This is a genomic window from Pseudomonas sp. 67(2021) (genome assembly GCF_017491835.1).
GTDB lineage: Bacteria > Pseudomonadota > Gammaproteobacteria > Pseudomonadales > Pseudomonadaceae > Aquipseudomonas > Aquipseudomonas atacamensis.
Map to the genome: position 1 here is coordinate 1 of NZ_JAFGYL010000022.1, position 92348 is coordinate 92348.

Consider the following 92348-nt stretch of genomic DNA (forward strand, 5'->3'; position numbering starts at 1 on the left):
TAGGAAGACAGTGTTGGAGCGTGCTTTGGTTGTGTCGCTGCGGCCCGGGAAGAGTAACTGGTAGCTGCCGGTCAAAACATACAGCTCTTTCAGCAGAGTTACTGCTTGGTGCGGAAGTGGCACTAGGTGCTCTCGGCGACGTTTCATTCGCTCCGCCGGGATTGTCCATAGCGCTTTTTTTAAGTCGAATTCTGACCACCGAGCCTCCCGAATTTCGGATGGACGACACGCCAGCATGGAAAGCAGATGCAGGCCGATACGGATATCCATAGCACTTGGATACGATCGGATTGCTCGGAGCAGCGGAGGCAGTTCTTGTTGGGATACATGGGCGTAGTTTTCCGCCGGTTTCGTCTGAAGAAATTTGTGAAGGCCTTCCAACGGATTGTGGGTTGCCCGGCCGGTTACCCTAGCAAGATCGTATATCTCTCGACACATTCCCCGTACACGGCTGGTCTGCTCAATGATCCCTTTCCGTTCCATCGAGCGAAGAAAGTCCATCCACTCCATCGGAAGGATCTCGCGATAGGAGCGCGTTCCGAAAACTGGGAAGACGTGAAGCTCTAAAGCGCCGATGGTTCGAACGGCGGTGCCGTTGGTCCAGCCTTTTCGTTTGGACGCATACCACTCCCGAGCAAGTTTCTCAAAGGTATTACTGGCGCTTTCCAACTCCGCAGCTTTCTTGGCTCGCATCGTTGCCAAGGGGTTGCTCCCTTCAACTGTACTAGCCCGCAGTTCGGTCGCTTTCTGTCGTGCAGCAGATCCAGTAACTGCCGGGTAACTGCCTAGCCCTATCCAGGACCACTTACCGTCAGCCTTCTTGTATCGAAGCTGCCATGACTTTTTGCCATCGGGCCGCACTCGGAGATACACGTTGTTTCCATCGTGCTCGCGATACTCCTTGGAGTCGGGTTCCAGAGTCGCTACGACCGTGTCTGCTAGAGGACGACGTTTGATTTCAGTGCGCTTCATTTCCTTGTACCCATCAGTTTCAATTTACATCCGTGGTACACGGGAGGATACAGCGCATGCTGGGGTAGGGGTAGACAGGGACGGATAGCCAGAAACAAGAAAGCCCGCACAGGGCGGGCTTCTTGGGGTGTTTCGTAGACTGTCTGAGACAGGTCTAGATTGCTATTTGGTGGAGCCGGGGGGATTTGAACCCCCGTCCGCCAGTACTCCGCTGTCGGTACTACATGCGTAGCCGTGTCTATTAAGTTAACCCTCAGCGACCCGACGGGCAGGGTGCTTTGGGCGAGTTGTGTAAGTTTTAGCCGCTTCGTCCACAACGTACTGCACGGCGATTCTGTTCTATATGACAATCATTTCGGGTTTACAGACATCCCCTGATGATTGCTGGACCCGAAGGTACCAGGAGCATTGTCAGCTGCAATTAAGCAGCGAGAGCAACACCGTATTGGTCGTCATTGGCAACTATAAGTAGTTGCAACAGTGGATTTACGACTTCTGTTACCAAGTCGGCATGCACCTAGAGTTTCGCAACCGGCGTCGAATCCTAAACGGCCCCGAACTCATTGCCCTGTGAATCTGATCGGGCAACAAGCGTGCACAGTGTACGTCAATCTGCCGACGAGGCCAACCCGCAGGTTGGCCCGTCAGCATGGATCAGTTGTTGGTGCCGGTCGATTTACGCAGTTCTACGATGGTTTGCGAAGTTTCGGCAACGCAGTCGTCGATTTTGCCTTCGGCTTTCAGCGCTTGGGCCTTGCTCACGCTGGTTTCGGCGCGCTGGCTCAATTCCGGATTCGCCGACAACTGCCCTTTGGCGTTGTTGATCGTCTGGATATTGGCATCGCACAGATCGGCAGGCTTGTCTGCAGCGAACGAAGTGGACGCCATCATCGAGGCAGTAACGAACAGACCTAACAGTACAGAACGCTTCATGTGTATCTCCTTGAACTGAGGGATCCAGGCTTCGCTGACCGCTGGGCGAGCCACCGAATGGAGGAAAAGCCCCGATTTGTCGGGGCCTGTTCTGTGGATTGCCGTCTCGCTCAAGAGTTCTATTTTTTTTCAGACAGCCTTCGCGCGTGTCACCCGATCCACCAGATAAACCAGCCCGTGGTAGTCGATGCCACCGTGCTGGGTCAGGCCGATTTCGCAGGTGCGGCTGGTGGAAATCCCCTCGCTGCAGTGCTGCACGGCGTCCTTGAGCGTACGCAGTGAATGGCTGTTCAACTCCGGTGTGGTGAAGCCTTTGTCGCCGGCGAATCCGCAGCAATGTATGCCTTCGGGAATCACCACGGTGTTGCTGCATTTGCGCGCCAGATCGATCAGCGTCTGGCTTTCGCCCAGGTGCTGAGTGCTGCAGGTCACGTGCACGGCAATCGGTGCTTCCTGGGGTGTGAAGTCCAGACGATCCAGCAGATGCGTACGAATGAAGCGCACCGGATCGTACAGATCCAGTCGCGTTTCGCCGATGTCCTGAACCAGTCGCAGCGTACACGGGCTGGTGTCGCAATAGATCGGGTCAAGGCCGCCGCGACTGGCGTGGAGCAGGGCGCTGATCAGCTCCTGACGTTTGTGTTCGGCCTGTTCGGCGTAGCCTTTGGAGGCAAACGGCTGACCGCAGCAGAGGTTGTCCTGATTGTCGGGAAAGACTACCTGGTATCCGGCTTTTTCCAGCAGGCCGCGGGTTTTGTCGTACAGCGACATCTGTTCTTTGTCGCCCGCCGCCGGGCCCATGACCCGCGATACGCAAGCTGCCAGATAAACCACACGCGGGCGCTCGTCCGAAACGCTCGGGCTGAAGCGAATGGCTTTTTCCGGCTGGGGCATGGCGTTGGTCCACAACGGCACCTGGCCTTTGGACAAGCGCGTCAGCGTCGCCGACAACTTCGCCAGACGCGGTGCGCCGAGCATCATCCGCGCACCGTTGGCGACGTGCAGGGTGAAGCGCGCGCCTTGCAGGGTCTTGGCGAAATTTCCTTCGATCCAGTCAGCGGTTTTCTGATGCGTGGCGTGTCGGCCACGGAGCTTTTTCACCAGTTCGCCGGTGTTGATGCCTACAGGGCAGCGTTGCGCGCACAGGCCGGTCGCGGCGCAGGTGTCGATGCCTTGGTAGTCGTAGGCTTTTTCCAGTTCGGTGGTGTCGACGCCGGCGCGTTTTTTCGCCTGGATATCGCGCCAGATGACGATGCGCTGGCGCGGGCTCAAGGTCAGGCCTTTCGATGGGCAGACCGGTTCGCAGAAACCGCACTCGATGCACTTATCCACAATCTCGTCCGCCGCCGGCAGCGGTTTCAGGTGCTTGAGGTGGATCTGCGGATCTTCGCTGAGCACCACGTCCGGATTGAGAATGCCGTTGGGGTCGAGCAGGCGTTTGAGCTGCCACATCAGTTGATAGGCGTCGCTGCCACATTCCAGCTCCACGAACGGCGCCATGTTGCGCCCGGTGCCGTGTTCGGCCTTCAGCGAGCCGCCGAACTCCACGGCGACCAGTTGCGCGACATCGTCCATGAACGCTTGGTAGCGTGCGATTTCTGCCGGGCTGTTGAAGCCTTGGGTGAAGACGAAGTGCAGATTGCCTTCCAGTGCGTGTCCGAAAAGGATCGCTTCGTCGTAGGCATGTTTGTCGAACAGCTCGATCAGGCGATTGACGCCGATGGCCAGTTGTTCGACCGGGAAGGTCACGTCTTCGATAATCACCGTGGTGCCGGTTTTGCGCACGGCGCCGACGGCGGGGAAGGTGTCTTTGCGGATGGCCCAGAGGCGGGCGTTTTCCACCGGATCTTCGGTGAAGTCGACCTGCTTCTCGACGGGGAAATCGCGCAGGGACGCCATGATTTGTGCCCGTTGTTCCTGCAGCAATGTCGACGAAGCGGCGCGGGATTCGATGAGCAGCGCGCAGGCATTTTCCGACAGAAGCTGTACGAAAGCGGGCATGCCTTTTTTGTCCTGCACCGAGCGCAGACTGCGTCGGTCGAGCAACTCCACCGCTGACACCGGTTGGCTTTTCAGCACGGTCACCGCGTTGCAGCAAGTCTCGACATCGGGGAACACAATCAGCGCCGAGGCCTTGTTCGGGTGATCGATGACGGTGTCGTAAGTCACCGCGCTGATGAAGCCGAGCGTGCCTTCGGAGCCGACCAGCAGGTGGCTCAGGATATCCACAGGCTCGTCGAAATCCACCAGGGCATTCAGCGACAGGCCGGTGGTATTTTTCAGACGGTATTTGTGGCGAATTCGTGCGGCCAGTTCGGCGTTGGCGCGGGTCTCGCGGCCTAATGTCGCCAAGCGTTCGAGCAGGTCGCCGTGGCTGGAGCGAAATGCCGCGACGCTGGCAGGGTCTTCGCTGTCGAGGCGCGTGCCGTCGGCCAGCACCAAGCGAATCCCGGCCAAGGTGTGATAGGTATTCTGCGCAGTGCCACAGCACATGCCGCTGGCGTTGTTGGCGACGATGCCGCCGATCTTGCAGGCATTGATCGACGCCGGGTCCGGGCCGATCTTGCGCCCGAACGGCGCCAGCCAGGCGTTGGCCTGCGCGCCGATCACGCCCGGTTGCAGGCGGATCTGCGTGCCTTGACCGCGAATCTCGCGGGCGTTCCAGTTATCCCCAAGCACGATCAGCACGGAATCGCTGATCGCCTGCCCGGACAGGCTGGTGCCGGCAGCGCGGAAGGTGACCGGCACCTTGTCGCGCTGGGCCAGTTGCAGCAGCGCCACCACTTCGTCTTCAGACTCGACGCGGATCACCAGTTTCGGAATCAGTCGATAGAAACTGGCGTCGGTGCCAAAGGCCAGGGTCGACAGCGGATCGTCGAAGCGCCGGTCTGCTGGAATCAGTTGCTCGGCATCACGCAGGAAAGCAGCAGGAAGACTCATTGATCCTCCAGAATCAGCACGACCAGATCTTTCGGGCCATGCGCGCCATACGCCAGCACCTGTTCAATATCGGCGGTTTTTGACGGGCCGGAGACCAGCAGCGCGTTGGTCGGCATGCCTTGCGCCCATTCGAATTCCTCTTGCACCTGATAGAAGTTGTCGCGGATTTCGCTGGCCTTGAGCAGGGCGAAATGCACCGGCGGCACCAGGCTCATCAAGCGCGGTTCCTCACGGGTAGGCCAGATAATCAGGCTGCCGGTCGCGGCGATGGCACCGAGGGTGCCGGTGAGGCTGGCCGGGGTGTCGTTGAACAGTTCGGCTTTCCACTCTTCCATCGGCCGGTCGTAGGACTTCAGTGCTGGCAGCTCGGGATTGTTCGCCCAGTGCTGTGTGATGCGTTGCCCGTGCGGTGTAGTCGGTGCGATCAGCAGGCTCGGCAATTGGCGGTCACGCAGCAGTTGCGCCAGTAATGCCGGCCACTCGGCGCCCGAGGTCAGATGGATTTCGGTGTGCACCGCCTCCATCAGTTTGCGCAGTTGCGGGATGCGTTGCTCGGCGCTGTAGGTGTAAGGCTGGGTGACCAGATCGACGTCGAAGTTGTCGGCGATTGGCGTGGTGCCGGTCAGACTTTTCCGCAGTTTGCCGAGGATATTTTGCTTGGCGCTCATCGACGCTCTCCCTGTTTGGCCAGATGCTCGCGGGCCATGTCATGCAACGAACGCGCGGCGGGTTTTGGCGCGCTGTGGTTTTGCGTCCATGGACCGACATTGCTCGGCGTAAGGGCGCGCAGGCGCGTGGCGAAAAAAGCGAACAAGCGGTACAGCGTCGGCGAGCTGTTGAGTCTGGCCCAGGCGTTCCAGATGAAGCGCTCCTTGCGCGAATATTTGCTGCCCTGGCCGCGCATCACCTGATTCGGTGCGTCCGGGGCTTTGACGTTTTCCTCGCGCAGACGGCGCAGGATGGCCGGGATCGGAATCTTCACCGGGCAGACTTCACCGCAGGCGCCGCACAGTGAGGACGCGCTCGGGTGGTCCGGAACCTTGGCCAGACCGACCATGTGCGGGGTGATGATCTTGCCGATCGGTCCTGGGTAGACCTCGCTATAGGTGTGGCCGCCGACGCGGGTGTACACCGGGCAATGATTCATGCAGGCGCCGCAGCGGATGCAGTTCAGGGTCTGGCGCAATTCACTGTCGGCGAAGGCCTGGCTGCGACCGTTGTCGAGCAGCACCAGGTGCACTTCTCGCGGGCCGTCGAGTTCATGTTCCTTGCGCGGGCCGGAGATCATGTTGACGTAGGTGGTGATCGGAATGCCCAGCGCCGAGCGCGTCAGCAGTGACAGCAGCGGCACCACGTCGCGCAGGTTTTCGACGACTTTTTCGATGCCGGTGACGGCGATGTGCACCGGGGGAACGGTGGTGGTCATGCGCCCGTTGCCTTCGTTTTCCACCAGCAGCAGGGTGCCGGTTTCGGCCACGGCGAAGTTGACGCCGGAGACGCCGATGTCGGCTTCGAAGAATTTCTGCCGCAGGACCCTGCGACCGATCTGAATGAGTTGGTCAACGTCCTTGGTGTATTCCACGCCAAGTTTGTCGTGGAACAAGGACGCGACCTGGCCGGCATTCTTGTGGATCGCCGGCATAATGATGTGTGAAGGCTTCTCGTGGTCGAGCTGGACGATGTACTCCCCCATGTCGGACTCCAGACATTCAATGTCCCGAGCCTCGAGGAAATGGTTCATCTCCATCTCTTCGCTGACCATCGATTTGCCCTTGATCACTTGCCGCGCCTCGTGAGCGCGGATGATCGATAAGACGATGCCATTGGCCTCGTCCACCGTTTCCGCCCAGTGCACTGTCACACCGTTGCGGGTCAGGTTCTGTTCCAGTTGCTCGAGCAGGTCGGGCAACTTGGACAGCGCGCGGGCCTTGATCGAATTGCCTAGTGCGCGCAAGTGTTCTCTTTCGTGGGCATCGCTGAAAGCCGCTGCCCGCTTGGTCATCAGTGAATCCATGGCAGTGCGGAAGTTGTTCCGCAGCTGCTGATCACCCAAGGCGTTGTGTGCCCGGGTGCGGAAATCTTCTTCTACGGCGATCGTAGGAATAATCGTTGAGGTGCTCATTGCGCACCTCCGGTTCGCTGCCAGAGAAAGCTCGCCAGATGTTGCCCGCGCAACGCCTCCTGCTGTTTCTCCAGCGCGCCGTTGATGTTCATCAAACAGCCGCAGTCGGCACTCAGTACCTTGTGGGCGCCGGATTCTTTCAACGCACGGGTCTTGTCAGCCACCATCGCGCCGGAAATGTCTGGCATACGGACGCTGAATGTCCCACCGAAGCCACAGCATTCGCTTTCGTGGTCGTGATTGACCCGTTCCACATTGCTCAACTGCGCCAACAACTCGCGGCCGTGCAGGTGGGTGTTCATTTCGCGGCGTGCCGAACACGAGGTGTGCAGCGTGACTTTCACCGGTTCGCCGCTGTCCTTGAGCTGCACCTTGCAGACGAACAGCAGAAACTCGGCCAGTTCATAAGTGCGAGCCGCAAGGGCCTGCACCTGTTTCAACGTTTCCGGCTCGTCCTTGAACAAGTCGGCGTAATGCTCGCGCAGCATGCCGGCGCAGGAACCCGAGGGCACCACCACCGGATAATCCCCGGCAAACAACGCCAATTGCGAGCGCGCTACCGCCCGCGCCTGCTCGGTGTAACCCGAGGTGTAGGCCGGTTGGCCGCAGCAGCTCTGCCCTTGCGGATACTCGACCCGGATCCCTTCGCGCTCCAGCAGATGGATCGCGTCCATCCCGGCTTCGGGGTAGAACAGGTCGACCACACACGTGCCGAACAGGTAGACCCGCGACGGTTTCTCGCTGGGGTATTGCCGAGGTTCGGGCAGTGGCGGTGCCACGCGGGTCGCGTTCGGCACAGCGTTGTAAAAAAGCTCGCTCATCAGGCGTGTCTCCGGGTGGGCCCGGTTATCCGTCTGCTGCGGCTGCCGAATATAAAGCGCATTGCTTTCAGCAGCCTTACAGACCCGGTGGTGAATTGCTGACGCCGGATCACGGGCCGGCGTCGGTTATTTCCGTCTTTCTTGTAGGTTTAGTGCACCAGCATGCCGGTGAACCAGTAGGCCTGAGCCAGGGTGATCAAACCGACAATCGTTGCAAAGAATAGGCTGTGCTTGAGGGTGAAGCGGAACAGATCCGATTCCTTGCCGACCAGACCGGTCGCGGCGCAGGCCACGGCGATCGATTGCGGCGAGATCATCTTGCCGGTCACGCCGCCGCTGGTATTGGCCGCCACCAGCAAAGTGTCGTTGACGCCGATCTGGTGTGCGGTGGTCGCTTGCAACGAACTGAACAGCGCGTTCGACGACGTATCCGAACCGGTGAGGAACACGCCCAGCCAACCGAGGAACGGCGAGAAGAACGGGAACGCGGCGCCAGTACCCGCCAGCACCAGGGCCATGGTCGACGACATGCCGGAGTAGTTGGTGACAAAGGCGAACGCCAGCACCATGCCGATCGACAGGATTGGCCAGCGCAGTTCGTAGAAGGTCTCTTTCAAAGTGGTCAGACCAGTTTTGAAATTGATCTTCAGCACCAGCATCGAAATCAGCGCGGAGAAGAAAATCGCCGTGCCGGTGGCGGAAATCGGATCGAGCTTGAACACCGCTGGAATGGCAGTCGGATTGGCCACGATCGGCGCAGTCTTGATCACCAGTTGATCAAGGTGCGGAATCGCGAAGTTGAACACCCAGCTGTACATCGAGCCGCCGGCAGCGAACATGGCTTTGAAAGGCTTCAGCGTCCAGATCGTCACCAGCACAGTGAGGATCAGGAACGGCGACCACGCCTTGAAAATTTCCCCGAGGCTGTAGGGCGAAGCCACGGTGGTGCGCTTCTGGCCGAAACCGCCGACGCTGGCGCTGACCACCGAAGCGGACACGGCGCCAACGATGTGCTGGCCGGCGGCGCGACGTGGTTGCCAGACCTTGAGGAATAGGGTCAGGGAAATCAGGCTGGCCAGTGCCGAGGTGATGTCCGGCAGTTCCGGGCCGATGAAGTTGGAAGTGAAGTATTGGGTGATGGCGAAACTCAGACCTGCCACCAGCGCGGCCGGCCAGGTTTCGCGCACACCGCGCAGGCCGTCCATCATGAACACCAGCCAGAACGGTACGAACAGCGACAGCAGTGGCAGCTGGCGACCGGTCATGGCGCCGATCTTGAAGGGGTCGATGCCAGTGACCTGGCCCGCCACGATGATCGGAATCCCCAGCGCGCCAAATGCCACCGGCGCGGTGTTGGCGATCAGGCACAGGCCGGCGGCGTACAGCGGATTGAAGCCCAGTCCTACAAGGAGTGCGGCAGTAATCGCGACCGGCGCGCCGAATCCGGCAGCACCTTCCAGAAATGCGCCGAAGCAGAAACCGATCAGCAACACCTGCAAGCGCTGGTCATCGGTGATCGACAGGACCGAGCTGCGGATGACCTCGAACTGACCGCTTTTTACCGTCAGTTTGTAGAGGAACACCGCTGCGACAATGATCCAGGCAATCGGCCACAGGCCATAAGCGAAACCGTAACCAGCGGCGGCGAAGGCCATGTCCACTGGCATCTGGAAGGCGAAAATCGCCACGGCAATCGATAGCGCGAGGGTGATGCTGCCGGCCACATGGCCTTTGAGACGGAACACCGCCAGGGCAAGAAAGAAGAACACGATGGGAATGACGGCCGCGAGAGCGGAGACGCCAAGACTGCCGAGCGGGCTGTAGAGCTGTTGCCAGGTTTGCATGGTGGGGTGGCCCCTAATTGTTGTTGGTCAGGCACTGTAAGCAATCTTGGATAATTGGTAAGACCAATTTACAAGCGCTGTCGGCTAGGGTAAAAGCCTTGGTGGCGGTGTGTCAATTTGCCGCTCTGAAACTTTCGTCGAAGATGCGGTGCAGAGCGCAACTGATCCGCCTCGGCGAAGTGGTGTCTGGCAGGTGTCGGCGGCGCGCGGATAGGCCAGAATAGACACCCCGGCGAGCGGTCGGGATCGTGGAGAAATGAGTTATGGGCTTTGATCAGATACGTCAGCGCCGTTTGTCTGACGATATTGTCGAGCGCCTCGAAGGGATGATCCTTGAGGGCACGCTGAAGTCGGGCGAGCGGTTGCCGGCCGAGCGCACGCTGGCCGAACAATTTGGCGTATCACGCCCGTCGTTGCGCGAGGCGATTCAGAAACTGGCGGCCAAAGGCTTGCTGGTCAGTCGCCAGGGCGGCGGCAATTATGTGGTGGAAGGCCTGGGGTCGACGTTCAGCGATCCACTGCTGCAATTGCTTGAAAGCAATCCCGAAGCGCAACGTGATTTGCTCGAATTCCGCCACACCCTGGAGGCATCGTGCGCCTACTACGCCGCATTGCGCGCCACCGATGTTGATCGCGAGCGCCTGACCGCTGCGTTCGAAGAGCTGCAGGATTGCTACTCGCGTCACGAAGAAGTCAGCCGGGCGGAAGAGGGCGCGGCGGATGCGAAGTTTCACCTGGCGATTGCCGAAGCCAGCCATAACGCGGTGTTGCTGCATACGATTCGCGGCTTGTTCGATCTGCTCAAGCGCAACGTTGTGACCAACATTGGCGGCATGTACAAACAGCGCACGGAAACCCGCGACATGCTGATCTCGCAGCATCGGGAATTGTATCTGGCGATTATCGAAGGGCGTGCCGAGCAGGCGCGGGAAGTGTCCAGCCGACATATTCTGTATGTGCAGGAAGTGCTGGAAGAGGTACGTCAGGAGGTGCAGCGCATGGCTCGGGCGGAGCGGCGCAAGGGGATGTAGTCAGTTAGTTCTGCAAACGATCGTTCCCACGCTCTGCGTGGGAATACAGCAATGGACGCTCTGCGTCCGCATTGTGACGCGGAGCGTCACGGGATGCATTCCCACGCAGAGCGTGGGAGCGATCAGGGTGGAAAACTAATCTTCCTTGCCCTTGTTGCGCACCGCACGCTGCAATTCACGACCGGCATCGCGCTCGCGCTCGGTATCACGCTTGTCGTATTCCTTCTTGCCCTTGCCCAGAGCGATCTCGCACTTGACCATGTGCTTGCTCCAGTACCAGGACAGGCAGACGCAGGCATAACCCTTTTGCTGCACGGCGGCGGCGAGCTTGTCCAGCTCGCGGCGGTTGAGCAGCAGTTTGCGTGTGCGCACCGGGTCGGCGATGACGTGAGTGCTTGCGGTCATCAACGGCGTGATGTGGCTGCCGAGCAACCATGCTTCGCCATCCTTGAGCAGCACATAGCTGTCGACCAGCTGCAACTTGCTCGCCCGCAGACTTTTTACTTCCCAGCCGGCCAGGACCAGACCAGCCTCGAACTTGTGCTCGATGAAGTAATCGTGTCGCGCCTTTTTGTTCTGCGCGATGGTCCCTGTTGGGTGTTTCTTCTGTTTAGCCATAGGGGCGGCATTATATGGAGTTGTTCGGCTGTCGGCTACGGTGTTGCTGCGTGCTTGAGCAGGTTGAGTGAATCCCGGACAATGCGGCCTCTTTTTCTAACGCTTGGGCGTGATAAACGATGTCGACAGACAAGGTTTCTGTCCACGGCAGTTGGGCTAGCCGCTGGGTATTCATACTCGCCGCGACCGGTTCGGCCGTGGGACTGGGTAGTATCTGGAAGTTCCCCTACATGGTCGGGGTCTACGGCGGCGGTGCCTTTGTGCTGATGTTCCTGGCGTGCATCGCGCTTATCGGTGTCCCGGTCATGCTCGCGGAAACCCTGATCGGCCGGCGCGCCCGGCAAAGTCCGGCGAATGCCCTGAAGGTGTTGGCACTGGAAGCCGGGCACTCGGCGAAATGGTCGTGGGGCGCGTTTGCCGGGATGATCACGGCCCTGCTGATTCTTTCTTTCTACAGTGTGGTCGGCGGCTGGTCGCTGGATTACATCGTCGACATGGGCCGTGGCGATTTCCAGGGCGCGACGGCCGATCAGGTCGGCGCCTATTTCGGCAATGTCATCTCCAATCCATGGCGCCTGACACTTTGGCACACGATTTTCATGCTGCTGTCGGCCTTCGTGATCGCCAAAGGCGTGGTCGCCGGGCTTGAACGCAGCCTGCGAATCATGATGCCGCTGCTGTTCGTGATGATTCTGGTGCTGCTGGGCTACAGCATGACCACCGGGCATTTCATGGAAGGCGTGCATTTCATGTTCGACTTCCACCCGGAAAAAGTCCTCGACGGTCTGCTGCCAGCGATGGGGCACGCGTTCTTCTCGCTGAGCGTCGGCGTCGGTTCGATCATGATCTACGGCGCCTACATGCCGAAGAACACCTCGCTGTCGGGCACGGTGGTCGGTGTCGCGCTGCTGGATACTTTCGTATCGCTGGTGGCCGGTCTGGCGCTGTTTCCGATTGTGTTCGCTGCTGGCCTGAACCCAAGCGAAGGCCCGGGGCTGATGTTCGTCAGCCTGCCGTTTGCTTTTGGTAACGTCTTTTTCGGCCAGTTGATGGGCGTGGTGTTCTTTGTGCTGGTCGCGGTGGCTGCCTGGAGTTCGGCTATTTCGCTACTCGAACCGATGGTGGCTTACCTGGTTGAACGCACTAAAATCAGCCGCATCTGGGTGACGTTCTGGCTTGCGTTCACCTGCTGGTTCGTTGGTCTGGGCACGGTGTTTTCTTTCAATATCTGGAAGGAAGCCAAGTTTTTCGTGAACGAAGGCGGGGCGTTCAGCCTCTATCAATGGGGTGCGCAGAGCGGTCTCGACTTCTTCGGCGTGATCGATTTCTTCACCTCGCGGATCATGTTGCCCCTCGGTGGCTTGTGTTTCGTGCTGTTCGCGGGATGGGTGATGGGGCGTGAAGCGGTGCGGGATGAATTGTCCATCCGTAACCCGGTTCTGTTTGCTCTGTCCCTGTTCTTGATGCGCTACGTGGCGCCTATCGGCATTCTTGTAGTCTTTGCCGCTCAGCTCTGGAAGTAACGCTTACATGACGACACATATCCAACGATCCGCGCTCCTGCCGTACCCGGCGCAGTTTCTCTACGACCTGGTCAACGACGTCGCGCGGTACCCGGAGTTTCTGCCGTGGTGCTCGGAGGCTGAAGTGCTGGAAAGCTCCCCGGAACACATGCGCGCCAGTGTCGGCGTAGCGAAGGGCGGCCTCAGTCAGCATTTCGTCACGCGCAATACGCTGGTGCCGGGGCAGTCGATCGAGATGAATCTTGAAGAAGGCCCGTTCACTCAGTTGCACGGCATCTGGGTATTCAAGGCGCTGAACGAAAAGGCCTGCAAGATCAGTCTGGATCTGTCGTTCGATTATGCCGGGCCGTTGGTGCGCGCTACGTTGGGCCCGCTGTTCAATCAGGCGGCTAACCAGCTGGTGGATGCTTTCTGCCAGCGCGCCAAGCAGATGCATGGTTAAGCCGGTGATCGAGATAGAAGTCGCGTACGCGGCGGTTGATCGCCAGGTTCTGCGTACGATCAGCGTTGCTGAGGGCGTTAGTGTTCGTGCTGCGGTGCACGAATCGGGCATCGCGGCAGAGTTTCCTGAGTTGAATCTGGCGGAGTGTCCGCTGGGGATTTTTGGCAAGGTCGTGGCTGACGCGGATTCTCGCCCTGTTCAGGCGGGCGACCGGATCGAACTTTATCGACCGCTGCTGGCTGATCCCAAAGAAGTTCGACGCTTGCGCGCGGCCAAGGCTGCCGAGGCTAAAGCACGCAATTCTTGAGCAGACCAAACTGCAGGCAATAAAAAACCCGGAATGTCCGGGTTTTTTATTGCCTCGCCTATTACTGCGGCGAGGTGTCCAGCGGCTCTGGCGTCGGAACCGGTACGGTTTCCACACCATCGACGTCCTTCTGGATCTGATCCAGCAAGGAGCCTGGTTTGGCTGGTTTTTCAGCTTCTGGCTTGTCGGCGTTTTCAGCAGGCGCGGTCACGGTAGTACCGCTGTCCTTGCCGAGAATGGCTTCATCACGGCTCACGCCGGGCATGAAGTCACCGGACAGGCTGACAAGTTGGTCGTTGGAATTGAAGATAACGCTGATTCGTTCCTGCTGGCGTTCACCGCCACCCGGTTGCAGGCTGTACAGATAATCCCAGCGATCGGCATGGAACGTGTCGGCAAGCAGAGGGTTGCCCATGATAAACCGTACTTGCGGCCGGGTCATTCCCGGGCGTAACTGGTCTATCATGTCCTGCGTGACGACATTGCCCTGCTGGATGTCGATTTTGTAAACCCCGGGGAATGAACAACCGGCGAGTGCGAGCAGTCCCACAAAGGTGAAACTGGTTAGCAAGAGCTTGGTGTTTTGCATCGGTGGGCGACTTCCACTATCTTGGCTGGGACAACGTAAACGCCGATCATACCCGCATTAAGAGAAGCTGCGAAGCAGCATCGCGAGAAAGCTGACCATGGTTGAAAATAGCGAACTACGCAAAGCCGGCCTCAAAGTGACCCTGCCACGGGTCAAGATCCTGCAAATGCTCGACTCTACCGAGCAGCGCCACATGAGTGCCGAGGACGTCTACAAGGCGTTGATGGAAGCTGGTGAGGACGTTGGTCTGGCCACGGTTTACCGTGTTCTGACCCAGTTCGAAGCGGCCGGCCTAGTGGTCCGCCACAACTTCGACGGCGGCCACGCGGTCTTCGAACTGGCTGACGGTGGCCACCATGACCATATGGTCAACGTGGAATCGGGTGAAGTGATCGAATTCTTCGACGAAGAAATCGAAAAACTTCAGAAATCGATCGTCGAGAAGCATGGCTTCGAAATGGTTGATCACAACCTAGTGCTGTACGTGCGCAAGAAAAAGTAAGCATGTCGCGCGAATTTCACATTCGCGAAACGAGCGAAGGCGACCCAAGGGTCGCCTTCGTGCTTTCTACTATTTGTTACGCCTTGGCGGTCACCACCATTTTTTTCGCGTGAGCCAGGGATTCCTTGGTCAGATCGATGCCGCCGAGCATGCGCGCGACTTCTTCGATGCGCTCGTTCTTTGTGAGCTTGGCGACAGCGGTGTGAGTCGCCTTCTCGTCGCGAACCTTGTGCACGAACAGATGCTGATGCCCTTGCGCCGCCACTTGCGGCAAGTGCGTCACGGTCAGGACCTGGCCGCGATCACCGAGACGGCGCAGTAACTGGCCGACAATCTCGGCAGTCGGGCCGCCAATACCTACGTCCACTTCGTCGAACACCAGGGTCGGCACGCGGGAGGTCTGGGCGGTAATGACCTGAATCGCCAGACTGATCCGCGACAGCTCACCACCGGAGGCAACTTTTGCCAGCGCCTTGAGCGGTTGACCGGGGTTGGCGCTGACCAGCAGTTCGACCTGTTCCAGACCATTCGGCAGCAACTCGTCGCTGCTGTTGGCTTTCAGTTCGATGGTGAATCGGCCGCCAGGCATGCCCAGGCGCTGGATTTCCTGCTCCACCGCACTGGCGAGGCTGCCGGCCGCCTGATGACGAAGGTCGCTCAGCTCGCGCGCTTTCTCTTGATAGTGGCGGGCGTAGGACGCCAGTTCTTCGCCCAGGCGCTCGATGGATTCATCGTTAGCATTGAGGGTTTCGATTTCATCGAGCAGCTTCTGCTGCATCTCGCCGACTTCGGTCGGTTGAATCCGGTGTTTGCGCGCCAAGGTGTAGATAGCGTCGAGACGCTCTTCGAGGTATTGCAGGCGAGCCGGGTCGGCATCGAAATTGTCGAGGAAGCGATTGAGCTCACCAACCGCTTCTTCCACCTGAATCTGTGCGCTGGTCAGCAGACTGCTGGCTTCACCCAGCGCACCCACCGAACTGTTCACGCTGGAAAGTCGATTGAGGCTGGCGGTCAGCGCATTCAGCACATTCCCGGAATCGCTTTCGCTGCACTGCTCGACCACTTGCCGACAAATGCCCAGCAGGGTTTCGGCGTTGGTCAGGTTCTTGTGTTCCTGCTCCAGTTGCTCCAGTTCGTTTTCGCCGAGACCGAGGTTTTCCAGTTCTTCGAGCTGATAGCTGAGCAGTTGATGGCGTGCGCGTTGTTCGTCGCCAGAGTTGGAAAGGCGCTCCAGTTCCTGGCGAGTCTGGCGCCAGCGCTGTGCGGCCAGTTGCACCTGACGCGCCAGATCGGTCGCGCCGGCGTATTCGTCGAGCAGGCGGCGATGGGTGTCGGTTTTCAGCAGCGATTGATGTTCGTGCTGGCTGTGTATGTCGATCAGCAGCTCGCCGAGGGCTTTGAGGTCGCCAAGCGGGCAGGGCGTGCCGTTGATATAACCGCGCGAACGACCTTCCGAGGTGATGACCCGGCGCAGGATGCACGGCCCGTCGTTTTCCAGATCGCGCTCGGCCAGCCAGGCGCTGGCTTCGGGGATATCAGCAAGATCGAAGGTGGCAAGAATGTCGGCTTTGTCAGCGCCCGGGCGAACCACGCCGCTGTCGGCGCGATCACCCAGGGTGAGGCCCAGGGCGTCGAGCATGATCGACTTGCCGGCGCCGGTTTCCCCTGTGATCACGCTCATCCCGCGATCAAGTTCGAGATCGAGATGTTCAACGATGGCGTAGTTATGTACGGACAGGTGCACCAGCATAAAGGCAGCTCCCAGGCTTGAGGTCTGGTTATTTATACAGTGTTTTGTTCAGGCCTGACAATGCCCGCCCTTAGCTCGATTTGCTTGATCAGAGAGTTTTCTTAGCGCATTCAAGAATGAGTATTCAGCACTTTTTTGTAGGGACAATTGTTTTCAGCCCTTGAAGCCTGATTTTGCGGCCCCATATATCGGGGCAGAAGCGCGAGTCAGGCTCGCGGACGAAATTGAAAGGAGAATTCTATGGCTGACGAACAGACAGTAGATACGCAAAACCCAGAAGCCAATCAGGCGCCCGAAGGTTCGGGTGACGACCTGGCGACCCGTGTGCAAGTGCTCGAAGAGCAATTGGCCGCCGCGCAGGATCAGTCTCTGCGTGTTGCTGCCGATCTGCAGAACGTTCGCCGCCGTGCCGAGCAGGACGTCGAGAAGGCGCACAAGTTTGCCCTGGAAAAATTCGCCAGCGACCTGCTGCCGATCGTCGACAGCCTGGAGCGCGGCCTTGAGCTGTCGAGCCCGGACGACGAAAGCATCCGCCCGATGCGCGAAGGTATCGAGCTGACCCTGAAAATGTTCCACGACACCCTCAAGCGCTACCAGCTTGAAGCGATCGATCCGCATGGCGAACCGTTCAACGCCGTTCACCATCAGGCGATGGCCATGCAGGAAAGTGCCGACGTCGAGCCGAACAGCGTGTTGAAGGTTTTCCAGAAGGGCTACCAGCTCAATGGTCGCCTGCTGCGCCCGGCGATGGTCGTGGTCAGCAAGGCGCCGGCACCGGTTTCGCCTTCGATTGACGAGCAGGCTTGAAATTAGCCGCAAGGCCCCCATTTAGAAGTCAAGCGTTTAAGTGCTACCGCAGTCAGCCACCACTGCTGCGGCAACAAAATCCAAAGTTTCGGGAGAGTGAACATGGGCAAAATTATCGGTATCGACCTGGGGACTACCAACTCCTGCGTCTCCGTGCTGGAAAACGGCAAAGCCAAAGTTATTGAAAACGCTGAAGGCGCGCGTACCACGCCGTCGATCATCGCTTACGCCAACGATGGCGAAATTCTGGTAGGTCAGTCGGCCAAGCGTCAGGCTGTAACCAACCCGCACAACACCCTGTACGCGGTAAAGCGTCTGATCGGTCGTCGTTTCGACGAAGAAGTTGTGCAGAAAGATATCCAGATGGTCCCTTACAAGATCGTCAAGGCTGACAACAACGACGCCTGGGTAGAAGTGAACGGCCAGAAAATGGCACCGCCACAAATCTCGGCTGAAATTCTGAAGAAGATGAAGAAGACCGCCGAAGACTACCTCGGCGAGGCAGTGACCGAAGCGGTGATCACCGTTCCGGCTTACTTCAATGACAGCCAGCGTCAGGCCACCAAAGACGCCGGCCGCATCGCGGGTCTGGACGTAAAACGTATCATCAACGAACCAACCGCAGCCGCTCTGGCTTACGGTATGGACAAGGCCAAGGGCGATCACACCGTGATCGTTTATGACCTGGGTGGCGGTACCTTCGACGTTTCCGTGATCGAGATCGCTGAAGTTGACGGTGAGCACCAGTTCGAAGTGTTGGCCACCAACGGTGACACCTTCCTCGGCGGTGAAGACTTCGACATTCGTCTGATCGACTACCTCGTTGACGAATTCAAGAAAGAAAGCGGCATGAACCTCAAAGGTGACCCGCTGGCGATGCAGCGTCTGAAAGAAGCCGCTGAGAAAGCCAAGATCGAGCTGTCGTCCGCTCAGTCGACCGACGTCAACCTGCCGTACATCACTGCAGACGCGACCGGTCCTAAGCACCTGAACGTGAAGATCTCGCGTGCCAAGCTCGAAGCACTGGTTGAAGACCTGGTTCAGCGCACCATCGAACCTTGCCGCATTGCCATGAAAGACGCCGGTATCGACGTCAGCGCGATCAACGACGTGATTCTGGTCGGTGGTCAGACTCGTATGCCGCTGGTACAGAAGCTGGTTACCGATTTCTTCGGTAAAGAAGCACGTAAAGACGTCAACCCGGACGAAGCTGTTGCCATGGGTGCTGCGATTCAGGGCGCTGTTCTGGCCGGTGACGTGAAAGACGTACTGCTGCTCGACGTCAGCCCGCTGACCCTGGGTATCGAAACCATGGGTGGCGTGATGACCGCGCTGATCGAGAAAAACACCACGATTCCTACCAAGAAATCGCAAGTGTTCTCGACTGCCGACGACAACCAGGGCGCTGTGACCATTCACGTTCTGCAAGGTGAGCGCAAGCAAGCCGCACAGAACAAATCGCTGGGCAAGTTCGACCTGGCCGACATTCCACCAGCTCCACGTGGCGTGCCGCAGATCGAAGTGACCTTCGACATCGACGCCAACGGCATCCTGCACGTCGGCGCGAAAGACAAGGCTACCGGCAAGACCCAGTCGATCGTGATCAAGGCCAACTCCGGTCTGTCCGACGAAGAAATCGAGCGCATGGTGCGTGACGCCGAGGCGAATGCCGAGGAAGACCGCAAGTTCGAAGAGCTGGCCGCTGCCCGTAACCAGGGTGACGCACTGGTGCACTCGACTCGCAAGATGATCGCTGACGCGGGCGACAAGGTCACCGCCGAAGAGAAGACTGCAATCGAAGCTGCTGTGGTTGCGCTGGAAGCCGCCGTCAAAGGCGACGACAAGGCTGCCATCGAAGCCAAGGTTGAAGAGCTGTCGAAAGTCTCCGCTCCGGTTGCTCAGAAGATGTACGCCGAACAGGCTCAGCCAGCTGATGGCGCGGCCCCGCAAGGCGAATCGGCTGAGAAGGCTGACGATGTTGTCGACGCCGAGTTCGAAGAAGTCAAAGACCACAAGTAAGTTGTTGGTCGCCCGGTTGACTGCCTTGCGGCGGTGACTGGTAGGATGTCGCCGCGCGGGAGCTTGCCTCCCGCGTTGGCGTATCTGGAATACGTGAATTTTTACAGCATGCGACACCGTTCGGATGCTAGCGGTATGGCCGGGAATGCTCCTGCTTTTCGCGCCGCAGATACCGCATCAATCAAGACCAGGATCGTTGAATTGACGTGAGTTGGGTCCGGGCCTTAATGGGGGCTCAACGAGTTTGGCGAGGCTCAGGAGGGGTTTGCCGAACGTCCTTAAGAGTGCAAAGAACTTATGGCAAAGCGTGACTATTACGAAGTATTGGGTGTCGAGCGGGGCACGAGCGAAGCGGACCTGAAGAAGGCCTATCGCCGTCTGGCCATGAAGCACCACCCCGACCGTAATCCCGGCGACAAAGCTTCGGAAGAAGCATTCAAAGAGGCCAACGAGGCCTATGAAGTGTTGTCCGACGCCAGCAAACGCGCGGCATACGACCAGTACGGTCATGCTGGCGTCGATCCGAGCATGGGCGGCGGCGGTGCCGGTTTCGGTGGCCAGAACTTTTCGGACATCTTCGGCGATGTCTTCAGTGATTTCTTCGGTGGCGGTCGCGGCGGTGCCCGTGGCGGCGCTCAGCGTGGCAGCGATCTGCGCTACACCCTGGAGCTGAATCTGGAAGAAGCGGTGCGCGGTACGTCGGTGAATATCCGCGTTCCGACACTGGTCAACTGCAAACCGTGCGATGGTTCCGGCGCCAAGAAAGGCTCGTCGCCGACGACGTGCCCGACCTGCGGCGGCATCGGTCAGGTGCGCATGCAGCAGGGCTTCTTCTCGGTGCAGCAGACCTGCCCGCGCTGCCATGGCCAGGGCAAGATCATTTCCGATCCGTGCGACTCCTGCCACGGCGACGGTCGTGTCGAAGAGTACAAAACCCTGTCGGTCAAAGTGCCTGCCGGTGTTGATACTGGCGACCGCATTCGTCTGTCCGGCGAAGGCGAGGCGGGTACTCAGGGCGGGCCGACTGGCGACCTGTACGTTGTGATCAATGTGCGCGAACACGACATCTTCCAGCGTGACGGCAAGCATCTGTTCTGCGAAGTGCCGATCAGCTTCGTCGACGCTGCACTGGGCGGCGAGCTGGAAATTCCGACCCTCGACGGTCGCGTCAAGCTGAAAATCCCCGAAGGCACGCAGACCGGCAAGCAGTTTCGCGTACGCGGCAAAGGCGTTGCGCCAGTGCGTGGCGGCGGTGCCGGCGACCTGATGTGCCGTGTCGCTGTGGAAACGCCGGTCAACCTCAACCGTCGTCAGCGTGAACTGCTGGAAGAATTCCGCAGTTCCCTGGCCGACGACAACAGCCACTCGCCGAAAACCACCGGTTGGTTCGACGGTGTGAAGCGTTTCTTCGGCGATTTGTAAGGAGTCGGCATGCGACGTATTGCAGTGATGGGCGCCGCCGGGCGCATGGGCAAGACCCTGATTGAAGCGGTGCAGCAGACGCCGGGCGCCGGTCTGACGGCGGCGGTCGATCGTCCCGACAGCACGCTGGTTGGCGCGGATGCCGGTGAGCTGGCAGCGCTGGGCCGTATCGGCGTGCCGCTGTCCGGTGATCTGGATCGTGTGGTTGAAGAGTTCGATGTGTTGATCGACTTCACTCACCCGACCGTGACCCTGAAAAATCTCGCGTTCTGCCGCAAACACGGCAAAGCGATGATCATCGGCACCACGGGTTTCAGTGTTGAAGAGAAGCAATTGCTGGCCGAGGCGGGTAAGGACATTCCGATCGTCTTCGCCGCCAACTTCAGCGTTGGCGTCAACCTCTGCCTGAAATTGCTCGACACCGCTGCGCGCGTGCTGGGCGACGATGTCGATATCGAGATCATGGAAGCCCATCACCGGCACAAGGTCGATGCTCCGTCCGGTACAGCGGTGCGCATGGGTGAAGTGATTGCCGATGCCCTGGGGCGTGATCTGAAGAAGGTCGCGGTCTACGGTCGTGAAGGCCAGACCGGTGCGCGTGAGCGTGAAACCATTGGTTTCGCCACCGTGCGTGCTGGCGACATCGTTGGTGATCACACCGTGCTGTTCGCTGCCGATGGCGAGCGCGTCGAGATCACCCACAAGGCATCGAGCCGCATGACCTTCGCCAAGGGCGCGGTGCGTGCGGCGCTGTGGCTGGACGGTCGCGAGCCGGGCCTGTACGACATGCAAGACGTACTCGACCTGCGTTGAGTCGTTGCTGAACCCGGCGCAAACGTCCCGTTTTGCGCCGGTTTTTACCGCTTGGCGACGACCTGTCGCATTCTCCGGCCTTTAAGGCTCTTTAGCGGTGGACCAAAAACGCCCTTTTCTGTAAGCTACAGCTTTAGTGTGTCCACTAAAAGCGCGCAGAATAATTTCAGTGAAGAAGCGGGGTGACGTGTCCATACGTCACTCCGCTTTTTTACAACCTGCGATTGCCCTTTCATGCGTTATTTACGGGAGGTCTTCTTGACTAAGCCAGCCATACTCGCCCTTGCTGATGGCAGCATTTTTCGCGGCGAAGCCATTGGAGCCGACGGTCAGACCGTTGGTGAGGTGGTGTTCAACACCGCAATGACCGGCTATCAGGAAATCCTTACCGATCCTTCCTACGCCCAACAGATCGTTACCCTGACTTATCCGCACATCGGCAACACCGGCACCACGCCGGAAGACGCCGAGTCCGACCGCGTCTGGTCCGCTGGCCTGGTCATCCGTGACCTGCCGCTGGTAGCGAGCAACTGGCGTAACACGATGTCCCTGTCCGATTACCTGAAAGCCAACAATGTTGTGGCAATCGCCGGTATCGACACCCGTCGCCTGACCCGCATCCTGCGTGAAAAAGGCGCTCAGAACGGCTGCATCATGGCCGGCGACAACATCTCCGAAGAAGCGGCCATCGCCGCTGCGCAAGGCTTCCCGGGCCTGAAGGGCATGGACCTGGCGAAAGTCGTCAGCACCAAGACCCAATACGAATGGCGTTCGACTGTCTGGGATCTGAAAACCGACAGCCACGCGACCATCGAGGCTTCCGAGCTGCCATATCACGTGGTCGCTTACGACTACGGCGTCAAGGTCAACATCCTGCGCATGCTGGTCGAGCGCGGCTGCCGCGTCACCGTAGTGCCTGCGCAGACTCCAGCCGCCGATGTGCTGGCGCTGAAGCCGGACGGCGTGTTCCTGTCCAACGGTCCTGGTGACCCGGAGCCATGCGACTACGCGATCCAGGCAATCAAGGAAGTCCTGGAAACCGAGACGCCGGTATTCGGCATCTGCCTCGGCCACCAACTGCTGGCTCTGGCCTCCGGCGCCAAGACCCTGAAAATGGGCCACGGCCACCACGGTGCCAACCACCCGGTGCAGGATCTGGACACAGGCGTGGTGATGATTACCAGTCAGAACCACGGTTTTGCGGTAGACGAAGCCACCCTGCCAGCCAACGTGCGCGCGATCCACAAATCGCTGTTCGACGGCACCCTGCAAGGCATCGAGCGCACCGACAAGAGCGCGTTCAGCTTCCAGGGTCACCCTGAAGCGAGCCCCGGCCCGAACGATGTCGCGCCACTGTTCGACCGCTTCATCAACGAGATGGCCAAGCGACGCTAAGCGTTCGCCTTGAGACTGTAGAGAGAAGCCCTCGAGGGCGGCCCCGGTTCCGGCGGCCCCCTCGGGACTTCAGAAATCGATCAAGACGGCTTGCCGACTGACCTGCGGATTTGAGTGACAAACCATGCCAAAACGTACAGACATTAAAAGCATCCTGATTCTCGGCGCTGGCCCGATCGTGATCGGCCAGGCCTGCGAATTCGACTATTCCGGCGCCCAGGCCTGCAAAGCCCTGCGCGAAGAGGGTTACCGCGTCATCCTGGTGAACTCCAACCCGGCCACCATCATGACCGACCCGGACATGGCCGACGCCACCTATATCGAGCCGATCAAGTGGCAGACCGTGGCCAAGATCATCGAAAAAGAGCGTCCGGACGCCGTACTGCCGACCATGGGTGGCCAGACCGCTCTGAACTGCGCACTGGATCTGGAGCGCGAAGGCGTTCTCGAGAAGTTCGGCGTTGAGATGATCGGTGCCAATGCCGATACCATCGACAAGGCTGAAGACCGTTCGCGTTTCGACAAGGCGATGAAATCCATCGGCCTGGCGTGCCCGCGTTCCGGCATCGCCCACAGCATGGAAGAGGCCAACGCGGTCCTCGAAACCCTCGGTTTCCCGTGCATCATCCGTCCGTCCTTCACCATGGGCGGCACCGGTGGCGGTATCGCTTACAACCGTGAAGAGTTCGAAGAAATCTGCGCCCGTGGTCTGGACCTGTCGCCGACCAAAGAGCTGCTGATCGACGAATCGCTGATCGGCTGGAAAGAATATGAAATGGAAGTTGTCCGCGACAAAAAGGACAACTGCATCATCGTCTGCTCGATCGAAAACTTCGACCCGATGGGCGTGCACACCGGTGACTCGATCACCGTAGCTCCTGCGCAAACCCTGACCGACAAGGAATACCAGATCCTGCGTAACGCCTCGCTGGCGGTACTGCGCGAGATCGGCGTCGAGACCGGCGGTTCGAACGTGCAGTTCGGTATCTGCCCGAACACTGGCCGCATGGTCGTGATCGAAATGAACCCGCGTGTATCGCGTTCCTCGGCACTGGCTTCGAAAGCCACCGGTTTCCCGATCGCCAAGGTCGCGGCCAAGCTGGCTGTGGGTTACACCCTTGATGAGCTGTCGAACGACATCACCGGCGGCAAGACCCCGGCGTCCTTCGAGCCGTCGATCGACTACGTCGTCACCAAGCTGCCACGCTTCGCCTTCGAGAAATTCGCCAAGGCTGATGCGCGCCTGACCACGCAAATGAAGTCGGTCGGTGAAGTCATGGCCATCGGCCGGACCTTCCAGGAATCCCTGCAGAAAGCTCTGCGCGGTCTGGAAGTCGGCGTTTGCGGTCTGGACGAGAAGCTCGATCTGAGCAACCCGGACAGCATGAGCGTGCTCAAGCGCGAACTGACCGTGCCGGGCGCCGAGCGCATCTGGTACGTGGCTGACGCCTTCCGCGCCGGCCTGTCGGTCGAAGACATCTTCGGCATGAACATGATCGACCCGTGGTTCCTGGTGCAGATCGAAGACCTGATCAAGGACGAAGAGAAGGTCAAGACCCTCGGTCTGTCCTCGATCGACCGCGACTTGATGTTCAAGCTCAAGCGCAAAGGCTTCTCCGATCAGCGTCTGGCCAAGCTGCTGGGCGTCACCGAGAAAAACCTGCGTACGCACCGTCAGAAGCTGGAAGTGTTCCCGGTCTACAAGCGCGTTGACACCTGCGCCGCCGAATTCGCCACCGACACTGCTTACCTGTACTCGACCTACGAGGAAGAGTGCGAGGCAGCGCCGTCGGGTCGCGACAAGATCATGATTCTGGGCGGCGGTCCGAACCGTATCGGCCAAGGCATCGAGTTCGACTACTGCTGCGTTCACGCTGCTCTCGCCCTGCGCGAAGACGGCTACGAAACCATCATGGTCAACTGCAACCCGGAAACCGTTTCCACCGACTACGACACTTCCGACCGTCTGTACTTCGAGCCGGTAACCCTGGAAGACGTACTGGAAATCTGCCGCGTCGAGAAGCCGAAAGGCGTGATCGTCCAGTACGGCGGCCAGACTCCGCTGAAACTGGCTCGTGCTCTGGAAGCTGCTGGCGTGCCGATCATCGGCACTAGCCCTGACGCGATCGACCGCGCCGAAGACCGCGAGCGCTTCCAGCAAATGGTCGAGCGCCTGAACCTGCGTCAGCCGCCAAACGCCACCGTGCGCAGCGAAGATGAAGCTGTTCGCGCTGCGGCGAAGATCGGTTATCCGCTGGTGGTGCGCCCGTCCTACGTGTTGGGCGGCCGTGCGATGGAAATCGTATACAAAGAAGACGAACTCAAGCGCTATCTGCGTGACGCGGTGCAAGTGTCCAACGACAGCCCGGTGCTGCTCGACCACTTCCTCAACTGCGCCATCGAAATGGACGTGGATGCGGTCTGCGACGGCAAAGATGTAGTGATCGGCGCGATCATGCAGCACATCGAACAGGCGGGCGTTCACTCCGGTGACTCCGCGTGCTCGCTGCCGCCGTACTCGCTGCCGGCGCACATCCAGGACGAGATGCGCGAACAGGTCAAGAAAATGGCTCTGGAACTGGGCGTTGTCGGCCTGATGAACGTTCAGTTGGCCTTGCAGGGCGAAGATATCTACGTCATCGAAGTCAACCCGCGCGCCTCGCGTACCGTGCCGTTCGTTTCCAAGTGCATCGGTGTTTCCCTGGCCATGATCGCCGCGCGCGTGATGGCCGGTAAGACCTTGAAGGAAATCGGCTTCACCAAAGAAATCATCCCGAACTTCTACAGCGTTAAAGAAGCGGTGTTCCCGTTCGCCAAGTTCCCTGGCGTTGACCCGATCCTCGGCCCAGAGATGAAGTCGACCGGTGAAGTAATGGGCGTCGGCGACACCTTCGGTGAAGCATTCGCCAAGGCGCAGATGGGCGCCAGTGAAGTGCTGCCGACCGGCGGTACCGCTTTCATCAGCGTGCGCGATGACGACAAGCCACTGGTTGCAGGCGTGGCCCGTGATCTGATCAACTTGGGCTTCGAAGTGGTCGCCACTGCCGGCACTGCCAAGCTGATCGAAGCCGCAGGCCTTAAAGTGCGCCGCGTGAACAAGGTGACCGAGGGTCGTCCACACGTGGTCGACATGATCAAGAATGACGAAGTCACGCTGATCATCAACACCACCGAAGGTCGTCAGTCGATCGCCGATTCGTACTCCATTCGTCGCAATGCCCTGCAGCACAAGATTTACTGCACCACCACTATCGCTGCGGGCGAAGCGATCTGCGAAGCGCTGAAGTTCGGTCCGGAAAAGACCGTGCGCCGCTTGCAGGATCTACACGCAGGATTGAAGGCATGAGCATAACCAAGTACCCAATGACTGTTCAGGGCGCTCGCGCCCTGGAAGAGGAGCATGCTCACCTGACCAAGGTCGTCCGTCCGAAGCTCAGCCAGGACATCGGTACGGCCCGCGAGTTGGGTGACTTGAAGGAAAACGCTGAATACCATGCTGCCCGCGAACAGCAAGGCATGGTCGAAGCGCGTATTCGTGACATCGAAGGCCGGATTCAGAACCAGGTCATCATCGATGTCACGACCATTCCTCACACCGGCAAAGTGATTTTCGGTACCACCGTCGAGATCGCCAACGTCGAGACTGATGAAAGCGTCACTTACCACATCGTGGGTGAGGATGAGGCTGACTTCAAACTCGGCAAGATCTCCGTCGGTTCGCCGCTGGCCCGCGCCTTGATTGGCAAGGAAGAGGGTGACGTGGTCGCCGTCAAAACGCCAAGCGGCGTGATCGAGTACGAGATTGTCGAAGTTCGTCACATCTGAAAGAAGGCGCCCGCTGCATGCGGGCGCCATGCTTTGGCAACTGACCCAGATGCTTTGGGTCGGTGGCCTATGGTTGATTCATATCGGTTTGCAGCCGGCGTTGGGCCGGATCGGCCTGGCGCCGCTGTTGATCGACGAAGTGGCCAGTGCATTCGAAGTGCTGGTAGTCGGATTCGCTGCTTTGTGCGTGATCTTTCAGGCTTTGGTGCTGGTACAGGCCGAGGGCCTTGGCAGTCTATGGCGGGATTTTCGCGGGCAGGTGCTGTTGATGGCGTTGTACGCGTGCGCGATGTATGTCGCTGTGCGTGTCGGCTGGCCGGATGCGCAGCGCTGGCAGGTATTCAGTTATCTGGTGCTGGGATTTTCCGGGCTGGTGCTGGTCATGCAGCCGGTGCCAGGATGGAGTGGCAGGGTGCGCGAAGCACACCCTTGACCCTGCGCATCACTTGAAGCGATGAACGTTCGACAGCTGCTTGTTGGCGCTGAAGTTCTTGCGGTAGACCAGAGCCATCTTGCCGATGACCTGAACCAGGTCCGCTTTGCCGACCTTGCACAGTTCGGCGATGTGCGCCAGGCGCGACTCGCGATCGAGGATGTTGAGCTTGATCTTGATCAGCTCGTGATCCGCCAGGGCGCGTTCAAGTTCGGCTAAAACACCTTCAGTCAAACCGTTGTCCGCTACCGTCAACACTGGTTTGAGGTGGTGGCCGATGGATTTGTACTGTTTCTTCTGCTCTGGAGTGAGCGGCATAATCTGACCCTTTCGTCTGGATTCTGTAAAATGGCGGCCATTTTACCCGAGGGTTCGTGGATCCGCCCAACTAATCACGACCCTAATCATCGAGGTGCCCAATGGCGCGTTCCAAGACAAGCCTTGGTTGGCTGAAAAGACATGTCAACGATCCTTATGTGAAGCAGGCGCAGAAGGATGGCTACCGCTCGCGTGCAAGTTACAAGCTTCTGGAGATCCAGGAAAAGTACAAACTGATCCGTCCCGGCATGAGCGTGGTCGACCTCGGCGCCGCGCCGGGTGGCTGGTCCCAGGTGACCAGTCGGTTGATCGGCGGTCAGGGTCGTCTGATCGCTTCGGACATCCTGGAAATGGACAGCATTCCGGACGTGCATTTTATCCAGGGCGACTTCACGGAGGACTCGGTGCTCGCTGAAATCCTGGAGGCCGTGGGTAATTCGCAGGTGGACCTTGTGATTTCCGATATGGCCCCCAATATGAGTGGTACACCCGAAGTGGATATGCCCAAGGCCATGTTCCTCTGTGAGCTGGCGCTGGACCTGGCGGAACGGATCCTCAAGCCGGGTGGCAATTTCGTCATCAAGATTTTTCAGGGCGAAGGGTTTGACGTTTATCTGAAGGATGCTCGGAAGAAATTCGACAAGATCCAGATGATCAAGCCAGACTCTTCCCGTGGCAGCTCCCGTGAGCAGTACATGCTGGCCTGGGGTTATCGCGGCGGTGATGCGTAAAACAAGGTTTTTCGGCAGGGCGATAGGTTTTTCATATTTCGCTCTGCGGGCATAAGCGAATATTGTGTAGAAAGTGTTTCACAAAGGGTTACAGACGGCGCCTGCCAGAGTTGTAGGTAATGTAGTAAGTTAGGCCGGTGAATATCATGCGAAGCGCGCGCCAGTAGCGGAGCTTGCTTCAGAGGGTAGTTAATTGAACGATATGGCAAAGAATCTGATCCTGTGGTTGATCATCGCGGCAGTCCTGGTGACGGTGATGAACAACTTCTCCAGCCCTAACGAGCCGCAGACCCTCAACTATTCCGACTTCATCCAGCAGGTCAAGGATGGCAAGGTCGAGCGCGTAGCCGTTGACGGCTATGTGATTACCGGCAAGCGCACCGATGGCGACAGCTTCAAGACCATTCGTCCGGCAATTCAGGACAATGGCCTGATCGGCGATCTGGTCGACAATCATGTTGTGGTTGAAGGCAAGCAGCCTGAACAGCAAAGCATCTGGACTCAGCTCCTGGTGGCCAGCTTCCCGATCCTGGTGATCATCGCGGTGTTCATGTTCTTCATGCGCCAGATGCAGGGCGGCGCCGGTGGCAAGGGCGGGCCGATGAGCTTCGGCAAGAGCAAGGCACGCCTGCTCTCCGAAGATCAGGTGAAAACCACTTTGGCTGACGTTGCCGGTTGCGACGAAGCCAAGGAAGAAGTCGGCGAGCTGGTCGAGTTCTTGCGTGATCCGGGCAAATTCCAGCGTCTGGGCGGGCGTATCCCGCGCGGCGTGCTGATGGTCGGCCCGCCGGGTACCGGTAAAACCTTGCTGGCCAAGGCGATTGCCGGCGAAGCGAAAGTGCCGTTCTTCACCATTTCCGGTTCCGACTTTGTCGAAATGTTCGTCGGTGTCGGCGCCAGCCGCGTCCGCGACATGTTCGAGCAGGCCAAGAAGCACGCCCCTTGCATCATCTTCATCGATGAAATCGATGCCGTGGGTCGCCATCGTGGCGCCGGCATGGGTGGCGGTCACGACGAACGTGAGCAGACTCTCAACCAGTTGCTGGTGGAGATGGACGGCTTCGAAATGAATGACGGCATCATCGTAATTGCTGCGACCAACCGTCCGGACGTACTCGACCCTGCGCTGCTGCGTCCGGGCCGTTTCGACCGTCAGGTGGTCGTCGGCTTGCCGGATATTCGTGGTCGCGAGCAGATTCTGAAAGTGCACATGCGCAAAGTGCCAATGGGCGACGACGTTGCTCCGGCAGTGATCGCACGTGGTACTCCTGGCTTCTCCGGTGCTGACCTGGCCAACCTGGTCAACGAAGCGTCGTTGTTCGCTGCTCGTAGCGGCAAACGCATCGTCGAGATGAAAGAGTTCGAGCTGGCGAAAGACAAGATCATGATGGGCGCCGAGCGCAAATCCATGGTCATGTCCGAGAAAGAAAAGCAGAACACTGCTTACCACGAAGCCGGCCACGCCATCGTTGGTCGCGTCGTGCCTGAGCATGATCCGGTCTACAAGGTGTCGATCATTCCGCGTGGTCGTGCGCTGGGTGTGACCATGTTCCTGCCGGAAGAAGATCGTTACAGCCTGTCCAAACGTGCGCTGATCAGCCAGATCTGCTCGTTGTACGGTGGCCGTATCGCAGAAGAAATGACCCTGGGCTTTGACGGTGTAACCACCGGTGCGTCCAACGACATCATGCGTGCAAGTCAGATTGCCCGGAACATGGTGACGAAATGGGGCCTGTCGGAAAAACTCGGTCCGCTGATGTATGCCGAAGAAGAGGGCGAAGTGTTCCTCGGTCGCGGTGGTGGTGGTCAGGCTGCCAGCTTCTCCGGTGAGACCGCCAAGCTGATCGACTCCGAAGTACGCAGCATCATTGATCAGTGCTACGGCACCGCCAAGCAGATCCTCACGGATAACCGTGACAAGCTCGATGCCATGGCTGATGCGCTGATGAAGTACGAAACCATCGATGCCGAGCAGATTGACGACATCATGGCCGGTCGCACACCTCGCGAACCTCGCGACTGGTCGGGTGGCACCGGTACGCCTCCGCCGCCTGTCGTGCAGGACGAGCGTCCGGAAAAACCAATTGGCGGTCCGGCTGCTGACGTTTAAGGCTTGAAATGACTTCTGTACAGTCCCTGACCCGGTTGCCTTGCGGCAACCGGGTTCTTGATTTGGCCCAGACGCATGTCATGGGCATTCTCAATGTCACTCCTGATTCCTTTTCCGACGGCGGCCGCTACAGCCAGCTCGATGCGGCGCTGCGCCATGCCGAAGCCATGGTGCTGGCTGGCGCGACGCTGATTGATGTCGGCGGCGAATCGACCCGGCCAGGCGCGCGAGCGGTTTCTCCTCTGGAGGAGCTTGAGCGCGTCGCGCCGATTGTCGAGCTGATCAATCGCGAGCTGGATGTCATCATCTCGGTCGATACTTCCACCCCGGCAGTCATGCGCGAAACCGCACGGCTCGGTGCCGGCCTGATCAATGATGTGCGTTCGTTGCGTCGCGATGGTGCGCTGGATGCGGCGGCGGCGACAGGGTTGCCGGTCTGTCTCATGCACATGCTCGGCGAGCCGGGTGATATGCAGGATAATCCGCAGTATCAGGATGTCACCCGCGAGGTCGGTGAGTTTCTCGTCGAACGCATGGATCAGTGTGCTCAGGCGGGCATTCCCGCTGAGCGAATCATTCTTGATCCCGGCTTCGGCTTCGCCAAAACCCTGCAGCACAATCTAAGCTTGTTCAAACACATGGAGGCCCTGCATGCACTGGGTCGACCACTGCTGGTAGGTGTTTCGCGCAAGAGTATGATTGGCCACGCTTTGAATCGTCCCGTGGGCGAGCGTCTGCATGGCGGACTGGCACTGGCGGCGCTGGCGTCAGTTAAAGGCGCACGTATATTGCGGGTCCACGATGTGGCGGAAACCGTCGATGTTGTGCGAATGATCGCGGCCGTAGAATCAGCCGAATAAGAATGATGGAGCACTTATGAGCAAGAAATATTTTGGTACCGACGGCATTCGCGGTCGCGTTGGTGAATACCCGATCACGCCTGACTTCATGCTCAAGCTCGGCTGGGCGGCCGGCATGGCTTTCCGCAAGATGGGTGCTTGCAAGGTGCTTGTCGGCAAGGACACGCGGATCTCCGGTTATATGTTTGAATCGGCACTCGAAGCGGGCCTGACCTCGGCGGGTGCCGATGTGATGCTGCTCGGCCCGATGCCGACGCCTGCCATCGCTTATCTGTCGCGTACGTTCCAGGCTGAAGCCGGCATCGTGATCAGTGCTTCGCACAACCCGCATGATGACAACGGCATCAAGTTCTTCTCCGGCAAAGGTACCAAGCTGCCCGATGAATTGGAGCTGATGATCGAAGAGTTGCTGGATACGCCAATGACCGTCGTCGAGTCGAGCAAGATCGGTAAGGTGTCGCGAATCAATGATGCATCGGGCCGCTACATCGAGTTCTGCAAGAGCAGCGTGCCTACCGGGACCAATTTCGCCGGTCTGAAGATCGTTATCGACTGCGCGCATGGTGCAACCTATAAGGTAGCGCCGAGCGTCTTCCGTGAATTGGGTGCCGAAGTCGTCGTGCTTTCCGCTCAGCCGAACGGGCTGAACATCAACGATAACTGCGGTTCCACGCATATGGGGCCGTTGCAGGCCGCCGTTCTGGCCGAGCATGCGGACCTGGGTATCGCCTTCGATGGTGATGGTGATCGGGTATTGATGGTCGATCACACCGGCGCCATCGTCGATGGTGATGACCTGCTGTTCATCATTGCCCGCGATCTGCATGAGCGTGGCAAGTTGCAGGGTGGCGTCGTCGGTACATTGATGAGCAATCTTGGTCTCGAGCTGGCACTGGCGGATCTGTCGATCCCGTTCGTTCGCGCCAATGTCGGTGACCGCTACGTGATTGCCGAACTGCAAGAGCGCAACTGGCTCGTAGGCGGGGAAAACTCCGGGCATGTGGTCTGCTTCAACCACACCACCACGGGCGATGCGATCATCGCGGCTCTGCAGGTGTTGATGGCTCTGAAATCTCGCAACGAAGGTCTGGCGCAAACGCGGCAGGCTTTGCGCAAGTGCCCTCAGGTGCTGATCAACGTTCGCTTTGGCGGCGGTGAAAGCCCGCTGGAGCATCCGGCTGTCAAGGAAGCCAGTGCCCGTGTCACTCAGGCGATGGCGGGGCGCGGTCGCGTGCTTCTGCGCAAGTCCGGCACAGAGCCTCTGGTGCGCGTAATGGTCGAAGGCGAGGACGAAAACCAGGTTCGCGGCTATGCCGAAGAGCTGGCAAAACTGGTAACCGAAGTTTCTGCCTGATACGGCTTGCAAGCCATGATTGTGTTGGGTAACATCTGCGCCCACTTTGACCGACGAGGTACAGCATGCGTCGCCCTATGGTAGCTGGTAACTGGAAGATGCACGGTACCCGCGCCAGCGTCGCTGAGCTGATCAACGGCCTTCGTCATCTGGCCTTGCCAAGCGGTGTTGATGTCGCGGTGTTCCCGCCTTGCTTGTACATCAATCAAGTGATTGATGGCTTGAAAGGCAAGTCGATTTCGGTCGGCGCGCAGAATTCTGCGGTGGAAGCCATGCAAGGTGCGTTGACTGGTGAGATTGCTCCCAGCCAACTGGTGGATGCAGGTTGTTCCCTGGTGCTTGTCGGGCACTCCGAACGCCGTCAGATTATGGGCGAGCGAGACGGGATGCTGAATCGCAAGTTCGCAGCGGCACAGGCATGTGGCTTGATTCCGGTGTTGTGTGTAGGGGAAACCCTCGAGCAGCGCGAATCCGGAAAAACTCTTGAAGTTGTCGGGCGTCAGCTGGGCAGCATCATCGAGGAGCTGGGCGTCGGTGCCTTTGCCAAGGCAGTGATTGCATACGAGCCGGTCTGGGCCATTGGTACCGGACTGACTGCAACGCCGCAACAGGCTCAGGATGTGCATAAAGCCATTCGCGAGCAGTTGGCGGCAGAGAATTCTGAAGTCGCACGAGGTGTGCGGCTTCTATACGGCGGCAGCGTGAAGGCGGCCAATGCGGTCGAACTGTTCGGCATGCCGGATATCGATGGGGGGCTCATTGGTGGAGCTTCCCTGAATGCAGATGAGTTCGGTGCGATCTGTCGCGCCGCGGGAAACTGAAAAAATGCTGGAAACAGTCGTAGTCGTTTTTCATCTGCTGGGTGCATTGGGCGTAGTTGCTCTGGTTTTGCTGCAGCAGGGTAAGGGTGCGGACGCTGGCGCGTCTTTCGGAGCAGGTGCTTCAAATACTGTGTTCGGAAGCCAAGGTTCCTCTACCTTTCTTAGTAAGTTTACTGCTATACTTGCCGCCGGTTTCTTCATAACCAGCTTGGGGTTAGGTTACTTTGCTAAAGAGAAAGCTCATCAGCTGACTCAAGCAGGTCTTCCAGATCCAGCAGTGTTGGAAGTACCTAAGCAACAACCGGCTTCTGATGATGTCCCGGTGCTTCAAGAGCAAAAGTCGGCTACTCCAGCGACTGACGTGCCTCCAGCTCAAGAGCAGAAGTAAGAAGAGTTCCAAACGTAGTATCGCCGAGGTGGTGGAATTGGTAGACACGCAACCTTGAGGTGGTTGTGCCCATAGGGTGTAGGGGTTCGAGTCCCCTTCTCGGTACCAATTAGTCAGGAGAGCCCGCTGTTGCGGGCTTTCTTGCAGGTGGAAGGTTACATTGACCCTAAAAGGGATCGGTCGTATACTTCCGCCCCAGCTTTGTCGCGGGGTGGAGCAGTCTGGTAGCTCGTCGGGCTCATAACCCGAAGGTCGTCGGTTCAAATCCGGCCCCCGCAACCAGTTTAAGGAGCCCCTTTTAAGGGGCTTTTTGTTAGCTGGATACTTTCAACGCCGCTGTTCGACGGCGTTTCAAGGATGGGCGTTATGCCCATTTTTTTATTTTGCAAAGCATGCACATATCATGCACTAGGGGGTTCAGGTGTCGAGCAAGCTAGAAGAGTTGCAGGCCTTGCTGGCCCCGGTGGTCGTGGCCCTGGGCTATGAATGCTGGGGTATCGAGTTTTCGGCTCAGGGTCGTCACTCGATGTTGCGCGTTTATATCGATAAAGAGGGTGGCGTGCTGGTGGACGATTGCGCCATTGTCAGCCGTCAGATCAGCGGTGTTCTGGATGTTGAAGATCCTATCTCCGTTGAATACACCCTTGAAGTTTCCTCGCCTGGCATGGAGCGCCCGCTGTTCACTCTTGAGCAGTTTGCCCAATTTGCCGGTGAACAAGTGAAGATCAAGCTGCGCTCGCCTTTCGAAGGTCGACGCAATTTTCAGGGCCTTCTGCGCGGTGTAGAAGAGCAGGACGTCGTGGTGCAGGTAGAAGACCACGAGTTCCTGTTGCCGATCGATATGATCGACAAGGCCAACATTATTCCCAGTTTTGACTGAGACGCGGATCCCGCGGATCCAATGGCTTGCGAAAGGCGAGGCGTACGATGAGCAAAGAAGTACTGCTGGTTGTTGAGTCGGTATCCAATGAAAAGGGTGTACCGGCAAGCGTAATTTTTGAAGCGCTGGAGCTGGCTCTGGCCACTGCTACCAAAAAGCGTTTTGAAGACGAAGTGGACCTGCGTGTGGAAATCAACCGCCACACCGGTTCCTACGAAACCTTCCGTCGCTGGACGGTCGTCGAAGAGAATGATCTCGACGATCCGGCCATCGAGACCTGGCCAAGCAAGGTTGCCGAAACGCATCCTGGCGCCAAGGTTGGTGACGTCGTCGAAGAGAAAATCGAATCCATCGAGTTCGGCCGCATCGCTGCACAGACTGCCAAGCAGGTCATCGTGCAGAAAGTTCGCGAAGCCGAGCGCGCTCAAGTGGTCGACGCCTATCGCGAGCGCCTGGGAGAAATCATCTCCGGCACCGTGAAAAAAGTCACCCGCGACAACGTGATCGTCGATCTGGGCAACAATGCTGAAGCATTGCTGGCCCGTGAAGACATCATTTCTCGCGAAACCTTCCGTGTCGGCGTGCGTCTGCGTGCGCTGCTCAAGGAAATCCGCACCGAGAACCGCGGCCCGCAGCTGATCCTGTCGCGTACCGCGCCGGAAATGCTGATCGAGCTGTTCCGTATCGAAGTGCCGGAAATCGCCGAAGGCCTCATCGAGGTCATGGCCGCCTCCCGTGATCCGGGTTCGCGAGCCAAGATCGCCGTCCGCTCCAAGGACAAGCGCATCGACCCACAAGGTGCCTGCATCGGTATGCGCGGTTCGCGCGTCCAGGCGGTATCGGGTGAGTTGGGCGGTGAGCGTGTTGATATCGTGCTGTGGGACGACAACCCGGCCCAGTTCGTCATCAACGCCATGTCCCCGGCCGAGGTTGCGGCAATTATCGTTGACGAAGATGCCCATGCCATGGACATCGCCGTTGGCGCAGACAATCTGGCTCAGGCCATCGGTCGCGGTGGTCAGAACGTGCGTCTGGCCAGCCAGTTGACTGGCTGGACCCTGAACGTGATGACCGAATCGGACATCCAGGCTAAGCAGCAAGCAGAAACCGGCGACATCCTGCGCAACTTCATCGACGAGCTGGAAGTCGACGAAGAACTGGCTCAGGTGCTGGTAGATGAAGGCTTCACCAGCCTGGAAGAGATTGCCTACGTACCGGTGGAGGAGATGCTCAACATCGACGGCTTTGACGAGGACATCGTCAACGAGCTTCGTGCTCGCGCCAAGGATCGCTTGTTGACCAAAGCCATCGCTACTGAGGAAAAGCTGGCAGACGCCCATCCGGCCGAAGACCTGCTCTCGCTTGAGGGTATGGACAAGGATTTGGCGATGGAACTGGCGGTGCGCGGCGTAATTACCCGCGAAGACCTGGCCGAGCAGTCTATTGACGACCTGCTCGACATCGACGGCATTGACGATGATCGTGCCGGCAAGTTGATCATGGCCGCCCGAGCCCACTGGTTCGAGTAATTAGGCGCGGCCTGAGGAGAGAAGTGCATGACGCAAGTCACGGTGAAACAACTGGCCGATGAGGTCAAAACACCGGTAGAGCGCCTGTTGCAGCAGATGCGTGAGGCAGGTCTGCCGCACACCGCCGCCGACGAAAATGTGACTGACAGTGAGAAGCAATCCCTGCTGACTCACTTGAAGAGCAGTCACAAGGCGAAAGTGGAAGAACCACGCAAGATCACGCTGCAGCGTAAAACCACCAGCACCCTTCGTGTGGCTGGTAGCAAGAGCATCAGCGTTGAAGTTCGCAAGAAGAAAGTTTTCGTACAGCGCAGCCCGGAAGAAATCGAAGCCGAGCGCAAGCGTGAACTGGATGAGCGTCGCGCAGTAGAAAATGCTGCCCGTCAGAAGGCTGAAGAAGAAGCCAAGCAACGCGCCGAAGAAGAAGCGCGTCGCCAGCCTGCTGCTGCGCAAACCGCTGCCAGCGACGCCGTTGCGGCGCCGGCTGCCGCTGCCGAACCTGTTCGCGAAAGCGCACCGGTGGCTGCTGCTCCTGCTCCATCGGCTGACGTTCGCAACAAGCAGAACGAACAGCGCCGTCCGGACAAGCCACGCGCCGACGACAACAATCGTCGCAGCGGTGGTGGTGATGGCGAGCGCAAAAACGCTCCGCATCGCGCATCGGTCAAAGAAAAAGCCCCGGCGCCACGTGTGGCGCCACGCACTACCGACGAAGAAAGCGATGGCTTCCGTCGTGGTGGTCGCGGCAAGGCCAAGCTGAAGAAGCGCAACGCCCACGGTTTCCAGAGCCCGACCGGCCCTGTCGTGCGTGACGTGCAGATCGGCGAGACCATCACGGTTGGCGATCTGGCCAACCAGATGTCGGTCAAAGCGGCTGAAATCATCAAGTTCATGTTCAAACTGGGTACTCCAGCGACCATCAACCAGGTGCTTGATCAGGAAACTGCTCAACTGGTAGCCGAAGAACTGGGCCACAAAGTGACCCTGGTCAGCGACACCGCTCTGGAAGATTCCCTGGCCGAGTCCCTGAAGTTTGAAGGTGAGTCGTTCTCCCGTGCACCAGTCGTGACCGTAATGGGCCACGTTGACCACGGTAAGACTTCCCTGCTCGACTACATCCGTCGTGCCAAGGTAGCTGCTGGCGAAGCCGGCGGTATCACCCAGCACATCGGTGCATACCACGTTGAGACTGATCGCGGCATGGTCACTTTCCTCGATACCCCGGGTCACGCCGCGTTTACCGCAATGCGTGCCCGTGGTGCCAAGGCGACCGACATCGTGATCCTCGTGGTTGCAGCGGACGACGGCGTGATGCCGCAAACCATCGAAGCGGTTCAGCATGCGCAGGCAGCTGGCGTGCCGCTGGTGGTAGCAGTGAACAAGATCGACAAGCCGGGCGCCGATCTCGATCGCATCCGCAGCGAACTGTCGGTTCACGGCGTGACTTCCGAAGACTGGGGTGGCGACACACCATTCGTTCCGGTTTCGGCGAAGATGGGTACTGGCGTGGACGAGCTGCTTGAAGCCGTTCTGCTGCAGGCCGAAGTTCTCGAACTGAAAGCTACTCCGTCGGCTCCTGGCCGTGGTGTGGTGGTTGAATCGCGTCTCGACAAGGGTCGTGGCCCGGTGGCAACCGTGCTCGTTCAGGACGGTACGCTGCGTCAAGGCGACATGGTTCTGGTCGGTTCGAACTACGGCCGTGTACGTGCCATGCTCGACGAGAACGGCAAGCCGATCAAGGAAGCCGGTCCATCCATCCCTGTCGAGATCCTCGGCCTGGACGGTACACCGGATGCTGGCGACGAGATGAGCGTGGTTGCCGACGAGAAGAAAGCCCGTGAAGTGGCTCTGTTCCGTCAAGGCAAGTTCCGCGAAGTCAAACTGGCTCGCGCTCACGCCGGCAAGCTGGAAAACATCTTCGAAAACATGGGTCAGGCCGAGAAGAAGACGCTCAACATCGTCCTCAAATCCGACGTCCGTGGTTCGCTGGAAGCGTTGAACGGTGCCTTGAATGGCCTGGGCAACGATGAAGTACAAGTGCGCGTCGTGGGTGGCGGTGTCGGTGGTATCACCGAATCCGACGCCAACCTGGCACTGGCTTCCAACGCTGTACTGTTCGGCTTCAACGTGCGTGCCGATGCCGGCGCTCGCAAGATCGTCGAGCAGGAAGGTCTGGATATGCGTTACTACAACGTGATCTACGACATCATCGAAGACGTCAAGAAAGCCCTGACCGGCATGCTCGGCAGCGATGTTCGCGAGAACATCCTGGGTGTGGCCGAAGTGCGTGACGTGTTCCGTTCGCCGAAATTTGGCGCGATCGCCGGTTGCATGGTGATCGAAGGTGTCGTGCACCGTAACCGTCCGATCCGTGTACTGCGTGAAGACATCGTTATCTTCGAAGGCGAGCTGGAATCCCTGCGCCGCTTCAAGGATGACGCTTCCGAAGTACGTGCCGGCATGGAATGCGGTATCGGCGTGAAGAGCTACAACGACGTCAAAGTCGGCGACAAGATCGAAGTCTTCGAGAAGGTTCAGGTTGCTCGCAGCCTCTGACTCGCGCACTTCAAGGGCCACGATGGGCCGTAGCATGCAAATGCACGGCACAGCGTCCGGACTCTAAACGCAACGCCCGGTCTGGCTTTCGTCAGGCCGGGCGTTTGCCGCTTTCAGACCTTGCGGGTTTCACCGCTGGGCAGTAACAGGTAACAAATCATGGCAAAAGAATACAGCCGTACCCAACGTATCGGCGATCAGATGCAGCGCGAGCTGGCGCAACTGATCCGTCGCGAAGTCAAAGATCCGCGCGTCGGTCTGGTCACCATCACTGCTGTGGAAGTGTCCCGTGACGTCGGTCATGCGAAGATTTTCATCACCGTGATGGGGCAGGACAACGCTGAAGACATCGCGCAAAGCATCAAGGTGCTCAATGCCGCCGCAGGCTTCCTGCGCATGCAGTTGGCCCGCGAAATGAAGCTGCGCAGCGTGCCGCAATTGCACTTCCACTACGACGAATCCGTCGTGCGTGGCGCGCACCTGTCGGCATTGATCGAGCGCGCCGTGGCTGAAGACAATCAGCACGTTGCCGCTCCAGCACCTGAAGACACCAAGGAGTAATTCGGTGGCTCAGGTCAAACGTATCCGTCGTAACGTCAGCGGCATCATCCTGCTCGACAAGCCGTTGGGGTTCACCTCCAACGCTGCCTTGCAGAAGGTGCGCTGGCTGCTCAATGCCGAGAAGGCCGGGCACACCGGCAGCCTCGACCCTTTGGCCACCGGTGTGTTGCCGCTGTGCTTCGGCGAGGCGACCAAGTTCTCGCAATACCTGCTCGATTCCGACAAGGGCTATGAGACTCTGGCGCAACTGGGCAAGACCACCACCACGGCCGATGCCGAAGGTGAGGTTTTGCAGGAGCGTCCGGTGACCGTTGGTCGCGCCGATGTCGAAGCGGTTCTGCCGAAATTTCGTGGGCAAATCAGTCAGATACCGCCGATGTACTCGGCACTCAAGCGTGATGGCCAGCCGCTGTACAAACTGGCACGTGCAGGCGAAGTAGTGGAGCGCGAACCGCGTTCTGTTACTATTGCGCGCTTGGAATTGCTGGCCTTCGAAGGCGATACTGCGCGGCTTGCGGTGGACTGCAGCAAAGGCACCTATATTCGCACCCTGGTGGAGGATATCGGTGAGCAACTCGGTTGTGGTGCGTACGTCGCAGAATTGCGCCGGACCCAGGCCGGGCCTTTCACCCTGGCGCAGACTGTTACTCTCGAAGAGCTGGAAGCGGTACATGCCGAAGGCGGCAACGAAGCGGTCGATCGCTTCCTGATGCCATCGGACAGCGGCCTGCAGGATTGGCCGTTGCTGCACTTTTCCGAAGCGAGCGCGTTCTACTGGCTCAACGGCCAGCCGGTACGTGCCCCGGATGCACCGAAGTTCGGCATGGTGCGGGTACAGGATCACAATGGTCGCTTCATCGGTATCGGTGAAGTGAGCGAAGACGGGCGCATCGCGCCGCGTCGCTTGATTCGGTCAGAATGACCGGAACCGGTCTGCGTTAAGCGGGCCGGCGAGTGTGGCTGTTAACAGGCATGGTCACTACTCATTTATAGATACAGGGATTTGTCCCTGGCCTGTTGAAGCTGTTTCCCTGAAACAGTTTCCTGATAAGGAAGGATTGCCTCATGGCTCTCGACGTTCAAGAAAAAGCTCAAATCGTTGCTGACTACCAGCAAGCTGTTGGTGACACTGGTTCGCCAGAAGTGCAGGTTGCACTGCTGACCGCCAACATCAACAAACTGCAAGGTCACTTCAAGGCCAACGGTAAAGATCACCACTCCCGTCGTGGTCTGATCCGCATGGTTAACCAGCGTCGCAAGCTGCTGGACTACCTGAAAGGCAAGGACGTAAGCCGGTACGCCGCGCTGATCGCTCGCCTGGGTCTGCGTCGCTAATCAGCGATTGCGCTATGAGGTTGGTGGTCTGTCGGGCGTCAGCGGTTTTCCGCTGGCGCCTTGCAGGCTCCCAGCCTCAAGTTTTATCTGCAGCATGGCTTTACCTGTAGCACCCGGACAATTGCCATCGGGCCGATTCCCGAGATTGCCCAAGAATTCGCAAGAAACCGTTTCCCCCAAGAGCCACAAAGAAGGTAGGACACCGTGAACCCGGTAATCAAAAAATTCCAGTTCGGTCAATCGACCGTTACCCTCGAGACAGGCCGTATCGCCCGTCAGGCCTCCGGCGCAGTATTGGTCACCGTTGACGACGACGTCAGCGTGTTGGTGACTGTTGTCGGTGCAAAGCAAGCCGATCCGGGCAAGGGCTTCTTCCCTCTGTCCGTTCATTACCAGGAAAAGACTTACGCTGCCGGTAAGATCCCTGGCGGTTTCTTCAAGCGTGAAGGCCGTCCTTCCGAGAAAGAAACCCTGACTTCCCGACTGATCGACCGTCCGATCCGTCCGCTGTTCCCAGAAGGCTTCATGAACGAAGTGCAGGTTGTCTGCACCGTCGTTTCCACCAGCAAGAAGACCGATCCGGACATCGCTGCGATGATCGGTACCTCGGCTGCCCTGGCCATTTCCGGCATTCCGTTTGACGGCCCGATCGGCGCCGCTCGCGTGGCTTTCCACGAAAGCACCGGCTACCTGCTGAACCCGACTTACGAGCAGCAGGCCGCTTCGAGCCTGGACATGGTCGTTGCCGGTACTTCCGACGCCGTGCTGATGGTTGAATCGGAAGCCAAAGAGCTGACCGAAGACCAGATGCTGGGCGCGGTACTGTTCGCTCACGACGAATTCCAGGTTGTGATCAACGCTGTTAAAGAACTGGCTGCCGAAGCCGCCAAGCCAACCTGGAACTGGGCTCCTGCGCCAGAAGCCACCGAACTGCTGGGCGCTATCCGTGCCGAGTTCGGCGAAGCGATCTCCCAGGCTTACACCATCACCATCAAGGCCGACCGTTACGCTCGCCTGGGTGAGCTGAAGGACCAGGTGGTTGCCAAGCTGTCCGGTGAAGAAGGCCAGCCAAGCGCTGCTGAAGTCAAAGCAGCCTTCGGTGAAATCGAATACCGCACCGTTCGCGAAAACATCGTTAACGGCAAGCCACGTATCGACGGTCGCGACACCAAGACTGTACGTCCGCTGAACATCGAAGTCGGCGTTCTGCCGAAGACTCACGGTTCGGCACTGTTCACCCGTGGCGAAACCCAGGCGCTGGTTGTGGCAACACTGGGCACCGCCCGTGACGCGCAACTGCTGGACACCCTGGAAGGCGAAAAGAAAGACCCGTTCATGCTGCACTACAACTTCCCGCCGTTCTCGGTAGGCGAGTGTGGTCGCATGGGTGGCGCCGGTCGTCGCGAAATCGGTCACGGCCGTCTGGCCCGTCGTTCGGTTTCGGCCATGCTGCCAGCCGCTGACGTGTTCCCGTACACCATCCGCGTGGTGTCGGAAATCACCGAATCCAACGGTTCGAGCTCGATGGCTTCCGTGTGCGGCGCTTCCCTGGCACTGATGGACGCTGGCGTACCGATGAAAGCACCGGTGGCCGGTATCGCCATGGGTCTGGTTAAAGAAGGCGAGAAGTTCGCCGTCCTGACCGACATCCTCGGCGACGAAGATCACCTGGGCGACATGGACTTCAAGGTAGCCGGTACCGCCAAAGGCGTGACTGCGCTGCAGATGGACATCAAGATCAAGGGCATCACCGAAGAGATCATGGAAATCGCTCTGGGCCAGGCCCTTGAAGCGCGCCTGAACATCCTCGGCCAGATGAACCAGATCATTGGCCAGTCGCGTACCGAACTGTCGGCCAACGCTCCGACCATGATTGCGATGAAGATCGACACCGACAAAATCCGTGACGTTATCGGTAAAGGTGGCGCGACCATCCGTGCGATCTGCGAAGAAACCAAGGCTTCGATCGACATCGAAGACGACGGCTCGATCAAGATCTTCGGCGAAACCAAGGATGCTGCAGAAGCTGCTCGTCAGCGCGTTCTGAGCATCACTGCAGAAGCCGAGATCGGCAAGATCTACGTCGGCAAGGTTGAGCGCATCGTCGACTTCGGCGCATTCGTAAACATCCTGCCGGGCAAGGACGGTCTGGTGCACATCTCGATGCTGAGCGACGCTCGCGTAGAGAAAGTCACCGACATTCTGAAAGAAGGTCAGGAAGTGGAAGTGCTGGTGCTGGACGTGGACAACCGCGGCCGTATCAAGCTGTCCATCAAAGACGTGGCAGCTGCCAAGGCTTCGGGCGTTTAATCACCCCAACGCTTTAGCGCAATGAAGATGCCCCCGCCGTGCAAACGGCGGGGGCATTTTTTTATCTGAAATAAAGAAATTGTAGTTCTCAAAAGAAAACCATCAGACAACCCACAAATTTGCCGCAGCTCGAGACCGGTGCTAGGTTTAGCCCACCGCCCGTGTAGCTCAGCCGGTAGAGCAGCGCACTCGTAACGCGAAGGTCGCAGGTTCGATTCCTGTCTCGGGCAAAAAATTTCGCCTTCGGTTTTATGCGTGGTGTTGGAGGTATTCGTTCAATGCTTGACGTGTCAGATCATTCAACGACACATTTTGACGGGTTGCCGCCAGAGCCGCTGCTAAATGCAGATCGTGACCGATGCGAACATTGAACGATCCTTTGCATGGGATTTCAGGCTTCTGCCCGAGCTGCTCACAGGTTTGTAAATAGTCATCTACCGCCTCGCGAAAGGCTGCTTCCAGTTCAGCCACCGTTTGTCCTTCATAATTAACCAGCGCCCTGATGAAAAGGAGTTTTCCGAACAGGCACTTATCTTCCGTGCTCGCCTCGATAGAGCCAACATAGCCTTTGTAGTGCAGCTGGGAACTCATGGAATCAGGCCTCCTGTTTTCAGTTGCTCGATAATCTGGCGTCTTGCGTATGTTTTGATTTCATTTCCGGGATGTGGCTTGTGCAGGTTGATTAATGCGCTCGGATTCCCGTTGTCGAATTTGATCCTGCTACCGGATCGTTCCAGCTGAGAGTAACCAAGACGCGCCAACAGAGTGACAAGCTCGGACCATGTGAATGCGCTTCGGCCGTTGACTAGTTTGGCGAGAAGTTTTTCAGTCTTTGACATGCTGGCCTATGATTGCAACTGAATATAGTTGCCTGTTTTTGGGCGGTCAATGTGAAGGTTTCGTTCGCCTTGACCATCAAAGGCGATGGCGAGGATTTATCCGCAGTGGATTTCGCGCATGGAAACAGGAAACTGTAACCAAGCGCATACCACCCTTCATTTCATTCCCCCGGTTGCACTGGCTTGCGTCTCTGTTAGGATTCCTTCGTACCAGACAAGCAAGCACCGTTGTTTTCAGATGATCCACGAATGGTCCTGAAGGCCAGGAAAAACCGAGCTTCCAATGGCTTCCTGCGTCAGAGAGATCCTTGATGATCCAGATCCATCCTCCATTCCTAAGATCAGCGAGAACCCCATGACTGAATTGACCCAAGAGCAACGCCACGAACAAGCGCTGGAAAAATACCTTCTGGATGTGCCGGACCTGAAGGAAGAGATCAAGGACCTGAGTCCTGATGATCAGAAAGACCAGATCCAGTGGGCCTTCGAAGACGAAGCCGAAGCGCAGGGCTTGCAGCCGTGGGAGCTGACCCTCAAGTACACGAGCACGCCGGAGGAATTCGAGGCGCAGCGCCTCGTGCTGCACAAGGAAGCGGCGGAAGTCTTGGGTGTCGAGTGGGAAGAGTACTGCGAGATGAATAATCTCGTCGTATAAGAGCAGCTGCGAGCTTCTAGCTACAAGCTGCAAGTCAAAGCAGAGTCGCTTGGCTTGTAGCTTGTAGCTTGTAGCTTGTAGCTTGTAGCTTGCCGCTGCGTCTAGAGGCTCAGTCGCATCGACAGATCCACCGCTTTGACATCCTTGGTCATCGCACCAATCGAAATGTAATCCACGCCCGTTTCGGCGATCGGCAGCAGCGTGCTTTCGTTGATGCCGCCGCTGGCTTCCAGTTTCGCTTTGCCGGCGGTCAGGCGTACCGCTTCGCGCATGTCGTCCAGGCTCAGTTCGTCGAGCATGATGATGTCGGCGCCGGCTTCCAGCGCCTGCTTCAGCTCTTCAAGACTTTCCACTTCGATCTCCACCGGTTTGCCCGGGGCGATCTTGTGTGCGGCGGCCACGGCTTCGGCGATGCCACCGCTGGCGGCGATGTGGTTTTCCTTGATCAGGAAGGCGTCGTAGAGACCGATGCGATGGTTGTGGCAGCCGCCGCAGGTTACGGCGTATTTCTGTGCCAGACGCAGGCCGGGCAGGGTTTTGCGGGTGTCGAGCAACTTGACCTGCGTCTCGCCGACGAAGTCTGCCAGGTACTGCGCGCGCGTCGCCACGCCGGACAGCAACTGCAGGAAGTTCAGCGCGCTGCGTTCACCGGTCAGCAGTGAGCGCGCCGGGCCTTCCAGATGAAACAGCGGCTGATTGGCTTTGACCCGCTGGCCGTCGACCACTTGCCAATGCACCGCCACACGCGGATCGAGCTGGCGAAACACCGCATCGACCCATGCGGTGCCGCAGATGACGGCGTCGTCACGGGTGATGATGGTGGCTTTGGCCAGGCGTTCGGCCGGGATCAGTTGCGCGGTGATGTCGCCGCTGCCGACGTCTTCGAGCAACGCACGGCGCACGTTGTTTTCGATTTCGGCGGTCAGATCGGCGAGACGTAGATTCGGCATAACGGACTCCACAAACAAAGTGGTTCGATTATAGGGGCAGGGCGTGAGCCAACCCAAGGCGAGAACGTGCGTGCCTGGCGCATCTGGTCGATTTTCCTGCGCTGAGTGCGAGGTGTATGGCGTATAGGGGAAACCCTGAGGCCTATAGCATCCTCGGCCTCTTTTGCCAGATAATCCGCCTTGTATTTGACGTCATGGCTTTGACGAATGACTCCGCTGAGGCAGTGTCGAAAGCGACGAACCGAATCACCGTTCCAGGAGGCTTGGATGCGCAACGACGGGAAAGTGGTGCCTTTGCACCGGGCGACTGCCGATCTGGCGGACCACTCGCCGCTTGCCCGCTTGCCGGTGATTCTGCTGCAGGTTCGCGACAAGGCTGCGCAGCAGCTGCGCCACGATTTGCAGGAGCTGTTCGATAACGCTGACGACACGCTGTTCGAAATGGCCGACCGGGCGCGCAACGACGTCGATCAGAACATCTTTTTCGAAGCCATGCGCGACCTGCGCCTCAAGCGCAAGAATATCGAGCGCGGCTTTCTGGAACTGTTCTTTGAAGCCTTCGCCGGTCTTACCCAATACGACCCCGCCGCCAACACCCTGCCACGCACGCCGGTGGTCGAAGAGTCGGCGCCGCGCACCGATGCCATGGAGCGCACCGTGGCCGTGCAGACCATGGTCAGTCGCGTGCTCAAGCGCGACGGCTTCGCTCTCGATCAACTGACCGCACGCTTTAGCTCGATGCTCGGCAAGCGTCTGGACGATCAGCACAACCCGCTGAGTCCGGCGATGCTCTGCGAATATTTCCTGCAGGCCGGGCGTAACCTCGGCGTCGAGATCAAGGTCAAGCTGATCCTGCTCAAGCTGTTCGAACGCTATGTGCTGGCTGACACCGAGCAGCTGTATGGCGAGGCCAATCAGCTGTTGCTCGCCACCGGCGTGTTGCCACATCTGAAGCCCGCCGTGGCTCGTCGCATGGTCGAGCCTGCGGACAGCGACACATTGATTGAAGATCTCGACGAGCCGCCAGCGGACGAAGGCATCGAGGAAGTGTTCGCCGCGATGCAGCAATTGCTCGCCCAGGTGCGCGGCCGCGTCACACCGACCCTGGAGCCCGGCGCCCCGGCGCATCCGATCAACACCCGCGACCTGCTGCGGTTGTTGTCGCACTTGCAGCAATACGTACCGGCGCTTGAGGCTCAGGAGGATTTCGATCTGCGCCATCAGCTCGAACAACTGCTGACCCGGGTCAGCGTCAGAAGTGGCCGCTCCCGCGTCGTCGCGACTGCTGACGAAGATGTGATCAACCTGATCGCCATGGTCTTCGACTGCATCCTCGACGATCGCAACGTGCCTGACGCGCTCAAGGCGCTGATCGGCCGATTGCAGATTCCGATGCTCAAGGTCGCCGTGCTGGACAAGAGTTTCTTCAGCCGCAGCACGCACCCGGCGCGGCGCCTGCTCAACGAAATCGCCGAGGCCGCAATGGGCTGGAGCGATTGCGACGGCGCTGAGCGCGACAGCCTCTACGTGCGCATCGAGCAAGTGGTGCAGCGTTTGCTGAGCGAGTTTGTCGACGACCCGGCGATCTTCTCCGAACTGCTCGCCGACTTCCTCGCCTTCACTCAGGAAGAACGCCGTCGCACTGAACTGCTGGAACAACGCTTGCGGGACGCCGAGGAAGGCCGGGCGAAGGCCGAGCTGGCTCAGCGGCGTGTCGCGCAGGCGTTGCAACAGGCGCTACTGGGCAAAGTGCTGCCGGCGACGGTGGTGAGTTTCGTCCAGCAGGCCTGGAGCAAAGTGCTGTTGCTAACCTGCCTCAAGCACGGCGATCAGTCCGCCGAATGGCACGCCGACGTGCAGACCATGGAACAGTTGGTCTGGAGCGTGCAGCGCCATGACGACGGCGAATCCAGCCTGCGCCTGCTGGCACTGGTCCCGGGTTTGCTCAAGTCACTGCGCGATGGCCTGAGCAGCACCGCGTTCGACCCGTTTGCCACCAGCGAATTTTTCAGTGAGCTGGAGGCTCTGCACGTACGCGTGCTGGAGCGTTCCGACGATGCCGATCACAGCGCCATGCCGCTGATCGAAGTCACGCCCGAGGTCTTGCAGCACAGCGCCGACCAGGCAGCAGCCACCCCGGCGCCGCGCCTGGCGCAAGACGCTGCCGGTCTGTCTCAGGTCGAGCAGTTGCGTGTGGGCCACTGGGTGGTGTTCGACGCAGACGACGAACAGAGCTTGCGTTGCAAACTCGCCGCGATCATCGAAGAGACCGGCAAATATGTCTTCGTCGACCGCACCGGGACGAAGGTGCTGGAGCACAGCCGCACCGACCTCGCCTTGGCTTTCAGCCGTGGCGCCGCGCGTGCGCTGGATGACACCTTGCTGTTCGACCGCGCACTGGAATCGGTGCTGGGCGACCTGCGGCGACTCAATCGCGGCAAGTGATCGCGCGGCGGGGGCGGATCGCGGCATACTGGGCGCCCACATGGTCGGCGTTGAAGGAATCGGTATGCAGTTGGATCCCGCGAGCGGGTGGTGTCATGGCGTGCAGATCTGCCCGTCGCCCAACTTCAATGAGCGCCCGGCGGGCGAAGTGTCCCTGTTGGTCATCCACAACATCAGCCTGCCGCCGGCGCAATTCGCCACGGGCAAGGTGCAGGAATTTTTCCAGAATCGTCTGGATGTCACCGAACACCCGTACTTTGCAGGCATCGCTGACCTGCGCGTCTCGGCGCATTTTCTGATCGAACGTGACGGCAAGGTCACCCAGTTTGTCTCTTGTCTTGCGCGGGCGTGGCATGCAGGCGTTTCAGTGTTCGAGGGTCGTGAAACCTGTAACGATTTTTCCGTCGGCATCGAGCTGGAAGGCACCGATGATCTGCCGTTCACCGACGAGCAATATCGCGCGTTGACTGCGCTGACCCGGCAGTTGCAGAAACGTTTTCCGGCGATCACCGCTCAGCGTATCTGTGGCCACAGCGATATCGCTCCGGGGCGCAAGACCGATCCGGGACCAGCATTCGACTGGGCACGCTACCGCGCAGCCCTGGCAAAAGAGGAAGGACAATGAGTTTTCTGGTGTTACTGCTGGCGGTGTGGATCGAGAAGTTTTCGGCCCTGCGCCATCGGCTTCAACGCGACGGCGGATGGATCCGCGAACTGCACAAACTCGAAAACAGCAAACGGCTGGCCAGGCAACCGTGGCTGGTGCTGACGATTCTGGTGCTGTGCCCGGTGGCGTTGCTGGCGCTGTTGCTGCTGGTGCTGGAACCGGTGGCGTACGGTCTGCTGGCGCTGCCGGTGCATTTGCTGGTGGTGATTTACAGCCTCGGGCGTGGCGACCTGCTCGGCGGCCTCGGACCGTTCCGCGACGCCTGGCGCCGTGAGGATCTGCAAGCGGCGGCCCACGTGGCCAAGCGCGACCTGGACATCTGCGCCGACAGCGGCGAGCAATTGCTTGAACAAGTGCAGGGGCATCTGCTGTGGCAGGCCTATCAGAGTTTTTTTGCGGTGATCTTCTGGTACTTCCTCCTCGGTCCGGTGGCGGCATTGGCCTATCGCTTGCTGGCGCTGGCCGAAGAGCACGGCAGCAATCCGGCGCTGGTCGAGCGTGCTGCGCAGTTGCGTCATGCCTTCGATTGGGTGCCGGTGCGTTTGCTGGCGGCGAGTCTGGCCTTGGTCGGCAACTTCGTCGCGGTCAGCCGGGTGATGCTGCATGAGCTGCTGAACTGGAACATCAGCGCTGCGCAGTTGATCAACAAGGTCGGTCTGGCAGCCGGGGAAGTTCCGCCGCCAGTGGTCGGCCCGGACGGCATCAACACCCTCGATTGCCTGTGGGAACTGCTGCTGCGCGCGGCGGTGCTGTGGTATGCCGGGTTTGCCTTGTGGACGGTTCTGGTTCACTGATAAGCCAGCGTGAAACTCATTGTGGCGAGGGGATTTATCCCCGATGGGCTGCGTCGCAGCCCTGAAAACCCTGTTCCACCATGCATCAGTAACCATAAGTTACAAAACCTCCCGCCGATTTACGCTATACAGAGATAGCGCCCGATAGTGGCTATCTGCTGTCGTCCCGCGCCTGCCAATAAAAACAAGAAAAACCAAGGGAGACTTCCAGTGAAGAGCTTGCTCTATCCCGCCGTCTCGCTGATGAACCGTCTGAGCTTCGGCATGAAGTTCAGCCTGATCAGCGTGCTGTTCCTAGTGCCGATGCTGGTGACCAATTTCTATCTGGTACGCGACTCCTATCGCGAATTTCAGGGCACTCGCGTCGAACTGCGAAGCCTCGACCTGTTGGGCAGCAGCCTGACCCTGCGCCGGGATCTGGAAACCCTGAACAATCTGGTGCAGATTGACGTCACCCTCGGCCAGTCCGGCAAGGCCGGCAATGTCGAAGCGCAGATCCAGACGCTGGAGCAGGCTGTGCTCGCGCGCCTCGAAGGGCTGACGGCGATGACCGAAGATCCCGAGCAGATCAAGCAGTTCGAGGCCAAGCGCGATGAAATGATCGCCGCGTTCAAGGCCCAGCAGGCGGAGAGCTCGCTGCAAAGCAAAAGCGCGTTGATCGGCAAGTTGCTGGCCAGTGCGCAGATTTTCAGCCAGATCATCACCAGTCAGGCCGGGTTGAGCCGCGACAACCAGAGCGACATTCGTCAGCTCAGCGAACTGGTGACGCTGATTGCCCCCAGTGTCACGCAAACCCTCGGCGAAGGCCGGGCGATGGGTTCGTATTCGTTGGGCCAGGGCTTTCTCAACAGTTCCTCGAGCACGCGTTTTGACGAGTTGTTGGTGCAGCTCGAAAAACTCCAGGCCGAGTACGCCCTGAAACTGCAAGACGCCCTCGGTTCCAGCAGCGCTGCACGCGAATCCCTCAGCGCCCAGGCCGACAGCAGCAAGGCTTCGCTCAAACAGGCCAGCGAGCTGTTTGAAGAACAAGTGGTGATGGCCGACACCCTCGATGCGCCGTGGCAGGCATTCTACGATCAGGTCACCGGGCTGATGGAACACACCTACCAGCTCAATCAGGCCACGCTGAAATTCCTCGACAACCAGTTGCAGCAGCGACTGGCGCAGAACCGCACGCACATGATTCTGCAAGCCTCGGCGCTTTCGGTGGTGTTCGTGCTGATTTTCTATCTTTATGGCGGTTTCTACGCCTCGACCCGGACCACCCTGAAAAGCCTGGGCGCGATGATGGACAAGGTCGCGGCCGGTGACATGACCGTCAACTTCAAGGCCAGCAGCCGCGATGAACTGGGCGAGTTGGGCGAGGTGTTCAACGGCACGGTGAAGAAGATTCACGACTTGATCGAACGCGTGGGCCACACCGTTGGCGAAGTCGAGCGACAGGCCGGACAGGTCGAAAGCGTCTCGGCGCAGAGCAATCAGGCCGTGGCCGGGCAGCGCTCGCAGATCGAACAAGTGGCGACGGCGATGAACCAGATGTCGGCGACTTCAATGGAAGTGGCGCGCAGTGCTGCTGCGGCGGTGAGCAGCGCCCACAGCGTCAATGACGAAACCCTCAGCGGGCGCGGGCTGGTGGAATCGCAGCAGGGCAGCATTGCCGCACTGGCCAGCGAAATCGACCAGTCGGTGCTGGTGATCAATCAACTGGCCAGCGACAGCCAGTCGATCAGCCGTGTGCTTGAGGTGATCAAGAGCATCGCCGAACAGACCAACCTGCTGGCGCTCAACGCCGCTATCGAAGCGGCGCGAGCCGGCGAGCAGGGGCGCGGCTTTGCCGTGGTCGCAGATGAAGTGCGCACGTTGGCCAAGCGCACCCAACAATCGACCGAAGAAATCGAGCAGATGATCGCCAAGCTGCACGGTGGCGTCGGCGCGGCGGTGAAGGCCATGGGCGTCAGCCATCAGATGGCCAACGGCACGGTGGGCCAGTCGGAGAAGGTCCAGCAGGCGCTGGAGAACATTCTTGGCGCGGTGGGCATGATCGTCGACCAGAACCAGCAAATCGCCGCTGCCGTCGAACAGCAGACCGCCGTGGCCCATGACATCGACCAGAACATCGTCGAAATCAACCGCGCCGGCGAACGCACAGCACAAGGCGCACACCAGACCGAAGATGCCAGCCGTGCGCTGTCGGCGCAGGTGGTTGAGCTCAAACAACTGATCAGCGCGTTTCGTGTCTGAAAGGCTGGAACCGGATCAAAAATGTGGGAGCGAGCCTGCTCGCGAAGGCGGTGGGTCAGGCATTGACGATGTCACTGCCAGATTGCTTTCGCGAGCAGGCTCGCTCCCACAGGGGATGGCGGTGTTACCAGCCGAAGACTTCGCAGCAGTTGGCGGTGCTGGCGTTGGCCAGTTGTTCAGGCGTGATATTCATCAGCTCGGCCAGCGCCGCACAAATCGCCGGCAGATGCGCCGGGCTGTTGCGCTGGCCGGGGAACATGGCGGGGGCCATGTCCGGTGAGTCGGTTTCCAGCACCACCGATTGCAGCGGCAGTTCCGGCAGCACCCGATGCATGCGCAGCGCCTGCGGCCAGGTCGGTGCGCCGCCGAGGCCCAGTTTGAAACCAAGCTTGATGTATTCCCGCGCTTCTTCGCGGCTGCCGGCGAAGGCGTGGATGATGCCGGCGCGTTTGAGTTTGAAGCGCTTGAGCGTGGCGATCACCGCTGCGTGGCTGCGGCGTACGTGGATCAGCGCCGGCAACTCGAAGTCTGCGGCCAGTTGCAGCTGCGCTTCGAACAACCCTTGTTGTCGCTCGCGATCGAGGTTTTCGATGAAGTAATCCAGGCCTATCTCGCCCACCGCACACAACTGCCGATGCCCGCGCAGGCGTGTCAGCCAGTCACCCAGTGCGAGCAAATCCTCGGGGCGATGCTGATCGAGAAACACTGGGTGCAATCCGAACGCCGCGTACAGGTCGGCATCGCTCTGCACCAGATCCCACACCCGTTGCCAGTTGCCCTGATGCACGCCCAGCACGACGATGCGCCGCACGCCGAGAGCGCGGCTTTCGGCCAGCAACTCGGCGCGATCGGCGTCGAAGTCGGGGAAGTCGAGGTGGGTGTGACTGTCGATCAGCTCCACGCTTCAGTCCCGATGAATACGCTGCTTGAAGGTCCGCGCGATGGCTTGCACGCCCGGTTGGTAGTCATCCTGCTCGACCGCGGCCAAGGCCAGTTCCAAGGCCTTGTCGGCGATCAACTGGTGTTGCTGGGACATGGCGTTGACCGGCAGCGGCAGGAAATCCAGCAACTGCGTGTCGCCGAAGGTGCCGAGGCGCAGCGGCCGCGATTTCAGCGGGAAATCATGCAGCGCATCGAACACGCCTTGCAGCAGCACGTAGGAGGTGGTCACCAGCGCGTCAGGCAAATGCCCCAGCCGCTGCAGGAGTTCTTCCATCAATTGCTTGCCGCACTCGCGGCTGAACGACTCGGCGTGCTCGACCAGCACCTCGCCTTTGAAATCGTTGAGCGCTGCGCGGAAACCGGCGGCACGTTCCTGGCTGATGCTCAGCTCCGGGCGTGCGCCGAGCAGCACGATCTGCTTTGGCTGCGGATCGAGCAGACTTTGGGTCAGATGCAGGCTGGCCTCGCGGTCGTCGCTGATCACCGAGCAGAAATGCTCCGGTTCCATGACCCGGTCGATGGCGATGATAGGCAGACCCTTGGCCTGCAACTGGCGATAGCTGTCATCACCGGCCGGCAGGCAACTGGCGACGATCAGCGCATCGCAACGACGCGCGCGGAACAGTTGCAGCAACTGGCGCTCGCTGTCCGGCGCATCGTCGGAACTGGCGATCAGCAATTGATAACCGCGCGCCCGCGCGCCTTGTTCGAGCAACTTGGCGATCCGCGCGTAACTGGGGTTTTCCAGATCCGGCAGGATAAAGCCCAGGGTGCGCGTGTGCCGACTGCGCAGGCCCGCCGCTTGCGGATTGGGCGTGAAGCCGTGCAGATCGACCACCGCGCGCACGCGCTCGACGGTCGCGTTGCTGATGCGTTGCTGTTCGGCCTTGCCGTTGATGACGTAGCTGGCGGTGGTGACGGAGACGCCGGCCAACCGCGCGATATCACTGAGTTTCAACCCGGTATTTCCTTGTTTTTTCGAGCATGCCGCGACATTTTCGCCAATCCTACCCGATAAGGGCAGTTGACTTATTGCCTGGGCAGATCCGACCAGTTGGACTTCAAGGATGAGACATTATCGAGTAACGTGCCGATCAATCTAGATTAAACGTTTCAGCAAGCGTATTTTCTACGTTTTAGACGCCTTTGGCCGGTCCTGCCGTGAAACCGCCAAAACTGCCGCTGAAAAGCGCGGCAGAGCGCCTAAGCTGTGAACCATTCAAAACAATACCTGGCGTTGAACTGCGCCAAAAAGGAGATCGCATGCTCGAGCTCACTATAGAGCAGATATCCATGGGCCAGTCGGCCGTGGATAAACCCGCTGCCCTGCAATTGCTGGCCAGTCATCTGGTCGCCGACGGTCTGGTTGCCGACGGCTACCTCGCCGGCCTGCAGGCCCGGGAAGCCCAGGGCTCGACCTTTCTCGGTCAAGGCATCGCCATTCCCCACGGTACGCCGGAAACCCGCGATCAGGTATTCGCCACCGGCGTGCGCCTGATGCAGTTTCCTGATGGTGTCGATTGGGGCGATGGCCAGATCGTTTATCTGGCCATCGGCATCGCGGCGAAATCCGATGAACACCTGCGCCTGCTGCAACTGCTGACCCGCGCCCTCGGCGAGACCGATCTGGGCCAGGCCTTGCGTCGCGCCAGCTCCCCCGAAGCGCTGCTTAAACTGTTGCAAGGCGCGCCGCAGGAACTGGCGCTGGATGCGCAGATGATCGGCCTCGGCGTGTCGGCCGACGATTTCGAAGAACTGGTCTGGCGCGGCGCACGTCTGCTGCGTCAGGCCGATTGTGTGAGCAACGGCTTTGCCGGCGTGTTGCAGCAAGTCGAAGCGCTGCCACTGGGCGATGGCCTGTGGTGGCTGCACAGCGAGCAGACCGTGAAGCGTCCGGGACTGGCGTTCGTCACCCCGGACAAACCGATGCGCTACCTCGGCCAGCCGCTCAGCGGACTGTTCTGCCTCGCCAGTCTGGGCGAAGCGCATCAGGCGTTGCTCGAGCGTTTGTGCGCGTTGCTGATCGAAGGTCGCGGCCACGAACTGGGCCGCGCCACCAGCAGCCGCAAAGTTCTCGAAGTGCTCGGCGGTGAACTGCCGGCCGACTGGCCGAGTGCACGTATTGCCCTGGCCAATGCCCATGGTTTGCACGCACGACCAGCGAAGATTCTTGCGCAACTGGCGAAGAGTTTTGATGGTGAAATCCGCGTGCGCATCGTCGACAGCCAGGACAGCGCCGTGTCGGTGAAGAGCCTGAGCAAACTGCTCAGTCTCGGCGCCCGCCGCGGTCAGGTGCTGGAGCTGATCGCCGAGCCGAGCATCGCCGCCGATGCCTTGCCGGCCCTGCTCGCGGCGATTGAAGAAGGCCTCGGTGAGGAAGTCGAGCCGCTGCCGGCCGTGAGTCAGCAGCGCGAAGTGATCGCCGACATCGCCGAAGTATTGATCGCGCCGGCCTCCGGCAGCCTGTTGCAGGCGATTCCTGCCGCACCGGGCATCGCCATCGGCCCTGCGCACATTCAGGTGCTGCAAGCCATCGATTACCCGTTGCGCGGCGAATCTGCCGCGATCGAGCGCGAGCGCCTCAAGCAAGCGCTGAGCGACGTGCGCCGCGACATCCAAGGCTTGATCGAACGCAGCAAGGCCAAGGCGATTCGCGAGATTTTCATCACTCACCAGGAAATGCTCGACGACCCGGATCTGACCGACGAAGTCGACACCCGCCTCAAGCAAGGTGAAAGCGCCGAAGCGGCGTGGATGGCAGTGATCGAAGCCGCCGCCAAACAGCAGGAATCGCTGCAGGACGCTTTGCTCGCCGAGCGTGCCGCCGATCTGCGTGACATCGGTCGCCGGGTGCTGGCGCAGCTGTGTGGCGTGCAAACCGCGAACGAACCTGAGCAACCGTACATTCTGGTGATGGACGAAGTCGGCCCGTCCGATGTCGCGCGCCTGGATCCTGCGCGAGTGGCAGGGATTCTCACCGCGCGCGGCGGTGCTACCGCGCACAGCGCCATCGTCGCCCGCGCGCTCGGTATTCCAGCACTGGTCGGCGCGGGTGCAGCGGTGCTGTTGCTCGAGCCGGGCACGCCGCTGTTGCTCGACGGTCAGCGTGGCCGTCTGCATGTCGACGCCGATGCCGCGACCCTCAAGCGTGCCGCTGAAGAGCGCGACACCCGCGAGCAACGCCTGAAGATCGCCGCCGAACAACGCCATCAACCGGCACACACCACCGACGGCCACGCCGTCGAAGTGTTCGCCAACATCGGCGAAAGCGCAGGCGTGACCAGCGCGGTGGAGCAGGGCGCTGAAGGCATTGGTCTGCTGCGCACCGAACTGATTTTCATGGCCCACCCGCAGGCACCGGACGAGGCAACCCAGGAAGCCGAATACCGTCGCGTCCTCGATGGTCTGGCTGGACGGCCGCTGGTGGTGCGCACGCTCGATGTCGGCGGCGACAAACCGCTGCCGTATTGGCCGATCGCCAAGGAAGAAAACCCGTTCCTCGGCGTGCGCGGCATCCGCCTGACCCTGCAGCGGCCGCAGATCATGGAAGCGCAACTGCGCGCCTTGCTGCGCTCGGCCGACAACCGTCCGCTGCGGATCATGTTCCCGATGGTCGGCAGCGTCGAAGAATGGCGCCAGGCCCGCGACATGACCGAACGCCTGCGTCTGGAAATTCCAGTCGCCGATCTTCAGCTGGGGATCATGATCGAGGTGCCGTCGGCCGCGTTGCTTGCGCCGGTTCTGGCCAAGGAAGTCGACTTTTTCAGCGTCGGCACCAACGACCTGACCCAATACACCCTGGCCATCGACCGTGGTCACCCGACGCTGTCTGCACAAGCGGATGGCTTGCACCCGGCGGTGCTGCAACTGATCGACATCACCGTGCGCGCCGCCCATGCCCATGGCAAATGGGTGGGCGTCTGCGGCGAACTGGCGGCTGATCCGCTGGCGGTGCCGGTGCTGGTCGGCCTCGGTGTCGACGAGCTCAGCGTGTCCGGGCGCAGCATTGCCGAAGTCAAGGCGCGCATCCGTGAACTCAGCCTGCCCCAGGCGCAAACCCTCGCTCAACAGGCCCTGGCCGTGGGCAGCGCGAATGAAGTGCGCGCATTAGTGGAGGCCCTGTAATGGCCAAGATTCTCACCCTGACCCTCAACCCGGCACTCGACCTCACCGTCGAGCTGTCACGGCTGGATGCCGGTCAGGTCAATCGCAGCGAGGAGATGCACACCCACGCTGCGGGCAAAGGCGTCAACGTCGCCCAGGTGCTGGCGGATCTCGGCCATCAGGTCACCGTCAGCGGTTTTCTCGGCGAAGACAATCAGCAAGCGTTCGAGACCCTGTTCGCCAAGCGTGGTTTTGTCGACGCGTTCATCCGCGTGCCGGGCGAGACGCGCAGCAACATCAAAGTCGCCGAACAGGACGGGCGCATCACCGACATCAACGGGCCTGGCCCGGTGGTTGATGCAACGGCGCAGCAAGCCTTGCTTGATCGCTTGCAGCAGATCGCACCGAGGCACGATGCAGTGGTGGTCGCCGGCAGTCTGCCGCGCGGCGTCACGGCGCAGTGGTTGCGCGAGCTGATTGAACGGTTGAACGCGCTCGGCTTGAAAGTCGCCCTCGATTCCAGCGGCGAAGCCTTGCGCGCGGCGTTGCAGGCCAGCCCCTGGCTGATCAAGCCGAACACCGAAGAATTGGCCCACGCCCTCGGCTGCGAAGTGGTGTCGCCGATCGCCGAAGCACAAGCCGCCGCACGTTTGCACGGCCAAGGCATCGAGCACGTGGTGATTTCCCACGGCGCTGACGGGGTCAACTGGTTCAGTGTCGGCTCGGCCCTGCATGCCTCGCCGCCGAAGGTCAGCGTGGCCAGCACGGTTGGTGCCGGCGATTCATTGCTGGCCGGCATGCTCCACGGTCTGCTCAGCGCCGACACCCCCGAGCAAACCCTGCGCACCGCCACCGCGATTGCGGCAATGGCGGTGACCCAGATCGGTTTTGGCATCAACGACGCTGCGCAACTGGCGCAGCTCGAACAGGGCGTGCGCGTGCGCCCCCTGACAGAACAATAAGAGGGTTTGTGATGAAGTTAGCCATTGTTACGGCTTGCCCGAACGGCATGGTTACCAGTGTGCTGTGCGCGCGTCTGCTCGATGCAGCGGCGCAGCGTCAGGGCTGGAGCACCAGCGTTGAAGTGGTCGATCCGGCGCACCCGGAACGCGAATTGTCGGCGGCGACCATCGAAGCCGCCGAGTGGGTCTTGCTGGTCACCACTGGCGCGGTGGACATGAGTCGCTTCGTCGGCAAGCGTGTGTTCCAGATCGCTCCGGCGCAGGCCTTGCAGGATGTCGAAGCGGTGCTGCGTCGTGGTGCTGAAGATGCCGAAGTCTACGTGGCCAGCGCAGTCGAACCGGCGATTGACGCGCCACGTGCGCCACGCATCGTCGCCATCACGGCCTGCCCGACCGGCGTCGCCCACACCTTCATGGCCGCCGAAGCGTTGCAGCAGACTGCCAAGCGCCTGGGCTATGAATTGCAGGTCGAAACCCAAGGCTCGGTGGGCGCGAAAACCCCGCTCAGCGCAACGGCTATCGCCGAGGCTGACGTGGTGCTGCTGGCGGCGGATATCGACGTCGCTACCGAGCGTTTCGCCGGCAAGAAAATCTATCGCTGCGGCACGGGCGTTGCCCTGAAGCAATCCGAAGCGACCCTGAAAAAAGCCCTGGCCGAAGGCGCAGTGGAAAGTGCGGCAAGCGACGGCAAGGCTGCGGCCAAGTCGGAAAAAACCGGCGTCTACAAACACCTGCTCACGGGGGTGTCGTACATGCTGCCAATGGTGGTGGCGGGTGGTTTGCTGATCGCGTTGTCCTTCGTGTTCGGCATCACCGCTTACAAGGAAGAAGGCACGCTGGCGGCGGCGCTGATGCAGATCGGCGGCGAAACCGCGTTCAAGCTGATGGTGCCGCTGCTCGCCGGGTACATCGCCTACTCGATCGCCGACCGCCCGGGCCTGGCGCCGGGGATGATCGGCGGCTTGCTCGCAGGCACTCTGGGCGCCGGATTCATCGGCGGGATCATTGCCGGTTTCATCGCCGGTTATGCCGCCAAAGCCATCGCCCGCTATGTGAAATTGCCGCAGAGCCTGGAAGCGCTGAAGCCGATTCTGATCATTCCGTTGCTGGCCAGTCTGGTCACCGGCCTGGTGATGATTTACGTGGTCGGCAAACCGGTCGCCGGCATGCTCGCCGCGCTCACCCAATTCCTCGACAGCATGGGCACTACCAACGCGATTCTGCTCGGCGTATTGCTCGGCGGCATGATGTGCGTCGACCTTGGCGGGCCGATCAACAAGGCTGCCTATGCGTTTTCGGTGGGGCTGCTGGCCTCGCAGAGTTACGCACCGATGGCCGCGACCATGGCCGCCGGCATGGTGCCGCCGATTGGCTTGGGCATCGCCACCTTCATTGCCCGGCGCAAGTTCGCCCAGACCGAGCGCGAGGCCGGCAAAGCAGCGTTCGTGCTGGGCCTGTGCTTTATCTCGGAAGGGGCGATTCCGTTTGCCGCGAAAGACCCGCTGCGGGTGATTCCGGCGAGCATCGCTGGCGGCGCACTGACCGGTGCCTTATCGATGTACTTCGGCTGCAAACTGATGGCGCCGCACGGTGGCTTGTTCGTGCTGGCGATCCCCAATGCGATCAACCATGCGCTGCTGTATCTGCTGGCGATTGTTGCGGGGAGCCTGGTCACGGCGGTGGTGTATGCGCTGCTCAAACGGCCTGAGGCTGTCGAGTTAGCGCTGGAACCGGCCAAGGCTTAGCTGACGTCGCAAAACCTGTGGGAGCGAGCTTGCTCGCGAAAGCGGTGTGTCAGCGAAAAAAATTTCGACTGATAGGTACCCTTCGCGAGCAAGCTCGCTCCCACATGGTTAAGGGTGTCATGGCGAGTTCATATAGGCATGCTTAAGTTTTCCCTTTTGCAGGGAGAACACCATGAGCGCTTTCAATCTCGGTCGGCGTCGCGTCATGCAAGCGGTCGGCGCCGGACTGTTGCTGCCGGGGCTGGCGCCGGCGGTGATTGCCTCGGTCAAGGATCGTCCGCAGCTCACCGACGGCGTGCAGTCCGGCGACCTGCTCGGCGACCGCGCGATGATCTGGAGCCGCAGCGATCGCCCGGCGCGCATGGTGGTCGAGTGGGACACCGGCAGCCTGTTCGGCAACCCGCGCAAATTCGTCTCGCCACTGGCCGATGCGCGCAGCGATTTCACCGCCCGCGTCGAACTCACCGGCCTGCCGGCCAACCAGGCGATCTTTTATCGCGTGCACTTCGAAGACGCCCAGAGCGGCGTCGCCAGCGAACCGTGGTTCGGCCATCTGCGCAGCGTGCCGACGGCCAGGCGCGACATCCGTTTTGTCTGGAGCGGTGACACCGTCGGCCAGGGCTTCGGAATCAACCCGGACATCGGCGGGATGCGCATCTACGAAGCCATGCGCCTGCGCCTGCCAGACTTCTTTATCCACAGCGGCGACACCATCTACGCCGACGGCCCGGTGCCCGCGCAACTGACCACCGAAAGCGGGCGCATCTGGCGCAATGTCACCACCGAAGCCAAAAGCAAAGTCGCGCAGACCCTCAACGATTATCGCGGCAACTATCGCTACAACCTGATGGACGAAAACATCCGCCGCTTCAACGCCGAAGTGCCGCAGATCTGGCAGTGGGACGATCACGAAGTGGTCAACAACTGGTCGCCGGGCAAGCAGCTGGATGAGCGTTATCAGGAGAAAGATATCCACAAGCTAGTGGGTCGCGCCCGGCAGGCATGGTTGGAATATGCGCCGATGCGTTTGCAAGCGGCGGACGGCGGCGGGCGCATTTATCGCAAGCTCAGCTACGGGCCGATGCTCGACGTATTCGTGCTGGATATGCGCAGCTATCGCGAGGCCAACGACGACAACCTCGGCGTGGTAAAACCGTTTCTCGGCCGTGAACAGCTGGACTGGCTCAAGCGTGAATTGCAGGCATCGAAGGCGCAGTGGAAAGTCATCGCCGCCGACATGCCTATCGGCCTTGGCGTCCCGGACGGCGAGGTCAGCCCGGGCGTTGCACGTTGGGAAGCCGTGGCCAACGGCGATCCCGGCCCGGCGCAGGGGCGTGAAGTGGAAATTGCCGAATTGCTCGGCTTTCTGCGCGCGCGGCAAGTGCGCAATTTCGTGTTTCTGACGGCGGACGTGCATTACTGCGCGGCGCACCACTACCACCCGGACCGCGCCGCGTTTCAGGATTTCGAACCGTTCTGGGAATTTGTCGCCGGGCCGTTGAACGCCGGCAGTTTCGGGCCGAATCCACTGGACAAGACGTTCGGGCCTGAGGTGGTGTTCGAGAAAGCACCGCCCGCACAGAACACCTCGCCGTTTGCCGGGTTTCAGTTTTTTGGTGAGGTGAATATCGAAGGGCAGAGCGGCGAGATGAGCGTGGTGTTGCGCGATCTGGATGGCATCGCTGTTTTCGAACAGAAACTCCAACCGGTCTGAGCAACGCGTCCCCTGTGGGAGCGAGCCTGCTTGCGAAAGCGGACTTACAGCCAACACCAATGTTGACTGTTAAATCGCCTTCGCGAGCAGGCTCGCTCCCACAAGGGGATGGTGTTGGGTCAGTAAACGTCCCGGCGATAGCGGCCCTGTTCGATCAGGCGTTCGACTTCGGCGCTGCCGAGGATATCGTTGAGGGCCTGGTCGACGCCTGAGGCCATACCTTGAAGGCTGCCGCAGATATAGATGACAGCACCATCTGCCAACCATTTCTTCAATTCATCCGCAGACTCACGCAAGCGATCCTGCACATAAATCTTCTCGGCCTGATCCCGCGAAAAAGCCAGGTCCAGCCGCGCCAGATCACCATTGACCAGCCATTCCTCCAGCTCGGCGCGGCAGAGGAAGTCGTGCTCGCGGTTACGCTCGCCGAACAGCAGCCACTGCCGTTGCTGGCCGTCGGCAATGCGTGCCTTGAGCAGGCTGCGCAGGCCGGCCAGGCCGGTGCCGTTGCCCAGCAGGATCATCGGCACGGGTTCGTTCGGCAGATGGAAACCGCTGTTGCGCCGCACGCGCAGGCTGATGCTGCCGCCCACTGGCGCGTGTTCGGTGAGCCAGCCGGAGCCGATGCCGAGGCTGCCGTCGTTGTGCTGTTCCTGGCGCACGATCAGTTCCAGCACGCCGTCAGCGGCAATCGAGGCGATCGAGTATTCGCGCATCGCCAGCGGCACCATCGCGTCGACCAGCGACTGCGCATGCAAACCGACCAGATGTGCGCGGTGTTCGGGCAGTTGGCGTGAGGCGAGGGCAACCTCCAGCGGCTCGTCGATGCCGTTGACCTTCACCTGAGTTTCGCCACGGATGCCGAGGCCGTCGAGGAAATGTTCGATGGCCCACGGGCAGTTGCGTGGCAGCACTTCGACCAGGTCACCGGCCAGCCAACTGCGGGTGTCCGGGGCTTTGAGACCGAGCAGGTAGACCGGCGCGCCGCTGCTGTCGGGGTTAATCAGTTCGCGACGGACCAGCGTCCAGTTGTCGTAGCTCGGTGCTTGCCAGGTTTCGCTCGGCGCCTGTCCGGTGAGCTGGCCGAGTTGGGTTTGCCAGTGACGCAGCGCATAAGGATCGCCGCTGTCGACCTCCACCGGGGCGAACAGGGTCTTGCCGCCGTGCTCGCCGAGCCATTGATGCAAGCGCTTGGCGAAGCCGCAGAAGTGCGCGTACTGCCGATCGCCGAGGCCGAGCACGGCGTAGTTGAGGCTGTCGAGTGTCGAGGCCTTGGCCAGCACTTTGCGTTCGAAACCACGGGCGCTGTCCGGCGCTTCGCCGTCGCCGAAGGTGCTGACCACGAACAATGCGTTATTCGAGTCCCGCAGATCCTGTTCGCTGAGATTGGCCAGCGGCTGCACGTTGACCGGCAATCCGGCGGCCTGCAATTGTCCGGCGGTCTGCCACGCCAGTTGCTCGGCGAATCCGCTCTGGCTGGCGAAACCGATCAGCCACGCCGAAGCATCGGCGGACGGTTGTGCGAGACCTTGGCGGGCATCCTTGATCTGCTTTTTCTTGCGTCGACGGTCCAGATACAGCAGCCAGCCAGTGATGAAAAACAGCGGCATGCACACCGCCGCAATCGTCACGATGATCCGCCCGACGAGGCCGAAGTAGCTGCCGACGTGCAGCGCATAAATGCTGGTCAGCAGTTGGGCCTTGAAGCTTTTGTCGGCATAGCGGTCGACGCGTTTGACCACGCCGGTGGCCGGGTCGAGGGTGATCTGGTTCAGCGCGCGGTCATGGGGCGAGCTGTCGAGCAGGTAGAACACCGTCGCCGGCTGGCCGGCCACCGCCGGCATGCGAACGTTGTACGCGGCCAGACCCGGGCCGGCAGCGCTGTAGATGCTGCTCCACATCGCCGCGTAGTCGGCGGTCGGTGCCGGGCCTTCCGGCGCCGGGCCGCGACCGCCGCGTACGCGTTCGTTTTGCGGCGCGTCGGAAAGCAGTCGGGTCAGGCCTTTGTTGTACCACTCGTACGACCATGACAAGCCGGTCAACGCCAGCAGCAGATAGACTAAAAGGCACCAGGTGCCGGCCACCGAGTGCAGATCCCAATTGAACGCGCGGCCCTTCTTTTTCCAGTCCAGAGTCAACCACACGCGCCAGCTGTTCCATTGGCGCGGCCAACGCAAATACAGGCCAGAGAGACAGAAGAACAACAGCATCAAGGTGCAGGCGCCGGTGATGTTGCGCCCGGTATCGCCCATGGCGAGGAAGCGGTGCAGTTGCAGCATCAGGCCGAAGAAATCCTGACCGGTGGCGTCGCCCTTGAACTCGGCGGTGTACGGATCGAAGTAGCGCATCTCGCCACGCCGTTCGCCTTTGGGTGGGGTGAAGTAAACGCGTGCGGCGTGACCGCTGTCGGTCTCGACCCAGAGCATCGCGACTTTCTTGCCGGAGGCGGCTTCAATGCGCTCCACCAGTTCCACCGGCGGCAGCACGCCGGCGACCTGTTTTTCCACCTGCAGAACGGACGGATTCAGCGCGCGCAGGATCTCGTCCTGAAACGAATAGGCCGCGCCGGTGATGCCCATCAGGGCCAGCACCAGCCCTGCGGTGATGCCAAAAAACCAGTGCAACTGGAACAGGGTTTTCTTCAACACGTCACTCGCCGTCCGTTCGGAAATTGTCATCACGGCGCGCATTATGCCGTGGGTTATCAAGAAGCGTTTTGCGTAACACACGAAAGCCCCGTTCAACTGAATGAACGGGGCCGAGCCTCGCGGCACATTCCCTGTGGGAGCGAGCCTGCTCGCGAAAGCGGTGTGTCAGTCAGCATCGATGTTGCTGAAAGATTGCCTTCGCGAGCAGGCTCGCTCCCACGGATTTTCACATCGGTCAGAAGTGGAAATTGGTGCTCAACAGCGCCGTACGTCCCGCCGCCTGGTTGGCGAAGTGGGTCGAGAAGGCTTTGTCGTAATAGGTTTCGTCGGTCAGGTTCTGCACGTTGAGTTGCAGGTCGACGTTCTTGGTCAGCTTGTAGGCCGCCATCGCGTCGTAACGCACGTACGAATCGACCATCGTTGTGTTGGCAACACTGCCGTAGACGTCGTCGACGTAGAACGCGCCACCACCGATCGTCAGCTTCGGCGTGACCTGATACGTGGTCCACAGGCTGGCGCTGTTTTTCGGCGTGTTCGGCAGATCGTTGCCGTCGTTGGCGCGACCCAGCGGGCCACCGTCAACCTGTTCGCTGTCCATGAAGGCGTAACCGGCGAACACCTGCCACTTGTCGGTGATCTTGCCGCTGGCCGACAGTTCGAAGCCTTGCACGCGGGTCTTGCCGGCATTCTCGTAGGAGCTGGTGTCGACCTGCACGCGAGCGTTTTCCTTCTCGGTGCGGAAGATGTCGGCGGTCAGCGACAGGCGATCATTGAGCAGATCCCACTTGGTGCCGATCTCGTAGTTCTTGGTGGTTTCCGGCTCCATGTCGCTGCTCAGCAGGTTGCCGCTGCGATCCGGGGTGCCGCCCAGCGGGTTGCCTTCCTGACCTTCGCCCAAAGTGTTGCCCGGCGGCGTCGCCGAGGTCGCATAAGAGGCGTAGATGCTGCCGTTTTCCGCCGGCTTGTAGACCACGCCGAACTGGCCGGTGACGAATTCGCTGGTGTCATCACCCTTGGAGGTGGTGCGGCCTGCGGCGTTGTAGGTTTTGTAGTCGGTGTCGAAGTGGTCGTAGCGCAGGCCCATGTTCACCAGCCATTGCTCGGACAACTCCAGCGTGTCGAACACGTACAGCGCGTAGGTGTCGGCCTGGGTGTCGGTGCCGGCGTAGTTGCGCGAGATTGCGCCGTTCCACGGATCGTTCGGATTCGGGTTCGACAGCGAGGTGCAGTTGTAACCGCTGGCGGCGCCGATCAGGCCCGGGTTGCAGTTGGTGGTGACAGCGCTGGTGCGCGGCGTGGTGTCGGTGTTGACGTTGTACGAGGATTTCTCGCTCTGCTCACGGGTGTATTCGACACCGGTGGAGAAGCTGTTCTTGAAACCGGCCACGTAGAAGGTGCCGAACAGGTCGGTCTGGTTGGTGGTGGTTTCAGTATTGCTCACCCGCGTGTTGGCCCGACGCCAGACGCTGCCGTTGTTGACGTTGCCCTTGCTGTCGTCCGGCTGGGTGAGGATGTAATCCTGCATGCTACTGCCGTGGCGCAGGGTGTTCTTGATGGTCAGCGCATCGTTCAGGTCGTGCTCGATGGCGAAGGTCGCGGTGTCGGTGCGGCCCTTGCGGAAGTCGCGATCCAGACCATAGAAGTTGTCGTGATCGCCCCCGGCGTATGGCTTGTCCGGGTTGGACTTGGTGCGTGCGGCCGAACCACCGGTGGGAATGGTGTACGGGATGCCCGAGTCCGGGGTGTCGTTGCTTTCCAGATGGTAGTAGTCGAGGTTGACGCGGGTATCGGTGCCCAGGCCGAAGGCCAGCGACGGCGCGATGCCCCAGCGGTCGTAATCGACCTTGTCGCGACCGGCGACGTTGCTCTCGTGGCTCATCAGGTTGAGACGGCCGGCAGCGCTGTCGCTGAACTGGTAGTTACCGTCGAGGGTGTAGCGCTGGGTCTGGTCGGAGCCATAGGTGAAGCCGCCGTCGAACGAGTTGCCCAGATGGGCTTTCTTGCTCACCAGATTAATGCTGCCGCCGGCTGCGCCGCGACCGCCAATCGCCGAGTTCGGGCCTTTGCTGACTTCGATGTTTTCCACGGCAAAGATTTCGCGGCTCTGCGAACCGGTGTCGCGCACGCCGTCCAGATAGGTGTCGCCCTGGGCGTCGAAGCCGCGGATGAACGGACGGTCGCCCTGCGGGTTGCCGCCTTCACCGGCGCCGAAGGTGATGCCCGGCACAGTGCGCAGCGCGTCCTGCATGTTCAGCGCGCCGGTGTCCTTGAGCACTTGTTGCGGGATGACGGTGACCGAGCGCGGGGTGTCGACCAGCGGTGCGGTGTACTTGGGCGAGGAGGCTTTTTCGACCTGGTAGGACGTCGAGTCCTGGGCTTCGCCGGTGATGGCGGTGGCGTCCAGGGCGATGGCGTTGCCGGACGCTTTGCTGTCGGTTTTTTCCGCCGCGAAGACCATCTGCCCAGCCGAGCCGGCGGTGATTGCGACACCGATTGCCGAGGCGAGCAGACGTGGTGAACTGACCGGTAATTGTGCGTGTTGACGTGCCATTGTTATTCCCCTCCCCAAGGATTTGAGGCGGCGGAATATAGGGTAAACAGGTATTCGTATCAATTGCGAAACATTGTTATTCGCATTGAATTTACATTCTTTACAATTTGCCCTTACGGTTTCTGCCTGTTCGTTCGTCTTGCGGGTTTTACACGGTCAATAAGAATCAATACCATTGCCGCCTTCTTGCCATCAGGTGACATCGCCATGCTGCTGCACATTCCCGGGCTGTTCGCAAAAGACGAAGTGCAGCGCATCCGCCAGGCTCTGGAGCAAGCGGATTGGGCCGACGGCAAGATCACCGCCGGCTTCCAGTCGGCCAAGGCCAAGCACAATCTGCAACTGCCCGAAGGCCACCCGCTGGCCAAGGAGATCGGCGCGGCGATGCTCGAGCGGCTGTGGAAGAATCCGCTGTTCATGTCCGCCGCATTGCCGCACAAGGTCTTCCCGCCGTTGGTGAACTGTTACACGGCCGGCGGCAGTTTTGATTTCCACATCGACAACGCCGTGCGCCAGCCCAAGGGCAGCATCGAGCGAGTGCGCACCGATTTGTCGGCGACGTTGTTTTTCAGTGAACCGGAAGATTACGACGGCGGTGAGCTGGAAATCCAGGACACCTACGGCACCCAGCGTGTGAAGCTGCCGGCCGGCGACATGGTGTTGTATCCGGGCACCAGTTTGCACAAGGTCAATGCGGTCACACGTGGTGCGCGTTATGCCTCGTTTTTCTGGACGCAAAGCCTGGTGCGCGAAGACAGCCAGCGCGCGTTGCTGTTCGAAATGGACGGGGCGATTCAGCAGCTGACTCAGGACGTTCCCGATCACCCTTCGCTGATCCGCCTCACTGGCACTTATCACAACCTGCTGCGGCGCTGGGTCGAGGTATGAGTTTCCAGTTGCGCCGCGAGGAAGTTCTCGATGCGGCCGGGTTGGCGGCAATGCTTGAAGAAAGCCCGGCCCGCGCTGCGCAAGCGATTTTGCTCGCGGCGGGCGAGGGTGAGGTTGAAGCGCAGGCGCTGCTTGGGCAGATCCTGCTGGACGGTCAGGGCATCGCGCAGGATCAACCGCTTGCATTGCGCTGGTTCGGCATCGCCGCCGGGCGCGGACATCTGATGGCGCGCAATATGGTCGGGCGTTGTCATGAGCATGGTTGGGGTTGTGCGGCGGATGCCTCGGTGGCGGCGCAGCATTATCGAATCGCTGCCGAGTCGGGGCTGGACTGGTCGATGTACAACCTGGCCAACCTTCTCGCCATGGGGCGCGGCGTCGCGCAAAACCAGGCGCATGCCTTGGACTTGTATCGTCGTGCAGCTGACTTGGGCCACGCCAAATCGATGAATTTGCTGGGTCGTTATCTGGAGGAAGGACAGCATTGTCCGCAAGACTTGCCGGCGGCGCGTGAGTGGTATCGCTGTGCCGCTGAGTCCGGTGATTTTCGCGGACAATTCAGTCACGCCGGGGTGCTCGCCGACGCGGGGCACATCGAGGATGCGCTTGGCTGGCTGGGCAAAGCGCTGGCTACGGGCAACGAAAAATTCCTGCGGGTCGCCGCTGAGTCGCTGTTGAATGCGCCGCACCCGCGCATTCGAGCGATGGGCGAAGCTTATCGTATGCGCTTATCCGGCGGTATGTAAGAGCTTAATTGTGTTGCTTGTCAATAAATTGAATTGTTTTGGTTCTAAGTGATTAGTCGGTTGATTAATTGACTTGTAGTGATTGCTCACATTTATCAGGTTGTTGGTTTTTATCCTGTTGTCCTAAGGTATTTTTGCGATACGGCGATTCAACTAATTGAAAGGTTTTTGGCGTGTGTATCGAAAATAACTTTTAATAAGTATCCGAAGAGACAAGGAGTTTCTTATGGGCATCAGGGTAAATAACAAGATTGTTGAGGCTGCTGCAAAAGCACCTCAGATATTTGTCAGTGCGTCACTCGGTGAGGGTGAGGAATATAATCGGGATACCGGTATACAATTGACAAAAGAGCAAATCATCAGTTTAAGAAAGTATGAAGTTCTTGGTTTGTCTTTGCCGGTTCGATTGCAGGATGTTATTTCCTATTTGAACTATGGGGCAGGAGATGGCGGTGGTGTAGGCCTGACACCTGCTGACTTTCTGCGGACATTCACCACCACCTATGATCACGCCAAACGCTGGTCGCCATTGCGCGAGCAAATCATGCTCACTGGCACTGATTTGAAGATCTTCGCAGGGAGCATCATCCGCACCGGCCTGGCTATTGTCGAGATCTATGAGGATCTGAAAGTTTCCGGATACCTCGAAAAATACGATATCAAAACCCCCGAAGAGTACTTGAAACTCAAGCAACAGTTCCCCAATCTTCCCGGCCTGGACTTGCCGGAAGGCGATGTTCCAGAAATCAAGGACTACCTCAACGACTTGCTCGGCAAGGTCCGGCTCTGCCATTTGAAAGCCGAGAGAGTCCGTGAGGAGCTGGACAAGTTTGGTACCGACATGCGCGAGAAAGTGTTACCGGAAATCAGGCTGCGATTGGAGTTCGTCTCGAAGAACACCTATCAGGCGGATATTCAGGTGCTACAAGCTGTGATCGACCAGCGCTCGAAGGATATTGATGAACTTAATAAGCAGTATGATCAATTAGTCCAGGAAGCGATCAAGGCTGCAGCAACTCTGAATATCGGCGGCTTGATTCTCGGTATTTATCAAGGAGTGAAAGCAGAGAAAATTCGCAAGGAGCGAAACAGACTCAAGGACGAGCAGCAAGCTGACAACCAGAAAATGGCCAGCAAGAACCAGACACTGAGTTCCTTGAACAAAGTGCGCGACGACTTGCAAAACCTCAGCTATGTTGCGATCGAAGCTGAAGTTGCTACACAAAATCTGATGCTGGTTTGGAACGCGCTGAGTACTTACATCAGTGCGTCCGTCAATGACATAAACCTCCTCGAAGAAGCTACTTCCTTGAGGAAATTCAAAAATCAGCTACTCGGGGTAATTGATCCGTGGGAGCAGATCAAAGTCAGTGCCGATCAACTGCTCGGTGTATTTGCAGCGGCTGACAAAGAGTATGGAAGCAGCCTTCAAACATTCAGGAGCAAGACCGTCATGCTATCGCTAAAAAGTCATTCAGCTTATCCGGAAGTCAATATCGCGGCGTTGCGTAATCACGCTGGCGTGATTCAAGCCGAAAATACCACGGCGCAAATGCTGTTTGAGCAGTTCGATTATTTACCGGGAACAGTCAGCAGCATGAATGAGCTCTGTGTCGCTGTTCAGAGAGCAACATTCGATATTCGTGATCAGGCACAGGCTAACATCATCTATCTGCAACGTGCGCAAGCCAAGCTCAAGGGTTATCAGGTGGAACTTCCCAGTCCAGACGATGAGGAAGAGATTCATGAAGATATGGAGTTCGAACTCAAGGGCATCTTCAACAAGCTTTCGGAGCGATCTGAAGACCTTAAAGTCACCCGCAACGGAATGAGCACTCCTTATGATCGGGCCACCTCGCAGCAATGGGTCGCGACGCTGCAACAGGATCGCGATGTATCGCAAGCGCTGAAAATCAATGCTGAAGAGAAACTGATCGATCTCGAAGCGCAGATGAAAACGGTTTCCGATGGAATCGATTTGATCGCCAAGGCCGGCGTGGAAAAAATCGGTGAGGAAGCACAGCTAACGCTGGATCGTCTTAAAGCACTCGGGCTGGCGCCACCCCAGGTGCAAGTCGCATTGCTGGCCATCGATACCCTGAAAAAAATAATCTCGGGTATCGGCGAGGCGATTTCTTTCCTGAACATGCTGGCGTCCTACGACAGGCTCAAGGAAAAAGCCGGCGATTTGCGCACCCAGGTCAGGAAATACCACAACGACATCGTTCGGATCGACGGAAAAATTCAATTGGTCACTGTGCTGGATCAACTGGACGAGGGACGCTGGCGCTATGTGAACGAGTACTCGAACCTGGCGGCGGGTATGGAATTGTTCTGCCGAGACTTCAAGCAGGACAAGGCACAACACGTTGAGGAGCGAGCGGCTACGGCAATTGCTCGTATTAACGACGTAATCAAATATCTGAAGCTGACTCAATAATAAGGAGTCGGGAGCGGTGGGCTGCGCGCCCATCGCTTTCGAATAATGATGAATTCATTTGCCCATGAGTTTTCTGCAGAGCAGCGGCGCGTTCTGGATCGCTACACAGCATTTCTCGGCTCTATTCACACATTGATCGCCAATATTCCCGTGGTATTCGAATGCCGTAGACACAGCGGCCATGCTCTGGCGGTATTGGCCAGTGACTCGCGCCTGAACAATGTCCCTTTCAATGAGCGCTACTTGCGAGACTTCTGGGGATGCACCAAAGAGGTAAGTCAGCTATGCAGTGCTTACGTATCGGAGCTGGCGACGTTCACAAGCGAGTCATTGGAAATCGGCAAAAATACCTCTCGAAATACTCTTCTCAGCCAAGTGGATTTCAACTTGTATAGTTTGTCCCGGTCGCCGACCTGGATCTTGTTTCCGCCAACCGATGTCTCGGATCTTGTTCACGAGCTGGTGCTGCGCCTGTACCGGCTGAGGGCGATGGTACGCCAGTTGAAATATACAATCGTTGAAGTGCATGACGAGTCGTTCGGGCTTAAATCGGTATTTGCCAAAGCGATGGATCACCGCTCTTGCCAGTGCCATACCGAACCGACAATCGTTCAGGAGTTGTTTCGCGAGAGGCGCACTCAACCGTTTTGGGACGGGGCGTACTCGTCAATGGATCCGCTGGTCCGGGGCGTGGAATACAAGTCGGGTGTTGTTGGATTGTTCCACGGATTGGCATCCGTGAGCATGCAAGTCGGAGTGTTTCTCGAGACAATTGAAATGTACATGGACACGGCTATTCATGAGCTCTTGACGGCGGAGCGTGAGTCGAAACTCCGTGCACTGAATTTCAAACTGGCTGCAACGGAAGAGCAAGCCGAAGAATTCATGGCGATGCTTAACGATCTTGAAACATGGCTGCGCCCAAAAAAAAGGCCCCAGTGAGGGCCTTTTATTCAGAGCATTGATTACACGTAGTAGGACTTCAGCGGCGGGAAGCCATTGAACTCGACCGCGCTGTAACTGGTGGTATACGCACCGGTCGACAACCAGTACAGACGATCACCAATCGCCAGGTTCAGCGGCAAGCCGTACTTGTAGTTCTCGTACATGATGTCGGCGCTGTCGCAGGTCGGGCCGGCGATGACGACTTCTTCCATCTCGCCTTTCTTCTCGGTCCAGATCGGGAACTTGATCGCTTCGTCCATGGTTTCGATCAGGCCGGAGAACTTGCCCACATCGGTATACACCCAGCGCTCGACGGCAGTGCGCGACTTGCGTGCAACCAGCACCACTTCGCTGACCAGAATACCGGCGTTGGCAATCAGCGAACGGCCCGGCTCCAGAATGATTTCCGGCAGGTCGTCACCGAAGTCTTCTTTCAGGAAGCGAATGATCTCTTCGGCGTAGGTTTCCAGGCTGTTGGTGCGGGTGATGTAGTTGGCCGGGAAGCCGCCGCCCATGTTGATCAGCTTCAGGTGAATGCCGTCTTCTTCTTTCAAGCGTTCGAAGATCACTTTGACCTTGGCGATCGCCGCGTCCCAGACACTGATATCGCGCTGTTGCGAACCGACGTGGAACGAGATGCCGTACGGCACCAGACCCAGGTCGCGGGCGAGGATCAGCAGGTCCATGGCCATGTCGGTCTGGCAGCCGAACTTGCGCGACAGCGGCCAGTCAGCGGTGGTCGAGCCTTCAGTGAGAATGCGCACATAGACTTTCGAACCCGGTGCAGCCTTGGCGATGTTGCGCAGGTCGGCTTCGGAGTCGGTGGAGAACAGACGCACGCCCTTCTCGTAGAAGTAGCGGATGTCCTTGGATTTCTTGATGGTGTTGCCGTAGCTGATACGGTCCGGGCTGACGCCGCGATCCATGACTTTGTCCAGCTCGTAGATCGAGGCGATATCGAAGCTCGAACCCTTGTCTTTGAGCAGGTCGATGATCTCGACGGCCGGGTTGGCCTTGACCGCGTAGTAGACCTTGGCGAATTCGAAACCGGCGCGCAGATCATCGTAGGCCTGGGCGATCATCGCGGTGTCGATCACCACGAACGGGGTTTCCTGTTTGTCGGCGAACGCCTTCATTTTGTCGAATGTAGCGCGCGCGAAATAGTCTTCGACCTGGATCGACATGCTGGGTGCTCCTATGGGCAAACTCGTAAAAACAATGGGTGCATGAACGCCCTCCGTATCCCCACTTTGGTTCGCCTACTTCCCAAGGCATGTCGCCGAAAGCAAAAAGGCCCAGAGATGTGCAGTTATCCCTTGGCCTTGCTGTCTCGTCGTCAGTACTTGAGCCGGATGGATCGTTTCCAGCATGGACGTTCGGCGCGAACTTTAGGGCGTGAGGGGCGCGAGATCAACTAAAAATGTCGCGTTTTTGCACGCTTCTGACGTGCGTCGCGTTCATCACTCCTTCTACCCGACCGAGATGACGGGCAGATGTTCCCGGTGAATTTTCAAGTGTTAAACATATCTGCACGTTCGGGGCTTTTGTCGGCTAGATCGCGGGTAAGTGTGATGGCGGCAACATCGGCGACGTTGGCGTCGAGAGAGGGTTTTGAAGCGGGATTTGGACCTCGAAGAAGCTGAATTGACGGCGCGCTTGCAGGAGAGGCTGTTGAGATTCTTTGTCACCTTGTAAAGATCAACAAAATCACGCAGATCCTGTGGGAGCGAGCCTGTTCGCGAAGGCATTTTCACAGCCGCCATCAGCGTCGACTGATATTGCGCTTTCGCGAGCAGGCTCGCTCCCACAGGGATCGGGTTTCAACCACGCAGACGGATTATGCGACCACCGTCTCAGCCGGCGAGACGATACTGGTCTTCATCCCCCGCGAACGTCCCGAGCTGAGGTATGCCGCAATCGACTCCTGCGTCACTTCCCCGAGGAATACCCGTTCGGCATCCATCACCGGCAGCCAGGCGCGGTTGAACTCGTACATGCGCGACAACAGGATGCGCAGGTGCTCGTCGTACGCTGCGGTGGCGTTGAACTCACGCAGGAATTGCGCGCAGGTGCCGGTCTGGCGATGCAGGTCGCGACGGCGCACGTAACCCAGCGCCTTGTTCTCTGCGCAAGTAACCACGACATAACGGCGGTCGTGCTCGTCCATCAATTCCAGCGCATCGGCCACTGGCGTTTCCGGGCTCACCGACGGCGCGTTGTCCGCCGCGTCTTCGGCCTTCACCAACAGCAGGCGTTTGAGCGTGCTGTCCTGGCCGACGAAGTTGCTGACGAAATCATCCGCCGGATGCGCCAGCAGGGTGTCCGGATGGTCGATCTGCAGCAGCTTGCCGGCGCGGAAGATAGCGATCTTGTCGCCCAGCTTGATCGCTTCGTCGATGTCGTGGCTGACCATGATCACGGTCTTGTTCAGCGCGCGCTGCATCTCGAAGAATTCGTTCTGGATCATCTCGCGGTTGATCGGGTCGACCGCGCCGAACGGCTCGTCCATCAACAACAGTGGGGCGTCAGCCGCAAGCGCACGAATCACGCCGATACGCTGTTGCTGACCGCCGGACAATTCACGCGGATACCGATGCAGATACTGCTTGGGCTCAAGCTTGATCATGCTCATCAGTTCGCGGGCGCGGTCGTGGCATTTCTGTTTGTCCCAGCCGAGCAGTTTCGGCACCACGACGATGTTCTCTTCGATGGTCATGTTCGGGAACAGACCGATCTGCTGAATCACGTAGCCGATGTTGCGGCGCAGGGTCACCTCGTCGAGATCGGTGGTGTCTTCGCCGTTGATGAGGATCTTGCCCGAGGTCGGTTTGATCAGGCGGTTGATCATTTTCAGCGTGGTGCTTTTGCCGCAACCCGATGGCCCGAGGAACACGCAGATCTCGCCTTCATTGACGGTCAGGCTTACCGAGTCCACGGCTTTGACATCTTTGCCGTTGCTTTGGAAAGTTTTGCTGAGGTTTTGAAGTTCGATCATTTGAGGAGTCCTGTGTAGGGGGTGTTCGCCGCAAATGGCGGGCGCGTTGGATCTGTGATGCCACCGGGCAAGGCGTGGGACGCAGGAAATGTCGTTTCCTTTTCAAGTCCCACAACGCAGCCCGGTGGCATCACAGCTCCAACCCGGAGGGCCGCGCCCCACAAAGCGCAATACGTCGTTACTCGTCGTTCATTTGAAGAAACCAAATCTCTCTCCTCGCGCCTAGTCTTGCGCTTTGTGGGGCGGCGGCGCGCCCGCCATTTGCGGCGAACACCCCCTACTGGTCAACGAGCGTTGCAGCCATTGGAGAAACAGGTCGGCGAAAATCGCCAGAAGACTGACCAGCAGCGCGCCGACGATAAGCATCGACATGTCACTGCGGCTGATGGAGGCGAGGATCAACACACCGAGGCCGCCGGCGCCGATGGTCGCGGCGATGGTCATCACGCCGATGTTCATCACCACGGCGGTGCGCACGCCGGCAAGAATCACCGGCACCGCGATCGGCAGTTCAACCATGCGCAGGCGCTGGCCGAAGGTCATGCCGATGCCGCGCGCAGCTTCGCGGATGCCCGGCTCGACGCCGGTGAGGGCGAGGTAGGTGTTGCGCATGATCGGCAGCAGCGAATAGAGGAACACGGCAGTGATCGCCGGCAGCGGCCCCAGGCCCTGGCCGAACTTGGAGTAGAACGGCAGCAGCAGACCGAACAGGGCAATCGACGGCACGGTCAGCAGCACCGTCGCGCTGGCCTGCAGCGGGCCGGCCAGGGTGGGAAAACGCGTCATCAGGATGCCCAGCGGCACGCCAATGACGATCGCCAGGGTCACGGCGATGCCGACCAGAGTGATGTGCTGCCAGGTCAGGTGCATCACCTGCTGCCAGTCGAGATGGGAAAAGGCGTTCAGAAATTCCATGACTTCTCCTCTCTTAATTCAGTGGGTGCTGGCGCAGGAAATCGGCGGCGACGGACGATGGGCTCTCGTGGTCGACGTCGACCCGCGCGTTGAGCTGGCGCATGGTTTCGTCGTCGAACAGTTCGGCCAGCGGCTTGAGTTGTTCGGCCAGTTTCGGGTTGGCGTCCAGCGTGGCCTGACGCACCACGGGAGCGGCGGTGTAGTCGGGGAAGTAATGCTTGTCGTCTTCCAGCAATTTCAGGCCGAAGGCGTTGAGACGGCCGTCTGTGGTGTAGACCAGACCGGCAAACACCTGACCGTTACGCAGCGCGGTGTAGACCAGGCCGGCGTCCATCTGGCGGATGTTCTTGCGGGTCAGGTTCATGTCGTAGAGCTTGACCATGCCGTCGAGACCGTCGGAGCGGTTGGCGAACTCGGTATCCAGCGCCACCAGATGGTTGGTCTTGGCCTCGGCGCGCAGCACTTCGTTGAGCTGGCTGATATTGCCGATCTGCGGGTATTGCTCGGCGACTTTTTTCGGCAAAGCGAGGGCATAGGTGTTGCTGAATTTCGACGGCGTCAGCCAGACCAGGCCTTTTTTCGCGTCGAGTTCTTTGACCCGGGCGTAGGATTGCGCGCTGTCGAGTTTCTCGGTGACGTGGTTGTAGGCCACCAGCGACACGCCGGTGTATTCCCAGAGCAGGTCCAACTGGCCACTTTCGTGGGCGCTGCGGGCGAGGTTGCTGCCCAGACCGCCGGTGATCTGCGCGTCGTAGCCTTTGCTGCGCAGGTATTGCGCGGTGATTTCGGCGAGCAGGGTCTGCTCTGTGAAGACCCGGGCGCCGAGGCGGATGACCGGTTTTTCAGCGGCTTGCGCGATTCCTGCGAACAGCAGGACGCAGCCTAAGATCAAGCTAAGTCGTTTCATAAATATTCCTTCGCAAAGCCTTAAGACGGGCGCAGACCGCGTTCCAGCCAGAGACGGCTGGCGAGGGTGACCACGCCATCGAGCAACAGCGCCAACAGCGCGGTGCACGCGGCGCCGAGCAGCAGTTGCGGCTGGTTGTTCAGGGCGATGCCGGGGAAGATCAGGCTGCCGAGGCTGTTGGCGCCGATCAGGAACGCCAGCGGCGCGGTGCCGACGTTGATTGCCAGTGCGACCCGCACGCCACCGACGATGATCGGCACGGCGTTGGGCAATTCGACTTTCCACAACACTTGGCGCGGGGTCATGCCGATGCCGACAGCGGCTTCCTTCAGCGAGCCCTGCACATTTTTCAGGCCTTCATAGGTGTTGCGCACGATCGGCAACAGCGAGGCGAGGAACAGGGCGAAGATCGCCGGCCCGCTGCCGATGCCGAGGATGCCCAGCGCAATCGCGAGCACGGCCAGCGGTGGCACAGTATTGCCGATATTGAAGATCTGCATGAAGCGTTCGGCGCGGCCGACCATGCTCGGGCGGCTGAGGAAGATACCGGCGGGAATGCCCACGACAAGGGCGGCCAGCATTGAAGCGAGGACGAGAATCAGATGAGCTTGCAGGTAAAACAACAAATCGTCGCGGTAGTGTTCGATCGTGTTGATGCCGATCCAGTGGACCAGCAGGGCCAGGAGCGCGATCACCACCGCACCTCCCATCAGCCCTTTGCCATAGCGGATAGCCACAGGCGGACTCCTTTTTTTGTAGTCGGCGAGCGCTGCTCCGCGTGGCAAGCCATTCCTGGCTGCCGGAGTCAGCGTTCGCGAAAAGTAGCCGTTTTCCAGCACCGGCCAAGCGGTGCGAAAGCGAGCCATGAGCGCAGCCTCGTCAGGCTAACTTGCTGATTTTCAGCCCCTGACGAAAGTTCGTAACAGGGGATGGACGTCTCCGTGCTTTAAAAGGTTCCCATCTGAGGCAGCATTTGGCCACCCTTAATGTGCTCAACGGTTCGGTTATTGTGCTGAGTTGGGCTATAATCGCGGCCCTTTTTTGAATCACCGCCAGGCGATTTCCCATGACCCAACAGGCCGCCGAAGTCGCGAAACGCCGCACTTTCGCCATTATTTCCCACCCCGATGCCGGTAAAACCACGATCACCGAAAAGCTCCTGTTGATGGGCAAGGCGATTGCCGTGGCCGGTACGGTGAAATCCCGTAAATCCGATCGCCATGCGACATCCGACTGGATGGAGATGGAGAAACAGCGGGGTATTTCCATTACCACGTCGGTCATGCAGTTCCCCTATCGCGAACACATGATCAACCTGCTCGACACTCCGGGCCACGAAGACTTCTCCGAAGACACCTACCGCACCCTGACAGCGGTGGACTCGGCATTGATGGTGCTCGACGGCGGTAAGGGTGTTGAGCCTCGGACCATTGCGCTGATGGACGTCTGCCGTCTGCGTGACACGCCGATCGTCAGCTTCATCAACAAGCTCGACCGTGACATCCGCGACCCGATCGAACTGCTCGACGAGATCGAAGCCGTTCTGAAGATCAAGGCTGCGCCGATCACCTGGCCGATCGGTTGCTACCGGGATTTCAAGGGCGTGTATCACCTGGCCGACGACTACATCATCGTCTACACCGCCGGTCACGGTCACGAGCGCACCGAAACCAAGATCATCGAGAAACTCGACTCCGACGAGGCGCGCGCGCACTTGGGCGACGAGTACGAGCGTTTCATCGAGCAGCTGGAACTGGTGCAGGGCGCCTGTCACGAATTCAACCAGCAGGAATTCCTCGACGGCCAACTGACCCCGGTGTTCTTCGGTACTGCACTGGGCAACTTCGGTGTCGACCACGTGCTCGATGCTGTCGTCGATTGGGCGCCGCGTCCGCTGGCCCGTGTGGCCAACGAGCGCACCGTCGAGCCGGTCGAAGAGAAGTTCTCGGGCTTCATCTTCAAGATCCAGGCGAACATGGACCCGAAACACCGCGACCGCATCGCCTTCATGCGTATCTGCTCGGGCAAGTACGAAAAAGGCATGAAGATGCGCCACGTGCGTACCGGCAAGGACGTGCGCATCGGCGACGCCCTGACGTTCTTCTCCTCCGAGCGTGAGCAACTGGAAGAGGCGTACGCTGGAGACATCATCGGTCTGCACAACCACGGCACGATCCAGATTGGCGACACCTTCAGCGAAGGCGAAGTCCTCGGTTTCACCGGTATTCCGCACTTCGCCCCGGAACTGTTCCGTCGCGTGCGTCTGCGTGATCCGCTGAAATCCAAGCAGTTGCGTCAGGGCTTGCAGCAGTTGGCGGAAGAGGGCGCGACGCAGGTGTTCTTCCCCGAGCGCAGCAACGACATCATTCTCGGCGCCGTCGGTGTGCTGCAGTTCGATGTGGTCGCCAGCCGTTTGAAAGAGGAATACAAGGTCGAGTGCTCGTATGAGCCGATCACCGTGTATTCGGCGCGCTGGATCGAGTGTGACGACAAGAAGAAGCTTGAGGAATTTTCCAACAAGGCGGTGGAGAACCTCGCGCTGGATGGCGGTGGTCACCTGACTTACCTGGCGCCGACGCGGGTGAATCTGGCGTTGATGGAAGAGCGCTGGCCGGATGTGAAGTTCCGCGCGACGCGGGAGCATCATTAAGGTTTGAGGTGTTTTTCTGAAAGCCCCTGAGGTGTAGGCCTTGGGGGCTTTTTTATGGGCTGCCGGTTTTGGTCTTGGCGGCCGTTGGGCCGACCAGGCTGTTGGGGTTTTGGGTGAATATCCGTTGCTGCGGGTGCTGCGGCTGGCGGTTTCGCCCTTACGGCGAGTCACCTTTTTCAAACGCCGGAGTGCCGGCCCAGCAAAAAGGTAACCGAAAAGGCTTGCTCCTACGTTCGGCCCTCGCAGGCTCGGGTTCCTTCGCTCCGGGATCGATCCGGGCGCAGCGGCTACGGTTTGCTTCGCTGCACCTCCTTCCGCTGTGTTCGACTTCGTCGAACGGTCGCTGCGCTCCCACGCCCGGATCAATCCCTCCACTCAGCCTTCCGACGTCGCCGGTGGATCAACAGCAAGATCAAAAGCACTCGAGCTTGCGCTCATTGTTGAGTGGGGCGGCTTTGCCGCGGGCAGCTGCGCTGCTTTGCTTTTTTGTGGGAGCGAGCCTGCTCGCGATGGCGGCCTGACTGCCGGCCTGTTTCTGAGGAGGTACGCGGTCAAATTGTAGGAGTGAGCCTGCTCGCGAAGGCGGCCTGACAGTCTGCCTGTTTCTTGAGGTCGTCCCCAATCCAATTGTGGGAGCGAGCCTGCTCGCGAAGGCAATCTGCGAGCCGACGATTTTCTGTTTGATGCACTCAATCCAATTCGGTTGTTGAAGACTGCGAGCCTGAAAAGCAAGGTCAAAAGTTCTCAGCCTGCGACATTTCCTACAGCGTGTTGTAGGGCGGATCCTTTTTTCCGTGTTTTGGATGTGCTGGTATGCGACAACCGCCATGCTGACCGGTAGTGTTCCAGTCCCTGCAAGTCGTTCGAAGAGGTCAATGGAGTGACGAGTCGGCTGAATCCCCTGTTGCTTCTTAAAGGCTATTTCACCCCCATGGCCTGGGTCCTCGCGGCTCTGTTGTTCATCAATCGCCTCAGCGCCATGGTCAAGCTGTTCATGGCGCTGTACCTGCGTCAGGAGCTGGGCCTGGCGATTGAAACCGTGGGTTGGTTGCTTTCAGCCTATGGCGCCGGGTTGCTGGTCGGTTCGATGCTCGGCGGCTGGCTCAGTGATCATGTGCGCACGGCGCGGCTGACAGCGGCGTTGTTTTTCGTATCGGTGTGGGTGCTGATGCTGTTGGGGCTGGTGACGCAGGTGCCGTGGCTGGCCGCTTTGCTGTTGCTCAGCGGTGTGATCGACGGGGCGATTCGGACGTTGCATCAGCGGCTGATCATGGAGTATTGCGAAGTCGCGCAACGTTCCCGTGCGCAGGCTCTGAGTCGGGTCGCGCGTAATCTGGGCATGGCCGCTGCCGGAGTTGCGGGCGGGGTGTTGGCGCAGGCGGATTTTCGTTGGGTGTTTTTTGCCAGTGCGGCGATGACGATGCTGGCGTTGCTGTGGTTCGTGCGCACGACGTGGCGGCGGCCGGTGCTGGTGGTTGAAGACGAATCGACCGATGGCTCAAGCCTGCCGTATCGCGACAAGCCGTTCCTCTGGCTGCTGGCGGCGACGGCCGTGCTCGGCATTGCGTTCGACACGGTCTACAGCACGCTGGGCAATTATCTGCGTGATTACTACCACCTGAGCACCGAAGCGATCGGTTGGCAGTTCGGGCTCAATGCGCTGTTGGTGATCGCGCTGCAGATCCCGCTGTCGCACTCGGTGGAACGCTGGGGCTCGCGTTGGCAAATGATCGTCGGCAGTGTGCTGTTGGCCTGCGGATTGGGCATGTTGCCGTTCGGTTCCGGCTTGGCTTTTGTCTGTCTGTCGACACTGATCTGGACGCTGGGCGAGGCCTTGTTCATGCCGCCGTTGAATGTACTGGCGATGCAGTTTGCCCAGAGCGGCAAGAGCGGTCAGTACTTCGGCTTGTTCTTCATGAGTTGGAGTGCCAGCGCGCTGTTGTCGCCGGTGCTCAGCGGTCAGCTGTATGGCCAGTTTGGCGGGCACAGTGTCTGGCTGATGAGCGCACTGCTGGTGCTGATCTCCATTCCACTGACCTGGCAGGCCACGCGCGGCGCTTAGCTGATTCGGTTATCAGGGTTATTCGAAAGCAATCTGGCGGTCGATGGCATTTCTGCCTGCGCGGTCGCGTCCTAAGTGGTGAGCCGGTCGGATCGCAACTAGATTTCACATCGAGCCAATCCGGCAAGCATGTCTTAGCGCAACAGGATGGAGTCGGCCATGAAAAGCAGATTGCTACGGGTTTTGATGTTGTTGAAAGTGATGGTGATGCTGTCCCTCGGCACCGCAACGGCGTGGGCCGAGTGCGAGGATCACGAATCTCAGGCGTTTAACGGCCAGGTAGGGCATAGCGGCCTGATGCTGGCCAAGTCCGAGTCGGAACCGGGGGATATGAATCAGGGTGGCAGCGCTGATGACGACGACTCGACCACGGACGATCCGGATACCGATGACCCGGATGACGAAGGCGATAGCCAGACATAGATCGCCGGGCAAAGAAAAACCCCTTCGGCCTCGACTGATGCGCAATCGAGGTGGAAGGGGTTTTGTTATCGCATGAATTCTTGAATCAACACGAACTCACTGTGGGAGCGAGCCTGCTCGCGAAAGCGTCATTTCAGTCGACAATGTTGGTGACTGTTACACCGCATTCGCGAGCAGGCTCGCTCCCACATGAGATATTTCGTGGGCCTACGCCGCGCCGTCGAGGAACTGCTCGGCGTAGTGGCAAGCCACCTGCCGATTATCCAGTTCGCGCAACAGCGGTTCTTCCGTGGTGCAACGTTCGGTCGCGTACGGGCAGCGCTTGTGGAAAGCACAGCCCGGTGGCGGGTTCAGCGGGTTGGGCAGTTCGCCGACGATCTTGATTTTCGGCTTGTTCGGGTCCGGGTGAATCGTCGGGGTCGCCGACAGCAGCGCTTGGGTGTACGGATGCAGCGGGCGCTCGTAGATGTCGTTTTTCGGTCCCAGTTCCACCGGGCGGCCGAGGTACATCACCATCACGTCATCGGCCACGTGCTGCACCACCGCGAGGTTGTGCGAGATGAACACGTAGGCGGTGTTGAACTCCTGCTGCAGATCCATGAACAGGTTGAGCACCTGGGCCTGAATCGACACGTCCAGCGCCGAAGTCGGTTCGTCCGCCACCAGCACTTTCGGTTGCAGCATCATCGCCCGCGCCAGGGCGATACGCTGACGCTGACCGCCGGAGAACATGTGCGGATAGCGCTGGTAATGCTCAGGGCGCAAGCCGACCTGCTTCATCATCGCCTGGACTTTCTCGCGACGCTCAGTGGCCGACAGCTTGGTGTTGATCAGCAGCGGCTCGGCCAGTTGATCACCGATTTTCTGCCGTGGGTTCAACGACGCGTACGGGCTCTGAAACACCATCTGCACGTCTTTGCGCAGTTGCTTGCGCTCGGCCTTGTCGGCGCCGGCAACTTCCTGACCGGCGATCTGCAGCGAGCCCGACGACGGCTCTTCGATCAGCGTCAGGGCGCGGGCGAGAGTGGATTTGCCACAGCCGGATTCGCCTACCACGGCAAGAGTCTTGCCGGCTTCCAGTTCGAAAGACACGCCGTTGAGCGCGCGCACGGTGGCGTGGCCCTTGAACAGGCCACGGGAGACTTCGTAGTGACGGGTCAGGTCGCGGGCGGTAAGTACGACGGCCATTACGCCACCTCCTGGTTCAGCGGGTAGAAGCAGCGGGCGAGGCTGTTGGCTTTCGGATCAAGGCCCGGACGCTGGGTGCGGCAGTTGTCCTGCACGTACGGGCAGCGCGGCGACAGCAGGCAACCCTGCGGACGGTCATAACGGCCCGGGACGATGCCCGGCAGAGTCGACAGACGTGAGGCGCCGAGGCTGTGCTCGGGAATCGCCTTGAGCAGCGCTTCGCTGTACGGGTGCGCCGGGATGTCGAACAGTTGCGGCACCTGACCGACTTCCACAGCTTGACCGGCGTACATCACGCAGACGCGCTGGGCGGTTTCCGCCACGACCGCGAGGTCGTGGGTGATCAGCACCAGGCCCATGTTCTGCTCTTTCTGCAACGCCAGCAGCAGATCCATGATCTGCGCCTGAATCGTCACGTCCAGCGCGGTGGTCGGTTCGTCGGCGATCAACAGTTTCGGCTCGCCGGCAATCGCCATGGCGATCGCGACGCGCTGGCTCATACCGCCAGACAGTTGATGCGGGTAGGCGTCCATGCGGCTGGCGGCGCCCGGGATCTCGACTTTTTCCAGCAGTTCGATGGCACGCTTGCGCGCTTGCTTGCCGGACATTTTCAGGTGCAGGCGCAGCACTTCCTCGATCTGGAAACCGACGGTGTAGCTCGGGTTCAGCGCGGTCATCGGGTCCTGGAAGACCATCGACAGGTCTTTGCCGACGATCTGCCGACGCTGACGATTGCTCAGCTTGAGCATGTCCTTGCCGTCGAAGCTGAGCGAGTCGGCGGTGACGATGCCGGGATGCTCGATCAGGCCCATCAGCGCCATCATGGTCACGGATTTACCCGAACCCGACTCGCCAACGATGGCCAGCACTTCGCCTTTGTCGACTTTCAGGTCGAGGCCGTCGACCACCGGGGTCGCGGTCTTGTCGCCGAAGCGGACGTTGAGATTCTTGATTTCTAGCAGTGACATTTGAATCTCCTCAGGCGGCGTTCTTGAGTTTCGGGTCCAGCGCATCGCGCAGGCCGTCGCCCATCAAGTTGATTGCCAGCACGCTGAGCAAAATGGTCAGGCCAGGCAGACTTACCACCCACCAGGCGCGTTCGATGTAGTCGCGGGCCGAGGCCAGCATGGTGCCCCACTCAGGGGTAGGCGGTTGTACGCCGAGGCCGAGGAAGCCCAGTGCAGCGGCATCGAGAATCGCCGAAGAGAAGCTCAGGGTTGCCTGCACGATCAGCGGCGCCATGCAGTTGGGCAGCACGGTGATGAACATCAGACGCGGCAGACCGGCACCGGCCAGACGCGCGGCGGTGACGTAGTCGCGGTTCAGTTCGCCCATGACGGCGGCACGGGTCAGACGCACGTAGGACGGCAGGGAAACCACAGCAATCGCGATCACGGTGTTGATCAGGCCAGGGCCGAGGATGGCGACGATCGCCACGGCCAGCAGCAGCGATGGCAGGGCCAGCATGATGTCCATCAGACGCATGATGGTCGGGCCGACCACTTTCGGGAAGAAACCGGCGAACAGACCCAGCAGGATCCCCGGAATCAACGACATCACCACCGACGACAAGCCGATCAGCAACGACAGGCGCGAACCCTGGATCAGACGCGACAGCAGGTCACGGCCGAGTTCATCGGTGCCGAGCAGGAACTGCATCTGCCCGCCTTCGAGCCACGCCGGCGGCGTCAGCAGGAAGTCACGGTATTGCTCGCTCGGATTATGCGGCGCGACCCACGGCGCGAAGATCGCGCAGAAGATGATCAGCAGCATGAACAGCAGGCCGGCAACGGCGCCCTTGTTCTTCGAGAACGCTTGCCAGAATTCTTTGTACGGCGACGGGTACAGCAGGCTTTGATCCACGGCGGACGTGGCGGTGGCTACTGAGGATGTTGGAGTGCTCATGGGTATTGACCTCAGCGCTGATGACGGATGCGTGGGTTGGCAAAGCCGTAGAGGATGTCCACCACGAAGTTGACCAGAATCACCAGGCAGGCGATTAACAGGATGCCGTTTTGCACCACCGGATAGTCCCGGGCGCCGATGGCTTCGATCAGCCATTTACCGATGCCGGGCCAGGAGAAGATGGTTTCGGTCAGGACCGCACCGGCCAGCAAAGTACCGACTTGCAGACCTACAACCGTCAGCACCGGAATCAGTGCGTTGCGCAGACCATGCACGAACACCACGCGCGACGGCGACAGGCCTTTGGCCTTGGCCGTGCGGATGTAGTCTTCGCGCAGCACTTCGAGCATCGACGAACGGGTCATCCGCGCGATTACCGCCAGCGGAATGGTGCCGAGCACGATCGCCGGCAGGATCAGGTGATGCAGGGCGTCGAAGAACGCGCCGACGTCATCGGCCAGCAGCGTGTCGATCAGCATGAAGCCGGTTTTCGGCTCGATGTCATACAGCAGGTCGATGCGCCCGGACACCGGGGTCCAGCCCAGGCTCACCGAGAAGAACATGATCAGGATCAGGCCCCACCAGAAGATCGGCATCGAATAGCCCGCGAGGGAGATGCCCATCACCCCGTGGTCGAACAGCGATCCTCGTTTGAGTGCCGCGATCACTCCGGCCAGAAGCCCGAGGATGCCAGCGAACAGCAGGGCGGCCATGGACAGTTCCAGGGTCGCCGGGAAAAGAGAGGTGAACTCGGTCCACACGCTTTCACGGGTACGCAACGACTCACCGAGATCGCCCTGGGCCAGTTTGCCGATGTAGTCCAGATACTGGGCATACAGCGGCTTGTTCAGCCCCAGGCGTTCCATTGCCTGAGCGTGCATTTCGGGGTCGACCCGACGTTCGCCCATCATCACTTCCACGGGGTCGCCCGGAATCATGCGAATCAACGCGAAAGTCAGCAAGGTGATGCCGAAAAACGTGGGGATCAACAACCCCAGTCGGCGGGCAATAAAACTAAACATCTTGTGTGGTACCTCATCAGCCGGTTAGGCGTGTCCGGCGTCCCTCAGGTAAGGGACGCCGGGCGTTTCTTATCTACTTCACCTGGGTGGTGGCGAAGTTATTAGTGGTGAGAGGGCTGATGTGGTAGCCCTCTACATTGTTGCGCATTGCAGTGAACATCCGAGTATGGGCCATGCTTATCCATGGCTGGTCCTGATTAAACAGCACTTGGGCCTGTTCGTAGAGCGCGGCGCGTTCGGCCGGATCTACTTTAGCCCGCGCTTCATCCAGCAGTGCCTGGAATTTCTCGTTGCACCAGCGTGCGTAGTTTTCGCCGTTCTTGGCGGCCTCGCAACTGAGCATAGGCGTCAGGAAGTTATCCGGGTCGCCGTTGTCGCCCGCCCATCCGGCCGAGACCATGTCGTGCTCGCCGGCCTTGGCGCGCTTGAGCATCTCGCCCCATTCCATCACGCGGATGTCGATCTTGATCCCGACTTTCGCCAGGTCAGCCTGCATCATTTGCGCGCCGAGCATCGGGTTGGGGTTGGTCGGACCGCCGCCGTTACGGGTGAACAGGGTGAAGGTGGTGCCTTCCGGAACCCCGGCTTCCTTGAGCAGGGCGCGTGCCTTGTCCAGGTCCCGTGGCGGGTTTTTCAGATCATGGTTGTAGCCGAGCAGGGTCGGCGGGTACGGGTTGACCGCCACCGACGCGTTACCCTTGCCGAACAGCGCGTTGACGTAGGCTTCCTTGTCGAACGCGATGTCGATGGCTTTGCGCACGCGCACGTCGCTCATGTACTTGTGCTGGGTGTTCATGGCGATGTACGAAACGGTCATCGCGTCCAGCTCGTCGACTTTCAGCTTGCTGTCTTTCTTGATGCTCGGGATGTCATCCGGTTTCGGATACAGCGCGATCTGGCACTCGTTGGCCTTGAGCTTTTGCAGGCGCACGTTGTTGTCGGTGGCGATCGCCAGGATCAACGCGTCGGCCGGTGGCTTGCCACGGAAGTAATCCGGGTTGGCCTTGAAACGCACCTGCGCATCCTTGGCGTAACGCTGGAAGATGAACGGGCCGGTACCGATCGGCTTGTTGTTCAGATCGCCAGTCTTGTTGGCCTTGAGCAACTGGTCGGCGTATTCGGCCGGGTAGATCGACGAGAAGGCCATGGCGATGTCGGCCAGGAACGGCGCTTCGCGACGGGTCAGGGTGAACTTGACCGTGTTGTCGTCGACTTTTTCTACGCTTTTGAGCAGTTCCTTGAAGCCCATGCTTTCAAAGTAGGGGAAGCCCACGCTCGACAGTTTGTGCCACGGGTGATTCGGGTCCAGCTGACGCTGGAAGCTCCAGACCACGTCGTCGGCGTTCATGTCGCGGGTCGGCTTGAAATATTCGGTGGTGTGAAACTTGACGCCTTTGCGCAGGTGGAACGTGTAGGTCAGGCCGTCCTCGCTGATGTCCCACGACTCGGCAAGTGCCGGGATCACTTCAGTGGTGCCGGGCTTGAAATCGGCCAGGCGGTTGAAGATGGTTTCGGCCACAGCGTCCGCCGTGACTGCAGTTGTGTACTGGACCATATCGAAGCCTTCCGGGCTGGCTTCGGTGCAGACCACCAAGGGTTTGGCCGAGGCGCCAACGGCGACACTCAGCAACGCAGCCGCGATGGCCGCACGTAGGGGAAGCATTTTCATCGATAACCCTCTGCAATCGGTTGAAGACAGAAAACCGAACGGCCGACTCATCATGAGTCAGCCGTCGGTTGGCGTTTTTACAGAATGTTGAACGGGATGGTGGTTACGAGACGGAACTCGTTGATGCTGCCGTCAGCCTGGTTTTCGCTGGCACGGTGAGCGGTGTAAGTGCCGCGAATGGTCGTGGCCTTGAGCGGGCCGCTCTGTACTGCGTAGGTTGCACCTACGCCGTATTCATAGTGGTGCTCGCCATCCATCGCCTGCACGCCATCGTAGCCGCCACCCTTGTAGTGAGTGCCGTCGATGCCCCAGCCGCGTGCCTGGTAGATGTTGAATTTCAGGCCTGGTACACCGTACTCAGCCATGTTGAGACCGTAGGAAACCTGGAAGGACTTCTCGTTCGGGCCGTTGAAGTCCGAGAGCAGGGAGTTGGCCAGGTAGATACCGTTGGTTTCGTGCAAGTAGTCGAAGTACTCGTTACCGTTCACTTCCTGGTACGAGAACGTCACGGTGTGGGCCTGATGAGTCAGGCCAAACGACAGCGAGTAGGTGTCGTTGTCGATGTCGCCGAGCAGTTTTTTGCCTTCGTCGACGGTCTTGTAGTAGTTCAGACCGGTGGTCAGGCTCAGTACCGAGCTGTCACCCAAAACGTGGGTAGCGCCGAAGTAGTACTGGTTCCACAGGTCTTCGGCCTGGGTGCCCCACAGGCTGGTGGTCAGGCTGGCGAACGGCTGGTAGGAAATACCGGCGGTGTTGACGTGATCGGCTTCAGCGTTGATGTCACCGTATTCGGAGCGGAACTTGCTCAGGCTTTCTTCGGTACGTGGCGAAACGCGGTCGAAGGTTGCGACGTCGAACGCCAGGTTGTTCAGCTCTTCGCTGTGGATCGCGATACCTTCGAAGCTCGATGGCAGCGGACGGTTACCGATCACGTCGACTTGCGGGCTGCTGAAGTTCATGCGGCCGGCGGTCAGGGTGGTGTTGGAGATGCGCGCCTTGACGTTGGCCAGGCCCAGCTTGCTCCACTGGCCGACAGCGTCACCGCCTTCACGGGTCAGGGTCCGGTTGTTGCCTGCGCCTGGGCGAGTGCCTGGAGCGCCGCCGTTGTTTGCGGCGAGGTTCTCGCGGTCGCGCTCAAGGGCGATCGCGTTGTAAGCAGCCACTTCGGTGCTGAAGCCGACAGTACCTTCGGTGAAGCCCGAGTTGTACTTGATGATCGTGCCTTGGACCCAGTTGATCCGGCGATCGGTTTCGGTGGACTGGCCATTCTTGCGGTAAGCGAACTTGCCGCCACGCTTGAGTTGTTCGTTGGCGTACCAGTTACGGGTCGAACCGCTGATCGATTGCCCTTCGAGGAAGCCGGTGGCTTCGGCCTGGGCGCTCTTCTCGTTGACGGTCACCGGAGTGAACGCCTGGCTCTGGGTTTCCGCATAAGCCGTGGCGGTGATGCTGCTGATGGCCAGGGCCAGTATCGCGGTGCTGCTCAGTTTCATGGGTGAAGCTCCTTTACTTTCTTTTTATCCCGGCTTTTTTTGGTATGCCGGTTATTGGTTTAGAACTCGTTCACACATCGCAAACGTTTGCAATAAGCCGGATTGGCGAATTTAGGCAAAGCGCTTGCGTGAGGGGAGTAGACGGCTCCCCTCAGCATTGCGGCTAATCGGTTGGTTTAATCGATACTGACACCCGAGAACACGTTGCGGCCGAACGGGCTGACTTTGAACCCTTCGACCCGGGTGCTTAACGGCTGGTTGACCGTCGAGTGGGCGACAGGCGTGATCGGCACTTGCTGTTTAAGCAATTGCTGGGCCTGTTTATAAAGCACGGTGCGCTGGTCGCGGTCGGTGACGACCTTGGCCTGTTTGATCAGCTTGTCGTACGCCGGATCGCACCACATGGAGTAGTTGTTGCCACCGATGGCGTCGCAGCTGTACAGCGTGCCCAGCCAGTTGTCCGGGTCCCCGTTGTCACCGGTCCAGCCGATCAGGCTGACGTCGTGCTCGCCGTTCTTGGTGCGCTTGATGTACTCGCCCCATTCGTAGCTGACGATCTTCACTTTCAGGCCGATCTTGGCCCAGTCGGACTGGAGCATCTCGGCCATCAGTTTGGCGTTCGGGTTGTATGGACGCTGCACCGGCATCGCCCACAGGGTGATCTCGGTGCCTTCTTTCACGCCGGCGGCCTTGAGCAGTTCCTTGGCTTTTTCCGGGTTGTAGGCAGCGTCCTTGATGGTGTCGTCGTAGGACCACTGTGTCGGTGGCATGGCGTTGACGGCCAGTTGGCCGGCGCCTTGATAAACAGCGTTGAGAATTCCCTGTTTATTCACCGCCATGTCCAGCGCCTGACGCACTTCCAGTTGATCGAATGGCTTGTGGCGCACGTTGTAGGCGATGTAGCCGAGGTTGAAGCCCGGCTTGGAAATCAGTTGCAGTTTCGGGTCGGCCTTCAGTGCTTCAACATCGGCAGGGCGCGGGTGCAGGGTGATCTGGCACTCGTTGGCCTTGAGCTTCTGCACGCGTACCGAAGCGTCGGTGTTGATCGCAAAAATCAGGTTCTTCAGCTTGACCCGGCTCGGATCCCAGTACTGCGGGTTGCCGGTATAGCGGATGTTCGAGTCTTTCTGGTAGCTCTTGAATACGAACGGCCCGGTGCCGATCGGCTTCTGGTTGATGTCGCTCGGCTTGCCGTCGGCGAGCAGCTTGTCGGCGTATTCGGCAGACAGAATCGAAGCGAAGCTCATCGCGATGTTCTGGATGAACGCCGCATCGACGCTGTTGAGCGTGAACTCCACGGTCAGCGGCCCGGTCTTCTCGACCTTGGCGATGTTCTTGTTCAGGCTCATCCCGTTGAAGTACGGAAACTCGGTGGGGTAGGCCTTGCGGAACGGTTGTTGCGCATCGAGCATGCGAGTGAACGTGAACACGACATCGTCAGCGTTGAAATCGCGGCTCGGCTTGAAGTAAGGGGTTGTATGAAATTTCACGCCTTCACGCAGGTGAAAGGTGTATTTCAGGCCATCTTCGGAAATGTCCCACTTGGTCGCCAGGCCCGGTACGACATTGGTCGCGCCTTTTTCGAACTCGACGAGGCGGTTGTACAGCGGCTCGGCGGCGTCGTTGTCGGTGGCCGTCGTGTATTGCGCGGTATCGAAACCCGCCGGGCTGCCTTCCGAGCAAAACACCAGGCTGTCGCTGGCGGCGTAGCTTGCAGACGTGGCGGCCAACAGGCCGGCGCCCAACAGTGCGGAAAAAATCAAGGTATGGCGCATGACGCTCCCTCTTTTTAGTGTTGTGCAATGCGTCAGGGTCCCTATCCCGGGACTTTCTGGTCGCATTGAGCTCAATCCAATACGTACGGCAAAACCGGTGGCCCACGCAGACACTGGTCAGTACGCGACGGTAGGCACCGTGCCTCTGGCAGTAAATACGTAATTGCCTTAATGCTCGTAGGAAAAGTCGACGCGCCTATACCGAAGCAATCATCTGCGGCGGATTTGGGTGTAGGCCTTTTCCTTTTTTCCGGTAGATAAAGCAACGGCGACGTCAGAAACGCCGCCGTTGCAATGTCTTACTTGCTGACGCTGACGCCGTAGAAGGAATTCAGGCCAAATGGGCTGATCTTGAAATCCTGCACGTTGGCGCGCATGGGTTGATACACCGTCGAGTGAGCGATAGGTGTCATTGGAACTGCATCTTTGAGGACGTGTTGCGCCTGTTTGTACAGCTCGGTGCGCTTGCCCTGGTCGGTAGTGCGTTTGGCTTCTTTCACCAGGCCGTCGAACTTCTTGTCGCACCACTTGGAGAAGTTGTTGCCGCTCAGCGAGTCGCAGCCGAACAGAACGTTGAGCCAGTTGTCCGGATCACCATTGTCACCGCTCCAGCCAATGATCATGGCCTGGTTCTCGCCACCTTTGGAGCGCTTGATGTACTCGCCCCACTCGTAGCTGGTGATCTTCACTTTCAAGCCGATCTTGGCCCAGTCGGACTGGAGCATTTCAGCCATCAGTTTGGCGTTCGGGTTGTACGGACGCTGCACCGGCATCGCCCACAGGACGATCTCGGTACCTTCCTTGACGCCGGCTTCCTTGAGCAGCTGTTTGGCTTTCTCAGGATCGTACTTGGCATCCTTGATGGTGGTGTCGTAGGACCACTGGGTCGGCGGCATGGCGTTGACCGCCAGTTGCCCCGCGCCCTGGTAAACCGAATCGATGATCTGCGGCTTGTTCACGGCCATGTCCAGTGCCTGGCGCACGCGCAGGTCAGCCAGTGGGTTGGCCTCGTTGCTGCCCTTGACCTTGTCCATCACGTTGTAAGCGATGTAGCCGAGGTTGAAGCCGGCCTGATCCGGCATCTTCAGCGACTTGTCTTCTTTCAGCGCTTTCAGATCGGCCGGACGCGGGAACAGGGTGACCTGGCACTCGTTCTTCTTCAGCTTCTGGATACGCACCGATGGGTCGGTAGTGATGGCGAAGATCAGGTTGTCGATCTTCACGTCTTCAGGTTTCCAGTAATCCTTGTTGCCGGTGTAACGGATGTTCGAGTCTTTCTGGTAGCTCTTGAACACGAACGGGCCGGTGCCGATCGGCTTCTGGTTGATGTCGGCGGCTTTGCCATCCTTGAGCAGTTGGGCCGCGTATTCGGCGGACTGCACGGACGCGAAGCTCATGGCCATGTTCTGGATGAACGCGGCATCGACTTCTTTCAGAGTGAACTTGACGGTGTGGTCGTCGACTTTATCGATCTTGGTGATGTTGGTGTCCATCCCCATGTCGGTGAAGTACGGGAATTCGGTCGGGTACGCCTTACGGAACGGGTCGTCCTTGTTGATCATGCGGTTGAACGTAAACAGCACGTCGTCGGCGTTGAATTCACGAGTCGGCTTGAAATACGGGGTGGTGTGGAACTTGACGCCTTCGCGCAGGTGGAAGGTGTAAGTCAGGCCATCATCGGAAATGTCCCACTTGGTCGCCAGGCCAGGAATCACGGCGGTGCCGCCGCGCTCGAACTGGGTCAGGCGGTTGAACATGGTTTCGGCTGAGGCGTCGAAGTCGGTTCCGGTGGTGTACTGGCCTGGATCAAAACCGGCCGGGCTCCCTTCGGAGCAGAACACCAGGTTAGTCGCAGCGGTGGCGAAAGGTGCGGAGGCTAACAAGCCTGCGCCGACTAGAAACGGAATGACCGCGTGTTTAAGCATGTTGGCCTCATGATTTGTTGTCATTTTTTAGTTGTGAGGTACGACCTCGTGAGTCGTGCCTGCGGATACTTATGCAGGCCCCATACCCAATGCAAGATCCAGAGCGGTCGGCGGCGTTAAACGGTGGCACGAACGTACCTTAATGTCGCATCCGTATAACTTTTGACGCATTTGACCGTTTGCGGGTGGTTTTTGCGGTGCATTCGCGGCACTGAAATGGTGCGCCGGTCTTGTTCTGTGCGCTTGGGTGGGGCTTGGTGTTACTTATTTATACCCTTGGGG

The 92348-nt window shown here is 59.5% G+C and carries 73 protein-coding genes, 3 tRNA genes and 1 other RNA gene; 45 read left to right on the forward strand and 32 right to left on the reverse strand.

Translation table 11 applies throughout. The features are described from left to right. From J5M66_RS22295 to J5M66_RS22330, 8 genes are all read right to left on the reverse strand, one after another. Positions 1-972, reverse strand: a 972-nt coding sequence (locus J5M66_RS22295) for an integrase arm-type DNA-binding domain-containing protein (RefSeq protein WP_207817502.1), incomplete at its 3' end; no start/stop codon positions are given. A gap of 167 nt (positions 973-1139) precedes the next feature. Then, positions 1140-1528: a transfer-messenger RNA gene (gene ssrA / locus J5M66_RS22300) on the reverse strand. Positions 1529-1626: 98 nt separating this feature from the next. Beyond that, positions 1627-1905: a hypothetical protein gene (locus tag J5M66_RS22305; protein WP_076565773.1), complete on the reverse strand. Its 279-nt coding sequence runs from the start codon at positions 1903-1905 to the stop codon at positions 1627-1629. 129 nt (positions 1906-2034) lie between these two features. After that, positions 2035-4845 (reverse strand): FAD-binding and (Fe-S)-binding domain-containing protein, encoded by a 2811-nt coding sequence (locus J5M66_RS22310; RefSeq protein WP_207809251.1) that lies wholly within the window; start codon positions 4843-4845, stop codon positions 2035-2037. Next, a complete protein-coding gene (locus J5M66_RS22315; protein WP_130910353.1) occupies positions 4842-5513 on the reverse strand; it encodes a lactate utilization protein in 672 nt (223 codons plus the stop codon). Before J5M66_RS22315 ends, J5M66_RS22310 begins: the two co-directional genes overlap by 4 nt. After that, positions 5510-6967, reverse strand: coding sequence for a LutB/LldF family L-lactate oxidation iron-sulfur protein (locus tag J5M66_RS22320; protein ID WP_123443363.1), 1458 nt, complete (start codon positions 6965-6967; stop codon positions 5510-5512). The genes J5M66_RS22315 and J5M66_RS22320 overlap by 4 nt, the downstream gene beginning before the upstream one ends. Continuing rightward, positions 6964-7788: a (Fe-S)-binding protein gene (locus J5M66_RS22325; protein ID WP_123443364.1), complete on the reverse strand. Its 825-nt coding sequence runs from the start codon at positions 7786-7788 to the stop codon at positions 6964-6966. The genes J5M66_RS22320 and J5M66_RS22325 overlap by 4 nt, the downstream gene beginning before the upstream one ends. Positions 7789-7937: 149 nt before the next feature. Next, complete coding sequence (locus J5M66_RS22330; protein WP_207809253.1) at positions 7938-9632, reverse strand: lactate permease LctP family transporter; 1695 nt, start codon at positions 9630-9632, stop codon at positions 7938-7940. Positions 9633-9895: 263 nt separating this feature from the next. Here J5M66_RS22330 and J5M66_RS22335 point away from each other — a divergent pair, with 263 nt between their 5' ends. Beyond that, positions 9896-10663 carry an FCD domain-containing protein gene (locus J5M66_RS22335; RefSeq protein ID WP_016771775.1) on the forward strand — a complete coding sequence of 256 codons (768 nt, stop codon included), beginning with the start codon at positions 9896-9898 and terminating at the stop codon, positions 10661-10663. A 135-nt stretch (positions 10664-10798) separates the two neighbouring features. Here J5M66_RS22335 and smpB read toward each other — a convergent pair whose 3' ends face one another. Further along, positions 10799-11281 carry an SsrA-binding protein SmpB gene (gene smpB / locus J5M66_RS22340; RefSeq protein WP_007953781.1) on the reverse strand — a complete coding sequence of 161 codons (483 nt, stop codon included), beginning with the start codon at positions 11279-11281 and terminating at the stop codon, positions 10799-10801. Between the two features lie 119 nt (positions 11282-11400). Here smpB and J5M66_RS22345 point away from each other — a divergent pair, with 119 nt between their 5' ends. From J5M66_RS22345 to J5M66_RS22355, 3 genes are read left to right on the forward strand one after another with little or no spacing between them, the layout of a single operon-like run. Then, on the forward strand, positions 11401-12804 hold the full coding sequence (locus J5M66_RS22345) for a sodium-dependent transporter (protein ID WP_016771774.1): 1404 nt from the start codon (positions 11401-11403) through the stop codon (positions 12802-12804). Between the two features lie 7 nt (positions 12805-12811). Then, positions 12812-13246: a type II toxin-antitoxin system RatA family toxin gene (locus J5M66_RS22350; protein ID WP_016771773.1), complete on the forward strand. Its 435-nt coding sequence runs from the start codon at positions 12812-12814 to the stop codon at positions 13244-13246. After that, complete coding sequence (locus J5M66_RS22355) at positions 13239-13553, forward strand: RnfH family protein (RefSeq protein WP_207809255.1); 315 nt, start codon at positions 13239-13241, stop codon at positions 13551-13553. The genes J5M66_RS22350 and J5M66_RS22355 overlap by 8 nt, the downstream gene beginning before the upstream one ends. Positions 13554-13614: 61 nt before the next feature. On the opposite strand, the gene J5M66_RS22360 is transcribed toward J5M66_RS22355, so the two are convergent. Beyond that, a complete protein-coding gene (locus J5M66_RS22360; protein WP_016771771.1) occupies positions 13615-14142 on the reverse strand; it encodes an outer membrane protein assembly factor BamE in 528 nt (175 codons plus the stop codon). A 97-nt stretch (positions 14143-14239) separates the two neighbouring features. Between J5M66_RS22360 and fur the strand changes: the two genes are divergently transcribed. Continuing rightward, positions 14240-14644, forward strand: coding sequence for a ferric iron uptake transcriptional regulator (gene fur, locus J5M66_RS22365; RefSeq protein ID WP_016771770.1), 405 nt, complete (start codon positions 14240-14242; stop codon positions 14642-14644). 76 nt (positions 14645-14720) lie between these two features. Here the strand turns inward: fur and recN are convergent, their stop codons facing one another. Further along, entirely contained in the window at positions 14721-16394 is a 1674-nt protein-coding gene (recN, locus tag J5M66_RS22370; RefSeq protein WP_016771769.1) for a DNA repair protein RecN, read from the reverse strand. A gap of 240 nt (positions 16395-16634) precedes the next feature. Between recN and grpE the strand changes: the two genes are divergently transcribed. The 8 genes from grpE (at position 16635) to J5M66_RS22410 (ending at position 27108) form a co-directional block, all read left to right on the forward strand. Next, entirely contained in the window at positions 16635-17201 is a 567-nt protein-coding gene (grpE, locus tag J5M66_RS22375; protein ID WP_016771768.1) for a nucleotide exchange factor GrpE, read from the forward strand. Positions 17202-17303: 102 nt separating this feature from the next. After that, a complete protein-coding gene (gene dnaK / locus J5M66_RS22380) occupies positions 17304-19220 on the forward strand; it encodes a molecular chaperone DnaK (RefSeq protein ID WP_042608859.1) in 1917 nt (638 codons plus the stop codon). A gap of 297 nt (positions 19221-19517) precedes the next feature. Next, positions 19518-20642 (forward strand): molecular chaperone DnaJ, encoded by a 1125-nt coding sequence (gene dnaJ, locus J5M66_RS22385; protein WP_016771767.1) that lies wholly within the window; start codon positions 19518-19520, stop codon positions 20640-20642. Positions 20643-20651: 9 nt separating this feature from the next. Next, the gene (dapB, locus tag J5M66_RS22390) at positions 20652-21455 is read left to right on the forward strand and encodes a 4-hydroxy-tetrahydrodipicolinate reductase (protein ID WP_016771766.1); all 804 of its coding nucleotides are present in this window, start codon (positions 20652-20654) and stop codon (positions 21453-21455) included. Between the two features lie 258 nt (positions 21456-21713). Continuing rightward, the gene (carA, locus tag J5M66_RS22395; protein WP_016771765.1) at positions 21714-22850 is read left to right on the forward strand and encodes a glutamine-hydrolyzing carbamoyl-phosphate synthase small subunit; all 1137 of its coding nucleotides are present in this window, start codon (positions 21714-21716) and stop codon (positions 22848-22850) included. Positions 22851-22974: 124 nt separating this feature from the next. Further along, positions 22975-26196, forward strand: a complete 3222-nt coding sequence (gene carB, locus J5M66_RS22400) for a carbamoyl-phosphate synthase large subunit (RefSeq protein ID WP_016771764.1) — start codon at positions 22975-22977, stop codon at positions 26194-26196. Positions 26197-26198: 2 nt separating this feature from the next. Next, positions 26199-26675 carry a transcription elongation factor GreA gene (gene greA, locus J5M66_RS22405; protein WP_038861135.1) on the forward strand — a complete coding sequence of 159 codons (477 nt, stop codon included), beginning with the start codon at positions 26199-26201 and terminating at the stop codon, positions 26673-26675. Positions 26676-26703: 28 nt separating this feature from the next. Further along, the gene (locus J5M66_RS22410; protein ID WP_110603494.1) at positions 26704-27108 is read left to right on the forward strand and encodes an MFS transporter; all 405 of its coding nucleotides are present in this window, start codon (positions 26704-26706) and stop codon (positions 27106-27108) included. A gap of 9 nt (positions 27109-27117) precedes the next feature. Here J5M66_RS22410 and J5M66_RS22415 read toward each other — a convergent pair whose 3' ends face one another. Continuing rightward, entirely contained in the window at positions 27118-27426 is a 309-nt protein-coding gene (locus J5M66_RS22415) for a YhbY family RNA-binding protein (RefSeq protein ID WP_016771761.1), read from the reverse strand. A gap of 101 nt (positions 27427-27527) precedes the next feature. Between J5M66_RS22415 and rlmE the strand changes: the two genes are divergently transcribed. The 16 genes from rlmE to J5M66_RS22495 all read left to right on the forward strand — a co-directional run bounded on the left by rlmE (position 27528) and on the right by J5M66_RS22495 (position 43091). After that, positions 27528-28157 (forward strand): 23S rRNA (uridine(2552)-2'-O)-methyltransferase RlmE, encoded by a 630-nt coding sequence (rlmE, locus tag J5M66_RS22420; RefSeq protein ID WP_016771760.1) that lies wholly within the window; start codon positions 27528-27530, stop codon positions 28155-28157. A gap of 202 nt (positions 28158-28359) precedes the next feature. Then, a complete protein-coding gene (ftsH, locus tag J5M66_RS22425; protein WP_016771759.1) occupies positions 28360-30267 on the forward strand; it encodes an ATP-dependent zinc metalloprotease FtsH in 1908 nt (635 codons plus the stop codon). Positions 30268-30275: 8 nt separating this feature from the next. Next, positions 30276-31127 (forward strand): dihydropteroate synthase, encoded by an 852-nt coding sequence (gene folP / locus J5M66_RS22430; protein ID WP_110603492.1) that lies wholly within the window; start codon positions 30276-30278, stop codon positions 31125-31127. A 16-nt stretch (positions 31128-31143) separates the two neighbouring features. Further along, positions 31144-32481, forward strand: a complete 1338-nt coding sequence (gene glmM, locus J5M66_RS22435; RefSeq protein WP_110603491.1) for a phosphoglucosamine mutase — start codon at positions 31144-31146, stop codon at positions 32479-32481. Positions 32482-32546: 65 nt separating this feature from the next. Then, positions 32547-33302 (forward strand): triose-phosphate isomerase, encoded by a 756-nt coding sequence (gene tpiA, locus J5M66_RS22440; protein ID WP_024011568.1) that lies wholly within the window; start codon positions 32547-32549, stop codon positions 33300-33302. Positions 33303-33306: 4 nt separating this feature from the next. Beyond that, positions 33307-33690: a preprotein translocase subunit SecG gene (secG, locus tag J5M66_RS22445; protein ID WP_016771756.1), complete on the forward strand. Its 384-nt coding sequence runs from the start codon at positions 33307-33309 to the stop codon at positions 33688-33690. Between the two features lie 22 nt (positions 33691-33712). Continuing rightward, positions 33713-33798, forward strand: a tRNA-Leu gene (locus J5M66_RS22450). Between the two features lie 97 nt (positions 33799-33895). Continuing rightward, positions 33896-33972 (forward strand) — tRNA-Met (locus J5M66_RS22455). Between the two features lie 139 nt (positions 33973-34111). Continuing rightward, complete coding sequence (rimP, locus tag J5M66_RS22460; protein WP_125927170.1) at positions 34112-34570, forward strand: ribosome maturation factor RimP; 459 nt, start codon at positions 34112-34114, stop codon at positions 34568-34570. Positions 34571-34617: 47 nt separating this feature from the next. After that, positions 34618-36099 carry a transcription termination factor NusA gene (gene nusA, locus J5M66_RS22465; protein WP_024011569.1) on the forward strand — a complete coding sequence of 494 codons (1482 nt, stop codon included), beginning with the start codon at positions 34618-34620 and terminating at the stop codon, positions 36097-36099. Positions 36100-36126: 27 nt separating this feature from the next. After that, complete coding sequence (infB, locus tag J5M66_RS22470) at positions 36127-38655, forward strand: translation initiation factor IF-2 (RefSeq protein WP_024011570.1); 2529 nt, start codon at positions 36127-36129, stop codon at positions 38653-38655. Between the two features lie 159 nt (positions 38656-38814). Beyond that, a complete protein-coding gene (gene rbfA, locus J5M66_RS22475) occupies positions 38815-39216 on the forward strand; it encodes a 30S ribosome-binding factor RbfA (protein WP_016771753.1) in 402 nt (133 codons plus the stop codon). Between the two features lie 4 nt (positions 39217-39220). Further along, entirely contained in the window at positions 39221-40138 is a 918-nt protein-coding gene (truB, locus tag J5M66_RS22480) for a tRNA pseudouridine(55) synthase TruB (RefSeq protein ID WP_024011571.1), read from the forward strand. A 143-nt stretch (positions 40139-40281) separates the two neighbouring features. Beyond that, entirely contained in the window at positions 40282-40551 is a 270-nt protein-coding gene (gene rpsO / locus J5M66_RS22485; protein ID WP_016771751.1) for a 30S ribosomal protein S15, read from the forward strand. 204 nt (positions 40552-40755) lie between these two features. Beyond that, a complete protein-coding gene (pnp, locus tag J5M66_RS22490) occupies positions 40756-42861 on the forward strand; it encodes a polyribonucleotide nucleotidyltransferase (protein WP_024011572.1) in 2106 nt (701 codons plus the stop codon). 157 nt (positions 42862-43018) lie between these two features. After that, positions 43019-43091: transfer RNA gene (locus J5M66_RS22495), tRNA-Thr, on the forward strand. A gap of 19 nt (positions 43092-43110) precedes the next feature. On the opposite strand, the gene J5M66_RS22500 is transcribed toward J5M66_RS22495, so the two are convergent. Together J5M66_RS22500 and J5M66_RS22505 are read right to left on the reverse strand one after the other, a co-directional pair. Then, positions 43111-43452: a type II toxin-antitoxin system HicB family antitoxin gene (locus J5M66_RS22500; RefSeq protein WP_016771749.1), complete on the reverse strand. Its 342-nt coding sequence runs from the start codon at positions 43450-43452 to the stop codon at positions 43111-43113. Next, on the reverse strand, positions 43449-43700 hold the full coding sequence (locus J5M66_RS22505) for a type II toxin-antitoxin system HicA family toxin (protein WP_207809257.1): 252 nt from the start codon (positions 43698-43700) through the stop codon (positions 43449-43451). The genes J5M66_RS22500 and J5M66_RS22505 overlap by 4 nt, the downstream gene beginning before the upstream one ends. A 355-nt stretch (positions 43701-44055) precedes the next feature. Here J5M66_RS22505 and J5M66_RS22510 point away from each other — a divergent pair, with 355 nt between their 5' ends. After that, positions 44056-44355, forward strand: coding sequence for a DUF6388 family protein (locus tag J5M66_RS22510; protein WP_024011573.1), 300 nt, complete (start codon positions 44056-44058; stop codon positions 44353-44355). Positions 44356-44456: 101 nt separating this feature from the next. Here the strand turns inward: J5M66_RS22510 and nadC are convergent, their stop codons facing one another. Then, positions 44457-45305 carry a carboxylating nicotinate-nucleotide diphosphorylase gene (nadC, locus tag J5M66_RS22515; RefSeq protein WP_016771747.1) on the reverse strand — a complete coding sequence of 283 codons (849 nt, stop codon included), beginning with the start codon at positions 45303-45305 and terminating at the stop codon, positions 44457-44459. A gap of 267 nt (positions 45306-45572) precedes the next feature. Here nadC and J5M66_RS22520 point away from each other — a divergent pair, with 267 nt between their 5' ends. The 4 genes from J5M66_RS22520 to J5M66_RS22535 all read left to right on the forward strand — a co-directional run bounded on the left by J5M66_RS22520 (position 45573) and on the right by J5M66_RS22535 (position 51452). Continuing rightward, entirely contained in the window at positions 45573-47750 is a 2178-nt protein-coding gene (locus tag J5M66_RS22520) for a DUF1631 domain-containing protein (RefSeq protein ID WP_123443370.1), read from the forward strand. Between the two features lie 64 nt (positions 47751-47814). Then, positions 47815-48375: a 1,6-anhydro-N-acetylmuramyl-L-alanine amidase AmpD gene (ampD, locus tag J5M66_RS22525; protein WP_125927175.1), complete on the forward strand. Its 561-nt coding sequence runs from the start codon at positions 47815-47817 to the stop codon at positions 48373-48375. Continuing rightward, positions 48372-49211, forward strand: a complete 840-nt coding sequence (gene ampE, locus J5M66_RS22530; RefSeq protein ID WP_076565795.1) for a regulatory signaling modulator protein AmpE — start codon at positions 48372-48374, stop codon at positions 49209-49211. Before ampD ends, ampE begins: the two co-directional genes overlap by 4 nt. A 210-nt stretch (positions 49212-49421) precedes the next feature. Continuing rightward, entirely contained in the window at positions 49422-51452 is a 2031-nt protein-coding gene (locus tag J5M66_RS22535) for a methyl-accepting chemotaxis protein (RefSeq protein WP_207809259.1), read from the forward strand. A 124-nt stretch (positions 51453-51576) separates the two neighbouring features. Here J5M66_RS22535 and J5M66_RS22540 read toward each other — a convergent pair whose 3' ends face one another. Beyond that, positions 51577-52353 carry a TatD family hydrolase gene (locus J5M66_RS22540; RefSeq protein WP_123443372.1) on the reverse strand — a complete coding sequence of 259 codons (777 nt, stop codon included), beginning with the start codon at positions 52351-52353 and terminating at the stop codon, positions 51577-51579. 3 nt (positions 52354-52356) lie between these two features. Then, positions 52357-53352, reverse strand: coding sequence for a catabolite repressor/activator (gene cra / locus J5M66_RS22545; protein WP_024011578.1), 996 nt, complete (start codon positions 53350-53352; stop codon positions 52357-52359). A gap of 305 nt (positions 53353-53657) precedes the next feature. Here cra and ptsP point away from each other — a divergent pair, with 305 nt between their 5' ends. The 4 genes from ptsP to J5M66_RS22565 all read left to right on the forward strand — a co-directional run bounded on the left by ptsP (position 53658) and on the right by J5M66_RS22565 (position 60919). After that, the gene (ptsP, locus tag J5M66_RS22550; protein WP_122610853.1) at positions 53658-56519 is read left to right on the forward strand and encodes a phosphoenolpyruvate--protein phosphotransferase; all 2862 of its coding nucleotides are present in this window, start codon (positions 53658-53660) and stop codon (positions 56517-56519) included. Then, positions 56519-57460 carry a 1-phosphofructokinase gene (gene pfkB, locus J5M66_RS22555; RefSeq protein ID WP_207809261.1) on the forward strand — a complete coding sequence of 314 codons (942 nt, stop codon included), beginning with the start codon at positions 56519-56521 and terminating at the stop codon, positions 57458-57460. The genes ptsP and pfkB overlap by 1 nt, the downstream gene beginning before the upstream one ends. 11 nt (positions 57461-57471) lie before the next feature. Further along, a complete protein-coding gene (locus J5M66_RS22560; RefSeq protein ID WP_207809263.1) occupies positions 57472-59205 on the forward strand; it encodes a PTS fructose-like transporter subunit IIB in 1734 nt (577 codons plus the stop codon). A gap of 172 nt (positions 59206-59377) precedes the next feature. Next, the gene (locus J5M66_RS22565; RefSeq protein ID WP_207809265.1) at positions 59378-60919 is read left to right on the forward strand and encodes an alkaline phosphatase D family protein; all 1542 of its coding nucleotides are present in this window, start codon (positions 59378-59380) and stop codon (positions 60917-60919) included. Positions 60920-61038: 119 nt separating this feature from the next. On the opposite strand, the gene J5M66_RS22570 is transcribed toward J5M66_RS22565, so the two are convergent. Together J5M66_RS22570 and J5M66_RS22575 are read right to left on the reverse strand one after the other, a co-directional pair. Beyond that, on the reverse strand, positions 61039-63567 hold the full coding sequence (locus tag J5M66_RS22570; RefSeq protein WP_207809278.1) for a sulfite reductase flavoprotein subunit alpha: 2529 nt from the start codon (positions 63565-63567) through the stop codon (positions 61039-61041). Positions 63568-63802: 235 nt separating this feature from the next. Further along, the gene (locus J5M66_RS22575; protein ID WP_016771736.1) at positions 63803-66118 is read right to left on the reverse strand and encodes a TonB-dependent siderophore receptor; all 2316 of its coding nucleotides are present in this window, start codon (positions 66116-66118) and stop codon (positions 63803-63805) included. A 207-nt stretch (positions 66119-66325) separates the two neighbouring features. Here J5M66_RS22575 and J5M66_RS22580 point away from each other — a divergent pair, with 207 nt between their 5' ends. From J5M66_RS22580 to J5M66_RS22595, 4 genes are all read left to right on the forward strand, one after another. Then, positions 66326-67006: a Fe2+-dependent dioxygenase gene (locus J5M66_RS22580; RefSeq protein ID WP_024011586.1), complete on the forward strand. Its 681-nt coding sequence runs from the start codon at positions 66326-66328 to the stop codon at positions 67004-67006. Next, positions 67003-67752: a tetratricopeptide repeat protein gene (locus tag J5M66_RS22585; protein WP_207809266.1), complete on the forward strand. Its 750-nt coding sequence runs from the start codon at positions 67003-67005 to the stop codon at positions 67750-67752. Before J5M66_RS22580 ends, J5M66_RS22585 begins: the two co-directional genes overlap by 4 nt. A gap of 226 nt (positions 67753-67978) precedes the next feature. Beyond that, positions 67979-70192 carry an alpha-xenorhabdolysin family binary toxin subunit A gene (locus tag J5M66_RS22590; RefSeq protein ID WP_207809268.1) on the forward strand — a complete coding sequence of 738 codons (2214 nt, stop codon included), beginning with the start codon at positions 67979-67981 and terminating at the stop codon, positions 70190-70192. Between the two features lie 48 nt (positions 70193-70240). Next, on the forward strand, positions 70241-71134 hold the full coding sequence (locus J5M66_RS22595; protein ID WP_207809270.1) for a hypothetical protein: 894 nt from the start codon (positions 70241-70243) through the stop codon (positions 71132-71134). Between the two features lie 23 nt (positions 71135-71157). On the opposite strand, the gene J5M66_RS22600 is transcribed toward J5M66_RS22595, so the two are convergent. The 5 genes from J5M66_RS22600 to J5M66_RS22620 form a co-directional block, all read right to left on the reverse strand. Then, a complete protein-coding gene (locus J5M66_RS22600; protein ID WP_123443380.1) occupies positions 71158-72321 on the reverse strand; it encodes a type III PLP-dependent enzyme in 1164 nt (387 codons plus the stop codon). 653 nt (positions 72322-72974) lie between these two features. Continuing rightward, a complete protein-coding gene (locus J5M66_RS22605; protein WP_016771732.1) occupies positions 72975-74132 on the reverse strand; it encodes an ABC transporter ATP-binding protein in 1158 nt (385 codons plus the stop codon). Between the two features lie 222 nt (positions 74133-74354). Continuing rightward, positions 74355-75047: an ABC transporter permease gene (locus J5M66_RS22610; RefSeq protein ID WP_122880550.1), complete on the reverse strand. Its 693-nt coding sequence runs from the start codon at positions 75045-75047 to the stop codon at positions 74355-74357. A 13-nt stretch (positions 75048-75060) separates the two neighbouring features. Beyond that, a complete protein-coding gene (locus tag J5M66_RS22615) occupies positions 75061-75954 on the reverse strand; it encodes a glycine betaine ABC transporter substrate-binding protein (RefSeq protein WP_016771730.1) in 894 nt (297 codons plus the stop codon). A 20-nt stretch (positions 75955-75974) separates the two neighbouring features. Continuing rightward, positions 75975-76664 carry an ABC transporter permease gene (locus J5M66_RS22620; protein ID WP_166554532.1) on the reverse strand — a complete coding sequence of 230 codons (690 nt, stop codon included), beginning with the start codon at positions 76662-76664 and terminating at the stop codon, positions 75975-75977. Positions 76665-77020: 356 nt separating this feature from the next. Here J5M66_RS22620 and J5M66_RS22625 point away from each other — a divergent pair, with 356 nt between their 5' ends. The 3 genes from J5M66_RS22625 to J5M66_RS22635 all read left to right on the forward strand — a co-directional run bounded on the left by J5M66_RS22625 (position 77021) and on the right by J5M66_RS22635 (position 81089). Then, complete coding sequence (locus J5M66_RS22625) at positions 77021-78604, forward strand: peptide chain release factor 3 (protein ID WP_016771727.1); 1584 nt, start codon at positions 77021-77023, stop codon at positions 78602-78604. 931 nt (positions 78605-79535) lie between these two features. Then, the gene (locus tag J5M66_RS22630) at positions 79536-80666 is read left to right on the forward strand and encodes an MFS transporter (protein ID WP_243433015.1); all 1131 of its coding nucleotides are present in this window, start codon (positions 79536-79538) and stop codon (positions 80664-80666) included. Between the two features lie 159 nt (positions 80667-80825). Beyond that, positions 80826-81089 (forward strand): hypothetical protein, encoded by a 264-nt coding sequence (locus J5M66_RS22635; RefSeq protein WP_071174375.1) that lies wholly within the window; start codon positions 80826-80828, stop codon positions 81087-81089. A gap of 207 nt (positions 81090-81296) precedes the next feature. Here the strand turns inward: J5M66_RS22635 and J5M66_RS22640 are convergent, their stop codons facing one another. The 8 genes from J5M66_RS22640 to J5M66_RS22675 form a co-directional block, all read right to left on the reverse strand. Further along, complete coding sequence (locus tag J5M66_RS22640) at positions 81297-82277, reverse strand: peptide ABC transporter ATP-binding protein (RefSeq protein ID WP_016771723.1); 981 nt, start codon at positions 82275-82277, stop codon at positions 81297-81299. Continuing rightward, positions 82277-83245, reverse strand: a complete 969-nt coding sequence (locus J5M66_RS22645) for an ABC transporter ATP-binding protein (protein WP_016771722.1) — start codon at positions 83243-83245, stop codon at positions 82277-82279. The genes J5M66_RS22640 and J5M66_RS22645 overlap by 1 nt, the downstream gene beginning before the upstream one ends. Before the next feature lie 10 nt (positions 83246-83255). Continuing rightward, positions 83256-84182, reverse strand: a complete 927-nt coding sequence (locus tag J5M66_RS22650) for an ABC transporter permease subunit (protein ID WP_016771721.1) — start codon at positions 84180-84182, stop codon at positions 83256-83258. Positions 84183-84193: 11 nt separating this feature from the next. Further along, positions 84194-85204 carry an ABC transporter permease subunit gene (locus tag J5M66_RS22655; protein WP_016771720.1) on the reverse strand — a complete coding sequence of 337 codons (1011 nt, stop codon included), beginning with the start codon at positions 85202-85204 and terminating at the stop codon, positions 84194-84196. 73 nt (positions 85205-85277) lie between these two features. After that, complete coding sequence (locus J5M66_RS22660; protein WP_073473823.1) at positions 85278-86873, reverse strand: ABC transporter substrate-binding protein; 1596 nt, start codon at positions 86871-86873, stop codon at positions 85278-85280. Between the two features lie 77 nt (positions 86874-86950). Next, entirely contained in the window at positions 86951-88366 is a 1416-nt protein-coding gene (locus tag J5M66_RS22665; protein WP_122508211.1) for an OprD family porin, read from the reverse strand. 176 nt (positions 88367-88542) lie between these two features. Continuing rightward, positions 88543-90141 carry an ABC transporter substrate-binding protein gene (locus tag J5M66_RS22670; protein WP_024011591.1) on the reverse strand — a complete coding sequence of 533 codons (1599 nt, stop codon included), beginning with the start codon at positions 90139-90141 and terminating at the stop codon, positions 88543-88545. A 299-nt stretch (positions 90142-90440) separates the two neighbouring features. Continuing rightward, complete coding sequence (locus J5M66_RS22675; protein WP_016771716.1) at positions 90441-92066, reverse strand: ABC transporter substrate-binding protein; 1626 nt, start codon at positions 92064-92066, stop codon at positions 90441-90443. Positions 92067-92348 lie beyond the last annotated feature (282 nt).

Excerpts from the sequence above, each read along its gene's own strand:
- J5M66_RS22305 (WP_076565773.1), bottom strand. The coding sequence starts at position 1,905 with ATGAAGCGTTCTGTACTGTTAGGTCTGTTCGTTACTGCCTCGATGATG.
- J5M66_RS22310 (WP_207809251.1), bottom strand. The coding sequence starts at position 4,845 with ATGAGTCTTCCTGCTGCTTTCCTGCGTGATGCCGAGCAACTGATTCCA.
- J5M66_RS22315 (WP_130910353.1), bottom strand. The coding sequence starts at position 5,513 with ATGAGCGCCAAGCAAAATATCCTCGGCAAACTGCGGAAAAGTCTGACC.
- J5M66_RS22320 (WP_123443363.1), bottom strand. The coding sequence starts at position 6,967 with ATGAGCACCTCAACGATTATTCCTACGATCGCCGTAGAAGAAGATTTC.
- J5M66_RS22325 (WP_123443364.1), bottom strand. The coding sequence starts at position 7,788 with ATGAGCGAGCTTTTTTACAACGCTGTGCCGAACGCGACCCGCGTGGCA.
- J5M66_RS22330 (WP_207809253.1), bottom strand. The coding sequence starts at position 9,632 with ATGCAAACCTGGCAACAGCTCTACAGCCCGCTCGGCAGTCTTGGCGTC.
- J5M66_RS22335 (WP_016771775.1), top strand. The coding sequence starts at position 9,896 with ATGGGCTTTGATCAGATACGTCAGCGCCGTTTGTCTGACGATATTGTC.
- smpB (WP_007953781.1), bottom strand. The coding sequence starts at position 11,281 with ATGGCTAAACAGAAGAAACACCCAACAGGGACCATCGCGCAGAACAAA.
- J5M66_RS22345 (WP_016771774.1), top strand. The coding sequence starts at position 11,401 with ATGTCGACAGACAAGGTTTCTGTCCACGGCAGTTGGGCTAGCCGCTGG.
- J5M66_RS22350 (WP_016771773.1), top strand. The coding sequence starts at position 12,812 with ATGACGACACATATCCAACGATCCGCGCTCCTGCCGTACCCGGCGCAG.
- J5M66_RS22355 (WP_207809255.1), top strand. The coding sequence starts at position 13,239 with ATGGTTAAGCCGGTGATCGAGATAGAAGTCGCGTACGCGGCGGTTGAT.
- J5M66_RS22360 (WP_016771771.1), bottom strand. The coding sequence starts at position 14,142 with ATGCAAAACACCAAGCTCTTGCTAACCAGTTTCACCTTTGTGGGACTG.
- fur (WP_016771770.1), top strand. The coding sequence starts at position 14,240 with ATGGTTGAAAATAGCGAACTACGCAAAGCCGGCCTCAAAGTGACCCTG.
- recN (WP_016771769.1), bottom strand. The coding sequence starts at position 16,394 with ATGCTGGTGCACCTGTCCGTACATAACTACGCCATCGTTGAACATCTC.
- grpE (WP_016771768.1), top strand. The coding sequence starts at position 16,635 with ATGGCTGACGAACAGACAGTAGATACGCAAAACCCAGAAGCCAATCAG.
- dnaK (WP_042608859.1), top strand. The coding sequence starts at position 17,304 with ATGGGCAAAATTATCGGTATCGACCTGGGGACTACCAACTCCTGCGTC.
- dnaJ (WP_016771767.1), top strand. The coding sequence starts at position 19,518 with ATGGCAAAGCGTGACTATTACGAAGTATTGGGTGTCGAGCGGGGCACG.
- dapB (WP_016771766.1), top strand. The coding sequence starts at position 20,652 with ATGCGACGTATTGCAGTGATGGGCGCCGCCGGGCGCATGGGCAAGACC.
- carB (WP_016771764.1), top strand. The coding sequence starts at position 22,975 with ATGCCAAAACGTACAGACATTAAAAGCATCCTGATTCTCGGCGCTGGC.
- J5M66_RS22410 (WP_110603494.1), top strand. The coding sequence starts at position 26,704 with ATGCTTTGGCAACTGACCCAGATGCTTTGGGTCGGTGGCCTATGGTTG.
- J5M66_RS22415 (WP_016771761.1), bottom strand. The coding sequence starts at position 27,426 with ATGCCGCTCACTCCAGAGCAGAAGAAACAGTACAAATCCATCGGCCAC.
- rlmE (WP_016771760.1), top strand. The coding sequence starts at position 27,528 with ATGGCGCGTTCCAAGACAAGCCTTGGTTGGCTGAAAAGACATGTCAAC.
- ftsH (WP_016771759.1), top strand. The coding sequence starts at position 28,360 with ATGGCAAAGAATCTGATCCTGTGGTTGATCATCGCGGCAGTCCTGGTG.
- folP (WP_110603492.1), top strand. The coding sequence starts at position 30,276 with ATGACTTCTGTACAGTCCCTGACCCGGTTGCCTTGCGGCAACCGGGTT.
- glmM (WP_110603491.1), top strand. The coding sequence starts at position 31,144 with ATGAGCAAGAAATATTTTGGTACCGACGGCATTCGCGGTCGCGTTGGT.
- tpiA (WP_024011568.1), top strand. The coding sequence starts at position 32,547 with ATGCGTCGCCCTATGGTAGCTGGTAACTGGAAGATGCACGGTACCCGC.
- secG (WP_016771756.1), top strand. The coding sequence starts at position 33,307 with ATGCTGGAAACAGTCGTAGTCGTTTTTCATCTGCTGGGTGCATTGGGC.
- nusA (WP_024011569.1), top strand. The coding sequence starts at position 34,618 with ATGAGCAAAGAAGTACTGCTGGTTGTTGAGTCGGTATCCAATGAAAAG.
- infB (WP_024011570.1), top strand. The coding sequence starts at position 36,127 with ATGACGCAAGTCACGGTGAAACAACTGGCCGATGAGGTCAAAACACCG.
- rbfA (WP_016771753.1), top strand. The coding sequence starts at position 38,815 with ATGGCAAAAGAATACAGCCGTACCCAACGTATCGGCGATCAGATGCAG.
- rpsO (WP_016771751.1), top strand. The coding sequence starts at position 40,282 with ATGGCTCTCGACGTTCAAGAAAAAGCTCAAATCGTTGCTGACTACCAG.
- J5M66_RS22500 (WP_016771749.1), bottom strand. The coding sequence starts at position 43,452 with ATGAGTTCCCAGCTGCACTACAAAGGCTATGTTGGCTCTATCGAGGCG.
- J5M66_RS22505 (WP_207809257.1), bottom strand. The coding sequence starts at position 43,700 with ATGTCAAAGACTGAAAAACTTCTCGCCAAACTAGTCAACGGCCGAAGC.
- J5M66_RS22510 (WP_024011573.1), top strand. The coding sequence starts at position 44,056 with ATGACTGAATTGACCCAAGAGCAACGCCACGAACAAGCGCTGGAAAAA.
- nadC (WP_016771747.1), bottom strand. The coding sequence starts at position 45,305 with ATGCCGAATCTACGTCTCGCCGATCTGACCGCCGAAATCGAAAACAAC.
- J5M66_RS22520 (WP_123443370.1), top strand. The coding sequence starts at position 45,573 with ATGCGCAACGACGGGAAAGTGGTGCCTTTGCACCGGGCGACTGCCGAT.
- ampD (WP_125927175.1), top strand. The coding sequence starts at position 47,815 with ATGCAGTTGGATCCCGCGAGCGGGTGGTGTCATGGCGTGCAGATCTGC.
- ampE (WP_076565795.1), top strand. The coding sequence starts at position 48,372 with ATGAGTTTTCTGGTGTTACTGCTGGCGGTGTGGATCGAGAAGTTTTCG.
- ptsP (WP_122610853.1), top strand. The coding sequence starts at position 53,658 with ATGCTCGAGCTCACTATAGAGCAGATATCCATGGGCCAGTCGGCCGTG.
- pfkB (WP_207809261.1), top strand. The coding sequence starts at position 56,519 with ATGGCCAAGATTCTCACCCTGACCCTCAACCCGGCACTCGACCTCACC.
- J5M66_RS22560 (WP_207809263.1), top strand. The coding sequence starts at position 57,472 with ATGAAGTTAGCCATTGTTACGGCTTGCCCGAACGGCATGGTTACCAGT.
- J5M66_RS22565 (WP_207809265.1), top strand. The coding sequence starts at position 59,378 with ATGAGCGCTTTCAATCTCGGTCGGCGTCGCGTCATGCAAGCGGTCGGC.
- J5M66_RS22575 (WP_016771736.1), bottom strand. The coding sequence starts at position 66,118 with ATGGCACGTCAACACGCACAATTACCGGTCAGTTCACCACGTCTGCTC.
- J5M66_RS22580 (WP_024011586.1), top strand. The coding sequence starts at position 66,326 with ATGCTGCTGCACATTCCCGGGCTGTTCGCAAAAGACGAAGTGCAGCGC.
- J5M66_RS22585 (WP_207809266.1), top strand. The coding sequence starts at position 67,003 with ATGAGTTTCCAGTTGCGCCGCGAGGAAGTTCTCGATGCGGCCGGGTTG.
- J5M66_RS22590 (WP_207809268.1), top strand. The coding sequence starts at position 67,979 with ATGGGCATCAGGGTAAATAACAAGATTGTTGAGGCTGCTGCAAAAGCA.
- J5M66_RS22595 (WP_207809270.1), top strand. The coding sequence starts at position 70,241 with ATGAATTCATTTGCCCATGAGTTTTCTGCAGAGCAGCGGCGCGTTCTG.
- J5M66_RS22600 (WP_123443380.1), bottom strand. The coding sequence starts at position 72,321 with ATGTCGATCCAGGTCGAAGACTATTTCGCGCGCGCTACATTCGACAAA.
- J5M66_RS22605 (WP_016771732.1), bottom strand. The coding sequence starts at position 74,132 with ATGATCGAACTTCAAAACCTCAGCAAAACTTTCCAAAGCAACGGCAAA.
- J5M66_RS22610 (WP_122880550.1), bottom strand. The coding sequence starts at position 75,047 with ATGGAATTTCTGAACGCCTTTTCCCATCTCGACTGGCAGCAGGTGATG.
- J5M66_RS22615 (WP_016771730.1), bottom strand. The coding sequence starts at position 75,954 with ATGAAACGACTTAGCTTGATCTTAGGCTGCGTCCTGCTGTTCGCAGGA.
- J5M66_RS22620 (WP_166554532.1), bottom strand. The coding sequence starts at position 76,664 with ATGGGAGGTGCGGTGGTGATCGCGCTCCTGGCCCTGCTGGTCCACTGG.
- J5M66_RS22625 (WP_016771727.1), top strand. The coding sequence starts at position 77,021 with ATGACCCAACAGGCCGCCGAAGTCGCGAAACGCCGCACTTTCGCCATT.
- J5M66_RS22630 (WP_243433015.1), top strand. The coding sequence starts at position 79,536 with ATGGCCTGGGTCCTCGCGGCTCTGTTGTTCATCAATCGCCTCAGCGCC.
- J5M66_RS22635 (WP_071174375.1), top strand. The coding sequence starts at position 80,826 with ATGAAAAGCAGATTGCTACGGGTTTTGATGTTGTTGAAAGTGATGGTG.
- J5M66_RS22640 (WP_016771723.1), bottom strand. The coding sequence starts at position 82,277 with ATGGCCGTCGTACTTACCGCCCGCGACCTGACCCGTCACTACGAAGTC.
- J5M66_RS22645 (WP_016771722.1), bottom strand. The coding sequence starts at position 83,245 with ATGTCACTGCTAGAAATCAAGAATCTCAACGTCCGCTTCGGCGACAAG.
- J5M66_RS22650 (WP_016771721.1), bottom strand. The coding sequence starts at position 84,182 with ATGAGCACTCCAACATCCTCAGTAGCCACCGCCACGTCCGCCGTGGAT.
- J5M66_RS22655 (WP_016771720.1), bottom strand. The coding sequence starts at position 85,204 with ATGTTTAGTTTTATTGCCCGCCGACTGGGGTTGTTGATCCCCACGTTT.
- J5M66_RS22660 (WP_073473823.1), bottom strand. The coding sequence starts at position 86,873 with ATGAAAATGCTTCCCCTACGTGCGGCCATCGCGGCTGCGTTGCTGAGT.
- J5M66_RS22665 (WP_122508211.1), bottom strand. The coding sequence starts at position 88,366 with ATGAAACTGAGCAGCACCGCGATACTGGCCCTGGCCATCAGCAGCATC.
- J5M66_RS22670 (WP_024011591.1), bottom strand. The coding sequence starts at position 90,141 with ATGCGCCATACCTTGATTTTTTCCGCACTGTTGGGCGCCGGCCTGTTG.
- J5M66_RS22675 (WP_016771716.1), bottom strand. The coding sequence starts at position 92,066 with ATGCTTAAACACGCGGTCATTCCGTTTCTAGTCGGCGCAGGCTTGTTA.